Genomic DNA, 115,343 nt, shown 5'->3' with positions numbered 1-115,343 from the left:
AAGATTGTTGTAGCTAAAAGCCTTAATGTTCTCATTTTAATCTATTTAATATTATGATTTTTGGGGCGACAAAGGTACAGTTAATTGCTCAAAAAAATAACTTTTTATTGAGTATTTTTTCTTGGCTGAAGAATGCCTTGATTTTAAACTAAATGCAGTTGGATTTTAACCTGGTTATTCGTGGTGATAAGGCTCGTTTCGAAGAATGGTAAATCCACGATAAATCTGCTCTACAATAAACAAACGAATCATTTGATGAGAAAATGTCATTTTTGAAAGAGATAACTTTCCTTGAGATTTTTGATACACAGTTTCCGAAAAACCATAAGGACCCCCAATGACCAATACCAATTGTTTAATTCCTGAATTCATCTTTTTTTGAAGATATTGAGAAAACTCAATAGAAGTATGTTGCTTTCCTTTATCATCTAATAAAATCAATTGATCGGTAGGTTGCAGCTTAGATAAAATTAATTCTCCCTCTTTTTCTTTTTGCTGAGATTCACTCAAGTTTTTAACATTTTTAATATCAGGAATAACTTCTAGTTCAAACTTGACGTAATGTTTTAACCTGTTTTCATAGTTGTTTATCAACTGAATTAAATTCTTATCATCCGTTTTACCTATGGCTAGTAATTTTATCTTCATAAGACAAAATTATGAATTATGAATTAGTATTTTTACATCAGAATAAATTATAATATGATTTCAAAAGAACAATTTAATAAAGAGTTAGATTTAATTATAACAAACGCAATTAGAGAAGATATTGGTGATGGAGATCATACCTCATTATCATGTATTCCTGCAGATGCAACTGGTAAAGCAAAACTGTTGGTTAAAGATGAAGGAGTTATTGCTGGGGTAGAGTTCGCTAAAATGGTGTTTAAATATGTTGATGCAGATTTAGAAGTTGAAACATTAATTAATGATGGAGAAACGGTTAAATATGGTGATGTTGTTTTTTATGTTTCAGGAAAATCGCAATCTATTTTAATGGCAGAACGATTAGTGTTGAATGCAATGCAGCGTATGAGTGCAATTGCAACCAAAACTAAGTTTTTTGCCGATTTGTTAGAAGGAACAAAAACCAAAGTGTTAGATACTCGTAAAACAACTCCAGGAATTCGTGCTTTAGAAAAATGGGCAGTTAAAATTGGAGGAGGAGAGAACCATCGATTTGCCTTGTACGATATGGTGATGATTAAAGACAATCATATCGATTTTGCTGGTGGAATTACCCAAGCAATAACTAAAACCAAAAAATATTTAGCAGAAAAAGGGTTGGATATTAAAATTATTGTTGAAGCACGTAATTTAGAGGAAATAAAAGAAATTCTTTCTAACGAAGGAGTGTATAGGATTTTAATAGATAATTTTAACTACGAGGATACTCGTAAAGCAGTTGAATTGATTGGAAATACATGTTTAACAGAATCTTCAGGAGGAATCAATGAGAAAACTATTAGAAAATACGCTGAATGTGGAGTTGATTTTATTTCATCAGGAGCGTTAACACATTCTGTATATAACTTAGATTTAAGCTTAAAAGCTATAGATTAATATAACCCAGCCGTCATTGCGAAGTGAAATGAAGCATTTTTTATAGCAATGACAAGTATAAAAACTAAAATACTCATGAAAAAAAGCTTAATCCTTGTAGCAACCATTGTATTAGCTATGTCTTGTAAAACAGAAGGAACGAAAAACGAACCTACTTCTAATATGGAAGAAAATCCGTTGTTAGTAAAAAGCGCATTGCCTTACGGTGCGCCAGATTTTACTAAAATAAAAAACGAACATTTTATGCCTGCAATTTTAAAAGGGATGGAGGTTCAAAATGAAGAAATAGCGAAAATAATTGCAAATACAGAACCTGCAACTTTTGAAAATACTATTGTAGCGTTAGAAGAAAGTAGCAAGGTGTTTGATAATGTAACTGCAGTTTTTTACGGGTTAGCAGGTGCTCACACTAATGATTCAATAAAAGATATTCAAAAAGAATTAGCTCCGAAATTTTCAAAGCATCGTGATGAAATCTTATTAAATACTAAGTTGTTTGAAAGAATTAAAATTGTTTACGGTAATTTAGAAAGCTTAGATTTAGATGCAGAATCAAAACACTTAGTAAAAGAAAGCTATAAGAATTTTGTAAAAGCAGGAGCGAACTTATCTGAAGAAAAGAAAGCAGAATTAAAAGAAATTAATGCCGAATTAGCAAGTTTATCAAACGACTTCGGAAAGAAGTTATTAGATGCAAGTAAAAAAGGAGGTTTAACGGTTTCTGATAAAAATCAGCTTACTGGACTTTCAGAAGAAAAGATTAAAGGATTAGAGAAAGACGGGAAATACGAAATCCAATTAATCAATACAACGCAACAACCCTTATTACAAACTTTAGAAAATAGAGAAGTTCGTAAAGAATTATTTGAAAAATCTATCCACAGAACCGATTCAGAAGAGTATGATACAAGCGATTTGGTTAAAAAAATGGTATTTTTACGAGCTAAAAAGGCACAAATTTTAGGGTTTGATAATTATGCGAGTTGGAGCTTGCAAGGAACCATGGCATCTACACCAGATAAGGTTTTTGAAATGTTTAACGGGTTAATTCCTGGATCGTTAGAAAAAGTAGCAGCCGAAACTAAAGAAATTCAAGCTGAAATTAACAAAGAAGGATATGACTTCAAATTAAGAGCTTGTGATTGGAATCATTTTGCTGAAAAAGTGCGTAAATCAAAGTATAATTTAAACGAAGAAGAGGTAAAACCTTATTTTGAAGTTACCAATGTTTTAGAAAAAGGAGTGTTTTTCGCAGCAACTAAGTTATACGGAATCACATTTAAAAAGCGTACTGATATTCCTACTTACCATCCAGATGTGGTGGTTTATGAAATTTTTGAAGAAGATGGAAGTAAGCTAGGTCTATATTACGGAGATTTCTTTGCGAGAGACAGTAAACGTGGTGGAGCGTGGATGAGTGCTTTTGTAAAGCAATCGAAGTTACGCAATCAAAAACCGGTAATTTATAACGTTTGCAATTCACCTAAACCAGCTGAAGGTGAGCCAGCTTTAATTAGTTTTGATAATGTAGAAACGATGTTTCACGAGTTTGGACATGCGTTACATGGGTTGTTTGGAAATCAAACATACGCTTCAATTTCAGGGACAAGTACTTCGAGAGATTTTGTAGAATTCCCATCACAGTTTAACGAAAATTGGGCTACACATCCTGAGGTGTTAAACAATTATGCTGTTCACTACCAAACAGGAGAGGTAATTCCGAATGAATTATTACAAAAAATAAAAAATGCAGGAACCTTTAATCAAGGATATTCAATTATTGAAAATTTATGTTCTTCAAATTTAGACATGCAATGGCATACAATTTCTTCGGATACAAACATTGATGATGTAGCAAAATTTGAAGAAGAAGCTTTAGCAAAAATGAAATTAAAGATTGATGAAGTTCCACCGAGATACCGCTCTACCTATTTTGCACACATTTTTAGTGGCGGATATGCAGCTGGGTATTATTCGTATTTATGGACAGAAATGTTAAGTCACGATGCCTACGATTGGTTTAAAAACAACGGATTGTTAACTCGTGAAAACGGACAAAAATTCCGTGAGCAAATTTTATCAAAAGGAAATACGATGGATTATGCAGAAATGTATCGAGTTTTTGCAGGTCGTGACCCACAAGCGGAACCAATGTTAAAAGCAAGAGGGTTGAAGTAAAAAAGTTTCAAAGGGACAGAGTTTTCAAAGGGGCAAAGATTCAAAATCATTGAGTAGTAAAGCGAAAAAGAGTGAAAACATATAGAGAATTATTGGTTTGGCAAAAATCTATGAATTTCGTTACCGAAATTTATAAGGTTTCAAAACAATTTCCTATCGAAGAAAATTTTGGATTAACTTCTCAAATAAGAAGAAGCTCAATTTCAATTCCAAGTAATATTGCTGAAGGATTTGGTAGACAAAGTTTAGGTGATTACATACGGTTTTTAAATATTGCAATAGCATCTCTTTTTGAACTGCAAACTCAATTAGAGATTTCATTAAACCTCACATATATTTCAAAAGAAAGATTTGATGAGTTGTTTGAGTTATCACGAGAAATTGAACGAATGCTTTCTAGTTTAATTAGAAAATTAAAAGAAAAACGTTAAATCAACTTTGCATCTTTGAGACTTTGTAGTCTCTGCAACTTAAATTATGACAAAACGCATAGAAGAAAATCTTGAAAAAATCCCAGTAATAAACTGGTTGATAGCTCTTGGAAAAAAAATCAAGATTCCGGGGTTAGAAGGAATGTCTTTATACGATGTGTTAGAAATGTATGTAATTGGTATTGTTAAAGGAGCTTTAACTACAAGAGCAGGAGGTATTGCGTTTAGTTTTTTTATGGCAATATTTCCTTTTTTGCTATTTATCTTAACGCTAATTCCTTACATACCCATCGAAGGTTTTCAAGAAGGATTACTTTCTTTAATGCAAGAAGCTTTACCACCAAAAACATTCGAGGCGGTCGATTTTGTTATTAAAGACATTATCAACAATCAATATGGCGGATTGTTATCGTTTGGTTTTTTAGCATCCATTTTTTTAATGACTAACGGAGTAAATGCTATTTTCGGTGGATTTGAATATTCTTACCACGTGAAAGAAATGAGAAACGTTTTTAGGGCTTATGTCATTTCTTTAGCTGTTTCTTTATTGATGTCTTTTTTCTTAATTGTTACCGTAGCATTGATTATTTTTTATCAAATAGCGTTGACAAAGATCCATAAGTTTGGGTGGTTAAATACAGGTGATTTAGATTTGTTTTACTACGGAAGAGGTTTTCTGTTTTTAGTAATGATTTTTACGATTGTATCCCTTCTTTTTAGATACGGAACCAAACAAGGAAGAGAAGTTCGCTTCTTTTCACCAGGGGCAATTTTAACAACTGTAGTTTCAATGTTTTCGTTTTATTTATTCGGAATTTATGTGGTGAAGTTTGCTAAGTATAACCAGTTGTACGGATCCATAGGAACCTTGTTAGTTTTAATGTTGTTTGTGTGGTTGAACGCAATTATCCTACTGTTAGGATTCGAATTAAATGCTTCAATTTACCGTTTAAAGCGAAAAAATAAAGCGAGAGTTGAATAATATTTTTCTTCATAATTTTTCGGATATTTGCAGGCTCAAACACGAATTACGAATCAACTCATAATTTATTAAAAATGAAACCAGGAATCCCAAAAGGAACAAGAGATTTTTCATCAACAGAAGTAGCAAAACGTAACTATATTTTTAATACGATAAAACATTCGTTTGAAAATTTCGGATTTCAACCGATTGAAACCCCAAGTTTTGAAAACTCTTCTACATTAATGGGAAAATATGGAGAAGAAGGAGATCGATTGATTTTTAAAATTTTGAATTCAGGGGATTATTTAAAGAAGGTTGATGAGAGTTTACTTTCAAATAAAGACAGTCAAAAAGTAACTTCTCAAATTTCTGAAAAAGCATTGCGTTACGATTTAACAGTTCCGTTTGCGCGTTATGTAGTGCAGCATCAAAACGAAATTACCTTTCCGTTTAAACGTTACCAAATTCAACCAGTTTGGAGAGCTGATCGTCCGCAGAAAGGACGTTTTAGAGAGTTCTATCAATGTGATGCCGATGTGGTAGGAAGTACTTCATTATGGCAAGAGGTTGAGTTTGTTCAATTATACGATACCGTTTTTAGTAAGTTAGGATTGAATGGTACGACTATCAAAATCAATAACCGAAAAATACTATCAGGAATTGCTGAGGTAATTGGTGCTTCTGATAAGTTAATCGATTTTACAGTAGCTTTAGACAAGTTAGATAAAATTGGAAAAGAAGGTGTGGTTAAAGAAATGTTAGAAAAAGGCATTTCATCAGAAGCTATTGAGAAAGTAGAACCGTTATTTAATTTTTCAGGAAGCAATCAAGATAAATTAACTTCTTTAGAAGGAATGTTACAAGGTTCTGATGAAGGATTACAAGGAGTAGCAGATTTAAGAACTGTTGTAGACAGCGTAGAAAGTATTGGGCTTGATTCTGCAAACCTAGAATTAGATGTAACCTTAGCACGCGGATTAAATTATTACACAGGTGCTATTTACGAAGTAGCAGCTCCTGAGGGTGTAAAAATGGGGTCTATCGGAGGTGGAGGTCGTTACGACGATTTAACAGGAATTTTCGGATTAAAAGATGTTTCAGGAGTGGGTATCTCTTTCGGATTGGATCGTATTTATTTGGTAATGGAGGAGTTAGGATTGTTTGAAGCAGTAGAATTGCCAAAACCTAAAGTCTTGTTTCTAAATTTTGAAGAAAGTGAGAGTTTAGAAAAGGTTAAGATGATAAAAACCTTACGAGATAAGAATATTAAAACAGAAATGTATCCAGATGTTGCAACAAGCAATAATCAACAAAAAAAGCAGTGGAAATATGCTATAAACAGAGAAATTGAGTTTGTAGTTACAACTGTAGAAAACGGTACACTTGTTGTTAAAGATATGGCGGCTGGAGAGCAAACTACTTGTTCTTTAGACGAATTGATAAATAAAGTACAGTAAATTAGCAACAATGTTGTAAATTTGCGCCCTACTAATTTTAGATAGAAATGTTTGAAGTGAACAGCAACAAAATGAATGACGATAGAATAGAAGAAATAGGAGAAAACCACATTGGTACATCGGCAAAAACGCCTTTACGTGCTGATGCTTTCGATATTTCGGACAAAGAAAAAATTGAAAAAATTCAAGAAAATGTTAAAGAAATTCTTGAAACCTTAGGAATGGATTTAACAGACGATAGCATGCAAGGTACTCCTAAAAGAGTGGCAAAAGCTTTCGTTAATGAATTGTTTATGGGTTTAGACCCTAAAAACAAACCAGAAGCCTCAACATTTGATAATACATATAAGTATGGTGAAATGTTAGTTGAGAAAAATATCATCGTGTATTCAACTTGTGAGCATCACTTGTTACCAATTATTGGTAGAGCGCACGTGGCGTACATTTCTAAAGGTAAAGTTATTGGTTTGTCTAAAATGAACCGTATTGTAGAGTATTATGCTAAGCGTCCGCAAGTGCAGGAACGTTTAACTATGCAAGTGGTGCAAGCGATGCAAGAAGCTTTAGGTACCGAGGATGTTGCTTGTGTTATTGATGCAAAACATTTATGTGTTAATTCACGTGGAATAAAAGATATTGAAAGTAGTACTGTTACTGCTGAGTTTGGTGGTGCATTTAAAAATAAAGAAACCAAACGTGAGTTTTTAGACTATATTAAATTGAATACAGATTTTCAATAAATAACATAAAATCAACAAAAAAAGCTCATTCAATTTGAATGAGCTTTTTTGTTTTATTCTTCTAATTGATTCTGTTTTAATTTTTTAACTCCATCGATTAAAAACCATGAAGCAAATAATAATCTTACAACTAAAAAGATATACTTATTTTCTGTAGTAAAGTTAAATAGCAATCTATAACTTTCTTTATCTTGAAAAAATTGGATGAATGTAAAATATAAAATTACAGCACCAAAAAATAGATAAATGAAGGGTAGTACTTTTTTCATGTTTAGTTAGTAGGTATTTTAATTTCGTATAGTTTTCTACTACGGTTGTTTAAGTGATTTTGACGTAACCAAGAGTTGTGTAGCTTTAAATCTTTATAAGTTGTTCCAAAATGTTTTGCAAACGAAGCAATATTGGTAATAGCAGTGTCTACTTTAACTGTATATGTTTTTGGTAAGGTGTACAAATCTTCTTGATCAAATACAAAACCATATTTTTCAGGATTTGAAATAATTTCTTTCAAGGCTAAAATTCTAAACACATAACGTTCTGTCTCGTCTGGTAACAAAGCATCGTAATAACTAGTTACTCCTTGAGCTTCTAATCGTTTAGAAATTCCGTAGTTTCCTGCGTTATAAGCTGCTGCTGCAAGTGTCCAAGAACCAAAGCGCTCTTTTGATTTTTTTAAATACTCAGCGGCAACTTCAGTAGACTTTTCGATATTATAACGCTCATCAACATTATCGTTAATTTCTAAACCAAACTCTTTACCAGTTTGCTTCATAAAATGCCACATACCAGCTGCTCCTACATTAGAAGTTTCATCGATAAAAGCACTTTCGGCTAAAGCTAAAAATTTAAAATCATTGGGTAACCCGTGTTTTGCCAATAAAGGTTCTAATACAGGAAAATACTTATTAGCACGTTTTATTAGTAACAAACCGTTAGATTGCCAATAAGTGTTTACCAATAATTCACGATCCATACGTTCTCTAATGTCATGTTTTTCTATAGGAACTCGTTCTCCTGCTAAATTTAAGTTTTCAGGTAGTTTAACAGCTTTTATTTCGTAGGTTTCAGCTACATTTTTTATAGTAGGTTCGTTAGATTTACTAATGGTGTTTGTAAATAAAATACCCGTAAATACAATACTTGTTATTGATAAAAATCTGATCATTCTATTCATTTTTTCTTTGCTTTAATTGTTGAAGTTGCGTTGTGGTTTATTCTATCAATAAGCATTCCTTTTCTATAATTTTAGAAATAGTTTTTGCTTTGTTTAAAATCATTACATGTGTACCATTTTCAACTTCAATACAGTTTTTAATATGTTTAAAAGGAAAAACTTCATCGTTTTTTCCATGTATGTGAACTATGTTTTCTAGTGCTTCACTTTGCTTCCAATGTAAAACATTGTAAATAGCCCATTGTAAATATTCTTTATTGCGTACCGATAAATACAACTTATAAAGTTCTGCGCGCTTTTTTAAATAATCATTAAAAAAGTAACGCTCGTAACTTTCTATATTTTCAACAATTTTAGAGGGGAAAAGCTTATAGGCTTTTGTTATTTGGGCTATTTTTAAGCGTTTAGGTAACTCTTTATTACTTTTAATACTTGAGATGATAATCACCTTTTTACAATTGATGATTTTACTCATTTCTTGTACCATAACGCCACCAAAAGAAACTCCTACTAATATAGGGTTTTTATGTTGAATTCGCACACGCATTCTTTGTGCATATTCTTCAATAGTTTCGTTTATTGATGTTGGTAATAACCAGTCTAAAAAATGTATTTCGAAATGTTCTTCTGATAAAGAAATGTATTCAAAAATTTTAGTGTTTGCCGCTAATCCTGGAACAAAATAAATATGTTTTTTAGGCATTCTATTCTATGAATTCTTTTTCAAATAAAATATCAAGAACATATTCGTGAATGTTAATAAGCTCATCAGGAATATCTTTCCATAAACGGATTTTAACTTGTTTTCCATCATGAACAATATAAGTATTTCCTAAGTCTAAAACTTTTGGATTATCATACACTTTTTTAAAACTATCAAAACCTTTTGTAGCTAATCTATTATTGAGTTCTTTAAGTTGCTTGTCACTCAAAGTGAATTCTTGAATTCCTTTCACAAGAACGTAATCTACTCCGTTGTAAACTCCGTTTCCTTCTTTGTCAATTTTAACAGAATACACAGGGCATTCACCAAAACAAGGAGTTTTACGAATGCTTAATAAGTTGTTTTTCTCTTCGGAAATTGCCTTAGCTAGGGTTTCATCAGTATTAATATCTACCAATCTAAATTCATCAGTCTGTTGCAGTTTGTCAATCCAGAATTTTCGTTTACCAACAGGAACTTTTACAATTCCAATTTTTGAAGCATCTGTTTCATACGCCATCTTACTCCAAGTCAACCCGCTATTTTTAACTAGCGATTTTATATCGTTGATACTTTCAGCATTTTTCAATACCACTATAAGTTCATTTTCTGGAACTTTAGGTTTTTCAACTGTTTCTTCTTTTACAGTTATTTCCTTTTCTTCTGACTCCACTAATTTTGGTTCGTTGTTTTTTTTAGGAGAACTACACATGGCAGCAAATAATAGAATACTTAAACTTATATATTTCATAATTGAGTGGTTGTTACATTGAGGTAATATAGCTTTTTACGACTTTAAAGTTACAGTTATTTAAAACAAAAGCAAAAAGAAAAGCTCCTTAAAAAGGAGCTTTTATAAAATATTATGTGTGTTATTATTTTATGCAATAACAGCATCTTTTACAAAATCGAAACGTACTAAACCGTCTTCATCAATAGTTGTTAATGTGATTTTATGAATGGTGTTTACCAATTCAGGATTCCAAGGAGCTTTTACTTTTACATAGTTTTCGGTAAAACCATGTATATAACCTTCTTTATTTTCTCCTTCAAATAAAACGGATAAGGTGTTACCTAATTGACTTTCATAAAATGCTCTACGTTTTTTAACTGATAAACCACGTAACATTTTACTGCGTTTTGCTCGTACTTTTTGAGGAACAACTCCGTCCATTTCGATAGCTTCAGTATTTGGTCTTTCAGAATATGTAAAAACGTGTAAGTAAGAAATGTCTAAATCGGCTAAATAGTTATAGGTTTCTAAGAAAAGCTCGTCAGTTTCTCCAGGGAAACCAACTATTACATCAACTCCAATACAAGCATTAGGCATTACTTCTTTTATTTTAGAAACTCTATCAGTATATACCTTTCGTAAATAGCGACGCTTCATTTTCTTTAACAATTCATCGCTTCCTGATTGTAGCGGAATATGAAAATGCGGAACAAAAGTGTCTGATTTTGAAACAAAATCAATGGTTTCGTCTTTTAATAAGTTAGGTTCTATCGAAGAAATTCGTAAACGGTGAATTCCTTCAACTTTATCTAATTCTTGTACTAGTTCTAAGAACGTGTGTTCGTGTTTTTTGTTTCCAAATTCACCTTTTCCATAATCACCAATGTTAACACCAGTTAATACGATTTCTTTAATGCCTTTTTCAGAAATTTCTTTGGCATTTCTCAAAACATTTTCAACCGTATCACTTCTAGAAATTCCTCTTGCTAAAGGAATAGTACAATAGGTACATTTGTAATCGCAACCATCTTGCACTTTTAAGAAAGCACGCGTACGATCACCAATAGAATATGATCCTACATAAAAATCGGCTTCTTCAATTTCACAAGAATGAACTTCACCAATATCGTTTTTAGTTAAATCGTTAATGTAACTGGTAACGTTAAACTTTTCAGTAGCGCCTAAAACTAAATCTACACCATCAACAGCAGCTAATTCTTCTGGTTTTAATTGCGCATAACACCCTACACCAATTACAAAGGCATTTTCGTTTTGTTTTAAAGCAGACTTTACGATGCTCTTAAAACGTTTGTCAGCATTATCGGTTACTGAGCATGTATTAATTACATATACATCTGCTTTTTCTTCAAACTCAACACGCTCAAAACCTTCATCTACAAAGTTTCTAGCAATGGTAGAGGTTTCAGAAAAATTTAATTTACAACCTAAAGTGTAAAAAGCTACTTTTTTATCTGCATTCATCTTTTCGCTATCCTAAATAAAAAACAAAAGCCTTGTAGAAGTCTTTAATTTTTTAGAAGTTCGTATAGTTTATTTAATCAATCACTCTTTTTAAGAGTTTTGGGTTTGCAAAAGTACGATATTATTCATGATTTTTGAAACTAAAAGATTACTAGTTAGGAAATTAAAACATTCTGATATTGAGGGGTTTTTCGAGTTGGAAAGCAACCCTAAGGTGTTGCAATACGCTACTGGAGATCCTAAAAATTATGAAGAAAGTAAAGAAGATCTTGAACAGTTGATAAAGCGTTACGATACTCCTAAAAATGATTTTTGGATTTATGCTGTAGAAAATAAAGAGAACGGATTGTTTATTGGTACGGTTGCTTTAGTTAAAGATGATGAAGGAAATGATGAGATTGGATATCGATTTATTGAACGGTTTTGGGGAAATGGATATGCTACTGAAATTTGTGAAGGGTTAATTCCGTATTGTAAGTCTATTGGAATGAAAAAATTGATTGGCTGTGTGGTGGATGTAAATGTTGCTTCTGCTAAAATATTAGAACGTTTCGGTTTTAAAGAAATTGAAAAGTTTGTAAGTGATGATATTGGTTTACCTGAAACTAAATATGAATTAATCTTATGATTGTAGATAATTTAAAACCTCCATATTACGCTGTAATTTTTACCACTACTTTAACTGATGATATTGAAGGGTATTTAGAGACAGCTGAAAGAATGGAAGAGTTAGCAAAAAATCAAAAAGGTTATTTAGGAATTGAGTCTGCTCGTGCTGAAATAGGTATAACAGTATCGTATTGGGAAAGTTTAGAAGCAATAACCCAATGGAAAAATAATATCGAACATACTGAAGCTAGAAATTTAGGAAGAGAAAAATGGTATAAAAAGTACCAATTACGAATTTGTAAAGTTGAAAGAGAATACGGTTTTGAACAATAGAACTTATGTATGCAGCACTATCAAAAATTTTAAGAAAATATTTTAAAGAGAGCACCATTTTTAAGTATGGTTTTAATATTTCTCCGATGTACAGAAGATCAACAGGAAAGATACATGCTGTTTCAGACGATTTATTACAAGCTCAGGTAAAAATTCCGATATCGTATAAAAACAAAAACTATGTAGGCTCTATTTTTGGCGGAAGTTTATTCTCTGCTACTGATCCGGTTTTTATGATTCAACTTATGCATATTCTTGGTAACGATTACGTGGTTTGGGATAAAGAAGCGAACATAAAATTTAAACGACCAGCTATCCAAGATGGTTATGTCGATTTTATTTTTACTGAAGAAGAAATTGCAGAAATAAAAAGTAGAGTTGTTGCCGAAAAAGAAATAGATTTAATTAAAGAAATAAAAATAACTAACAAAGACGCATCCGTGGTTTTTGCTGAAGTTTCTAAAGTAATTTACATTGCAGATAAAGCCTATTATAAAAATAAACGTAAAAAGAAGTAGTCTAGTTTTACTAGCTTTAGTCTTACTTTCTTCTTGTTCAAAGAAAAAATCTAGTTATTTAGATACAGATGTTTTCAGATATAATGAACATTCAAATATTACATCGTTAGATCCTGCTTTTGCGAAAGATCAGCGAAATATTTGGGGAGTTAATCAGTTGTACAACGGTTTAGTTCAATTAGATGATAGTTTGCATGTAAAACCCGCTATTGCAAAAAGTTGGACAATTTCTGAAGATGGAAAAGAGTATCAGTTTACCTTAAGAAATGATGTGTTTTTTCATAAACATTTGTTGTTCGGAAAAGATTCTACAAGAAAAGTAAATGCTCGTGATTTTGAATATTCTTTTAATCGATTATTAGATAAAAACGTAGCATCACCAGGAGGTTGGGTATTACAAAATGTAGATTCTTTTAAAGCGGAAAATGATTCTGTTTTTACCATGCAGTTAAAACAACCGTTTCCGCCTTTTTTAGGATTGTTGGCTATGAAATACTGTTCAGTTGTTCCTAAAGAAGCTGTTGACTATTTTGGAAACACGTTTAGAGCAAACCCTATTGGTACAGGACCTTTTCAATTTAAATTATGGGTTGAAAACACCAAATTGGTGTTGCGTAAAAATCCGTTGTATTTTGAAAAAGATGGAGAAGGAAAACAATTACCTTATTTAGAAGCGGTAGCTGTTACTTTTTTACCCGATAAACAAAGTGAATTTTTACAATTTATTCAGGGGAATATCGATTTTATGAAAAGTTTAGACGCTTCTTATAAAGACGATATTTTAAATACAGATGGAACTTTAAAAGAAAAATATGCTGATAAGATTGAAATGCAAACCGGAGCATATTTGAACACTGAATACTTAGGGATTTACTTAGACGGAGAAGAAGAAACACCAACAAAGTCTAAATTAATTCGTCAAGCTATTAACTACGGATTTGACCGTGAGAAAATGGTTAAGTTTCTTAGAAATGGTATTGGAACCCCTGCTACTAGTGGATTTATCCCTAACGGATTACCTTCTTTTAATAATCAAAAAGGATATTCATATCAACCTGAAAAAGCTAAAAGTTTAGTTGCTCAATATATACAAGATACAGGAAATACCAATCCTCAAATAACAATTACCACGAACAGTAACTATTTAGATTTATGTGAGTTTATTCAAAAAGAATTACAAAAAATCGGACTAGAAACTAAGGTTGATGTAATTCCGCCTTCAACATTACGTCAAGGAAAGGCGAGTGGTAAATTGCCAATTTTTAGAGCAAGTTGGATTGCAGATTACCCAGATGCAGAAAATTATGTATCGTTATTTTATAGCAAGAATTTTACACCCAACGGACCTAATTATACCCATTTTAAGAATGCAGATTTTGATGCATTATATGAACAATCTATCAAAGAAGTTGATGTTGTAAAACGTTATAAGTTGTACCAAAAAATGGATAGTATTATTATTGAAGAAGCTCCGATTGTTCCGTTGTATTACGATGAGGTAATTCGTTTTAGACAAAGAAATGTGCAAGGACTGGGAATTAATCCGATTGATTTATTGGATTTAAGAAAAGTTAAAAAGAACTAAATTTTCAATTCATGTTCAGGGCAATCTACCCTCAATTCTTTTTGGGTGAGTTTAGTTCGCATGAGCTTACAATAGTGCTCGTTATTCTCATTTTGATAATAAGAACAAGTAAAACACATTCTTTGAATAGTAATGATTCCTGATTGATTTAATTGATATATAACTTTTAATAAACCCGTAAGAATCTCCTTTTTTTGTTGTTCAGGAAGAGAATTAAGCGGTTTTTCTATATTAAAAGTGAAGTTAGAAGATTTTTCAGCAAGTAGTTTTCCTTGTTCAGTTAAACCAATTAAATAACTTCTTGTATCGTTTGGATTGTCAAATTTTTGAATTAATTCCTTTTTCAATAAAACTCGAACACTATCGCTTATTGTAGCTTTTGTCATGTTAAATTCATCTGCCAAATAGCTTACCTTACATTTTTCTTCTGAATGAAAACGTAAAAAAATTAAAACCTGAATTTGAATTGGGCTTAATGAGTTTTCTTTACTTTCATTCCAAAGAAGTACTCTAAAAGCTTCAGAAATTCTTTCTAAGGCTACTACTATTTTACTTTCAATTGAATTGTTTTGTTGCTCTAAGTTAAAAGGAGATTTCATTAATTACAGTTTTCCATTTCGTAAATAAAATACCCGTGTTCTTTTATAGAATTTTCCCATTCTGGTTTTAGGGTTTCTATATGGCAAAATACACATTCTTTTGAAGTTAATTCAAGGTTTTGTAAACCTTTTAGTTTCAGATACCGCTTTCCATAGTTATAAATAGTACTAGTGTCTTTTATTGTTGATGGTACGATAATGTCAAAATGCATTATATTTCCGTCTTTTTTAGTTACATAAGTGTCCCAAACAGCTACATTCATTATAATTAATTTAATTAAGTTAGAAAACACAGTAAAATTAGGAATCCTAACTTTACTGTGCAAAAAAATTACCCTTTTACATCTTCCATTGATGCTCCAAAGTTAATGTGAAGAACATTTCCAGAAGGAGTTACTAGAGCTGGTACAGACTTAACACCCGCATTTTCAGCTTCAGAAATTCTATTTCTGTCTTCACCAAAGTGAACAACTTCAACATTGTCTTGACCAATTAAATTAATAATGTCTTGTTCTGCACTAACGCAAACAGGACAACCCGCATGATAAAAAATAGACTTACTCATAATTGTAATAGATTTTAAATTCTTTACAAATATAGTTAGTGATCCTAACTATATAAATTTTTAATTCTTAAATTCTTGTTAAAGCATATAGTTTCTGAAATAAAAAATGCAGTCAAAAAATTGACTGCATCCTATTAAAAAACTAATTCTTTAATTTTTTCTTTGATACGTTGTTTTACATTGGTTGGATAACTTCTTTTTCCATGAAAAACATCAGCCATAGCTTCACTAAATCGTTGCCCATATTTTTTAAGTAAAATATTACGAACGGTTTTTTGTTCATAAAACCATTTTGAAAGCCATAAACCAGTTTCTATTTCTGGTAATAATTTTTCAGAAAGTTTTTCTTCGTATATTTTTTTAGCAATTTCAGAGTTTTGTTCACTTTCTATAATTGCTTCAGCAGCAAGTTTACCGCTATAAATAGCATTTGAAATTCCTTCAGCGGTAATAGGGTCAGCAAAACCAGCAGCATCACCAATTAAAAAAACATTATTTTTAACAAATCCGTCTGTACGAGGTGAAACAGGAATTTGAAATCCGTGTTGAGATTCGTTAATAATATTGGTTACACCAATAGTTTTTAAATACTCTTGATAATATTCTTTTAGATTGATTTTAGTTCTTCTTGCAGAAGCTACTCCGATAGATAAATGATTTTTCTTAGGGAAATTCCAAGCATATCCGTAAGGAATAGCATCAATATCAAAACGAACTTCTTTTGATAAACGCTCAAAGTCTTCTTGAGGAACTTCTACTTCATATTCTAAAGCAGGAATTAACTTTCGAGTATCTTCTTTCCAACCAGCCATTTTAGCTGTAGGGCTTAAAGCTCCGTCGGCAGCAATTACAAAATTAGCTGTATATGCACCTTGAGATGTTTCTAAAGTAATTACATCATCAGAAAAAGATAAACCAGTTAGTTTATGATTTTCTAATAAAGTTGCTCCGAATTCTTTTGCTTTTTGGGTGATAAGGTTATCAAAAGAATCGCGCATAATCATTGAAATAGTAGGCTCTTCTCTTTCGGTTCTAAAATGAAGTTTGTTCCCTAAATAAATATCTACCGTATGAAACTCTTTTTCAACAACTTCATCAATACTAAAAGGTAAATCTTTACGACCTCTAAAAACAAACCCGCCACCACAAGTTTTATAACGTGGTAAGGTTTCTTTTTCAATTATCACTGTTGAAATTCCTTTTTGAGCTAAGTGAAAAGCTGTTGAAGCGCCAGATGGTCCACTACCAATAACGGCAACATCGAAATGTTTCATATACTTTAATTTGGTTTGGGTAAAAGTACATTTTTTGAACTAACTACCAATGTAAACGCGTCATTATTGAATAATGATCGGAAAGATTTAGTTTGTTAAATGTTTTAAAGTGGTTTATAGTAGCATTTTCATCAGTTAAAATAAAATCGATTCGCATAGGGTAGGTGTACCTAAACGATTTTCCCAGTCCTATACCAGCTTCAATAAAAGCATCTTTTTTATTTTTAGCTAATTGCTTATACACCCAAGAATAGGCGGTGTTGTTAAAATCACCGCATACTATTTTTTTACCTATCCAAACATCTTCATGCTGTGAAATGCGATTGGTTTGATCTACTTGTTTTTTAAAACCGTTGGTTAAGCGTTTAAATAAACGTTCAGAATCTTTTTCTCCGAAATTTTCTTTATTCGGATTTATTTTTAGTGATTCTAAATGCACGTTGTACACTCGAATTGTGTCTTTGTTTTTTAAAACATCAACAAAAATGGTGTTGTTGGCACTATGCTCAAAATCTAAAGAACCTGAATTTATAATAGGATATTTAGAATAAATTGCAAGTCCGAATTTATTGGTTTTAGACTTTGTTTTAATGTATTTATATGGAAGTTTAATGTCTAACGATTTAGAGTGATAAAACTCTTGTAGTGCAATAATATCAGGACTTTGGTTATTGATAAAGGTATAAATTTGTTGTTCAGTTGTAGCGTCCTCGTTCCATTTATAATGATTAAACATACGCACGTTAAAACTCATAACTTTAATGTCATCATTCAGAATAACTTCTTTACCTGAAAACTTTATCAGAGGAGTGGAGATAAAAACTCCGATTACCAAAACAAATAAAGAAAGCAATACGTTTTTATGTAGTTTAAACAACCAGTATCCTAAAAAAAGTAAGTTTATGATTACCAACAACGGAACAAAAAGACTAAAAACAGCAAAAGCAGGAATTGTTTTTGGCGATATAAAAGGAAGTATATACGACAGCAATAATGCTGTAGCAACTAATGAATTGATAAAAAACAACAACTTATTTACCAAAGAGTTCCTTTTCATGTATTAGTTTTTTCCTTGTTTGAATAAAAATTCTTTTTCTTCTTTACTTAACGTGTCATAACCAGATTTACTGATTTTATCTAAAATAGCATCAATTTCTTGCTGGTTTTTTGTTTTATTAACGCTTTTAGAAGAAGTTTTATTACCAGATTTATAAACTGTTTTTAGTTTACGTTCTTTTTTAATAAAAAGTTGTTTTATCGATTTAAAAATACCTAGTTCTTTATTACTAGCACTTCTTACATAAAAGAAACCTAAAATAGCGCCGCCAATATGAGCTAAATGCCCACCTGCATTTCCTGCAGGAATTTGTATTACATCAATAGCAATCCAAATACAAGCTAAAACCCAAAGTTTCACAAACCCGACTAAAGGGAATTTTAATTCATAATTAGGCATATAAGTAGCTATTCCAATAAAAATAGCGGAAATTCCTGCGGATGCACCTAATAAAACACTGATGTTTATTTCGTTAGAAAAAACCGGGAAGAAATTATAACTAGCTATAAAAATGATTCCTCCAAACAGTGTTCCTAGCAGGTAAAAATTCAGTAATTGTTTTGAAGTGAAATACTGTTTGAATAAATGCCCAATATAGAATAACGCGATAAGGTTAAGTAAAATGTGTAAAAAACTAGTGTGCAAAAAACCATAAGTGATAATCGTCCAAGGTTTTGTTATAAACTCGTCAAAATTGGCAGGTAAAGCAAACCATTCAACTAAGAAGTTGTTTTTTGATTTAAAGAAAAAGTTGAAAACATTGGCAATATGAACCAACAAAAAAACTGCTAAGTTTGCATAAATAAGTTTTTCAACAATACCAGCATGTTTAAAACGATATTTTAAGTTTTCAAGTACATTCATATTCAATAGCTTTTTTATCAATATCCTAAATTAACGGAATTTAAACTGGTTCTTTTTCCAGTACCAAGCGATTATAAATCCGATAATAGCCCCACCAACGTGTGCAAAATGTGCAACATTTCCTATAGAGTATTTTGTCATTCCAAAGAATAAATCACTAGCGATAATTAGAGGAATAAAATATTTTGCAGCTATAGGAACAGGGAAGAAAATCAACGCTAATTTAGCATCAGGATAAGTTAACCCGAAAGCAACTAATACACCGTAAATAGCACCTGAAGCACCAACAGCAGGTGTGTGATACAAGCTATAAAACTCACTCATAGTTTTATTCGATAAGGTAATTAAATTGTTGTTGTATTGTCCAGAATCTAAAATGTTTTGAATTTCATTAGGTGAGATCCCCATTGTTATTAACTGTTCGTAGATTCCGTTGAATTGATAATAATTAGCAAGTGTATAAATTAATCCAGCGCCAATTCCTGCGGAAAAATAAAAGAATAAAAATTTATTTCGCCCCCACATTTGTTCTAATGGAGTACCAAAAGCCCACAAACCATACATGTTAAAAAGTAAGTGAGCAGTACCTCCGTGCATAAACATATGCGTAACATATTGCCAAAAACCAAAATGCTCGTTTTTAGGATAATGCAATGCAAATAGATTGGTCAAATCCATGTTTAATAACTGTGGAGCAAAAAATAAAATCACGTTTATGATTATTAAATGCTTTATGGCTTGCGTTAATCTAGGCATATTGTTTACTTATTAAAAATGGCATCAATTTCATTTAAAGCTAAGGTTTTAAATGTAGGTTTACCAAAAGGTGAAATGTTTGGGTCTTTACAAGAAAACAAGTTGTTAACTAGGTTTTCTTGTTCTTTGCTATTTAGTGTGGTCCCTGTTTTTATAGCCAACGATTTTGCAAAAGATTTTGCCATCACATCAAAATGGCTAAAGCTAGTATCGGGAACTTCTAATTTTATATCGTCTAATAACTGCTCTAAAATAAGCGTGATTTGACTCTCGGTTATTGAAGTTGGAATTCCTGCAATAACTACACTTTCTTTAGTGAATTCATCAAACATAAAACCAGCACTTTCTAAATCAGATTTTATACTGTAAATCATTTCAATATCTGATGAAGAAAATGAAATGTTCACAGGAAATAATAATTGCTGGCTACTGGCTTCTTTTACAGTGATGTTTTCTAAAAACTCTTCATACAAAACACGTTGATGTGCTAACGATTGATGAATTAATACAACACCTGATTTTATAGAGCTTAATAAATATTTTTTTTGAATTTGAAAGGTCTTTCCTGTTTCAGTTTCTTGCTCGGTTTCAAAAAGTTGTTCTTGCTGAATCGGTTCAAAAGTATCTACATTGGTGTACAACGCTTCCCAATTTCCAGTATCTTTTTTAAAATTGGATTGATAGCTGTGTGTGTTGTTACTACTAGAAGCACTAACAGAGTTTGACGATTCTTTGTAATTTGTTTCTGTTTTAAACGGATTAAAGTTTGGGTCAACCGTGATTGGTGGGACAGAAGAAGAACTTTTTTTACTATAATCGTACGGAGTGTCTAAAGTAGCATCTCTGTCAAAGTCTAACACAGGAGCAACATTGTACTGACCTAAACTGTGTTTTACAGTAGCACGTAAAATAGCATACAACGCTTTTTCGTTGTCAAATTTTATTTCCGTTTTTGTCGGATGAATATTGATGTCAATTGTGTTAGGCGGTACTTCTAAATACAAGAAATACGACGGATGTGAACCATTTTCTAACAAACCTTCAAACGCATTAACTACTGCGTGATTTAAATACGAACTTTTAATAAATCGGTCATTTACAAAAAAGAACTGCTCACCACGTTTTTTCTTAGCAAACTCAGGTTTAGCAACAAATCCGTTTACGGTAATAATGTCGGTTTGTTCGTTAATAGGAACCAATTTTTCATTCATTTTAGCTCCGAAAATTGATACAATACGTTGGCGTAAGTTGCTTTTTTTTAAATGATATACTTCGTTGTTATTATGGTGTAATAAAAAAGAAATATTAGGATGAGCTAAGGCAATACGCTGAAATTCATCAACAATATGACGCGTTTCAATGGTGTCAGACTTTAAAAAATTACGACGTGCAGGAATGTTAAAAAATAAGTTTTTAACAGCAATACTTGTTCCTTTAGCTGTGGAAACAACTTCTTGAGAAACTATTTCGCTTCCTTCAATTTTTATTTGCGTACCTAACTCGGCATCTTCTTGTTTTGTTTTTAACTCAACATGAGCAATCGCTGCGATTGATGCTAATGCCTCTCCACGAAATCCTTTGGTGTTTAGGTTGAATAAATCTTGCGCTTCTCTAATTTTTGAAGTTGCATGACGCTCAAAACTTAAACGAGCATCGGTAGTGCTCATTCCTTTTCCATCATCAATTACTTGAATTAATGTTTTTCCTGCATCTTTTAACAATAAAGTGATGGATGTAGCACCTGCATCAATAGCGTTTTCAATCAATTCTTTTACTACCGAAGCAGGACGTTGAACCACTTCTCCCGCAGCAATTTGATTCGCAACATGATCAGGAAGTAACTGTATGATATCTGACATTTAATTTTTTTTTGAAAAAAAGATAGAAAGATCAAAATCGATAATAAACAAAAAAGCGAGTGTTAATAGCAACGCAATAATTACAATAGTTTTGTTGAATTTGTAACCAGATTCTTTTAAATCATCGAGTGCAGCATTAAACTTTCCTTTTAAGTTTTTTCTCTTTCCAACTGTAGTTCTATATTCGTCAAATTTATGTTTAACCTCATAAGGATTTCCTTCTCCTTGATAATAACGAGGTTTGTAATCGAATTTTTTATTTTCTCTTCTGATAAATCCCATAAAAATGTTGCTTTATAATAGCTTAAGTGGAACAAAAATCACACCAAATAAGACGAAACTCAAAGTTACTGAATTATAAAGAGGTGGTCAAAAAATGTGAATAAATTAAAGTTAAAAAAGCGCCAAAATTCTAAAAATCTTGACGCTTTTTATGTTGTTTTATATCTAGAAATAATTAAAAACCTACCGAGTTTGAGTTTCGGTCTTGATTTTTAATCGCTGCCATTTTAACTGCTGCTACAGCACATTCTATTCCTTTGTTTCCTAGTTTTCCTCCAGAACGATCTAAAGACTGTTGTTTCGTATTGTCTGTCAACACACAAAAAATTACAGGAACATCGTATTTAATATTCAAATCAACAATTCCTTGTGTTACACCATCACAAACAAAATCGAAATGCTTAGTTTCACCTTGAATCACATTTCCAATAGCGATGATAGCATCTAGTTTTTGTGTTTCAATCATTTTTTTACATCCGTACACTAATTCGAAACTACCAGGAACATCCCAAGAAATTATGTTTTCTTGCGTTGCCCCACAATCGATTAATGTTTCAATAGCGCCTTTGTGAAGGTTTTGAGTGATTTCAGGATTCCATTCTGAAACAACAATCCCAAATCGAAAAGGTTTCGCATTTGGGATTGAAGCTTTATCGTAATAAGATAAATTTGTTGTTGCCATAATTTATAGTTGTCATTGCGAATGTGTGAAGCAATCTGTTTAAAAGATTACTTCGTCATTCTGACTCGTAATGACGAAGTTTTTATTATTGAGCGTATTTTGCGCTGTTGATATATTTTTCAATATCTCTACCTTGATCAGAATCAGCGTATTTTTCTTTAATGGTTGTGTATAAGCTTTCAGCTTTACTATACTTCTTTAAGTCCATAGCAATTTGAGCTGCTTTGAATAAAAATAAAGGAGTTGTAAATTGATTGTCTTTTTTGTTCGCTGCTTTTTCGTAGTACTCTAAAGCATCTTCTGGTTGGTTAATATCTGCAAAAGCATCACCAATAGCACCTAAAGCTGTTGGGCCTAAAATAGCATCATCAGAAGAAAAACTACCTAAGTACTCGATAGCTTCTTCGTACTTTTTCATTTTTAAGTAAGAAACACCTGCATAGTAGTTTGCTAAGTTTCCTGCTTTTGTTCCGCTAAATTTATCAGCAATATCAGTAAATCCGTATTTACCGTTTACACCACCTATTAAAGCCAAGTTGAATAATGAATCAGCTTTTGCTCCAGCAGAGTTCATAGCTTCATCGAATAAAACTCTTGGGTGCGCTAACTCGTTAGAAGCTTCTTTTTGCGTAGGTTCAGCAATAAATTTATTGTATCCTAAATAAAGTAAAATTAAAGCTGCAACAGTTATCAATCCGTAAAATAATGGCTTGCTGTTTTTCTCAATCCATTGCTCTGATTTGTTCGCAGTTTCGTCTAAAGTATTAAATACTTCAGCGGTAGTACTTTGCGTTTCATCAAACGTTTCTTCTACTTCTTGTGTAACCTTTTCTTTCTTAGGTTTATAACCTCTTTTCTTATATGTAGCCATAATTGCTTAAAAATTAGTGGCGACAAAAATAGTTTTTTTAATTGGATTTTAAAAACCGATTTTTCGTAAAATTTTCGATAATTTGCGCTTTCTTTTTTGAAACAACATTTATTCATGTATTTGCAGAAAATATCATTGGTCAATTTTAAGAATATTGAATCGCAAACTTTTGATTTTCAAAAGAAAATAAATTGTTTTGTGGGTAATAATGGTATTGGAAAAACAAATGTATTGGATGCCATTTATTACTTGTCGTTTGCAAAAAGTTATTTTAATTCGATTGCAGGACAGAATATTCGCCATGGTCAAGATTTTTTTATGATTGAAGGAGATTACCTGTTACACGATAGACAAGAAAAAATAATTTGCTCGTTAAAGAGAGGTCAAAAAAAAATATTGAAGCGAAACGGAAAAGCGTACGAAAAGTTTTCAGAGCATATAGGTCAGCTTCCTTTGGTAATAATTTCGCCTGCCGATAGAGATTTAATTGTAGAGGGAAGTGAAACACGTCGTAAGTTTATAGACGGCGTTATTTCTCAACAGGATAAACAATATTTGCAAGCATTAATTTCGTATGCCAGAGTTGTAAGTCAGCGTAATGCACTATTAAAATATTTTGCAGCAAACAGAACTTTTGATGCGTTGAATTTGAAGGTGTATGATGAGCAGTTAATTGAATATGGAACGGTTATTTATAATAAACGAAAAGTTTTTTTAGAAAAGTTTGTGCCTATTTTTAATGCAAAACATCAAATTATTTCTGGGGCAAATGAAAAAGTAAATCTGCGTTATAAGAGTCAGTTGCACGAAATGGATTTGGAAAGGTTATTGCAGCAAAATTTAGAGAAAGATAAAATATTACAATACACATCAGCAGGTGTACATAAAGACGATTTGAGTTTTGATATTGAAGAACATCCGATTAAAAAATTCGGATCACAAGGTCAGCAAAAATCGTATTTAATAGCTTTAAAATTGGCACAGTTTGAGTTTATAAAACAACAATCGAACGTTACACCAATTTTATTACTAGATGATATTTTTGACAAGCTGGATGAAAATAGAGTAGCTCAAATAGTTGATTTGGTAAATAGCGATGAATTTGGGCAGATTTTTATTACGGATACACATGCCGACCGTACCGAAGATGTAATTAAGCAAAGTAACCAAGAGTATCAGATTTTTAAATTATAAGCATACGTCATTACGAGTCAGAATGACGAAGTAATCTCTAATTTGAATAAAAAGATTACTTCATTTTATTCGCAATGACAAAAAAGATTATAAAATGGCAAAGAGAGAAAACGACAGTTTTTCGATAAAAGATTTAATGGGAAATTTTATTCAAGAGAATAACTTGAAAAAAGGCTTTCAAAAAAAGCATATTGAAGAAGCTTGGGAAAAGTTACTAGGTGCTGGTGTGACATCATATACCAGTGAAGTTAAATTGCAAAACGGCACTTTAATTGTACGTTTGTCTTCTTCTGTATTAAGAGAAGAGTTGAGCTATGGTAAAGAGAAAATTATTCGAATGATAAATGAAGAAATGGGTGAGGAGTTGGTGAAAAAACTGATGTTGGTGTAATTTTTGATGTTTCACTATCGGTTTGGATATGATTTCGTTGTGAAGAAATTCGGCAGAATTTCGGAGTAGGAATCGTAGCTTGTATAAAAGTAATGTTTTTTCATTTAGTTAACCAACAAGCAATGGATTATAGCCGTTGTTACCTGCTGGCTTTTTCTTTCAGTTCATCAAATTCCTTTTCAGTTAGGATTTCTGTTAATTCTAATTCAATAGTTGTTCCGTTTGGATGATATCTTTGGTATTTTACCATTCCAATTCCCTTTGCATAATAGGTAAATTGATAAAATTCATAGTTCTGGTCATTTTCGAGTGACTTAATCTCGTATTCATCCTTAAACTTTAAAGTTGAGTATTCAGTTCCGCTAACAGTTATATTTTCAAAACCACTTTTAGTTCGTTCTTTTATGAATTGCTCATTTCCATACTTTGGACTCGTATATTTTACTGAATAAATATATTTATTATTGTCATTCCATTTATAAACATCTTTATCGACTATTGTTCCGGAAATACGTGTATTTTGCCCATTGTCATTAACCTCAAAATCTGCGTAGCGAATTATTTGCGCTCCATCAGTTTTTAGTTCTTCTTCGAATATATTATAAAGTCTAAAATCAGTAGTGAAAGATTCGGTCATAATTTTATTCGTTTTTGGGTTTGTAGTTACCTTCCAATATTCTATATTCTTCGGACTGTTTTTGTCAACGTATTTGTAAACTTTGATTTCCTTTTTTGTTCCTATTTGATAATAATAATCTTTGAAATTTTCTTGTGCAGAGCAACTTGAAATAATTAATATTAAAATCAGAAGTGTAATGTTTTTTGTCATTCTTAATATTTGTTTTTAGCTTGCAGGTAATGGTCAAGATATCCTTCGTTTTAATGATGAGATATCGTCCGATAGCGAAGTTAGTTTTTTAAATGTTAATTATCAAGAGGAGAAAAACTTTAGTTTATAAAAAAACTCGCTACATTTCTGTAACGAGTTTTATATAATTTCTTTTTAGCAAAGAATTAAAACATTTCTCTACCAGAAAAGTGAAAAGCACCTTCGATAGCAGCGTTCTCATCAGAGTCAGAACCGTGTACAGCGTTCTCACCGATAGAAGTAGCGTATAGCTGACGGATAGTTCCTTCAGCAGCTTCAGCTGGGTTTGTAGCACCGATTAAAGTTCTAAAATCTTCAACAGCGTTATCTTTTTCTAAAATTGCAGCGATGATTGGTCCACGAGTCATAAACTCTACTAATTCACCAAAGAAAGGACGCTCGCTGTGTACTCCGTAAAAAGTCTCAGCATCACGCTTAGTCATTTGAGTTTTTTTCATGGCTACGATTCTAAATCCCGCAGCATTAATTTTTTCTAAAATTGCCCCAGTATGTCCGTTTTCAACAGCATCTGGCTTAATCATTGTAAAAGTTCTATTTGTTGCCATTATTATAATTTTCTGTAGTTTATGTATGTATATTTTTTGCCTTTGCGGCTTCGCACAAATCGGCGCGAAATTACATATTTTTTTTAATTTAATTGTATATTCGCCGTTTATGATTTTAAAACACTTTACAGAACTACAGCAATTTTTATCACAACCTAGAAATATAGTGATTATTGGTCATCGTAATCCGGATGGAGATGCGGTAGGATCTACCTTAGGATTAAAACATTATTTTGATAAGAAAGGACACACGACACAAGTGTTAATGCCGAATGAATATCCAGAGTTTTTACATTGGATTCCGGGTTCTGAAACGGTAAAACGTTTTGATCGTCAAAATACCCAATCGGTTAAAGCGTTAGGGAAATCAGATATTATTTTCCTACTAGATTTTAACGCATTGCATAGAGTAGGAAGCGATATGCAAAATACCTTAGAGCAATACGAAAATGATTTTGCTTTGATAGATCATCACCAGCAGCCTGATGATTTTATGTATATGTATTCAGATACATCTATGTCTTCTACCTGTCAAATGGTGTATAATTTTATAGAAATGATGGGAGATGTTGTGTTGATTGATAAAGATATTGCTACTTGTTTGTATACAGGAATTATGACCGATACAGGTTCGTTCCGTTTTCGTTCTACAACCAGTACAACACATCGAATTATTGCCGATTTAATTGATAAAGGTGCTGAAAACGATAGAATCCATAGCAATGTACACGATGCAAATTCGTATAACAGATTGTTGCTGTTAGGACAAGCTTTGAGTAATATGAAAGTATTACCTGAATTTAAAACAGCTTTTATAACCTTATCAGAAGAAGAGAAAAAACGTTTTAATTACGAAAAAGGCGATACAGAAGGAGTTGTAAATTATGCATTATCTTTGAAAGGAATTGTATTTGCAGCTATTTTTATAGAGGATGAAGAACAAGGAATTGTAAAAATATCATTCCGTTCAAAAGGAAAGTTTTCTGTAAATCAATTTGCACGTAATTATTTTAATGGTGGTGGTCATGATAACGCTGCAGGAGGTAAAAGTGAACAAAGTATGGAAGATACGATTGCACAGTTTAAATCGTTATTATCTTCGTATAAACAAGAACTAGAAAACTCGTATGAAGGATAAGGTAGTCTTTTTTCTGTTAATTATTTTTGTTGCAATTTCTTGCAAAGAACCAGAAGCAAGAAGACCAAAAAAGCATGCAACAACAAATTTTTATCAAGAAGTTCTTAAAGAAAATAAAAAGTTAAACGAACTAGAGAAGAGTCGTTTAGAAAAGTGGATTGCTCAAGACACGATTAAGCAATATAAAATTTCACCTAACGGTTATTGGTATTATTACGAAACTAAAGATACTTTAGATTTGGCTACTCCAAAACCAGAAGATGTTGTATTATTGTCGTACGATATTACAGCTTTAACAGGCGAAATTCTGTATGAAAAGAAAGAAAGAAGCTATAAAGTAGATAAAGAAGATTTTATTCCTGCGTTACAAGACGGAATAAAGTTGATGAAAAAAGGAGAAACTATTACATTTGTAATTCCGTCATATAGAGCCTTTGGGGTAACAGGAGATGGAAACAAAGTAGCTGTAAATCAGCCAATACAAAGTACAGTAACATTAATCGATATAAAATCAAAATAAATAAACAATGAAATTAACTAATATCTTAGCAGCTACAGTGGTAGGTTTATCAATTGTATCTTGTAGTAATGGTCAGTTTAAAGAAAAAAGTTCATTAGCAACAGAGGTAGATACTGTAAGCTATGCTTTAGGTTTAGACATGGCTAATAAAATTAAAATGAATTTTGATGAAATGGATCAAGATTTATTCGTTCAAGGATTTAAAAACGGAATGGATTCTACGAACTTATTAGTTGAATCTAAAGATATCAATAATATTTTAAGAGCATTTTTTCAAAAGAAGCAACAGGAGAAAATGAAAAAAATGCAAGAAGAACAAGCTAAAAAAGCAGAGGTTGAATTTGGAGATAACAAAAAGGCAGGAGAAGAATTTTTAGCAGCTAACAAAACAAAAGACGGAGTTAAAACTACCGATAGTGGTTTACAATATATCGTATTAAAAGAGGGTGAAGGTGAGATGCCTAGTGCAACTTCTAGAGTTAAAGTTCACTACCATGGAACTTTAACAGACGGAACTGTATTTGATAGTTCTGTTGATAGAGGAGAGCCTTCTGAGTTTGGAGTTAACCAAGTTATTAAAGGATGGACAGAAGGTTTACAGTTAATGAAACCAGGAGCAAAATACAAGTTCTTCATTCCTCAAGAATTAGCTTACGGAGCACAACAAAGAGGTAAAGATATCAAGCCTTTTTCAGCTTTAGTTTTTGAAGTTGAATTATTAGAAGTGTTATTAGAGCAAGGTCACTCAAAAGGAGACGGACACGGACACTAAAAAAGATTAAATTCGTATATTAAAAAACATCAACATAAAACGTTGGTGTTTTTTGTTTAAAACCCCAAAACATGAAAGTTTTTAAGTATTTATTAGTCGTACTTTTAGCAGTAGTATCGTGTAAATCTGCCAAATATGCCGATTTAGAAAACGGATTGTATGCAGATATTCAAACAAATCAAGGAGACATTTTAGTAAAGTTGTTTGAAAAAGAGGTACCAATGACGGTAGCTAATTTTGTAGCTTTAAGTGAAGGTACACATCCTAAAATGACAGATTCACTAAAAGGAAAACCTTTTTATGACGGAACTAAATTTCATCGAGTAATCAAAGATTTTATGATTCAAGGAGGTGATAAAACTGGTACAGGTAGTGGAGATGCTGGTTATGTTTTTGCAGATGAATTTCCAATGGATGAAAACGGAGAGTTTTTATACAAACACGATGGTCCAGGAGTAATATCAATGGCAAACTACTCGAGACCTGTAACCAATTCAAGTCAGTTTTTTATCACTCATAAAGCAACTCCTTGGTTAGATGGTGGTCATTCAGTATTTGGTCGTGTTTTAAAAGGACAACCAGTGGTTGATACGATTGAGAAAGGTGACTACATCAAAAAAGTTGAGATTTTAAGAATTGGAGATAAAGCAAAAAAGTTTAATGCGGCATCGGTTTTTGAACATGAACTAGAAAATGTAGAGAAGAAAGAAGCTGAACGCAAACAAAAGCTTGAAGAATTAAAACAAAAGTATCAAAAAGAGCAAGGAATCAACGAGGCTACTACAACTAATTCAGGATTAAAAATCTTATCCTTACAACAAGGAAAAGGTAAAAAAGTTAATCCTGCACTTCCAACTACAGCACATTACACATTGTATTTAGCAGATGGAAGAAGAATAGATTCAAGTATTGATAAAGGTGAGCCTTTTGTTTTTACAATTGACAATGAAAAGTATCCGTTGATTGCAGGATTTAAAGAAGGTTTAAAAACGATGAGTGAAGGAGATAAGGTTCGTTTATTTATTCCATCGTATTTAGGATACGGAGATGTTAAGTTTGGACCTATTCCTGGGAAATCAGATTTAATTTTTGAAGTAGAAGTGTTAAAAGTAGGTAAGTAGTTTTGATAGAAAATATTATACAAAAAGATAAAGAGCTTCTTATTTATCTTAATAACTTAGGGAGTGAACAATGGGACGGTTTTTGGTTTGCAATAACAAATCAATTTTCTTGGACACCATTGTTTGCTTTTGTACTCTTTTTAGTATTCAAAAAGTTTGGATGGAAAAAAGGAGTTTTTACATTGTTGTTTATAGCTGTTGTCGTTGCTTTTTCCGATCAGTTTACCAATCTAGTTAAAAATACTACAGAAAGATTAAGACCGTGTAATACTGAAGGTGTAAAAGAATATTTGCGCCAACTTTCGTATAGACCAAGAAGTTTTAGCTTTTGGTCGGGTCATGCAGCATTATCTACAACGATAACAACTTTTATGATTTTGCTTTTGAGAAAGCATTATAGGTTGATTTATCTAATGGTTTTATTCCCATTATTGTTTGGGTATAGTAGAATTTATTTAGGAGTACATTTTCCTGTGGATATTACTACAGGGTATTTAGTAGGAATCATCTTAGGGAATTTGTTCTATTGTTTGTATTTGTTCTTAGAGAAGAAAATAGGATTCTTAAATAAATAGAGATTAATAAACATAATATGAAATCAAAAAAAGCTTACAAAATCGTAAGCTTTTTTTCTTTAATCCCCTAAAAAAAAATCCGAAGCTTATCGCTTCGGACTTGCGGAGAAAGAGGGATTCGAACCCCCGGTCCTGTTACAGACAACGGTTTTCAAGACCGCCGCATTCGACCACTCTGCCATTTCTCCTGACTGCCTTATCAGGTATTTCCTGATTGCGGATGCAAATATATGACCTTTTTTCAATTCAAAAAAAGATTTCAACTACTTTTTTTTAGTTTTTTTATAATTGAAATTTTTGCTATTTATAACGCTTTTACTATCAATAAGTTCGAGTGAGATGTGAAAAAAAAGTTTTTTACTTAGTAACCAAAAGCCTTTATGTAAAACAGTAGTTTTTTAGATAAAATACCATTTTAAATAGTGGCTTTTTATTTAAAATAACTCTACCTTCGTCTTAAAATAGCATAATATGTTTAATTCGTTTGGTAATATATTAAAACTAACTACTTATGGGGAATCTCATGGAGTAGCAATAGGAGGTGTTATTGACGGTTTTCCTGCAGGAATGAAAGTAGATTTTGAAGCAATTCAATATGAATTAGATCGTCGTAAACCAGGTCAGTCAAAAATAGTAACTCAACGTAAAGAACCAGATACTGTTGAATTTTTATCGGGTATTTTTGAAGGTGTTACTACTGGGGCTTCTATTGGTTTTGTAATAAAAAATACGAATCAAAAAAGTAAAGACTATAATCATAATACAGATGTGTATCGTCCTTCACATGCTGATTTTACCTACGATAAAAAATACGGAATCAGAGATCATAGAGGAGGCGGAAGAACTTCAGCTCGTGAAACAGCCAATTGGGTAGTTGCAGGTGCCTTAGCTAAACAATTAATTAATCATATTAACATTAATGCATTTACATCTTCGGTTGGTGATGTTTTTATTAATAAACCTTATCAAGAATTAGATTTTTCTAAGACTGAAAGTAATATTGTTCGTTGTCCAGATGAAAAATCTGCAGAAATAATGATTGATAAAATTAACGAAATTCGTAAAGCAGGTGATACTATTGGAGGCACAATTACTTGTGTTGCTCAAAATGTACCTGTTGGTTTAGGAGAGCCTATTTTTAATAAGCTGCATGCAGAATTAGGAAAAGCAATGTTGTCGATTAATGCCGTAAAAGGTTTTGAGTTTGGTAGTGGTTTTTGTGGAGCAAAGATGCAAGGTTCTGAACATAATGACATTTTTAATCCTGACGAAACAACACAGTCTAATTTGTCAGGAGGAATTCAAGGAGGAATTTCAAACGGAATGGATATTTACTTTCGTGTAGCGTTTAAACCTGTGGCTACAATCATGCAAAATCAAGCGACTATAAATTCAAAAGGAGAAGCGACCGATATTCATGGAAAAGGACGTCATGACCCTTGTGTAGTTCCTAGAGCTGTTCCTGTTGTAGAAGCGTTAACAGCTCTGGTATTGGCAGATTTTTGGTTGCTAGATAAAATGAGGAAAATATAATAAGAAGCTGAACTTAGTTCAGCTTTTTTGTTTACAAAAATTTAAAAAAAAATGAACTTTTATCAAAAGCTTTTAGAAATTCTAGAACCTAACTGGGAAAAAGAAATTGTTCTTATAAGAAATGAGTATTTAGTAAATAAATTAGAAATAAATACTGATTTATATTTAGTAGAAGAAGGTAGTTTACGAGTGTTTATTGACGACGAAGAGGAAGAGCATACGATTCGGTTTGGATATAAAAACTCGATTATAACTGCACTAGATTGTTTTCTTACTGATAAACCAACCGAGTTTTATATTCAAACATTGAAAAGATGTAAGTTAAAAATGATTTCTAAAAAAAGTTTTAATCAACTGATGCAATTTTCTAAAGAAAATAAAAAAGTTTGGGAACAACTTTTGCAAAGTTTTGTATACCAACAAATAGAACGAGAAATAGATTTGATAACGTATTCACCACAAAAAAGGTTTGAAAGAGTTTTAGAAAGAAGTCCGCAAGTGTTTCAAGAAATTCCATTGAAATATATAGCTTCCTATTTACGAATGACACCAGAAACATTGTCTAGAATTTTAAAAAACTCTTGATTTACCTCAAGAATTATGAGTTTTAAAATGTTCAATTTTGAATAAAATATTTAAGAATGGTTTTTAAAGCAGAAGAATTATTAAAAGAGTTACAGCAATTAGTAAATTCTCATATCGAGTTTACAGAATCGTTAAATAAACTTTCAGAAATTGATTTACAGAAAAAAGAGAACGAGAAATCTTGGTCGGTAGTAGAGTGTTTAGAACATTTAAATTTATATGCTGCTTTTTATAATAAGGAAATAGAAAAGCAATTACAGAACTCTAAAATACCAAAGTCAGATGAGTTTAAATCAGGGTTTTTTGGGAATAAATTTGCGTTAGATATGCTTCCGAGGGAAGGAATGAAAACGATGAATACTTTTAAAAGTAAAAATCCAATTTATTCAAAATTGAATACCAAAGAGGTTGTTAATAATTTTGTAAATAACCAGAAAAAGTTGGTTGAATTATTAGAGTTAGCTGAAGAAAAAAACGTAACAAAAATTAAAACAGCGATAACACTTCCGTTATTAAAATTCAGGTTAGGGGATACGTTTCGGTTTGTGATTTATCATAATGAACGTCATATAGTACAAGCAAAAAAGTTATTGAAATAAAAAAGCTCACCGAAGGTGAGCTTTTTTATTTGTAAATTATTTTATTGAAATGAAAACTAAGCTAACATAGTAACAGGGTTTTCAATATACGTTTTTAATGTTTGTAAAAACTGAGCACCAACAGCACCGTCAACAGTTCTGTGGTCACAAGCTAAGGTTAATTTCATAGTGTTACCCACAACAATTTCTCCGTTTTTAACCACTGGTTTTTGAACAATTGCACCTACCGATAAGATAGCAGAGTTAGGTTGGTTGATGATTGAAGTAAAACTTTCAATACCAAACATTCCTAAGTTAGAAACCGTAAAAGTACTTCCTTGCATTTCTGCAGGAGTAATTTTCTTAGTTCTAGCTTTACCTGCTAAATCACGTACAGCAGCACCAATTTGTGTTAAACTTAAAGTATCAGTATGTTTTACTACAGGAACTACTAAACCTTCATCAACAGCTACGGCAACCCCTACGTTAATATGACTGTGGAATAATGTGTTATTATCCGTCCAACTAGTATTTACTTGTGGATGCTTTTTTAATGCCATTGCACATGCCTTTACTACCATATCGTTGAAAGATATTTTAGTGTCAGGAATAGCGTTGATGGTTTTGCGTGAAGCCATCGCATTGTCCATATCTACTTCAATATTTAAGTAGAAGTGAGGAGCAGAGAATTTAGAATTGCTTAATGCTTTAGCAATTGCTTTACGCATTTGAGAATTCTTAACTTCTGATGTGCTTTCCTCACCAGCAATTGCAAAATTAGTTACAGCTGATGGAGTAGATGTACTTGCTGCTACAGGTGATTCAACTTTAGCAGCTGGAGTGTAGTTTTCTACATCTTTTTTAATGATACGTCCGTTTTCTCCAGAACCTTTAACGTCTGCTAAATTAATCCCTTTGTCTTTTGCTATTTTCTTAGCTAAAGGAGACGCGAATATTCTTCCTCCGTTATTATTTGATACAGTTGCTACAGGAGTAGCTACTGTTTCTGTTTTCTTTTCTTCAGTTGCTTTAGGAGCTTCTTCTTGTTTTTCATTAGAAGTAGAGCTTGTTAAAGTACCCGATTTGTGCGCTTCTACTAATGAAGAAACATCAGTTCCAGCTTCACCTATAATAGCTAATAAACTATCTATAGGAGCACTTTCTCCTTCTTGAACTCCTATATGTAATAAAGTTCCTTCGTTAAAAGATTCGAACTCCATTGTAGCTTTATCAGTTTCAATCTCAGCTAAAATATCGCCTTCTTCAATTGTATCACCTACGTTTTTTAACCAAGAAGCAACAGTACCTTCTGTCATTGTATCACTCAAACGAGGCATAGTAACAACTTTTACTCCTTCAGGAATAGTAGTGCTTGTATTTGCAGGTTTAGCTTCTTCAGTTTTTGGAGCTTCCTCAGTTTTTGTTTCAACTGGAGCAGAAGTGTTTCCATTTAATAAACCAGAAATATCTTCACCTTCTTCACCAATAATAGCTAATAAGCTGTCAACAGGAGCAGTTTCACCTTCTTGAACACCAATGTGTAATAATGTTCCTTCGTGAAAAGACTCGAATTCCATCGTAGCTTTATCAGTTTCGATTTCAGCTAAAATATCGCCTTCTTCAACTTTGTCTCCTACATTTTTTAACCAAGAAGCTACCACTCCTTCTTCCATCGTATCGCTTAAGCGAGGCATATTTATAATTGTTGCCATAGTTTACTTAGATTTTATGAATGGGTAATCTTCTTGTTCGTATACCATATCGTATAATTGATTTAATTCTGGATATGGAGATTCTTCAGCGAATTTTTCACACTCCTTAACTAAATCTTTTACTTCTTTATCAATTGCTTTGATTTCATCTTCGGTAGCATAATTCTTCTCTTTGATGATATCTAAAACTTGAGTAATAGGGTCTATTTTCTTGTACTCTTCAACTTCTTCTTTCGTACGGTAATGTTGCGCATCAGACATTGAGTGACCTCTATAACGATACGTTTTCATTTCTAAGAAAGTTGGTCCGTCACCTCGACGAGCTCTTTGAATTGCTTCATCCACAGCTTCGGCAACTTTAATAGGATTCATTCCATCTACAGGCCCACAAGGCATTTCATATCCTAAACCTAATTTCCAAATGTCAGTGTGATTTGCAGTTCTTTCAACTGAAGTTCCCATTGCGTATCCGTTGTTTTCAACAATAAATATTACAGGTAACTTCCAGTTCATTGCCATATTAAAGGTTTCGTGTAAAGAACCTTGACGTGCAGCTCCATCACCAAAATAACATAAAGTAACCGCATCGCTACCTTTGTATTTGTCTCCAAAAGCGATACCAGCACCTAAAGGAATTTGTCCACCTACAATTCCGTGACCACCATAAAAACGGTATTCTTTAGAGAAAATATGCATAGAGCCACCCATACCGTGTGAAGTACCAGTTGCTTTACCATATAATTCTGCCATAACACGTTTTGGGTCCTCTCCCATACCAATTGGTTGCACGTGGTTACGGTATGCAGTAATCATTTTATCTTTAGTCAAATCCATAGCATGTAATGAACCTGCTAAAACAGCCTCTTGACCGTTATATAAGTGTAAAAAACCTCTTACTTTTTGTTGAATATAAACAGCTGCTAGCTTATCTTCAAACTTTCTCCAAAATAGCATATCTCTATACCAGTTGATATAGGTTTCTTTGGTGATTTTCTTCATTATATATTAGTTGTTTATTTTAAAGTTTGCTTGTTACAAAACGTAGCTACAAAAGTAAGTAGTTTTTAGTAATTTAAAAAAAGTTAAGGTTAAAAGTTCTGGAAAGAATTTTTAAAATAAAAAAAGTAGAAAATTATTTCTCTTTAGCAACAATTATAGTTGCTTTTGCGCCCGTAGCTAAATTCCATTCGTTTGATGAAATTAACATGCCTGTATCGTTATAAATTTTAAATGCAGCGGTGTTGGGACCTGAAGTTCCTTGGTTTAGCGCAACAATTTCAATAGTATTGATTCCTTCATCTAAAGGAATATTAAAAGATTGAAATCGTTGTTGAAGTGTGAGGTTGGTAACAACAGGTATATTGTTAATGTAGATAGTAACTCTATCTCCGTCAGGGTATTGGTAATCTCTACAAATAATATTTACACTACCACCTTTTGTACTGAAACTTCCTAGATCTTGATCGATTACAGGGTATTGATAAGCCCCGTTGATTTTTTTGAAGGCTTTTAAATATTGTTCTTCAGCTAATTTAGCTTTTGTTAAAATGCCTTTGTTTTCTAAATCACGTTGAGCTTGTTGTTTTTGTTGCTCTTCTTGTTGTTTCTGATGTGCAGATTTAAAACCATCATCATTACTAAAACCAATAACTTCTGGTTTTTTTACTTCTTTAGCAGGAGCAGCAATAGCTCCAAAAGAAGAATTTCCTTTGTTTTTACCGCTAGAAGAACCATCTAATTGAGCGAAGCTGTTAGATGTAATGCCAAGAGCTAAAAGAAAAAAAAGTAATTGTATGTTTTTTGTCATTGCAAATAAATCTAAGCAAATATAATGCCGATTTTATTTTTCAATCTAAATAAAGCGTTAAAAATTAGTTTATCGAAAAATCAAAATAAGTTTTAGGAAAAGGTTCATTTTTTAAAGTAAAATGCCACCACTCATTTGTGTAAGGTTTAAAACCGTGTTTGCGCATTATTTGTTGCAATAATTGTCTGTTTTCTTTCTGTTGTTCAGTAAGGTTTTGATAAGTAATATGAGATGAAATCCCAAAGAAATCGTAAGGGCTACCCATGTCTAATTCTTTTCCAGTTTTTAAATTGATAATAGTTAAATCTACTGTACTTCCTCTTGAATGTCCAGATTTTGAAGCTATATATCCTTGGTTAAATAATTGACGTTTATCTACATCAGGGTAGTATTCTTGTTTCATAATTGTGTCGTTCAAAACACGAGCCCATTTAACGAAATGATCTACGGCTCTTTGCGGACGATACGCATCGAATATTTTTAATCCTAAGTTTTTTGTAGCTAATTCGTTTTGAACTTTATTTAAAGCTTCAGCGGTAACTGTAGTTACGATTAATACGTTTTCGTTGTATCCGGTGATAGAACTACCGATAAAATTGTTTTCGTAGCAATATCGTAAGTCACTTTTTATAGTAGGAACAAGTTCTTTTACGTAAGAAAACCCCTTGGGTAAGTTTTGAGACTGAATTACTGATGAAGTAACTAGTAAAAAAGTTAAAATCCATTTCATACGGTAAATGTAACAAAATGGATTTTAAGCTAGAAATGGATTATTCTGTAACTTTTAAACGTGCTTGTGCAGTAACTGAAATGTCAGAATAATCGTTGTTTAAATATTTTAAATAACCAGCAATGGCAATCATGGCAGCGTTATCGGTTGTGTATTCAAATTTAGGAATGTAGGTTGTCCAACCCCAATGATTTTCGGCTAAAGTTAAGCGTTTTCTAATTTCAGAATTAGCAGAAACACCACCAGCAATAGCTATATGTTTAATGTTAGTTTGTTTAACGGTGTTTTTTAGCTTATCCATCAATATTTCAATAATAGTGTGTTGAATTGATGCACAAATATCATTTAGGTTTTCTTTGATGAAGTCCGGATTTTCTTTTGTGTTTTTTTGAATGAAATACAAAATTCCTGTTTTTAAACCGCTAAAACTAAACTCTAAATTACCCACTTTTGGTTTGGTAAATTTAAAAGCTTTAGGATTTCCAAGTTGAGCGTATTTATCAATTAAAGGACCCCCTGGGTAAGGTAGTCCTAATATTTTGGCAGATTTATCAAAAGCTTCACCTACAGCATCATCAATAGTTTCACCTAAAATTTCCATTTCAAAATGATTGGTGATTTTTACAATTTGCGTATGTCCGCCACTAATGGTTAAACAAACAAAAGGGAAAGGAGGGATTTTACTACCTTCTTCATCTATAAAATGCGCTAAAATATGCGCTTGCATATGGTTTACATCAATCAAAGGAATGTTTAATCCTAAAGCTAAAGATTTCGCAAAAGAAGTTCCTACAAGTAGTGAGCCCATTAACCCTGGACCGCGAGTAAATGCAATTGCATTTAAATCGTTTTTAGTAATACCTGCTTGCTCTATAGCTTGTTGCACAACAGGAACAATGTTTTGTTGATGCGCTCTTGAGGCTAACTCAGGAACTACCCCTCCGTATTTCGCATGTACTTCTTGGTTGGCAACAACATTGCTTAATACTTTTCCGTTGCAAATTACCGAAGCACTTGTGTCATCACAAGAACTTTCAATACCTAATATGTAAATGTTATTTTTACTCAAATCATTTCGATCTTTAGATTGCAAAAATATTCATAATGCGTTAGATTTTCGTTAAAATTGATATTTCTTTAAAATAAGGCAACATTTTTGCAGTTTGCTCATTACTTTTGTTAGTTAAAGCATAAAAAGAAGAAATCATAAAAAAGGCAGGTAAAATAGCGGTAAGAATAGTAAAGTACGCGGTGCTTTTTTTATTGTTGCTTTTTATTTTGCTGTCGCTTCCTTTTGTGCAAAGTAGAATAGCGAAGCAAGCTACGAATTGGGTTAATAAAGAATTTAATACCAATATTGTTGTTAAGAAAATTGATTTATCGTGGTTTGGTCAAGTTCAGTTAAAAGAAATTGAAATTAGAGATCATCATAAAGACACACTAATTTTTGTTAAAAATCTTACTACTTCAATATCAAATGTAAAACGAGTACTTGACAATAAAGTTGATTTAGGTGAAGCTTCTTTAAGCGGAATTCATTTTCATATGAAAACTTATAAAGGTGAAAAAGACGATAACATGGCGGTTTTTGTTGATAGTTTTGAAGATGGTAAGCCTAGAGATAGTTTGTCAAATCCGTTTATTTTAAAAAGTGATAAAATTGTATTAGACGATTTAACGTTTAAGTTGATGGATGAAAACAAAGAAGAATTACTTCAGTTTTCAGCTGTTGAAGGTGGCGGGGAGTTACAAGGTTTTTCAATTGTTGGACCAGATGTTTCTATGAAAATTAGAAATATGCATTTTATTGAAAATAGAAATGTAAAGGTGTCAAATTTATCCACCGATTTCACCTACACAAAATCTGCTATGGATTTTAAAGAAATGCTGCTTCAAACCGACAATAGTTCTAAAATTCAAGGAGATGTTAAGTTTACTTATAATCGAAAAGATTTTGCAAATTTTAATGATAAAGTAAAAATTAAAGCAGCGTTTAAAGAAAGCGTAGTTTCTGTTAAAGATTTAAACAAGCTTTATAATGAAATAGGAGGGCATGATCTTTTGTATTTGAGCGGAAATATAAACGGTGTTCTTAACAATTTTAGTGCTAATAATGTTCGAATTCATTCAAAAGGAGGAATGCGAATAATCGGCGATATGGGCTTTTTAAACGCACTAAATACCGATAGAGGTTTTGTGTTTGATGCCGATTTAGATAATCTAACTGCAAATTACTTTCAATTAAGAAATGTACTGCCAAATTTATTAGGTAAAACGTTACCAACTGAATTTCAAAGATTAGGAACTTTTACAATGACTGGATTGGTAAAAGTTACTCCAGATCAGATGGATGCTACCTTATCGGTAAAATCTGAAATTGGAACTACTATTTCTGACTTACAATTAACGAATATTGATAATATTGATGAAGCAGAGTATACAGGTGAAGTTGAATTTAAAAATTTTGATTTAGGAGTTTTTGCTAACGATCCAGTTTTAGGAACAGTCTCTTTAAAAGCTGATGTAAATGGTAGTGGATTCAATGTAGATAATGTCAATACAACCATAATAGGTAAGGTAAGTAGCTTATATTTTAAAGGATATGAGTACAAGAACTTACAAGTTAATGGGCAGTTTCAAAACAAAAAATTTGATGGATTATTAAATGCTGAGGATGATAACTTTAGATTGAAATTTGAAGGGTTAGCAGATTTTTCATCAGAAATAAATAAGTTTGATTTTATAGCAAATGTTGATAGAATAGATTTAAAAAAGACAAATCTTTTTACACGTGATAGTATTGCTGAACTTAAAGGAAATATCAATTTAAATATTTCAGGAAACACTCTTGATGATATTGTAGGTAAAGCAACGTTTAAAAACTTAGTTTATACTAATCAAATAGATAGTTATTCTTTCAAGAATTTTGAAGTTAATTCATCGGTTAAAGACAGTATAAAAACAATTGAAGTTAACTCAGAAGATATTGTTAAAGGACACTTAAAAGGTAAGTTTACTTTTGAAGAGTTGTTGCCAATTACACAAAATGCACTTGGTAGCGTGTACACAAATTATCGTCCGCATAAAGTAGCTCCAAATCAATTTTTAGATTTCGATTTTACGATTTACAATCAAATTATCGGTGTTTTTTTACCAAATATTTCAATAGGAAGTAATACAAGATTAAAAGGGCGAATAAATTCTGATAAAAACTCATTAAAGTTAACGTTTGAATCGCCAGAAATAAACGCGTATAAAAATATTATTGAAGGCGTGGTTTTAAGGATGGATAATAAGAACCCGTTATATAACACCCATTTAACAGCTAATAAAATAAATACTGAATATTATAACATTGAAAAGTTAAACCTCTTAAACAGAACACAAAATGATACGTTGTTCTTTAAATCTGTTTTTAAAGGAGGAAAAAATTATGCAGAGAATTTTAACTTAGATTTCTTTTATACGATTAACGAGTTTCAAAAATCGGTGGTAGGTGTGCAAAAATCGACGTTGCATTATCGCGGTTTTGACTGGATGATAAACCCTAAAGAAGATAAAAACAACAAGGTAACTTTTAATTTAAACAAGAACGATTTTACCATTAGTCCGTTTGTTTTTAAATCAGGAGAGCAACAAATTAACTTTAAAGGTATTGTTAAAGACAGTACTTATAAAGATTTACAGGCTAATTTTGATAAGGTAAAACTTGCAAGTTTTTTACCACCTATAGATAGTTTAAAACTAGATGGAAAGCTAAACGGAAAGTTAGATTATAAACAAGAACAAGGAACGATAATTCCGAAAGGAAATTTATATGTTGAAAATCTTCATATCAATGATTATTCTCAAGGAAACTTAATCTTAGATGTTGAGGGAGATAATTCTTATGAAAAGTACAATGTAAATCTTTCATTAGAGAGTGAAAAAGCAAAAAACATTTCGGCAAAAGGAATGGTTGATTTGTCAGCAAAAAGACCAACAATAAATTTAGACGTATCCCTAAAAGAATATGATATATCGGCGTTTAGCCCTTTAGGAGAAGATGTTTTGTCAAGGTTAAGAGGGCAAGTTTCTGGAGATTTTACAGCCAAAGGATTTTTAAGAAATCCCGATTTTGATGGAAGTTTAAAATTTGAAAATGCAGGATTAGCGTTTCCTTACTTAAATGTCGATTTTGATTTAGAAGGTGATACCAAAGTTGTTTTAGATAAACAAGAATTTATTTTTAAAGATCTTATTTTAAAAGATACTAAATACTTTACTGAAGGAGATTTTTCGGGTAGTATCGCACATCAAAACTTTAAAGACTGGTATTTGAATTTTGATATTAATACGCAAAATTTATTAGTACTAGACACTCAAGAAACAGAAGAATCTGCCTATTATGGAACAGGATTTTTAAATGGAGAAGCTAAAATTAGGGGACTTACTAGTAATTTAGATATTGACGTAAATGGTAAAACAAATAAAGGAACTGTATTTGTAATTCCGTTAAGTGATGTTAAAACAATTGATAATTACAAGCTTATCCGTTTTAAAACAGGAAAAGAAGAAGAGCAAGCTGGAGGCAGAATTATTAAAGATATTAAAGGTTTAGATTTAAAACTGAATTTGGCAGTGACGAAAGATGCTGTTGCGCAAGTTGTGATTGATAAAGTCTCTGGAAGTGAGTTAAAAGGAAGTGGAGAAGGTAATTTATTTATTGATATTGATACTCGTGGAAAGTTTAAAATGTTTGGAGATTTTACAGTAGATAACGGTTTTTATAACTTTAAATACGCAGGTATAACAAAACCATTTATTGTTCAAAAAGGAGGAACTATTTCTTGGAACGGAGATCCGTATGATGCTGAATTAGATATTACTGCTGTTTACAGAACGAAAGCAAATCCAGCACAGTTGTTAGATAACATCAATTCCAACCGTAAAATCCCAATTGATTTATATACCAAAATTACTGGTGGATTGTTTAGTTCAACACAAGAATTCGATATTAAAATTCCGAACGCCAACTCTACGGTGGCATCTGAGTTAGAATTTATTTTGAACGAAAATGATTTGAATACCAAAATGCAGCATTTCTCATTCCTATTAGCATTTGGTACATTTTATAACCCTGAAGCCATCGGTACAAGTGCAAGTTCTGGAATTACGGGTACAGCATCAGAAATAGCATCAAGTATTTTAACAAACATGTTAAATAGCGATGGGAATAAATTCCAATTAGGAGTTGGATATACACAAGGTGATAGAAGTAATGTAAATAATCTAAATTCAGATGATCAGGTAGATGTTTCTGTTTCTACTCAATTAAGTGATCGAGTTTTAGTAAACGGTAAGGTAGGAGTGCCAGTTGGGGCAAATACACAAACCAGTGTTGTAGGTGAGGTAAAAGTTGAAGTGTTGTTAAATGAAGAAGGTAGCTTAAGAGGAACGGTGTTTAATCGTCAAAACGAAGTGCAATATTCTACAGAAGAAGAAGGATATACTCAAGGTGTTGGTATTTCATATCAAGTTAATTTTAATAACTTGCGCGACCTTGGTAAAAAATTAGGATTAGCTAAAGATAAAAAAGAAGTAAAAAAAGATACGCTTCCAAAAAAGAAGAAAAGCTTAATAAACTTTAAATCAAAAGAAGAAAAATAACCAAACTTTTTATGAGTAGAACAAGTAAAGATTACTTGGTAATCATGTTAAAAGGAATTGCTATGGGAGCTGCCGATGTTGTTCCTGGCGTTTCAGGAGGTACCATTGCATTTATTTCAGGTATCTATGAAGAACTCTTAGGTTCAATTAGCAATATAAATTTAAAGTTGTTAAAAACCTTACGAGATGAAGGGTTAAAGCAAGCATGGAAACAAGCAAACGGTAACTTTTTAGCAGCGTTATTGACTGGTGTTTTTGTAAGTATCGTCTCTTTAGCGAAAGTGATTTCTTGGTTGTTAGCAAATCACCCTATTTTGGTATGGTCTTTTTTCTTCGGATTAGTTTTAGCAAGTGTTATTTATATAGCAAAGCAAGTAACAAAATGGAATGTAATTTCTGTGTTCTTGCTCTTTTTAGGAGCTGCGGTAGCTTATTATATAACTACATTAAACCCGTTAGTTTCTGAAAATTCATCGATGTTGTTTATGTTTTTAGCAGGAGCTATTGCTATATGCGCTATGATTTTACCAGGTATTTCAGGGTCTTTTATTTTAGTGCTTTTAGGAGCTTATAAACCTGTTTTAGCAGCGGTTAATAACCGTGATTTTACAACAATAGCTGTGGTTGCTGTTGGTGCGGTAATTGGTTTGTTGTCGTTTTCAAGAGTTTTAAAATACTTGTTTGAAAATTATAAAAACTACACTTTAGTATTGTTAACAGGATTTATTATTGGTTCGTTAAATAAAATTTGGCCCTGGAAAAAAGTGTTAACATATCGCACAAACTCTCATGGAGAGCAAGTTCCTTTTAATGAGCTATCAATTTCACCCTTTTCATTTGAAGGAGATTCTCAATTATTGTATGCTTCAATGTTAGCTATTGTAGGTTTCGGGTTGATTTTATTACTTGAAAAAATAGCAGTAAAAAAGCAATAGAAAATAAGTAACTTAGCGTTCTAATCAAACAAAATGTATAAAGAGCGTACGCTACTACAAAAAATAAATCTTTTTTTGAAAGGACTTGTAATGGGAGGAGCCAACAAAGTACCTGGGGTTTCTGGGGGAATGGTGGCTTTTGTTATGGGGTTTTACGAAGAACTCATCTATACTTTTCAAAGAATTAATTTAAAGGCGTTTAAACTCTTATTTAACGGTCGCTTTAAAAGTTTTGCTAACTACACGAACTTACAATTTTTGGTTTGGGTAATGGCGGGTAGTATGTTTAGCTATTTCAGTGTTTCTTTAGTGTTAGATTTTTTTCTGAAAAATTACGAATTGTATGTTTGGTCGTGGTTCTTCGGAATGATAATCGGCTCGATTTATTATATCTCAAAAGATTTTGGCGACTGGAATTATAAAACAATCATAGCTTTAATTGTTGGAGCGTCAATAGGAGTTTCTATTAGTTTTATGACACCAGCTACCGAAAACGACAATCTTTGGTTTGTTTTTCTATGCGGAATTATAGGGGTATCTGGGATGACGTTACCAGGGCTTTCAGGGTCATTTATTTTGATTTTGTTAGGAAATTACGTGTTGCTATTAGTTGATAGCGTTAACGTTTTAGGAAATGTAATTACAAATTTAGTGTCAGGTAATTTGGAAGTTTTACAAGATGAGGTTAAAGTTCGATATTTAAAAATAATAGGAGTTTTTACAGCAGGTTCAGCATTCGGGTTGGTTTCTATTTCGCATGTATTAGGGTATGTTTTAAAAAAATGGCATCAAATAGTTACGGCTGTTATTATCGGTTTTATTGCAGGATCTTTAGGTGTTGTTTGGCCTTGGAAAGAAACAGTTTATAAAACAAAAAACGAAACCTTTTTGTTAGATCAAAACGGAAATAAAATTATCGAAAATTATCAACGATATATTCCAGATTTTAACAATCAAGAAACGTGGATTTCAATAGGATTTATTATTATTGGAATCTCATTAATCTTAATTATTGGTTTTTATGACAGAAAAAGAAAGTAAGCATTTGTATGCTTTAGTAGGAAAGAATATTTCTTACTCATTTTCTCGAGGATACTTTACTGAAAAGTTTGAGAAACTAGATTTAAAAGATCATAAATACATCAATTTTGATATTGATTCAATACATGAATTACCTCAAAAAATAAAAGACAACAAGAAAAGATTGAAAGGAATGAATGTTACCATTCCTTATAAGTTAGAAGTTTTTAATTTTTTAGATAGAATCGATAAAAAAGCAAGAAAAGTAGGCGCAGTAAATACCATAAGAATTTCTAAAAAAGGAAGGTTAAAGGGATTCAATACTGATGTGTACGGATTTAAAAAATCATTAAAACCTTTATTGAAAAAATATCACAAAAGAGCTTTAATTTTAGGAACAGGAGGAGCATCAAAAGCAGTGGCTTTTGTATTAGAAGAATTAGAGATTAAGTATAAGCAAGTGTCGAGAAATCCAGAAGGGAAAAAGCAAATTTCTTATCAAGATCTTACTGAAGAGATGATAAATACACATCAGCTTATTATTAATTGCACTCCGTTGGGAACGCATCCAAATATTAATAACTGTCCTGATATACCATACGAACTTATTTCAGAAAAACATTTGTTGTACGATTTAATATACAATCCTTCAGAAACCACTTTTTTAAAGAGAGGAAAAGAAAAAGGAGCTAGTGTAAAAAACGGATTAGAAATGTTAGAGTTACAAGCAGAAAAAGCTTGGAAAATATGGAACGAAAAGTAATTCGTCAAAACACAAAATAAAGTTTGGTATTCTCTAAGAATCCGTATCTTTATAATCTAAATTTAAGGAACTTAAACATTGTAGATATGTTAGAAAATAACGAAGAGAAAGTAGAAAAGCCTAAAACCGAAGAACAATTAAAATCAAGTAAAGAAACTGAGAGCGCAGTTAACGAAGTAGAAAACGAAGTTGCGAATGAATCTGAAAAAGCAGATGAAAAGCACGAAATTCCTATGCTTGATTACGACTCTATGGAGTTGGATAAATTAGTTAGCGAGTTAAAATCACTTTTAAAAAATTATCCAATTCAGCAACTAAAATCAAATGTTGATGCTATAAAAACAGCGTTTAACTCAAAGTTCGGAGCTTTATTGGCAGAAAAAAAAGCGGCTTTTTTAGCTGAAGGTGGTAATTCTATCGATTTTCAATTTTCTAGTCCTGTAAAAACTGAGTATAATAAATTACTTAGTGAATATAAATCTAAAAGAGATGCTTACTATTCTCAGTTAGAAAAACAATTAAAAGAAAACTTAGAAAGAAGAAATAATTTAATTGAAGAGTTAAAAACTTTAATTAAGAATGCTGATCCTAAAACAATGTATAACGATTTTCAAGAAATTCAAAATCGTTGGAAAAATATAGGTCCAGTACCAAAAACTAAGTATAACGATACATGGAGAACTTACCATCATCATGTAGAGCGTTTTTACGATTTACTTCACTTAAATAAAGATTTTAGAGAGCTTGATTTTAAGCATAACCTTGAAGAAAAACTTCGCTTAATAGAAAGAGCAGAAGCTTTAAATGATATTGAAGATGTAAATATTGCTTTTAAAGAATTGCAAGAATTACATCGTTTATGGAAGGAAGAAGTAGGTCCGGTTTCTAAAGAGCATAGAGAGGATGTTTGGGGTAAGTTTAGTGAAGCAACTAAGAAAATACACGATAAACGTCATCAACACTTTAGAGAATTAAAATCTAAGTATCAAGAAATGATTGATGCTAAGTTAGCTGTAGCTGCTGAGATTAGTGCTTTTGATACGTCTAAAAATAACACACATAACGACTGGCAAAAGAGTATTGTAGCGATAGAAAAACTACGTAAAAAATACTTCGATATAGGAAAATTGCCTTATAGTAAGAGTGAAGCAGTTTGGCAAGAGTTTAAAGCTGCGACAAAAAAGTTTAATACTGCAAAAAATGCTTTTTATAAAAATGAAAAAAGCTCACAAAACGATAATTTAAAAAGAAAGATTGAGTTAGTAGAACTTGCAGAAAGTTTAAAAGATAGTGAAGACTGGAATGAAACTACTAACACAATGAAACGCATCCAATCAGATTGGAAAAAGATAGGTCATGTTCCTCGTAAATTTTCTGATGATATTTGGAAACGCTTTAAGAATGCTTGTAATCATTATTTTGATAGATTACATGCAGTAAAAAACGAACAGAATAAAGAGCAAATAGCTGTTGTAGAAGCTAAAAAAGAGTTTATTGAGCAAGTTAAATCTGCAGAAATAAAAACTATTGAGGATGTTCAAAATACATTAACAGATTGGAGAGGTTTAGGAGCTTTACCAAGAAACGCTCGTCATTTGGATGAGAAATTCAATAAAGCGATGGATGCTCACCTAGAAGAATTAAATCTGAATAGGGTTGATGTAGAAATGATGAAGTTTAAAAACGTTGTTGACACTTATTTATCTCAAGAAGATTATAGAAAGTTAGATAGCGAACAATTCTTTATCAGAAAAAAGATTGATGAAACAGTTCGTGAAATGCAACAATTAGAGAATAATTTGAGCTTTATTTCTAATGCGACTGAAGATAATCCTTTAGTAAAGAATGTTCGTAAAGGAATAAATGAATTTAAAGATCAATTAGACCTTTGGCAAGAAAAACTAGATTATTTAAAAAGGTTAGATTACTAAACGTGATTTAATTTTAATGATATAAAAAAACTCGAATCTAATTAGATTCGAGTTTTTTTATATTATTTTTTTCGATGTTTTAAATTCTATGATTGAAAGAGTGCAAACAACAATGCTTTCAATCAAAATGTATATCCATCCAAATTTAGTAACATTATTATAATGGTAAAAAGTCATACTAATTGATAAACAACAATATAAAATGTTTGCAAAAGCAATCCACTTTAGTAAATGTTTTTGTTTGGGTTTTTCTTTGTGATAACTATAAAAATCTAACAAAGAAAATATTATAGGAAAACTAGCTAAAAAATAAAGAGTCTTGACAGGAATTCCAAAAATATATTTTAGCTTAACTAAGACAAAACCTAATAGAAAACTAGAAAATAAAGCGCCTATTCCGTCTATTAAAAATAACTTCTTTGGATGTGAACTAAAATATTCAACTAATTTTATAATCATTAAAGAATGTTAATGTGTTTTAAATTATAGAGCTTTCGAATTGATATAAAAATTATCATCGACTTCCATATTATTACCTTTTATCTCTTTTGTCTGCCAGTTTTCAGATGGATGTAAAACTTCTGTTTCTCCATCAATAATAACTTTTAAAGGCATGTTAAACCCTTCTACTACATTGTTCCAACGGTATTTTAAGGTATTGTTTTTAATTTGATATTCAAATTCAGGGATATTAATTGTACGTAAATATTGGTCAAAAACTTTAGTTAAATCAACTCCAGAATTTTCGGTAATATAGTTTTCAATTTCTTGAGTAGTAACTGTTTTATGATAAAACTCTGTGTTTAATCCACGTAAAATTTGTCGCCATTTTTCATCATCATTTACTAGTTGACGAATGGTATGCAACATGTTTGCTCCTTTGTAATACATATCGCCAGAACCTTCATTATTTACGTTATAGTTTCCAATAATTGGAATGTCATTCTGAATAGATGCTCGTGTACCAATAACATAAGCAGCAGAAGCTTCTTTACCGTAATAATAATCTAAAAATAAGTTTTCAGAGTATGCAGTAAAACTTTCATGAATCCACATATCAGCAATGTCTACGTTTGTAATATTGTTGGCAAACCATTCATGACCAGCTTCATGAATAATAATAAAATCGAATTTTAATCCCCAACCTGTACCTGATAAATCGCTGCCTAAATACCCATTTTTATATTGATTTCCATAAGTAACAGAACTTTGATGCTCCATACCTAAATAGGGAACTTCCACAAGTTTAAATCCGTCTTTGTAAAAAGGGTATTTACCAAACCAATGCTCAAAAGCTTTCATCATTTTAGGAGCATCTTTAAATTGCTCTTTTGCCTTTTCAAGATTATCTCGCAATACGTAATAGTCCATGTCTAATTCGCCAGCTTCCCCTTGATGTTTTTCAGAAAAATGAACATAATCTCCAATGTTAACGTTTACTCCGTAGTTGTTAATCGGATTATCTACAAACCAATGATAAGTGGTTGTATTATCGTTGTGTTGTTCAATATTTCGTAGGCGACCGTTTGAAACATCCATTAAATTTTTAGGCACACGAACGCTAATAGCCATACTATCAACTTCGTCGTACATATGATCTTTATTAGGCCACCAAACACTTGCTCCTAAGCCTTGGCAAGAAGTAGCTACAAAATGCTTTCCGTTGTTGTCTTTTTTCCAAGAAAAACCACCATCCCAAGGAGCTCTAACGGCTTCTTTAGGGTTTCCTTCATAATAGACATCTAGTGAATGTATTTCTCCTATTTTTTGAGTTGATTTTAATTGAATGAAATGTGCATTTCCTTCAGAAACAACTTCTAAACTTTCATTGTTTTGAGTAATCTTCGTGATTTTTAAAGGAGGTTGTAAATCAATTTGTAATACTTGATGAGGTTTTAAAACCTTGTATTGTACAGTGTTTTTTCCTTTGATAAATTTTCTGTCTGGGTCAACAGATACATTTAGGTGGTAATAAGTTAAATCCCACCAAGATCTTTCTTGAGTGATTGATCCGCGAAGCGTATCTTGACGTGTAAATTGTTCGTTTTTTGAAAATAAAGCTGTTTTTTGAGCTGTAGTTTTTGCGCATCCAGCAAAAAATAAAGCGAATGTTGTGATATAAAATGAGGCGAAAAAAGTTTTTCTAAGCATAGTGTTTGTTCTTGATAGATAAAAAGCTAAGATAAGTTTTTAAAGTTTTTTTATTGAGGGTAACTTTAAGATATTTGCTTAAAATTATAAGAATGTCTAAAACAGTTTTTATTACAGGAGCTTCTTCAGGAATAGGAAAATCAATAGCAATGTATTTGTATAATAAGGGTTATGCGGTAGTAGGTACAAGTAGAAACCCTAACAAGGTTGAGGTTCCGTTTCAAATGGTAGCTTTGGATGTTACAAACCAAGAAACCATAAGAACTGCTATAGCAGAAGCAATAGAAAAGGTTGGTAAGATTGATGTGCTTATAAACAATGCTGGAAAAGGAATTACAGGTCCGATTGAAGATACACCAACTGATGAAATGAAAGAAAACTTCAATACTAATTTTTTTGGAGTGATAGATGTAATTAAAGAAGTGTTACCGTATATGCGTGAGCAAAAAGGCGGGTTAATAATCAATACAACATCTATTGCTGCTTATATGGGGTTGCCATTTAGAGGGATTTATTCTGCGAGTAAAGGAGCTTTAGAGTTGGTTACAGAAGCATTGAGTATGGAGGTAAAACAGTTTGGAATTAATGTTGTAAATGTTGCTCCGGGTGATTTTGCTACGAATATTGCTGCTGGAAGATATCATACACCAGTTTTTGAAAATTCAGCATATAAAGAGAAATATGCTGAAAACTTAGCATTGATGGATACTCATGTTGATTCAGGTGCAGATCCAATAATCATGGCAAAGGCAATCCATCAAATAATAGGAAATAAAACCCCTAAAATTCACTACAAAGTTGGCGGATTTATGGAGAAGTTTTCAATAGTATTAAAAAGAATTTTACCTGATAAAGTTTACGAAAAACTCTTAATGAATCATTATAAGTTGTAAATTCGCAACGTTACAGATAATACAAGCTATTTGTTTATTTTGAACACAATTTTACACTATATATTATGAAATTTTTTATTGATACAGCTAACTTAGATCAAATTAGAGAAGCCCAAGCTTTAGGTATTTTAGATGGAGTAACAACAAATCCATCATTAATGGCAAAAGAAGGAATTACGGGAGAAAATAATATCATTAACCACTATAAGGCAATTTGTGAAATTGTTGATGGAGATGTTTCTGCCGAAGTAATTGCTACTGATTTTGATGGAATGATTAAAGAAGGTGAAGCATTAGCTGCATTACATCCGCAAATTGTGGTAAAATTACCTATGATTGCTGACGGAATTAAAGCGTGTAAATATTTTTCTGATAAAGGAATTAAAACAAACGTAACATTAGTGTTCTCTGCTGGTCAAGCATTATTAGCGGCAAAAGCAGGAGCAACGTACGTGTCGCCATTTATTGGCCGTTTAGATGACGTTTCTACAGATGGGTTACATTTAATCGAAGAAATTCGTACGATTTATGATAATTATATGTTCGATACTGAAATTTTAGCAGCTTCTGTGCGTCATACTATGCATATTATAGATTGTGCTAAAATTGGAGCTGATGTGATGACAGGACCTTTAAGTGCAATTTCAGGATTGTTAAAGCACCCATTAACAGATATCGGTTTAGAGAAATTCTTAGCAGATTATAAAAAAGGAAACTAATCAACGTAGTTGATTTTAAATATAAAATGTCATTTCGCTTTTCGAGATGACATTTTTTAGCTTACAGATATGTATCCAAAAAAAGAATTAGCACAATTAGTCATTTCAGGTTGTCATCAATACGCTATTGATACAGTTGTTATTTCTCCAGGATCAAGAAATGCACCGCTTACCATTGGTTTTTCAAATCATCCAGAGATAGAAACATTAAGTGTTGTAGATGAGCGTTGTGCAGCTTTTTTTGCGTTAGGTATCGCGCAGCAAAAAAGAAAACCAGTAGTAATTGTGTGTTCTTCTGGTTCAGCATTGTTGAATTATTATCCAGCAATTGCTGAAGCTTTTTACAGTAAAATCCCATTAGTGGTAATTTCTGCAGATAGACCAAAACACTTGATAGATATTGGTGACGGACAAACCATTCGTCAAGAAAATGTGTTTGAAAATCACATCCTTTTTTCAGCTAATTTAATTGAAGAAGAAAATCAGTTACAAAACAATTCGGAGTTGTTAGCAGAAGCATTACAAACTTCAATCAATAAAAAAGGTCCAGTTCATGTCAATGTTCCTTTTGATGAACCTTTATATGAAACGGTAGATAAACTAAAGCCTTTTGATTTAACAGACGTCATTGCGAGCGAAGCAAAGCAATCTGTATATATAGAAAAACTAACTTCTATTTGGAATTCTTCAACTAGAAAAATGATTTTAGTAGGAAGTAATTTCCCTGATGTTGAATTACAAGAAGTCTTATCACAATTTACTGAAGATGAATCGGTAATTGTGTTAACAGAAACGACTTCAAATCTATACCATCCAAAATTTATCAATAGTATTGATAAGGTGATTTTTCCATTGTCACTAGAGCAATTTGAAGTGTTTAAACCTGAGGTGTTATTGACTTTAGGAGGGATGGTGATTTCAAAAAAAATAAAACAATTACTTAGAAAATCACCGCCTAAACATCATTGGCACTTAGATGAGTTAAGCGCTATGGATACGTATCATTGCTTATTAGAATTTGTGCAAATGAATCCGGTTAAATTTTTATCAAGTTTACAGGATTCAAACGAGAAAACAGTTAGCGATTATCAACAAAAATGGCTAGAAGAAAAGAATAAAAGAGGGGATAAACACAAGATGTTTTTACAAAATTGTGAATATTCTGATTTAAAAGTATTTGAAATGGTTTTAGAGAGTATTCCAAGTGACTCTCAATTGCAGATTAGCAATAGTTCAACCATTCGTTATTCTCAATTATTTGATGTAAATGCTACTTTTCGGGTATTTTGTAACAGAGGAACAAGTGGGATAGATGGTAGTACAAGTACAGCAGTTGGTGCTGCTTTTGCTGATGAAAAACCAACGGTGTTTATTACAGGAGATTTAAGTTTCTTCTACGATAGTAATGCATTGTGGAATACTAATATTCCGAATAATTTTAGAATTATTATATTGAATAATGCAGGTGGAGGAATTTTTAGGTTTATTCCTGGTCCGTCAACCACAAATGCGACAGATTATTTTGAAACTCCGCATAACCTAACTGCAGAACATTTAGCGAAAATGTATGGTTTTAACTATGTTTCTGTTACTAATTTAGCAGAGCTAAACAAAGAGTTGAAAGGATTTTATACAGAATCAAATCAACCAAAAATAATGGAGGTTTTTACTCCGAAAGAAATAAATGACGTAGTTTTAAAGAACTATTTTAAAAATTTATAGAATGGAATTACAAGAAGGTGATAAGGTAGAGTTGGTAATTGGTGTACAAACAGCTTTAGGATATACAGTTTTAATTAATGAAGCGTATGAAGGTTTATTGTATAACAACGAAGTTTTTAGTGATGTTGAAGAAGGAATGCGAACTGTAGGATATGTAAAAAAGATTCGTGAAGATGAAAAGATTGATGTATCGTTACGTCCACAAGGTTTTAAAAATGTTATTGATACTGATGTAGATAAAGTTTTACAAAAACTTGAAGAAAAAGGTTTTTTACTATTGACAGATAAAAGCTCTCCAGAATCTATAAAATTTCACTTGCAAATGAGTAAAAAAGCATTCAAGAGAGCTATTGGCAGTTTGTATAAAAGTAAAAAGATAGAATTGCAAGAAGATAGAATAGTGTTAAAATAACCTATTCTTTATCTTCTTCTTGTTCCTCAATAATTTCTTCGTTACTATCTTTCTTTTTACTTCCCATTAAATCGTTTACACGTTTTATGTTTTCGTAAAAAGCATCGGCATTAGGATTGGACGGATCCATTTTTCCATAAGCTGCTTTGTAGTAAAAATCTGCTTTTTCATAATCTTTTCCCAATTCGTAATACATACCTACGTAATAATCTCCCATGTGAGAGTCTGGGTATTTTATCATAACAAAATCACCGAATACTCTAAGGTAATCTCCATCTTGTCTATCAATGACGATATCTTCAATAGCAAAAATATCATCTAAACGAACATTTAGGTTTGAACCGTATAAATATTGAATATCTAAGTATTTTTTCTCTACATATTTAATAGCGTCTAAAGGAGCTAAATCTTTTACGTTAGCTTCAAATTCTTCTTTGGTGATTTTTGAATACAAAGCAAACATTTTTGTAAATGCTCTTGGAATAGTTTCTCCAATAATTGATAAGTAACTAGGAGCGTTTTGAAATTTATCTTGGGTGAAATGAAGATTTTTCCCATCAAAAGAAGATAAATATGTTCCAATTTGATTGAATCTATCAGCTTGCTTAGAGTCGATAAATTTGTCATTGTTACTTAAATAAATAAAATAAGAATTATCAATTGACGCTAATCTTCCTAATGAATACGATTCAATAATATTAGGAGCAAATTGGGGAAATTCAGGTGTAATACAAATAAATGAGTTAAAAATAGGTTCTTGGTCTTTTAAATAATGTGTTATAAAATTTGCAGCTTTACCTTCACCAGCAATAGTCATAAAAGGAGAAGTTCTAAAATTACCTTCCATAAAAGGAATCAATTCATGTTTTATAAAGTTGTAAAAATGAACAGCAGAACTTGTTAACGCGTTGTTTGCAGGAATTATAGAAATATCGTTACCATAAGTTTCCTTCATGTCTATTCCTACCGCTATTTGTCTTGGAGCTTTGTCAACATTAGCAAATAGTTTTGCATTCCCAACATATAAATCGAAAAGATACTCATCACCTAAAACAATTGCTAAAGGATAGTTTGTGGTTTCGTCTGTGTCATAACCTTCAGGAATGTAGATTTTTACATTTCTTCCGTCTTTAAACTCTTTTGAGTTTACTTTTTGTGTGATTACTTTTTGCGAAAAAAGACTTGTGCTAATAAATATGGTGAATAATAAAAATGCGTGTTTCATATTAGGGATAAATTATATCATTCAAATATAGAAAAGAAAAATAAAGTTATTGTGTTATTTTTGTACAACTAAATAACGACAATATTTTAAAATTATGATACAACCAGACTGGAAAGTTGCTAAAGAATATGAAGATATTACTTATAAAAAATCACATAATGTTGCAAGAATAGCATTTAATAGGCCAAATGTGCGTAATGCGTTTCGACCAAAAACTACGTCTGAGTTGTTAGATGCTTTTCACGATGCGCATGAAGACACCAATATTGGAGTTGTTTTATTATCCGCAGAAGGACCATCAACGAAAGATGGTGTTTGGAGTTTTTGTTCAGGAGGTGATCAAAATGCACGTGGTCATCAAGGATATGTTGGAGATGATGGATATCACCGTTTAAATATTTTAGAAGTACAGCGTTTAATACGTTTTATGCCAAAAGCAGTAATTTGTGTAGTTCCAGGTTGGGCAGTTGGTGGCGGACACAGTTTACACGTAACTTGCGATTTAACCTTGGCAAGTAAAGAACATGCTATTTTTAAGCAAACCGATGCTGATGTAACTTCGTTTGATGCAGGATATGGTTCGGCATATTTAGCTAAAATGGTGGGGCAGAAGAAGGCTAGAGAAATTTTCTTTTTAGGAAGAAATTACTCTGCACAAGAAGCCTATGAAATGGGAATGGTAAATGCTGTAATTCCTCATGATGAATTAGAACAAACAGCTTTTGATTGGGCACAAGAAATATTAGCTAAATCCCCTACATCAATTAAAATGTTAAAGTTTGCAATGAACTTAACTGATGATGGAATGGTAGGTCAGCAAGTATTTGCAGGAGAAGTTACTCGTTTAGCGTATATGACTGATGAAGCGAAAGAAGGTCGTGATGCTTTCTTAGAAAAACGTAAGCCTAACTTCCCAAAAACTTGGATACCTTAAAATTAACTTAATCATTGCGAGGAAGAATGACGAAGTAATCTCTTCTTAAAGATTGCTTCACTTTGTTCGCAATGACGTCTTATTTTATAGAATGAAAATAATTTGTATCGGTCGCAATTACGCGAAACATATAGAAGAATTAGCTAATGAAAAGCCAGAAAATCCAGTGGTGTTTTTAAAACCAGATTCAGCTATTCTTCCAAAGAAAATGCCTTTTTTTATTCCACCTTTTTCAAATGATGTACATTATGAAGTTGAGGTATTGGTAAAGATAAATAAAGTAGGAAAACATATTTCTCCAAAATTTGCCCATAAATATTACGATACTATTGGTTTGGGAATTGATTTTACTGCACGTGATGTACAAGCACAATGTAAAGAGAAAGGATTACCTTGGGAAAAAGCCAAAGCTTTTGACGGAAGTGCAATAGTGGGGGAGTTTTATCCGAAGGAAGAATTCGATTTAGAAAATTTATCTTTTCAGTTGCAAAAGAATGATGTGGTGGTGCAAGATGGAAACACCTCAAGTATGTTGTGGAAGATAGATGAATTGGTAAGTTATGTATCACAATATTTTACCTTAAAAAAAGGAGATATCATTTTTACAGGCACACCTGCTGGAGTTGGTAAAGTAGCTGAAGAAGATATATTAACAGGAATTATAGAAGGAAAACAAGCTTTTCAAATTAAAGTAAAATAAAATATCCCGCTTAGGCGGGATTCTTTTTTCAAAAATATGAACGCAGAAATAATCACCATAGGAGATGAAATTCTTATCGGTCAAATTGTAGATACCAATTCGCAATGGATTGCCATTGAATTAAATAAAATAGGAGTATCTGTTTATCAGATAACTTCTATTCAAGATGAAAAGCAGCATATCTTAAATGCGTTAAAAGAAGCAGAAAGTAGAGCGGATATTGTAATTATTACGGGAGGTTTAGGTCCAACCAAAGACGATATCACTAAAAAAACAATCGCTGAATATTTTAAGGATGATGAAATTATAGAATATCCAGAAGTGATTGATAATATTAAATATCTATTTAAAAAAGTAAATCATCCTTTTAATGAAGTACAACGATATCAGGCGCAGTTACCTTCTAAAGCTACTTTATTAATGAACCGTTTAGGAACCGCACCAGGAATGTGGTTTTATGAAAGTGATACGGTTTTTGTTTCCTTACCTGGAGTTCCGTATGAAATGAAAGGATTGATGAAGTATGAAGTATTACCTAAGCTTCAAGAACAATTTCAATTACCTTTTATTATGCACAAAACAGTGTTAACAGTTGGTACAGGTGAAAGTGTTATTGCAGAACGAATAGCTGTTTGGGAAGAAAATTTACCAAAGTTTATAAAGTTAGCTTATTTACCATCATTTGGTAAAGTTCGTTTGCGTTTAACAGCCAAAGGAACTGATAAAAAAGTGTTAGAAGTTGAGTTGTTAAAACAATTATCGATACTTCATGAATTAATACCAGATATTATTGTTGGTTACGAAGAAGAGACTTCTTTAGAAAAGAAAGTAGGGGAGTTGTTACGTCAACAAGGAAAAACATTAGCAGTAGCTGAAAGTTTAACGGGAGGGAAAATAGCTTCAACCTTAGTGTCTGTTCCAGGGGCTTCTAGTTATTTCATTGGTGGATTTATTACCTATACAGCAATGTTAAAAGAACAGTTATTGGGAGTTTCGAAAGAAGCAATTAGTCAATTCACGGTGGTAAGTAAAGAAGTTGCGAAAGAAATGGCTAAAGGATGTTTAGAAAAACTACAGTCTGATTACGCAATTGCAGTAACAGGAAATGCAGGTCCTACTACCGATCATAACGACAAGAGTGTGGGCTTGGTATATATTGCGATTGCCAGTAAAGAAGGAGTAGAGGTGTATGACTTTAATTTTGGACAGCCTAGGGAAAAAGTAATCAATAGAACAGTGACAAAATCTTTAGAAATTTTACAAGCTGTTTTATTAAAATAATTAGTATTTTTGCCGCCGTTACGCTTCCAAATAGGTTAGATGCTGAACCTAAGTTTTGAACGGATTAAAATAATTTAAAATTTAATCGAGAATATTTTTGTGCAATAAATTAAAATGCATAAATTTGCACCTCGTTTAGAAATAACACTAAAAACTGTCAAGAAGATGTCTAGAGTTTGTGAATTAACAGGTAAAAAAGCGATGGTAGGTAACAATGTATCTCACGCTTTAAATAGAACTAAAAGAAGATTTAACGCTAATTTAATGACTAAGCGTTTTTATATTCCAGAAGAAGATAAATGGGTAACTTTAAAAGTATCTGCTTCTGCATTAAAAAATATTAATAAAAAAGGAATCTCTGCTGTTATTAAAGAAGCAAGAGCTAAAGGTTTCTTAACTAAATAATTCCTTACTTAGATAAAATTTTAGAGAGATGGCAAAAAAAGGAAACAGAGTTCAAGTAATTTTAGAATGTACTGAGCATAAAGCTACTGGGCAACCAGGAACTTCTCGTTATATTACAACTAAGAATAAAAAAAATACTCCTGATAGAATGGAATTAAAGAAATTTAATCCAATCTTAAAGAAGATGACAGTTCATAAAGAAATTAAATAATAAGCTACGGCGTAAATTTTATATAAAATGGCAAAGAAATCAGTAGCATCGTTACAAACAGGTTCGAAAAGATTAACCAAAGCTATCAAAATGGTAAAGTCTCCAAAATCAGGAGCTTATACATTTGTTGAAGCTATTATGGATCCTACACAAGTAAATGACTTTTTAGCAAAAAAGTAATTCTTGTATACAGTTTAAAGAAAAGCTACTTTCTAACGGAAGTAGCTTTTTTTATGTGTTAAAAAACTGTATTTTTGGGCGTTACCCTTCGGGTAGGGTTTTTGTGCTACACGGTAGCTAGCTGCAAACCCTAACGCGAGATGTAATCGTTAAAATGACATTATGACCGCATTTAAAAAGTGGTACAATTTTTAACGTATACCAAACGATTATAAAAAGTATACATGAGTTTTTTTAAAAAAATCTTTTCAAAAGAGAAAAAAGAAACCTTAGATAAAGGTTTAGAAAAAACCAAAACCAGTTTTTTCTCAAAATTATCAAAAGCAGTAGCGGGTAAAGCAAAAGTTGATGACGATGTACTTGATAATTTAGAAGAAGTACTAGTATCGTCTGATGTTGGAGTAGATACTACGTTAAAAATTATTGAGAGAATAGAAGAACGCGTTGCTCGAGATAAGTATTTAGGAACTGATGAACTAAATCAAATTCTTAGGGAAGAAATAGCTGGCTTACTATCAGAAACGAATACAGGTGATGAAACAGAGTTTACTGTTCCTGAAAACAAGAAACCTTATGTATTAATGGTTGTGGGAGTAAATGGAGTTGGAAAAACAACCACGATTGGTAAGTTAGCTTCGCAATTTAAAAAACAAGGATTAAAAGTAGTGTTAGGAGCTGCAGATACCTTTAGAGCAGCAGCGATTGATCAACTACAAGTTTGGGCAGATAGAACAGATGTTCCTATTATAAGACAAGAAATGGGGTCAGACCCTGCATCTGTGGCATTTGACACCGTACAGTCGGGAGTTAACCAAGATGCTGATGTTATTATTATTGATACCGCAGGTCGTTTGCATAATAAAGTTAATTTAATGAATGAGTTAACAAAAATTAAACGTGTAATGCAAAAAGTAATTCCTGATGCACCGCATGATGTATTGTTAGTATTAGATGGTTCTACAGGACAAAATGCTTTTGAACAAGCAAAACAATTTACCAAAGCAACCGAAGTAACCTCATTAGCTGTAACCAAATTAGACGGAACAGCAAAAGGTGGAGTAGTTATCGGTATTTCTGACCAGTTTCAAATTCCTGTAAAATATATTGGTGTTGGTGAAGGAATTGACGATTTACAGGTTTTTAATAAACACGAGTTTGTAGATTCGTTTTTTAAATAGAGAATATGTCATTCCTGAGAATTCAGGAACATGACAACAAAAAACTCCTCATTTACTGAGGAGTTTTTTGTTGTGTTTAATAAATGTTTCGCTATCGGTTTTGTGTAAGCGTCAGTAACGGGAAAATGCGCGATTATTTTCCGTTGACGCACAAAAGATAGCAAAAACGTGTTGAATTTCCGATTGAGAAATTCAGCCGTTATTGGGCTTACACGTTGTTGTAGCAAGTTTTTATTCTCCGATGCTTAATTTCCGAAGTAGTGAATTTGACCTCAAATCTAAATTCGTATTACCAAAATTATAATTTCGCATTAGAATTACTCCATATTCGCTATCTTTTTCATACTCGAAATGAGCTGTATATCCAGCATTGGAACCTGCGTGTCCAACTGTATTTATTCCTTGGTCTGAATATAAATCGAAGCCAAAACTGTAATTAGACCTTAACCTTGTTGTTGGTGTTTGCGTTGTTTGTAATAATGTAATATTGTTTTCGTTCAATAAATCGTAATATCCCATACAAGCTTTCATAAATTTAATCATATCGCTTGGTGTTGAGTAAATACCACCATTAGGTATTCTGTATCCAACTTCTTTATGTTCATTTTTCGGTCTTTCGAAATTAAGTTCTGCAGTTGGTCCGCCTGCCATTCCATTTGCTAAATTTTCTTTTTGGTCTTCTGGAACTTGAAAATAAGTATTGTTCATTTTTAAAGGTCTGAAAATCTTTTCTTGAACCAACTCGATATAAGGTTTGTCAGCGGCTTTCGAAAGTGTTAAACCTAAAATAGCAAACCCAACGTTTGAATATCCAAATCTTTCTCCAGGTTTTGAGCGAAATGAGGTTTCAGAAATGGCTTTAATTAGGTTATTTTCCCATTCATCGATTTTTCCAAAACGTACATTTTCATCTCGACTTCTCGATTCCCTATCTAATCCTGAAGTATGAGTTGCTAATTGTTTTAATGTAATAGGCGAATACTTATCGTAGTCAACTAATGATTTAATTTCTGGTAAATATTTTTCAACAGGGTCATTTATATCGAGTATTCCCTCTTGTTGAAGTTGCAACATTAAAAATCCAGCAAATGATTTAGATATTGAACCAATTCTAAAAATTGTGTTATTATCAGCATTTCCGTATGATTTCAATGCTAGAATCGAATCTTTATGAATTATTGCGAAAGAAAAACTACCGTCAATGTTATCATCTTTAACATCACTTTCCACTAATTCGATAAAGTTTTCTATTATATCATTTTTAGTTTGTATTTGGTTTTCTTCTTTTTGAGTATTACAGCTAGATATTATCAAAGCAACTGCTAATGGTAGAATTCTTTTCATAATTTGATTGATGTTAAATTTTTTCTTGGTTATAGAAATAAAAAAACACCAATAAGGTGTTTAACTTTATTTACTCTACAAATGTAGAATAAAATTTGATTTCTACAAATGTAGAGTGTGGTTTTTTTCAAATGTGCTACAACGGTTAAGATATCCGTCGTTTTAATGAACTGATATCGTCCGATAGCGAAGTTAACTTTTTAAAACTTAAGAATCAAACCAAATTTTTTAAGTTACAATTTTTCTTTTAAAACTTCAATCTCATCACGTAATTGCGCAGCAGCCATAAAATCTAACGCTTTGGCAGCTTCTTCCATTTGTTTGCGTTTGTCGCGTATGCGTTTTTCTATTTCTGTTTTTGGTAAGTACTCTAAATCTTGTTCAGCAGCTTTTTGTGTTGCATTATCGTAATGATATGAGGTAATTGCCGATTTAGATAAGGTATTGTCTATCTTTTTATTGATTTGTGTTGGAGTAATTCCGTTTGCGGTATTGTAATTAATTTGTTTTTCGCGTCTGCGAGTGGTTTCATCTATGGTAAGTTGCATACTGTTGGTAATTTTGTCAGCATACATAATAGCTTTACCATTTACGTTACGAGCTGCTCTACCAACGGTTTGTGTTAACGATCGGTGCGAACGTAAAAAACCTTCTTTATCGGCATCTAAAATAGCAACTAACGATACTTCAGGTAAATCAAGACCTTCACGAAGTAAATTTACTCCAATCAATACATCAAATAAACCTTTACGCAAGTCTTGCATAATTTCTACACGTTCTAGAGTGTCAACATCCGAATGAATATAGCGACAACGCACTTGAATTCGAGTTAAATATTTAGCCAATTCTTCTGCCATTCGTTTAGTTAAAGTGGTAACCAAGGTACGCTCGTCTTTTTCCACACGGATTTGAATTTCTTCAATTAAATCATCAATTTGATTTAAACTTGGGCGGACTTCAATTTCTGGATCTAACAATCCAGTAGGTCGAATTACCTGTTCAACAAATAAACCTTCGGTTTTTTGTAACTCATAATCAGCAGGAGTTGCAGATACGTAAATCACCTGGTTTTGCAACGCTTCGAATTCTTCAAATTTTAACGGACGGTTGTCCATCGCAGCAGGTAAACGGAATCCGTATTCTACCAAATTCTCTTTTCTACTTCTGTCCCCACCATACATGGCATGTACTTGAGGTACGGTTACATGGCTTTCATCAATAACCATTAAATAATTATCAGGAAAATAGTCTAACAAACAGAAAGGTCTAGTTCCCGCTTCACGACCATCTAAATAACGAGAATAGTTTTCGATTCCAGAGCAATAGCCTAATTCACGAATCATTTCTAAATCGAATTCAGTACGTTCTTGTAAGCGTTTTGCTTCTAAATGTTTTCCGATTTCTTTAAAATAATCGACTTGTTTTACCATATCATCCTGAATTTGATGTATGGCATTTTGTAATACATCAGGAGAGGTAACAAACAAATTTGCAGGATAAATATTTAATCTGTCTAAACGGTCAAGAACCTGATTACTTTCAATATCAAACGTTTCAATTTCTTCAATTTCATCACCAAAAAAATGAATGCGATATCCATTTTCTCCATAAGACGGATAAATAGTAACCGTATCTCCTTTTACTTTAAAGGTTCCGCTTTTTATTTCGGTTTCGGTGCGAGCGTACAAACTCGTAACGAGTTGATGTAAAAATTTAGTACGAGAAATTTGTTGTTCAACTTCAATCGTAATAACATTCTTTTTAAACTCTGTAGGATTTCCAATACCGTACAAACAAGAAACCGAAGCAACCACCAATACATCTCTACGACCAGAAAGTAGGGAAGAAGAGGTGCTAATTCGTAAGCGTTCAATTTCATCGTTGATTGATAAATCTTTTTCAATATACGTTCCTGTAACAGGAATGTAAGCTTCGGGTTGATAGTAATCGTAATAGGAAACAAAATATTCCACCGCATTATTCGGGAAAAACTGTTTAAACTCTGAATATAACTGAGCTGCCAAGGTTTTGTTATGCGCTAAAACCAAGGTAGGTCTATTTACCTGAGCAACTACATTGGCAACCGAAAAGGTTTTACCAGAACCGGTAACTCCTAGTAAAGTTTGAAACTTTTCTCCTTCTATAATAGCGTTAGCTAGTTGGTTGATAGCTTGAGGTTGGTCTCCTGTTGGTTTAAATTCTGATTCTAATTGAAAATCCATAAAAACAAAAATACGGATAGATTTTTTTTATTCAGAAGTAGTTTAGTCTCTTTTTAAAGTAAAATGTCCTTTTTTATCAATAATGTTATTGTTGAGATCTTTTAGTTTAGCATGGAACCAATAATCGTTAGAAGGTAAAAGTTTACCGTTTAAAGAGCCATCCCACCCAATTTCTGCATTGGTGTCGTTTAAAAAATAAATTATTTTACCGAACCTATTAAAAACCTTAATGTCTATTTGCTTAAAAAAAGTTGAACTAACACCGTAAACTTTCCATAAATCGTTAACTCCATCATTATTTGGAGTTAAAAATTTAGGAAAACCAATAATGCTAGCGGATGTTGTAATTGAAGGTTCGCATTTATTAAGGTCTTTGATATAAATAGTAGCGATTCCTGGTTGAACATTTGCGAAGGAATGTGATGTTCCGTTTCCTGTAAAATTTATATTATCTAAAGAATATTCATAATTACTATTACCATCAATGTTGATTGACACAGTGTTTTCTAATTCATTTACAACATTTACATCTACAGATTCAACTTTTGCAGGAGGAGGGTAATTAACAGTAAAACTTTTGGAGTTTGAACATTCTATTCCGTTAAGTGTTTTGTAAACTGTTAAGGAAAAATTCCCTTCTCTTGTTAATGTGTAATTATTATTAGTACTTAAAACCTTGTTGTTTTCGTCTTTCCATTCAAAATGATCGTTTGAAGATTCAGCTGTTAATGTAATTGGAGGGTGACTGGAAGGGTTTATACAAATAGTATAATTATCTTTTAAGTTTATCTTTGGAGAATTGACAATTAAATCAAAAGATTCAATTCCGCTACATTCATCAGAATTGTCAATTCTAACCCAAATCTTTGTGCTACTAGAGATAAAAGAATTATTAAGTTTATTTTTTTTTGTTTGTGCATTTTCAAGTGTTTGGTAAAATGAAATTAAATAAGATTCAGGCAGATTTAGATAGAGTCTAATCTCTTCTTTTTTTTGTTTAAGATTAAATAAAGCTAATCCGTCGTTTAAAATATCGTTAGAATTTTCACACATGGTTAAAGAAGATATTTTAGTAGAATTAAAATAGTTAGACTCTATTTTAAAGTTACTAATAGAATAGCAATTTCGGGAGTTAATAACTCTTATATAAATAGTTTGAGGATTCGATTTGCTTGTGTAAGATTCAGGTTTTTGAATTCTATTACTATCTAATTCAGCGTCCTTTAATGTTTCATAAAATAAATAGTTAAATTCTCGACTATTAGCATTAGAAATTTTATTAGAAATTGTGAATAAGTTAAAATAATCTACACCGTCATTATTAACATCACATTGGGTTAGTTTTTGATTTTCTTTTAATTCTGGAAGAGGAAAAACAATAATCTCTTTATATAGAGTTATGATTTTATCTTTAATTGACGCCTCAACTTTAACTAAATATTTTCCAGGTGAGTTATATTTGTGAGAAGGAGTAATTTCATTACTTTGGTTACCATCCCCAAAATCCCAAAAAAGAGGGGTTATGTCGGAGTAGGAATCGATAGAAAACTCCGCTTTATTATTAAGACAAACATCATTTGTTACAATTCTCGTCCTAAAATAAGATTGAATAAAATTCGGAAGACCAATTGAAACATAGTTGTAGTTCAGAGTTGTTTTTTCTGAAGAAAACTCGCAATCTGAACCTAATTTTTCTGGAGATATTATTTCTGAAAGGGTATTAGTTTGATTATTTTCTGTAAAGTTTGTTACATATATTTTACCATTTTTTGCTAATTGTAAAGATGAAAAATCACCAAGCTTATTATTGATTATTATTGTTTTAGTTGGTTCAAAGGTTTTTTTTATTTTTTTTTGAAATATGTAATTTACACCTTGGTTATTACCTGTGTAATATACAAATTCAGAATCATTTGAAAATTCAACTGAATATGGTTTTATATGACCTTTATCTTTATCATCATCGATGAAGCTATTGTCACCTATAGCAGTCTTTAAATATTCGCCATTAGTAACTTCGCCAGTTTCATTATTAAAATCATATAAATGTACACCTTGAGAATAATTAGCAGAAATAAGTTTTTTACCATTTGGTGAAAATTTTAAAGCTCCTCTTGCATCTGATATATTATCGTGTATTGTGTTAGAAATTATTGGAGTTGAAAGACCTGTTGAGTTTAGTTTGATACAAAAGAATTTATTGTAAAACTTTGAATCATCGCTTTTGTAATTAGTAATTATCCATATATCCTTACCGTTAGCATGATGAACAGCAGAAATTTTTTCAGCGGAGTTACTTGTTAATAGATTATTAGAGGAAATAACACCTCCATTGCCTCCGTTTAATCTTTTACTTATAATGGTATAGTAAAAACCAGGTTCAATTGAAAAAAAAGGATTATTAATTTGTTTTGTAGTTGTAAAAAGGTAGATTATGTCATTATTTTCAGGATGAGGGATAAATATTGAGTTCTGTGAAAATAGAGGATAACCTGCAGTAGGAAAAGCATCGTCCATAAACTCTCCATTTTTATTATATATGGAAAAACCATTAGAATAAAATAATAGATTACCATTATCATCTGAAATTGTACTACAGCCATTTTTAGTAAACATTTTACTATTATTTAGCTCTTGAGGAGTATAATCCTGAAAATTAAGTGCAGATTTATAACCAAAGTACCAATTATTGGTTTCTCCTTGGGAGAAACACATAAGAGAAAAAAATAGAAGAATTATACATGTTAACTTATTCATAGCTAGTTAATTTGATTGAAAGCTAATTTACAAAAAAACGAATAACATTAATGTTATTCGTTTTTCCAAATTAGCTTAAAACTTATTTTCTTATCAAAGAGAAATGACCTTGATGTTGGTGTAGTTTTCCTTTTCTGTCTACTAATTGAATTTTAAACCAGTAATCAGATGAAGGGAGAGGTTTACTGTTATAAATTCCGTTCCATCCTTCTCCATCTATAGGAAATGTTCCTACTACTTTACCATGACGATCAAAAATATAAATACTGCTTGATGGAAAAAAGTTAGAGTTAGCACCTTTTATTCTCCAAGTATCATTATCTCCATCGCCATTAGGAGTTATAAATTTAGGGTATTCGATTACTGAAACATCAATAGTTGCATTTGGTTGGCAACCATTTTTATCTTGAATAACAATTGTATAAATCCCTCCTTTTATATTTTCAAAAACAGCTTCATCTTGGAAAGGTGTTTGATTTTCATATTCATCAATTAGAGAGAATTCGTAATTTCCAATACCAAGATTGTTATTTTCTGTAATTATAGTAATAGAATAATTGTCTAGTCTACTGTTATTTGTGTCATCAACTATAACAATATCATCAGTGTTTATAGTAGGTTTTTCAGAAGGGTCGACATGTATATCTCTTCTTCTTTCACAATTAGTGCCATTGGTAGTTGTAGCAACTACATAATAATCGCCAGCTTCGGCAACATCATAAAAAATATCGGTACTTCTAACATTAGTAGGATCACCGTTTTTATACCATTTATACGTATAGGTTGCTGCTGGATTTAAAGCTTCTAACCTTACTTGTTCACCTAAACAAACAATAACAGGTGTATTAACCGTAAAATCAGGTAATGGGTTTATAACAATATTAAAGCTTAAATCATCATTTATACATGTTGTTTTCTTGTTTTGAACCCTAACATAAATAGTTTGGTTGGTTGTTGTATTTTCATATTGATTTTCATTTAACGGATTATCTCCAGTTTGAGCATCAGTGAGGGTTTCATGAAAAGTTACTGTAAAGTTACTGTGTTCAGATGTTGGATAATTAACTAGTATTTCAGGAATTTTAGCACTTAATGTAATATCTCCGTTAATTCCGTTTGTATCATCGTTAGAAGAATCGTTAGTATTATCACAATTGGTATAATCAGTAATATTTATAGGAAGAATAGGTTCAGGATAGGTAACTATAGTTATAGTAGCTAAACCGTACCTACATTGAGTAGTCGTGTTAAGTACGCTTATCCAAAGAACTTCTGTATGAGGAGCATCTATACCAGATCCTGCTGGAGGAGGTGTTGAGTACGTAGGATTGTTAGCGTAATTGTTTTTTGATAAAGGAAATGTTCCATCAATAGCGTTTTGCCTTGTTCTATGGTAAGTTACACTATACATGTTAGGGTCTCTTCCGTCTAACACATCAACATCTCTTTGTGATAAATCAATATTCTGAGCAAGTCCATTAATTGAACTTCCGTCTGAACCATCATCACATACCTCAATATTTGGTATTGGTTTAGTAATTATTGGTAGCGGATTAATTATGATATCAAAAGAAGTATGATCATTAAAGCAACCAGTAGTATTATTAACTACTCTAACATAAATGGTTTCTTTATCTCTTGTTTGATTTGTATAACTATCATCATTAGCTATGGGATTATTACCTGTGTTTGCATCATTTGAAGAAGTATGGAAAGTCACGGTATAATCCGCAGAATTTTGCGTTCCTAAAATACTAGTTGCTTTACTTCTTAAATCTAAATTAATATTTATTCCGTCATCATAAGCACCGCTATCAAAATCATCACATTGTTCAATTGGAGAAACTGTATTAGCAATAGGAGGTTGTTGCGCCCAAATAGTAAAATCACCTATTCCTTGGCAATCATTATTTGTTTTATCTATAACCTTAATGTATAATGATTGTGGAGTAGTAGCAGGAACGTTCTTGTTCCTATAATTAGTAAGGTTTGTAATTTGATTTTGAACCGCGTCTCTATCAGCTATGGTTTCAAAGATTAAAACATCTAAATTAGGTCTGTTAGCAATAGGAAAAAGGTTTTTTACCTCCGTAGGTACATCACTTATATCAAAATTTGTAATACCATCGGTATCATTATTGTTTGTAGTTTTATTTCCGTCACTATCTAAGAAATCATCACATTCTTCAAACTGACGATTATAAGTAATATCTGCGGCGAAACCAACAATAATATTTATTTCAGATACACGGTAACATCCTTTGTTAGAAATTGTACGAGCCCAAAATTTATCTCCATGAGTTACAGGGTGTGCTGTTGTATTAGTAATTTCATTAGTGTCGTTATTAGCATCTAATAGAGAAGGGTAATATTTAAAAGTTTCATTAGCAGAGTTATTTGAAATGCTAATTTCTGCTAAAGTAAGGTTTATGGTTGTGTTTAAATCTGCGTCAGTATCACATTGCTTTAATGTAACTATTGGGTTTGCTATAATTGGCAAAGGATTTACAACTAAGTCTAAAAATCTAGTAACGTCATTACATGCAGGATTATTCTTATTTTCAACCCTAACAAACACTCTTTGTGAATTTACAGATGTGTTTGTGTAAGGTGCGTTTTTATCTATAACATCGGTGTTTTTATCAGTTTGAGCTCCTGATAATGAGGTGTGATAGGATACTTCGTATAAGTTTGGATCTAAAGCATCAAGAATTTCAGAGTCTTTGCTATTTAAGATAAAATTATTGAATATTCCATCGGTATCACTTCCAGAAACAGTATCATCACACACATCGTATGGCAACGGTTGTTTTGGAGTTGGTAATCCTGTAACTGCAAGTGTGAATGTTTTAACATCATAACAAGCATTAGGAGCTACTTTATTATGCATTCTAGCATATATCGTTTGATTACTAAACGGAGTAGGGTTGGTATATGGATTAGTAATAGCGTTCGCAGTGTTATTACCATCTGCATCAGCTTGTGTTAAATAATAGACTACTTCAAAAATAGCTGGGTCTTCACCGTTTAAAATTTGTGGTGTAACGGTTGATTGTAAATCAAAAACATTTAAACCATCATTGTCAGTATCACAAAATAAAATATTGTTTGGTTGGTTAATTGTAGGAACCTTTAAAAAGGTTATTACTACTTCGTCTTCACCAGTACTTCCTGTTACGGTATCTGTAATTTCAACTTTATAGGTTCCTGAAATATTATTAGATATAGTTAAAGAAGAGGATGTTTCACCTGGTATAGTATTGAATCCGCTTCCAGAGTCTACAGACCAAGAATATTCAAGAGGGTTTACAGAATTAGTTGTGGTTGTGATAGTTACCGTTTCGCCTTCACATTTAGTTTGATCAGGTCCTAATTCGCCAGCGACAATGGAACAGTCAGTCGTTCCAGAGTTAGATTGATTAAAGTTGGATTGCTGAAGTTTTATTTTACCAGATTCACCAGAATAATTAGTAACTAAAAGAATATAGAATTTACCGGCTTGTGCATTTGGTATAGTGAAGCTTTCTCTGGTATTTCCACTATAACTACAATCTATAATATTAGAGTTATCATTATCATTAATATAAAAATTAGGAGAAGCAACGTTGTCAACACAAGCAATTGGGCTTCCTCCAAGGTCAAAACATTGTCGAGATAATGAGTTACAATTAGAATCAGGTGTATCAAAAGGTCCCCAAGCAATGAAATCAACATCAAGTTCCCTTTCTCCAATAGGAACGTTTCCATTACTGTCAAAATTGGTAGCTTGAATAATTTCAAAGTTTAAATTACCAGTAGATTGGACTTTAATAAAAAACCAAGCAGGGTTAGGACTATCGAATAAACATCCGTAACTACCAATAGAAGGTGTGTTAATAACGTTGTCAAAAATTTTAATTCCATTATTATCAGAACACATAGGCTCTAAGGAGCTACATGTAGAAGACCCGTTTTGTGAAAATAAATTAGTACTAGAGTTAAGAATAAGTATATATAGAAATGTTTGTCTTATTAGGTTTAAAAATAATGAGGTTTTTTTCATAGTTATTTTCTTAATAAAGTAAAGTGTCCGGTTTTTTTACGAATTTTTTTGTTAATATCTAATAGTTCTGCATTATACCAATAATCGTTTGTTGGTAAAATGGTACCATTATAGATTCCATTCCAACCAGGGTGATTTTTATCAGTTATTTCATTTATTAATTTTCCGTGTCTATCAAAAATTTGGACTTTTACGAGTTGGTAATAATCATTATCAACGCCTAAAACTCTCCAAGTGTCATTTTTCCCATCTCCATTTGGTGTAAAATGACGTTGAAAATAAATAGTTGAAATTTGATTAGAGGTTACTATTCCACAACCATTACGATCTCTAATGGAAATAGAATTTAGACCTGGAGGAATATTTGTGAAAGTATAGTTTAAGTTTTCATCTCCTTTTACAAAATCACTCAAATTAGTGCTGTTCAAAGCGTATTCATAGTCTCCGATACCTTCAACAGTAACTTCAATTTTATTGTTGTCTAAATTATCTTGATCGTCAACCGATTTAATGTTAACAATTAATGCTTGGTTAGATTCTTTTACAATAAATGTATTATAGCCAAGACATGGAATATCAATATTTGGATGTTTTCTGTATGCTTCAACTTTATATTCTCCAGCCGAATTAGCATTATAAGCTGCTGAATTTGCTCCAATAATCAAAGAACCATTTAAATACCATTTGTATATATCCGAAGAGTTACCTGTATCTGCATTTAAGGTAATCGTGTGTGGTTGTGGTGTTAACCTTGGATTGTCTACACAGAGTATAAGCCCTTCTAAGTTACCCTGTGGTTCAGGAATTTTTTCAACAAAGATTTTAAAATTACCAACGGCTTCACAAGAGTTAGCTCCTTTATTTGAAATTCGAACAAAAACATCAGAATTATTGATGAATATATCATCTTCATATGGAGGTAGAATTTGATTTACTTGTAAAGAAGCATCTTCTGTTGTTCTATAATATTGAAAATCATGAGAGGTTTCAGATAATGCACCATCCGAATTACTTATTATTTGTTGAGTTTTAATAGAAAAGTCAAAATAGCTATTGTTTGAACCAGTACTAAATTTTGCATTTGGAATCGTAGCATTCTCATCAAGTTCGCAAACATATTCGTCGCTGTAGGATGTTAAGCCTGTAGGATTAACTTGTAAATTGATTACATCTGTTTGGTAGCATTTTGTAGTGTTATTAGTTATTTTGACGGTTACTGAATGGTTGGTTGCAATTGTATTTGTATAATTGTTTTTATTTAGTGGTGTAGAAAAACTACTATCAGAATTTTCAAAAAACTCTATAGTTAAGTCGGTAGAGTTGTTTACTAAATCAGCTTCAAGTAATTCAAGGTTAAAAGAAGTAAATCCGTCTATTGGATTACTATCGAAATCACATTGAACGTATGTTGAAATTGTGTTTATAACAGGTTTAGGTTCGAAAGTAATTTGAACTTTACCTGTGAAAGTTTTTTTACATTCACTAGCTGATTCAATTTTTACTTCATACAGTCCACTTCCATGATTTGTGTTGTCAACTGTTAAGCTTCTAGTAGAAGCTATTTGAGTACCATCTTTAAACCAAGTATATGTGTCTAAAGGATCATTTTTTTCAGGTTCTATAGTATATGAGTCACCAATACAAAATACTTGATTACTGTTGTTTAACACCTCATTAGTAGCTATGTTAATTAGTTTAACGGGAGCAAAAAATGATTGAATAAACGGTGGAAGCCCTTGTGAAGAAATTTTACTTCCTAAACTTACAGCATTGGAAGTGAAACGAATATCAGAAGCATTATCTTCTGGGTTTTCAATTGCTCCTAAATATGATTTCCCTGGGATAGAAGCATATATTCTTCCATCAATACCTAATTGAAGAGCTCCTCTAAAACCAGATTCACTCCATACTTGAGTTTTTGTTTGTGCTATATCTCTATCTAGCAAATCATATTGAAAAATTCTAAAAGAATTACTGTCAGGATGGTATAATGAAGAATATAGTTTTGTTGATTGTTGCGAGAATTCTACTCCATATGGAGCTCCATCTGAAGAACCATTAGTTAAAATTTCTCCGTTAGAAGTGATTTTTCCTGTTGAGTTATCAAAATTAAATAAAACTAAACGACCGCTGCCATCGCTTGTATAATCGGCTAAGGCAACTTTAGTTCCATCTGGAGATACTTTTAAGTAACCTCTTTTGTCTGATAAAAAATAGGAAGAGGCAGAAGTAATAGGATTAGAAAAATCTACACCTGTTTTATCAATCTTATATGCATAAAAAGTATTTTGAACTATGGATAGAACCCATATTTCAGAACAGTCTTTACCTTGTACAGCTGTAACTTTTTCAGACCATGAAAAATCTTTTCCGTCAGCTAAATTTATTGGGCCAGAAATAATTTCTCCTCCTGTGCCTTTAGAAACATCAATTGTATAAAAGTTAAATCCTGGATTATTGGGGTAGCCACTACCTGTTCCAATAAAATTTGTTCCTACAGTAAAAATGTAATAAATATTACTATCCTCAGGATTTGGGACTATTAATCCTGATTGAGTACTTGATGGATTACCTTGTAAATTATTAGCTAACCTACCATCTGAGTATTTCATTAACTCATGGTTTTTTGTCCACACATTTATTCCATCAGAATAGAATAATAAGTTTCCGTTTTCATCAGAAATAGTAGAACATCCTTCATCAGTATTTAATAAACCATCATTTAATGCTACTGGTGTTCCTGAATTAAAATCAATACCTGCATTCCTTCCAAAATACCAAATATTAGCCTCTTTTTGGCTATAAAGTGAAATAGAAGTTATAATACAAAGAGCAAACAATAGTTGTTTTATCATCTATGAAAAGTTTTATCTAAATAATAAAACAACTAAAGTACATAAAACCCTCTATAAATCTCGTTTTTTTAACAAAGCATATGATGAATAAATAAAAATTGTAGTCCAAACTAATACGATTACCACGTTAAGAACTCCTACAGAGTAGTCTTTTGTGAAATTTTCTCCGATTTGACTTGCTACAGATTTAACAGCACCTAATCTAGAAAAAGGTTCCTTAATTAAATTTGCCATCGCTTCTAAAGGAAAAAACTGCATAATAGAACTAACAGCTTCATCAATTCCTGTAGTAATATTTCTGTAATTCCAGTATAAAAGTCCTTTGATAATACTCTCAATAATTAACCAAACAATCATTGCAGCAACAGCAAATGCTGAGCGTTTAATTAAAATTCCTAAAAATAATCCAAAGGAAAAGAAGCCTACTAATTTTATGAAGAATGCGAATAGATATTCCAAATTGGAAAAAATAATAGAAATTTCATTGAAATCAGAATAAATTAAACCTAAAACTAGTGAAACTCCAAAAACAAAAATTGTAGAAACTGCTGAAAAAACAATAACTGTATAGAATTTTGAAAGGATGAATTCTTTTTTACTTAATCCATCAATTAAATTTTGCTTTAAGGTTTTATAACTGTATTCATTTGACATCATTGATACTATTACCAACAATAAGAAAAACTTAAAAATAGCAGCCATATAGGTGTTAAAATGCCATATGTAAGGAAAGTTGAAAATTCCTTGATCTGCTAAGTGAAATTTGATTGGACCTATATCAAACTTAATTGCAGCAATAAGCGCAATAGAAGTTAAAAGCCCGAAGTATATAATTGAAAGAACTTTACTTGCTCTGTTGTGCCTAAGCTTGTGAAATTCGATTTGTATTAATCGTAACATAAATATGAGGTTAGTTGTTGTTGGTTAAATCTAAAAATTGTTGCTCTAAACTTGGTTTACGCTTTACTAAATGAGAAAGAGATACATCGTTATCAAAAAGGAATTTGTTAATTTCAGAAGCGGTTAATTCTGTTGCTAAATTGGCAACAAGAATTCCGTTTTCTTCTTTAATATTTCCAATAGCTGTGTGATTTTCTAATAACTGTATTAATTTTTCTTGATTTTCAGCTTGAAGTTCAAAAAATCCGTTAGAAGCAGTCATTTCATCAACACGACCACTGTAAAGTTTTACTCCGTTTCTAATAACTACAACGTGAGAGCAAACTTTTTCAACTTCATCGAGTAGGTGAGAAGCTAATAAAATTGTGGTTCCGTTTTTAGCTATATCTTTAATTATTTGACGAATTTCATGAATCCCTTGAGGATCTAATCCGTTAGTAGGTTCATCTAGAATTAAAATTTCTGGATCGTTTAATAGGGCAGAAGCTATTGCTAAACGTTGCTTCATTCCTAAAGAGTAAGTTTTAAATTTACTATTTCTACGATCGTAAAGATTTACAACTTTTAGTTTTTCTTCAATTTTATCTTTTGAAACACCTTTTATTTTACAAATAAGTTCTAAGTTTTGAACGGCAGTCATGTAAGGATAAAAGTTAGGACGCTCGATAATAGCCCCTACTTTTTTTAATGCTTCATGTGTTGACAACTTCCCGTCGAACCAGCTAAAGTTTCCTGAGGTTTTATTAACTACATTTAAAATAATACCTAAAGTGGTAGATTTTCCACTTCCGTTCGGTCCTAAAATTCCGTAAACATTTCCTTTTTGAATATCAAAAGAAAGATTGTTTACCGCATGAACTTTTCCGTATTTTTTATCGAGGTTTTGAATAGATAAAATTGTTTCCAAGCTTTTTTGGTTTTGTTGATTATATATATTTGACGACTGATATAAATTATTGTTACAAGGTATAAAAAAAGAAAAGACTTTCTTTTTAAAGAAAGTCTTTTGATATGATTGTGTTTTTTTACTCTTATTTATTGTCTATTAGTCTAAACCCTTCACCATGAATGTTTAAAATTTCAACATCTTCATCACTTTTTAGGTATTTACGAAGTTTAGCAATATAAACGTCCATACTTCGAGAAGTAAAGTAGTTGTCATCTCTCCATATTTTAGTTAATGCCAATTCACGAGGCATTAAATCGTTTTTATGAATAGCTAACATTCGTAATAATTTACTTTCTTTTGGTGATAATTTTTGAGCTTCACCACCTTTGTATGATAAATGACGAAGTTTAGAGTTGAAGTCAAATCCTCCAATTTTAAATTCAAACTCATCGCTATCATTTGTCTTTTCAGTTTCTTTACGTTGTAATATTGCTTTGATTTTGTGTAATAAAACTTCAGAATCGAAAGGTTTATTCAAATAATCATCAGCACCAACTTGATATCCTTTTAAAACATCTTCTTTTAATGTTTTAGCAGTTAAGAAAATAATTGGAATTTCTTTGTTTGTAGCACGAATGTCTTCAGCTAAAGAAAAACCATCTTTTCTTGGCATCATTACATCTAAAATACATAAATCGTATTCTGCATTTTTAAACATAATTAAACCATCTATTCCGTCTTTAGCATGTGTAACATTGTAATCGTTCAATGCTAAATAATCTTTTAGAACTGTTCCGAAGTTTGGATCATCTTCTACTAATAGTATTTTTTTACTTCCCATTTCTTAATCTTTTATATTAATGGTAATTTAACTGTAAACGTGCTTCCTTTGCCTTTCTCACTCTCAACATGAACGGTACCGTGGTGGTTGTCTATAATCTCTTTTACATAAGCTAAACCTAGTCCGTGTCCTTTCACATTGTGAATGTTTCCTTTGTGTTCTCTATAAAATTTATCGAACACATATTTTTGAGCATTTCTACTCATTCCTATACCTTCATCTTTTATCTTAAAGATAAAGTATTTATTTGTGTTTTCAGTAAAAACATCAATTTTAGGGGCTTTTTCTGAATATTTTAATGCGTTTTCTAACATGTTAACCACCACATTTGTAATATGGAATTGATTTCCTAATATTTCTGTTGAAATAGCTTCGAAATGTGTGGTAACACTTCCTTTTTTATCGTCGGTTAATAGTTGAATATGCTCAATTGCTTCTTCTATAATGTCGTGCATATCAACTGCATCCTTACTAATATCAAGCTGATTTTTCTCAAGTCTTGAAATTCGCAATACATTTTCTACCTGACCGTGCATTCGTTTATTTTCATCACGAATCATTTGCACGTACCTTTTTATTTTTTCTTCGTCTGATATGATTTTTGGGTTTTTAATTGCATCTAAAGCAAGATTAATAGTTGCAATAGGTGTTTTAAACTCATGTGTCATATTATTAATGAAATCTGTTTTTATTTCAGAAATCTTTTTTTGACGTATTAACTGATATAATGATGTTGAAAAAGCAGCAATGATAATTCCTATAAAAAATAAAGAAAGTATCAGTACCTTCATCATTCCTGATAATAAATTTTTACGTTCGTTTGGAAACTTAATGTATAGCTTGTACTTGCTGTTTCCTTCATCATCTTCAAGCAACGGATAGTTGATGTCTTCTGGTTGAATATTGAAATATCCTGATTTTAACTGTGTTGCTAATCCGTCTTCATAAACAACGTATTTAAAGTCTTGAGTTATGTTCATTCTAGCAAACTCTTCTTTTAATCTGTTGTTTAGCTCTTTATTACTAATTCGTTGATGAATTGGAATAAAAATATTTTTACTCTGACGGAAAGCACGTGCAATTTCTTTATTATTCCATGAAGAATAATCTCTAAAAATTGAATAACGACTTTCGTTTACTGAAGATTTAAAATCTTGATTACTAGATTTCATTATTTGAGAAAACATAATGTCTTCTTTACCAGAATAACGTTTCATGATAATAGAATCGTTATCTACAAACTCACCTGGAAGTTTTATTCTTTCTTCTAAAATTGAGCTTCCAAAGGTAAATTTAGTCTTGCTAGCTGTATCAATTTGTTGAAATAAAAATGTTTTTAATTCAGCATCAGTTCTAAACTTATTATTTTCAAAGAACTCTTTATAATTCTGCGCAAACTCGTTGTACTCTCTTTCTTTAATATTCTCAGAGGTGCGAGCTAAAGCAATGGTTACATTATTCTTAAATTGTTCTTGTTTATTTTTAATGGCATCTTTAATCCAGTACACCTGAACTGAAATAATTCCTATTAAAGAAATACTCATTAAAATAACAATGAGAATAAAAATTTTCTTACCCATTATTCAAAAATAAATTAATAAAATGTAGGCGTATAATGTTTTAACTTAGATTAACAAAGTTACTATAAAATTAAGAGTCTTTTAACATTTATGGTTAATTAAATGTAAATCAGCTGTAGCTTTTTGTTAAAGAATTATGAATCTTTAATACTTGCTTTTTGGTTTGTGTAAGTATAAGATTTTCAATTATATAGTGAGATTGTAGTGTTTTTTTAGCCTCACTCCATTGATTTTTAATTCTGTTTTTTACTTCTTCGATAGTAGAACTATCTCTTTTTAGAACTCTATTTATTCTTATTGATTCTGGAGCGGTAACTGTTATGATTTTATCACAAAAAGAATCGCTACCGTTTTCAAAAAGAATTGCGTTTTCGTATAAAATGTATGCTTTGCTTGAGTTTTCTTTTATGAAATTTTGTAAGTGTTGATTTACAACAGGATGTACAATAGCGTTTAAAATCGCTAGTTTTTCTTTGTTTTTAAAAACGATTGAAGCTAAATAAGGTCTGTTTAATTCGTTATTAATATAAGTTTCGCTTCCAAATTCTGAGATTAATTGGGTTTTGATTTCGTTAGAAGTATGCATTAGTTTTTTTGCTTCATCATCGGCAATGTAAATTGCAATATTTTCAAATTCTGAAAACATTGTAACGATGGTAGATTTTCCGCTACCTATTCCGCCAGTTAATCCTACTACCATGTTATTCATAAATTAAGAAATCAATTTTTTTAGGAACAATTCTAACTGTCGAAATTTGCTCGGGAAACTCTTTTAGCTTTGGAATTAAATAGTTTAATTCCTTTTTGGTTGACTCTAAATAGTCACATTCAATTTTAAATAAATCGGGAGTTATACTGTTGAAGTTCTTAAGTCCTACCTTATAAATTATTTTTACTTTTTTAGGAAATATATTGATGCCTTTTGGGGCGTTTTTTACAAAAACAGGAACTTCTATTTCTCCTTCAGTAAATTTATCAACTGACAGCTCTATTTGAGCAGATTGATGACTGCTTTTAAGTTTTATTCCTTCAGGAAACACAATAGCTGAAGTAGTATTTGTGTTTTTAGAAATGTTTTCTAAAGAAGTTTTTTGTAACTCTAAAAACTGAATTTTATTAATGTCGTTTTCATCACCTGAAATTAAAACACTATCAGGAATTGTATTGATAGGTTTTGATAAATCATAACCTAATTGAAAAGTGATGTTTGTATTAGGTTTTATAGGCACTTTTTTAGAGTTTAAAGTACCAATAGTTAAAGGTATTGTGTCTTGTTGAATATTGATTAGTTGAATACCTGATTTTAATTGATTTTGTACGTCAGAAAGTATGTTTTTAGATAAGAAGTAATAGTTGTTTCCTCTTTTTTTAATTGCTTTGTTTAGTTGTAAGGTAATCGGTTTGTGGTTAATACTAGACGTCAATAAATTATAACCACTACTTTTTACGTTTATAGTAATTTTTTTAAAAGGAGTTTCAATTAGTGTTTTTTGTTGTGGTAACTGAGTGTATTCTAAATCGTATTGAACTGTAGAATTGTATTCTTTTGATAGGTTTATTAGAAGCCAAAAAAATATTGAGGCAGTTAAAAAACCGAAAAAGGTTTTAGGTATGTTTATTTTATTTTTCAATGATTGTTTTTATAAATGCAATCTACATAAAAAACAAAAAAGTGAGCTATGTAGCTCACTTTTTTATATAAAATGTAACTGTTAGTTTTTACTATCAGTACTGTATTTTTTACTTAATTCCATAGAAATTGCCGAACGCTCAAACTTAATCTTGCCAGCACCAGTTTCAATAGTAACTGTATTGTCGTTGTCGTTAAGTTCAACAATTTTACCATGAATACCACTAGTGGTAATAATTTTAGCTCCTTTTTTAATTTCAGCTTGAAATTGTTTTTCCTTTTTTTGACGTCTCATTTGCGGACGAATAATTAAAAAGTAAAAAACAGCAATCATAGCTACAAAAGGAAGCATACTCATTAAGCTTTCTTGAGAACCAGCTTGTAAAAAGATTGTTGTAAACATTATGCTTCTTTGTTTTTAGGAGTTACCATTCCTGAAATTTTAAGAATTTCTCTACCTTTTTCAGTATTAGTAGTAAGTGTAATAGACTTTGATTGTTTATTAGGCTTACCACTAGTATTAAAAGAAACTTTAATTTCACCTGTTTTACCTGGTGCAATTGGTTCTTTAGGCCAATTAGGAACAGTACACCCACAACTTGCTTGTGCGTTGGTGATTACTAAATCACTTTTACCTGTGTTAGTTACTATGAAAGTAGTTTCAACAACTTCCCCTTCTTTAACAGTACCAAAATCGTATTCCTCTTTGTCAAAAGAAATAACTGGGGCACCTTGGCTAATTGAGTTGTCTCTTTTTTCAGCGTTTTCAACGTTTTCTTTTTTTACTTTAGATGAAGCATTTCCTTGTCCGCAAGAAACTAATAATCCTGCTGAAACCATAAATGCTAATGCTACTGCTATTTTCTTCATTGTAAATGTTTTTAGTTTTGTTGTAAAAATAATAATTTATAATAAACCTCTACCTATTTTAACCATCTTGTTAGATGCTAAATAGTCTTTTGCTAATTTATCTAATACTCCGTTGATAAAGTACCCACTTTTGTTGGTTGAATAATCTTTAGCAACTTCAATATATTCATTTATTGATACTCTACTTGGTATAGATGCAAAATGTAAGAATTCAGTAATTGCCATCTTTATGATAATCATATCAATGTCTGCAATTCTATCAGCTTCCCAGTTAGGAGTTTTTTCTTTGATGTCTTCTTCGTATTTGTGCTGATTCAACATAGTTTTGTTGAATAAATCTGCTACAAATTTTTGATCATCACTGTCCTTATATAAACTTCCTAAAATAAAAGGTTTATTAGCTTTTTGTTTGTTTAAAGTTTTTAAAATCCATGTATTTACGAATGGAATATCGTCAATCCAAGAAATCATTTTATCTTCAAAATAGTCTGCTAACTTTTCGTTAGGGGCAACTATTTCTCTGAAAAAATCAATAACAAAAGCTCTGTCTACATTAAAAGAGTCTTCAACGGTATCCATATATTTTGCATACATGTCACTCTTTTGTAACTCATCTAATAAGATTTTTATATACTCATCGTCAAGATCCCAATAGTTTAATTTATTAAGTTCAACATATCCTTCTAAACTCACACTTTCGTTAAGTAAGTTTAATAATTTGTTGTCGATAAATTTTGTATTTGGGTTTAGTTCTTCTTTTGTAGCAAGAATTTTCTTTTTTGAAAGCTCAATTCTTTTTCGAGCTAATTTTTGAACTTCAACTAATAATTGAAGATTTAAAACGTACAAGTCGTACATTTTTTGAATGCTGTGTTTTAAGAATTTTTCTTCTTTCACTAAATCATCGCTATGCGATTGTTGCATCGCATAAATCGACTGCATTACTTTAACACGAATATGTCTTCTGTTAATCATTCTAAAGAACTTTAAAAAAAAGAGCGATAGAAACTATTTTCTAACGCTCTGCAAAAGTAAAACTTTTTTATTTTTTATCTAGCTATTTTGCTCTTTTTTACGAGCGTCAATTCTTGCTTGTGCAATATTAAAAGCAGCTTGATGTGTAGTGATATTTTCTTTTTCTGATAAATTGAAAATCTCTAAAGTAGTATTGTAAATGTTTTCAGTTCTTTTTAGGCTTTCAGCTTTGTCATATCCAACAACTTCAGCATATACATTGATAATACCACCAGCGTTAATTAAGAAATCAGGAGCATAAGCAATTCCTTTTTCCTTTAACATTGTACCGTGTTTTAACTCGTTTGCTAATTGGTTGTTAGCAGCACCAGCAATTACTTTAGCTTTTAATTGAGCAATACTAGCATCGTTAATTGTAGCACCTAAAGCACAAGGAGCATAAATATCTAAATCTAATCCGTAAATATCATTTCCTAACACTACGTTAGCTCCGTATTTTTTGCTTAATTCTTCTAAACGAGCTTCGTTAATGTCGTTTAAAATTACTTGAGCGCCTTCATCAGTAATGTGTTTTACTAAAGTTTCACCTACATGACCAACACCTTGTACTAATACTTTTTTTCCTTCTAAATTATCAGTTCCAAATTTGTATTTAGCAGCAGCTTTCATTCCCATATACACTCCATAAGCAGTAACAGGAGATGGGTTTCCGGATCCACCAATTGCTTCTGAAACACCAGTAACGTGTGGAGTTACTTCACGAATAACATCCATATCACGAGTTTCCATTCCAACATCTTCAGCAGTAATATATTTTCCGCTTAAAGAGTTTACAAACTCACCAAACTTACGCATTAATGCGTCGTTTTTTTGAGTTTTAGCATCACCAATAATAACTGCTTTACCACCACCAAGGTTTAAACCTGTAATTGCAGATTTATATGTCATACCACGAGATAAACGTAATACATCATTTAAAGCATCCCATTCACTTTTATATTGCCACATTCTAGTACCACCTAAAGCTGGTCCTAAAGTTGTGTTATGAATACCTATAATTGCTTTTAAACCTGTATCTTCGTCGTTGCAAAAAACGATTTGCTCGTGATTGTCAAAAGATAACTGACCAAACACTGGGTCGTTCTTAAGATCTTTAGTATCAATGATTTCTGATGTCATTTTTAGTTGTTTTTTAATTTGAGTTGTTTTTAGCAATCTCAAAAATTCGAGTGCAAAAGTAAGAAATCGTTAAAACATAAGCAAAAAAAGGTGTCTAATTTATGGTATCTTTAACAAGAAGTCTTTTTAAAGTTTAATTTTTTAAAGAAGTATAATTGAAAGCATTACAACATTTAAATAAGTATTTTTTAAAATACAAGTGGAGGTTATTACTAGGGATATTCATAACGGTATTAGCTAAGATATTTATGCTGAGAATCCCCGATCTTGTTGGTGATTCTTTAAATGTGGTTGAAGATTATCAATTGGGTAAAATCACCGAGCTATCTGAAGTAAAAGATATTCTTTTAAATAATATTTTATTGATTATAGGGGTAACTCTACTAGGTGGTTTCTTCACTTTTTTAATGCGTCAAACCATTATTGTAATGTCTCGAATGATAGAGTTTGATCTTAAAAATGAGATTTATCAGCAATATCAACGATTATCACTCAACTTTTATAAACAAAATAGAACGGGTGATTTAATGAATCGTATAAGTGAAGATGTGTCAAAAGTGCGTATGTATGTTGGTCCGTCTATTATGTATTCCTTAAATATGTTGGTGTCGTTTATTATTGGGTTTACCCAGATGTATGCAATCTCTCCAAAACTTACACTGTATACAATGATACCGTTTCCAGTACTGTCTGTATCCGTTTTTATTTTAAGCAAACAGATTAATAAGCGAAGCACAATTGTGCAACAGTATTTATCAAAATTAACAACATTTAATCAAGAGTTTTTCTCTGGAATAAACATTGTAAAATCGTATGCTATCGAAAAAGAAGTGATTAAAAACTTTGATGAATTAGCTGATCTCAATAAAGAAAAGAACATCGATTTATATAAAGTTCAAGCGCTATTTTTCCCGTTAATGATTTTGTTAATCGGTATAAGTAATATTATCGTTTTGTATGTTGGTGGTACATTATATATAAATGGAGAAATTCAAGTTGGGGCTATTGGGGCATTTATAATGTACGTAAATATTTTAACGTGGCCAGTTGCGGTGGTTGGATGGGTAACTTCTATGGTACAGCAAGCTGAAGCATCGCAAGAAAGAATTAATGAGTTTTTACAGCATGTTCCAGAAATACAAAATATCAACTCTAAAGAAACAGAAGTTCAAGGAGAAATAGAGTTTAAAAATGTATCGTTAACTTATGAAGATACTAATATTAAAGCTCTTAAAGACATCAGTTTTAAAGTTGAAAAAGGTGAAACTTTAGCAGTTTTAGGAAAAACAGGAAGCGGAAAATCATCTATTATTAATTTAATTTCACGTTTATATGACACGACTAGTGGAACGGTTTTAATTGATGGAGAAGATATTACAACCTGCAATTTGTATGATGTAAGGAATCAAATAGGCTTTGTGCCGCAAGAACCATTTTTGTTTTCTGATACTATTGAAAATAATATCAAGTTTGGAAAAGGGGATGCTACAGAGGAAGAAATTATTGAAGCGGCTAAAAATGCAGTAATTCACGAAAATATTATAGACTTTAAAGAAGGGTACAAAACGATTTTAGGTGAGCGAGGAGTAACGCTTTCTGGAGGGCAGAAACAGCGTACTTCAATAGCTAGAGCGATTATTAAAAATCCTAAAATTTTAATTTTTGATGATTGTTTATCAGCGGTAGATACAGAAACTGAAGAGAGAATTTTATCAAATTTAGAGCGTGTTTCAAGTGATAAAACAACAATAATTATTAGTCATAGGGTGTCCTCAGCAAAAAATGCTGATAAAATTATTGTGTTAGATGATGGAAAGATTGTTCAGCAAGGTGTTCATAATCAATTAATAAAAGAAAAAGGATATTATAAAGAGTTATACGAACAACAACTTTTAGAAAAAGAAATATAGGGTTTCGTATTGCCAAGTAAAATATTTTGTTAGATTTGTTGAGAAATTTTAAGCAAACAACTATTATTTAGTCGAATTATGAGCGAGAGAGTAGAACAAGAAGAAATCTTTTCACAAGTTTTAAGAGCAGGAAGAAGAACGTATTTTTTTGACGTTAGATCTACAAAAGCAGATGATTATTATTTAACAGTAACTGAAAGTAAAAAATTTACGCACGATGATGGTTCTTTCCATTATCAAAAACATAAAATTTACTTATACAAAGAAGATTTTGAAGACTTTACAGAAATGTTGAACAAAGCAACAGATTATATTGTAAACGAAAAAGGTTCAGAAGTTATAAGTGAGCGTCACCAAAAAGACTACAAAAGAGAAGAAGGTGTAGCTACTGAAGCTACTTCTACTGAAAGTTTTACTGATGTTTCGTTTGAAGATATTTAAACAGAAGAAAACTGTTTAGCACAACCCTAAACACAAAAAAATGTTTGTGTTTAGAGTTTGGTTAGTGCCAAAAAAAATCAATTCAAATTCAATTTACACACAAAAACCGCCATTGTTACACAGCAATTGGTGGTTTTTATTTTTTAAATAAGTGATTTAATCTTGTTAGGTAATTTTGAAGCGAATTCAACCAGTTGCTTATACGTAAACGTTCTACCTACTTTACTGTTAAGCTTATCCCCGTACTGGTTAACTCTGAGTAATTTTTGTTTCATAGAAAATACTTTTTTGAGTTTACCTAAATATACGAAAAAAAATAGCTGATTTACAGAATGTTGTGTAAATTTGAGTTAAAATATTATTAAAACAAAAGTGTTTTTCCTTACAAAACTTTTTTCATCGTAGAGGTTTTGGCTACTGTTTCTTGCCATTCTTTTAAAGAATCGCTGTCTTTAGTGATGCCTCCACCAACATAAATACAAACCGATTCATTCCTCACCTCCATGCAACGTAAATTAACAAACAAGTTACTTTCTTTTAAATTTAGGTTTAACTCGCCTAAAAAGCCAGTATAAAAGCTTCTGTGGTAATTTTCATTGTGCAAAATAAATTTTTTTGAAGCTTCTAAAGGAAGTCCACAAACTGCAGGGGTTGGGTGTAAGGTTTTTATCAGAGAAGTATTATCTGCTTTAAGTTTGCCATTAATAATCGTTCTAAGGTGTAGTAAATTACCAGCTTTGATAGTTTCGGTTTTTGAAGTTGAAATTGTTGTGCAAATTTCAGAAAGTCTATCGGTAATATAATCAGTTACAAATTGTTGTTCCTCAATTTCTTTCGGTTGCCAAGTAACATCAATGCTCTCATCGTAAACTTGAGTTCCTGCCAAAGCCATTGTAGTAAAACTTTTCTGTTGAATACTTACTAAAGTTTCAGGTGTTGCACCTAACCACATGCCAACTTTTGGATGAAACCAAACATACACAAAAGCGGTAGGATAGTTGTTAAGAAGCTTTTGGAAGGTTTCAATAATATCGAAGTTGGTTTGTTTTATTTCTTCTTTTCTAGAAAGTACTACTTTTTTAAACTGATTGTTTTTTATAGCTGCTATTCCTTTTTCAACAAGTTGAATGTGATTTTCTTTAGAAGAAGTTTCAGAAGCCTGAATCTTACTCTCTAAATCAATGTTATATGTACTTACTTGTTCTTCAAAATAGGCAGATTGTTCTTCGGGAATAAGAATAGCATCTTCATTACTATCAAACGGAGCGAAAATGAATCCACTTTCATTAAAATTTTCCGAAGTAATTAACTTGTCATTTTGCTGAAACCATCCCTTTAAGTGTGGACTATCAGGTTTTTTGTAAGCAACAAAAGGAAGTTGCTTTTCTAAAGCTTCTTTTATAGTTGAAAAAATACTCAATCTAACTGTTGTATTAAATGTTGTTTAAGGGTGTCAAATTTACTCCAAATAAATCCATGACCCGCATCTTTAATGCTAATTAATTCGAACTGGTTTTTAGGAAACTGCTGTTGTAAGAATTTTGAGTTTTCATAAGGAACAATCCAGTCGCTGGTTCCGTGGATACTAACTATAGCGTTTGGGGTAGATTTCCAGTTGTTTTCAAACTGTTGTAAATCTTGTTTGTGTGATAATTTCTCTTTGCTAGCTTTTCTCCAAATAGGTGGTATGAGCCATCTGGTAAGTTTCCATTTGTATAAGTTTAGAGCCCAAGGCATTGGTTCTACTTTGCTATAAACAGCTGGCGCTAATAATATTACTTTATCAACTTTTTGTTGAAGTGCTAAAGCAATAGGTCCGCCATAAGAATAGCCAACGACAATTATTTTAGAAGAACGAATGTTTTTTATAATGTCTTGCAACATGTCTCGTTCAAAAGCAATACTTTCTTGTACTGAGTTTTTGTCGTTGTAATTATATCCAATTCTGTCATAAGAAATCATATTTACTTTGCTTAAAAGTAAGCTGTCTTTCATGTACTCGATAAAATCGGTAGAAGAACCTATAGTTCCGTGAACAAAAACTAGCGTAGGTAAGGTGGAATCTTTTTCTATGGAAAGTTTTCTGTATGTGAATCCGTTGAAATTTTGATAAGAAAGAATAGGGATAACGGAACTGTTTTTAAACTTGTTGAGTACTTCTTTATCAGATTTTGGAGCGGTAAAATTCCAAAATAAAAAGTATAAAACAAGAAAGATTACAGTAATTACTGCTGCTAAAATTTTAAAAATTTTCTTTAGCAATTTCATACTATTTCTTATCTAAAATAATGTTGGTTATTTTACAAAGAGAAATTAAATTATTGTCTTCATCTACAATTCTAACTTCCCATAAATGCGTTGTTCTTCCTTTATGAATAGCTTTAGCGGTAGCGAAAACTTCACCTTCTTTTTTGCTTTTTACGTGGTTAATACTGAGTTCTATACCGTTAATTATTTTGTTAGAATCTCTTAAAAAGAACGCAGAAGCACAACTTCCTACCGATTCAGCTAAGGCAGCAGTGGCACCACCGTGTAAAATTCCGTATGGTTGATGCACTTTTGAGGTTACAGGCATTTTAGCAGTTATATAATCATCACCCAAATCGATAAACTCAATTTCTAAAGTTTCCATTAAGGTGTTTTTGTTGTAACTGTTAAGGATGGTAAGAGATTCTTGCTTGTTCATTTTACTGTAATTATCATTCAAAAATACGTATTTTTGCATGGATTAAAAACGATAGAATGTATAAAGTACGTGTAATTTTAGATACAAAAGAAGATGTGATAAGAACCTTAAAGGTAAATGAAAAAGCTTCGTTAGAAAACTTACATTTTGATATTGCAAAAGCGTTTGGTTTTGACGGACAAGAAATGGCATCTTTTTACCGTACCGATGAAGATTGGAATCAAGGAGAAGAAATTCCGTTGTTTAATATGGCTGAAGCAGGTGAAGGTACTTCAATGGCTACTTGTATTTTAAATGAAACATTGCCAGAGGTAAACGATAAATTAATTTACGTTTACGATTTTTTACAAATGTGGACTTTTTACGTAGAAGTTATTGAAGAATCTGATGAAACAATTGCTGAAGCAAAAACTATATTAGAGATAGGTCAAATTCCTGAAGAAGCTCCTGAAAAAGAGTTTAAAGCAGAAGATATTTCATCAGATTTAGACGAAGAATTTGACGATGAGTTTAATGATTTTGAAAGTTTAGACGATTTTGATTTTGACAATTACTAAATCATGGCACAATTTATAAAACTGTATAACGACAATCCGAATCCGCGAGAGATAGAAAAAATTGTAAAAGTTTTACAAGCAGGCGGATTGATAATTTATCCAACTGATACGGTTTACGGATTGGGTTGTGACATCACAAACTCAAAAGCATTAGATAAAGTCGCAAAAATTAAAGGCGTTAAGCCCGAAAAAGCAAACTTTTCGTTTGTTTGTAACGATTTAAGCCACTTGTCAGACTACGTTAAACAGATTGATACAGCTACATACAAAATATTAAAAAGAGCTTTACCAGGACCTTACACGTTTGTGTTACCAGGTAGCAATTCGTTACCAAAAGCGTACAAAAAGCGAAAAACGGTTGGTATTCGTATTCCTGATAACAATATAGCAAGAACTATTGTGCAAGCGTTAGGAAACCCTATTGTGTCAACTTCTATTCATGATGAAGATGAGATTTTAGAATACACAACCGATCCTGAATTGATTTTTGAAAAATGGCAAAATATAGTTGATGTTGTGGTTGATGGAGGTTATGGAGATAACCACGCATCTACAGTTATTGATTTAACGACTGATGAACCTGAAGTAATTCGTGAAGGAAAAGGTAGTTTAGATGTTTTGTAAACTACTTCAACTGATTGAATAATTTTCTTCCCTTTGCATAATATTGCCAAACTACCGACTTATGTAAAAAATAGCTTGACTTCTTTGAGAATCCCTTTCTTTTTTTGATGAACTTAAGGAAATGTGCATAAAAGCTAAAATGAGCTTTTAAAATAGCTAATAAATGTGTTGGCTTTCCTTCCAATAAAAACTTGATTCCTGCTAATCCATCCAATACTAAGCGAGAAAAGATAATAGGTAATAATTTAGAAGCAGGTAAATTTTTAGTTAAGTTTAGTAAACTGTTTCTAAAGTTTAAAAACGTTTTTCTAGGATTTAAAGTATCTAATGTAGCACCACCTACATGATACACAGTGGAATCTCCCACATATTTTATGGTATGTCCACTATTTTTAGCACGCCAGCACAAATCGATTTCTTCTTGATGAGCAAAAAAGTCCTCGTCAAATCCATTAAGTTGATGAAATACTTCTGAACGGATAAAAAAACAAGCTCCTGATGCCCAAAAAATCTCAGTAATATCGTTGTACTGTCCGTTGTCAGTTTCTAAGTCATTAAATAAACGACCACGACAATACGGGTATCCAAAAGCATCAATAAAACCACCTGCAGCACCAGCATATTCAAACTTGGTTTTGTCTTTAAAATCTAAGATTTTAGGTTGAATAATTGCAGTATTAGGCTCTCTTTTAAAAGTATCAATAATAGGAACTAACCAATTCTGAGTAACTTCAATATCAGAATTTACCAAGCAATATATGTCAGCCTCAATATGTTGTAAGGCATCGTTGTAGCCTTTTGCATAGCCACCATTTTCAAGGTTCTGAACAATTTTTACGGTTGGAAAATGTTCTCGTACAAACTCAATAGAATCATCGGTAGAAGCATTGTCAGCTACATACACTTCAGCTTCTTGTGAGCTAAAATTTACTACAGAAGGTAAAAATTGCTCAAGCAATTGTTTTCCGTTCCAGTTTAGTATGACGATGGCTGTTTTCAAGATGGCAAATTTACAGTTTATTAATGAAATTAGGTTAAAAACTTCCCGTAATTGCGAACGGTAGTGAAGCAATCTCTTTACTTAGATAAAGATAGCCACGTCATCATAACTCCTCGCTATGACGTTATAGTTATTGTCATTGCGAACGCTAGTGAAGCAATTTTTTTGATAGAGATAGCCACGTCATTATAACTCCTCACTATGACTTTATAATTGTCGTCATTGCGAACGGTAGTGAAGCAATCTGTCTGTTGATAGTTAGATTACTTTAGCCATAACCTCTTTCGTAATGACGAGTTCTGTCGAAAAAATTTTATATACTTATAAATACTCAGGAATATCTCTTAAAAAAACATAGGTTTCATTTTCTTTATCTAGCTTGCAAAAAAAGTGTTGCAGTCCGTTGGTAACTATAAGAAAATTGGCGTTTAGTTTTAGGTTGTAACGTGCAATTTGATCAAACGTATCTTGTGTGATTTTTATATGCGGAGCTTTACATTCCACAATAATATTCGGATGTCCTTCCGAAGAAAAAACCACAATATCGGTACGTTTTTTAAGGTTGTTAATAACCAACTGTTTTTCAATAGCAATTAACGAAATAGGATAGTTTTTCTCTTGAATCATCCATTGTGCAAAATGCTGACGTACCCATTCTTCTGGAGTTAATACCACATATTTTTTTCTCAAATTATCAAAAATAAGCGTCTTATTTTCGTTACTTTTGAGCTTGAATGTATAGCTAGGAAGGTTGAGCTTTTGCATATACCAAAAGTAAGAAAATTATAGGTCATTGTGAGCAATCTGTTAATTGAAAAAGAGATAGCCACGTCATTATCACTCCTCGCTATGACGTTATAGTTATTGTCATTGCGAACGCAGTAAAGTAATCTGTTTCTCGAAATAAAAGAAACATAATAATGGCATTTTAATTCATCAACACTAAAAAAAGATAGAAAAGCATAAATGAACGAAATTAAATCTATCATATCCGATATAAAAGGAGGTAACATTAAACCCATTTATTTTTTAATGGGAGAAGAACCGTATTACATTGATAAAATTTCAGAGTATATCGAAGACAATGTATTGGATGAAGCTGAAAAAGGATTCAATCAAGTAGTTATGTACGGTCGTGATGTGTCGATAGAAGAAATTGTATCGTCTGCAAAACGCTTTCCGATGATGGCAGAAAAGCAGGTGATTATTGTTAAAGAAGCTCAAGATTTAAGTCGTTCTATCGAAAAGATAGAGAGTTATGCAGAGAATCCGCAACCGAGTACGGTGTTGGTGTTTAACTATAAATACAAAAAGCTTGATAAACGTAAAAAAGCCTACAAAGCAATTGCTAAAAACGGACTTATTTACGAGAGTAAAAAACTATACGACAATCAGGTAGCGGATTGGATTCGTCAAGTATTAGGCGGTAAAAAGTTTACTATTGAACCGAAAGCTTCGCAAATGCTAGTAGAGTTTTTAGGAACGGATTTAAGTAAAATTAGCAATGAGCTGGATAAACTGACTTCGGTATTGCCTGCTGAAACGATTATTGCCGATAAGCATATTGAAGAAAACATTGGGATTTCTAAAGACTTTAACAATTTTGAGTTGCGTAAAGCTGTTGGGCAGCGAGATGTTGTAAAAGCGAACAGAATTATCAATTATTTTGCGCAGAACCCAAAAAATAACCCGTTAGTGATGACAATTTCTTTACTAAATAGCTTTTTTACGCAATTATTAATGTACCACGGATTAAAAGACAAATCGAAAGCTTCAGTGGCCAAAAGCTTAGGGGTAAACCCATATTTTGTGGATGACTATGTTAATGCAGCTCGTAACTACCCGATGCGAAAAGTATCGCAAATTATTGCTTTATTACGCGATGCTGATGTAAAAAGCAAAGGGGTTGGTGCTAACCAAACCCATGCTGATATTTTAAAAGAATTGCTGTTTAAGATTTTGCATTAACGTATATCTGTATGATTTTTTGCGGGAAAAGGACGCGAGTCGTTTTCCGATGTTGCGGAAAGATAATTAATAAGATTGAGTTTCCGGTGAGGGAATTCAGCCGCAATTAATTATACACCTTGTTAGCGATAGTTAGTTGAGAAATATTATTTATTTGTTATTTCTTTTAGTATTTCTTTATCTACCTTTTCGGTCAACATCAGATACTCTCTGATTTCAGGTTCAAGAAAAGTGATGTTTTCGTTTGCAATTTTTGTACCTGATTCTAAAGTCTTTTTGTGATCCTCTAATTTGGCAAATAAATCACAAGTCATCAATTGTCCAATTAGACTTGTTTCGTTTGCAGTTAAATAATTACTTAGTTTAAGAGTCGATTCACAAAGTGGTATTGTTTGATTTTTAACTCTATCAAGTCGATAAATCCAATTCTTTTCTTCAAACCTTATTTTGTTTAAGGGGATATTATCCGTCAATTTTTTGATACTATCTTGATCAGGATAATAATTTTCAAAAGAACTTCCTTCTATAGATTTTGGCCACTCAACTGCTCCATTGTTTTGGGTAACAGCTGTAAAATACATATCGAATAGTAATATATCTCGAATAGCTTTAATTCTTTCAGTATGCTTTCTTAATAGGCTGACTATTTCTAGTCTTTCGTTTTGTTGTTCAATTTGTTCTTGAGTAATTTTTTTATTTTCAATTTCTTTCCCGAAATGATAGGAGCCATATCCGCCTAAGGCGGTAAATAAAATTCCAATTACGATAATTATTTGACAAATAGTTTGTAATGTTGATGGGTTCATATCTATTCTTAATTATTGCTAACGGTCTCGTATAACCGTCAGTTACGGGTTAATATGCGTTAATTTTGGTTTGGCACAGACTTTAGCAATTCCGAGTGGATTCGGACGTAGTCGAATCCGACGTAATTGCGGTTAAACATTGTTACCAACAGTTATTACTTTTTCCTCTACCATCTTTTTTAATTCATTTTTCAAATCCTCATAAACAATTCCGATTTTTGGATTATTTGATTGATATATTATGAAGTCCGATTTCACACTACTTTTTTTATTTTTTAGTGTTACTTCATATTTTTTGTTGTCAACTTCATATTCAAATAAATGAATATAAAACGAAGATGTATCATTAGGTTTTATTCTTTCGCTCATTTCAAGTTTTCCACGAACAATTGTTCCGTTTGAGAGAATATCAATAATCTTTTGTTTTTTATATTCCCATTGTATTAGTGTTCCAATGAAAGTTAATTGAAATACAATTGCAATTCCTTTCCAAAAGAAGCCTTCAGTAATCAAAAACTTTGGTTGAGAATTAAATAAATCATAATCAACTATCAAGAAAATTAATACAACAATTATTAAAATATAATTATTTCTATTCAGAATTTTTGCGATTTTGGTTTTGTCGGTCAATCTTATTTTTCCTGTTTTCAATATTTTGGTTTTAATTGTTGGTAACTTGTTATATATCGAACTTTATTTCTTTTGTCCCAAAAATAGCTTGGGATATCATGAAGTTTTAGCAATTTTTCTTCTTTCAAATATAACAAAATCAAAATACTGTGTAAGTGAAAGTTTTTGTCAACTTATGAACCGTTTTTGTTAATTTCGCCGCATAAAATTATTTGTATGATTACGGTAGATCAATTAACGGTTGAGTTTAGTGGTAACACCTTGTTTAGCGACGTGTCGTTTGTAATTAATGAGAACGATAAAATTGCCTTAATGGGTAAAAACGGTGCGGGAAAATCCACCATGATGAAAATTATTGCAGGAGTTGCCAATGCTACCAAAGGAGGTGTTCGTAGTCCGAAAGATACCGTAATCGCTTATTTACCGCAGCACTTGTTAATGGAAGACAATTGCACGGTAAAAGAAGAGGCATCCAAAGCTTTTGAATCGGTTTTTGCTATGAAAGCTGAAATGGATGATCTTAACAAACAATTAGAAACCCGTACCGATTACGAATCGGATGCGTACATGAAAATCATTGAGCGTGTTTCAGATTTAGGAGAGAAATTCTATGCTTTAGAAGAAGTAAACTACGAAGCGGAGGTAGAAAAAGCCTTAAAAGGATTAGGGTTTAAGCAAGAAGATTTTGAAAGGGCTACCTCAGAGTTTAGTGGAGGTTGGCGTATGCGTATTGAGTTGGCGAAAATTTTACTGCAAAAACCCGATTTAATTCTGCTAGATGAGCCTACCAACCACGTAGATATCGAATCGGTAATTTGGTTAGAGAATTTCTTGTTAAACAAAGCCAAAGCGGTCGTGGTAATTTCGCACGATAAAGCGTTTATCGACAATATTACCAACCGAACTATCGAAGTCACGATGGGAACCATTCATGATTACAAAGCGAATTATTCTCATTATTTAGAGTTGCGTAAAGAGCGTCGCGCACATCAAATAAAAGCTTACCAAGAACAACAAAAATTTATTGCCGATACCAAAGCATTTATCGAGCGTTTTAAAGGAACCTATTCAAAAACGAATCAAGTAGCTTCTCGAGAGCGTATGTTAGAAAAATTGGTTCCTGTAGAGATAGATGAAGTAGATACATCAGCCTTAAAATTACGTTTTCCACCATCACCACGTTCGGGAGATTACCCTGTAAAAGTGGAAGGACTGACCAAAAAATATGATGATTTAACGGTATTTAAAGATGCGAGTTTCTCTATAGCTCGTGGCGAAAAAGTATCGTTCGTAGGAAGAAACGGAGAAGGAAAATCAACCATGATTAAAGCAATTATGGGAGAAATTGATTTTGAAGGGGAGTGTGGTTTAGGACATAATGCCAAAGTAGGCTACTTTGCACAAAACCAAGCATCGTTATTAGATCCTGAGTTGACAATTTTTCAAACTGTTGATGAAGTAGCTGAAGGAGATATCAGAACGCAGATTAAAAACATTTTAGGACGTTTTATGTTTTCGGGGGATGACTTAGAAAAGAAAGTAAAAGTACTTTCTGGAGGAGAGAAAACCCGTTTGGCAATGGTAAAATTGTTATTAGAACCAGTAAATGTGTTGATTTTAGATGAGCCTACAAACCACTTAGATTTAAAATCGAAAGAAGTTATAAAAGAAGCTTTGCTACACTTTGATGGAACGTTGATTTTAGTATCGCACGACCGTGATTTCTTACAAGGTTTGTCTCAAAAAGTATTCGAGTTTAAAGACCAGCGTGTTATCGAACATTTTGAAACGATTGATGCCTTTTTAGAGCGTAACAACATCAAAGCGTTAAAAGAAATAGATTTGTAGTAACTGTCATTGCGAGCTATAAAGAAGTAAGTCTGCTAATTAAAGAAAAGATAGCCACGTGGTTGTTGCTCCTCGCTATGACGGTGTTGTTTGTCATTGCGAACGTAGTGAAGCAATCTATTAAAAGAGATCATGAGAAGCTAGCTACTTAGAGACGGTTTAATTCATTCCACAACATTTTTTATACTTCATGCCACTATCACAAGGACAAGGATCGTTTCTGGAAATGTCAATACGTTTTAAATGCAGGTTCATTTCATCCATATCTTGTTTGAATATTTGCTCTAACAAATGATAAAGTTCAGGATGCTTTCTAGCTAATAATTTAGGGCGTTCAAAAAAATATTCACTAGCAACAGAGAAGAACTCAGCTCTGTTAGTGCCTCCATACGGATTGATATCTGAAGTGTTGTTGTAAATTTCTTCAATTTTTTTGTTGATTAAATCAATCCAAGGAATACTGTATTGTTTTTCTAATAGTAAATGTGGAATACCGTCAATATTTCCATCTAGTTTGTCAATTAGATGTACAAACTCGTGGATTGCAGTGTTTTTCTTGTCTGTTTCGTTTTCAAAACCTAAGTGTAAGGCGGGTTTTGATAAAACCATTTTTCCTTCCATGTATCCGTTTCCTACCATCCCTAAAATTCTTCGATTGTTCCCTTCGGTTTCAAAATGTTCGTTGAACATATCTGGATATAAAATAATTTCTTTGATGTTAGGGTAGCGCCATTCAGGAAAGTTAAAAATCGGAATTACTGCGCTAGATGCTATTAAAAGCTTGTCGGTAATTGTAATTGAAACATCAACTCCTATCACTTCATGGTTTAATAAAAATTCAAAGACTTTGTATTCAAATAGTTCTTTTTCTTTTGGAGTTAAAGCATTGTAAAAGGCGACTTTTTCCGCTAAAATAAGTTTCCAGTTTTTAGGAAAAGATGCAGTAGGTTGTTTCCATTCAGGAGTAGGTTTACTCTTAGTTAGCACGAAGAAAATACCTAGCAGTATGATTGTAGTTAGAAATGTCATCAAAATAAATTCTTGTTGAAAGTAGTAAAATTTGATGCATTTACCGTGTTTTAGTTCATTTTGTTGATAACAATAGACTTTTTAGCGATTAACTTGTTTATTGTATTTTTGTTATATTGTAATGACTCGGTTTAATTTATTAACATATGTTATTAACAATTGTTAATAACTGGTTTATTTTTGTTTTCAAATTATTGAATTATAGAAAATTAAGATTCAAATAATTGAGTTAACCCCTAATTCCCCAACAGATATGTTCTTTAAAAAAACAAAAACAGAAAAAGAAGCTCAAGAGAGGCTCTTGAGGTTCCCACAAATAGACGTGTTAGAGCACGGAATTGATCAGGTAAACGATGCTTTAAATTTGAAAAGAGCATTCTTTCAAGAAAACTTAAATCGTACCCGATTAAAAATTTTCTTTACCGATTTTGGAGTGTTACAAAAGATAGAAACTTCTGTATGGACGATTTCTGAGAAGTCAATTATTTTAAAAAATGATACAGTAGTTCCGTTAAGTGGAATCATTGCTGTTGCATAAACAAAAAAAATCCCTCAATTAGTTGAGGGATTTTCTTTTCTATAATAAATTTTTAAGCTTCCGCTTCCATATAATCTTCAATAGGATTACAAGAACAAATTAGGTTTCTATCACCAAATGCATCGTCTACACGACGTACAGATGGCCAAAACTTATTGTCTGCAATATATTCTAAAGGAAAAGCTGCCTGCTTACGAGTGTAAGGTAAGTTCCACTCATCAGCAGTTAACATTTCTTGTGTATGAGGAGCATTCTTTAAAACGTTGTTATTGTCATCTTTTGAAGCGTTATCAATCTCTTTTCTGATAGAAATTAACGCATCACAAAAACGATCTAATTCTGCTACGCTTTCAGATTCTGTTGGTTCTACCATAATAGTTCCTGCTACTGGGAAAGAAACCGTAGGTGCATGGAATCCGTAGTCCATTAAACGTTTTGCAATATCAACAACTTCAATTCCATTTTTCTTGAAATCGCGACAATCTAGAATCATTTCGTGAGCAGCACGATTCATCTCACCAGTATACAATGTTTGAAAATGTCCGCTTAAACGCTCTTTCATATAGTTGGCGTTTAAAATAGCATTTTTGGTAGAGTTTGTTAACCCGTCGGCACCTAACATCGTAATGTATCCGTAAGAAATTAAACATGCTAAAGCAGAACCCCAAGGAGCTGCAGAAATAGCTGTAATTGCATTATCTCCACCGGTAGCCACTACTGGATTCGTTGGTAAAAACGGAACTAATTGTGGGGCTACACAAATTGGTCCTACACCTGGTCCACCACCACCATGAGGAATAGCAAAAGTTTTATGTAAGTTTAAGTGACAAACATCTGCACCAATCGTTGCAGGATTTGTTAATCCTACTTGAGCGTTCATGTTAGCACCATCCATATACACTTGTCCGCCATTATCGTGGATGATTTGCGTAATCTCTTTGATGGCTTTCTCATATACTCCGTGAGTAGATGGATAGGTAATCATTACAGCAGCTAAATTATCTTTGTTTTTTTCAGCTTTTGCACGTAAATCTTCAACATCAATATTACCTCTTTCATCCGTTTTGGTAACGACTACTTTCATACCTGCCATGACTGCAGATGCTGGGTTAGTACCGTGTGCAGATGCAGGAATTAAACAAATGTTTCTGTGTGTATCTCCGTTAGCTTCATGGTATGCTCTAATTACCATTAAACCTGCAAATTCACCTTGTGCACCAGAGTTTGGTTGTAAAGAAGTACCTGCAAAACCAGTAACTACGTTTAACTGTTTTTCTAAGTTCGTTAAAACTTCTTGGTACCCTTGAGCTTGATCCATTGGTACAAATGGGTGAATATTTCCCCATTGCGGGTTGCTCAATGGTAACATTTCTGAAGCTGCATTTAACTTCATAGTACAAGAACCTAAAGAAATCATTGAGTGATTTAAGGCTAAATCTTTACGTTCTAATTTTTTGATATAACGCATCATCTCAGTTTCTGATTGATACGTGTTAAACACTTCATTATCTAAGAAAGAAGTGTTTCTTTTTATGTTTTGAGGAATTACATCAGCAGATGCAAACTCAGTAATTGTAATATCTTGAATATTGAAAGCTTGTTCAAAACAATCAACAATAGCATTGATTTCTTTTAGACCAACAGTTTCGTTGACAGAAATTGAAACATGATTTTCATCAATATAATTAAAGTTAATTCCGTTAGCTTCCGCTATAGGGCGAAGTTTATCAGCTTCAACTTCAATTAAAACAGTATCGAAGAAAGATGTGTTTTTTTGTTTGAATCCTAAACTGTTTAAAGCGTTTGCTAAAGTGGCTGCACTTGTATGAACTCGGTTAGCTATGTATTGAATTCCGTCTTTTCCGTGGTATACAGCATACATACCCGCCATAACAGCTAATAATACTTGTGCAGTACAAATGTTTGAAGTAGCTTTTTCACGTTTTATGTGTTGCTCACGAGTTTGTAATGCCATACGTAAAGCACGTCCGCCATCTACATCTTTGGTAACTCCGATAATACGACCTGGGATGCTTCGTTTGTATTCTTCTTTCGTTGCAAAATATCCTGCGTGAGGACCTCCGTACCCTAATGGAATACCGAAACGTTGTGTTGTACCTACAACAACATCGGCTCCAAATTCAGCAGGAGCTTTTAAATTTACTAACGATAATATATCAGCAGCAACGGCTACTTTTATACCATTGCTGTTACAGTTTGAAACAAAATCAGTATAATCATAAACTTGTCCGTGTTTACCTGGGTATTGAACAATAGCACCAAAGAATTCATTTGAAAAATCAAATTCTTCATGGTTTCCAATAACTAATTCAATTCCGATAGGGATTGCACGTGTTTGTAATACTGATAATGTTTGTGGCAAAATTTCTTCAGAAATAAAGAATTTGTTTACCTCAGCTTTCTTTTGTGCACGATCACGAACATCGAACAATAAAGCCATAGCTTCAGCAGCAGCAGTACCTTCATCTAACAAAGACGCATTTGCCAACTCCATTCCTGTTAAATCGCAAACCATCGTTTGGTAGTTTAACAGAGCTTCTAAACGTCCTTGAGCGATTTCTGCTTGATAAGGAGTGTACGCAGTATACCATCCTGGGTTTTCTAAAATATTACGTTGAATAACACTAGGTAAAATAGCTTCGTGGTATCCTAAACCAATGTAGCTTTTAAAAACTTTGTTTTTAGCGCCTAATTGGGTAATATGGTTTAAGTATTCGTATTCGCTCATAGCAGGAGCTAAATCTAACCCTTTTTGAAGGCGAATATCATCAGGAATAGTTTCGTAAATTAATTGGTCTAAGCTTTCAACTCCAATAGTTTCAAGCATATGTTTTTGGTCTTTAGCACGTGGACCTATATGACGTAATTGAAACGAATTCGTGTTCATTTGTGTTGTTTGTTTTTAAGTGGCTCAAAAATAATGAAATTGCACGACTTGTTGTTATATATTTTTTGGTTAATAGCAATATTTTATTAACCAAATTGAAGGGTTATAAACATAAAAGTTATTTTTGTTAGATGAAGTTTTTAAAAACACTACTCGATTTTTATATAAACTCTAGTATTCATGTTGCTTTAGCAGTGTTTTCATTTGTTCGAATAACGGAGTTTTATCTTAGAATTGCACCTAATGAATCGTTAAATTGGTTCGTGTTTTTTGCTACTGTTACTGGGTATAATTTTGTGAAGTATGCTGGGGTTGCAAAATTGCATCACCGTAGTTTAACAACTCACTTAAAAATAATTCAGATTTTTTCGTTACTCTGTTTTTTGTTGATGTGCTATTTCGCTTGGTTGCTTCCGTTACGAATCGTATTGTTTTTTGTGCCTTTTGGGTTGTTAACTTTTTTATATGCAGTTCCTTTTTTTAGTGGGTTTCAAAAGAATTTGAGAAGTATTGGTTATTTAAAAGTGGTAGTAGTAGCTGCTGTTTGGATGGGAACTACTGTTTTATTACCAGTTTATGCAGCAGAAATTTCGTTAACAACAAAGGTGCTTTTAATGTCAGTTCAACGGTTTTTGTTAGTGGTGATTTTGATTCTTCCTTTTGATATTAGAGATGTGCAGTATGACGCTATTTCTTTGCAGACTATTCCTAAGAAGATAGGTGTAGAAAGTACTAAGAAATTTGGATATGTTTTATTGCTTTTATGTTTGGTGTTAGAGTTTTTAATGAGCCCGAATGCAGAATTTAAAAGAGTATTTTTAGGAGTGTTTTTTGTAATTCTTTTTTTGTTGATGAGAGCAAAAACGAATCAAACTAAATATTATAGTTCTTTTTTGGTAGAAGCGGTTCCTGTTTTTTGGATGCTTTTGTTGTTAGTAAAATAAAGTTATTTCAGTATTTTCTAGAGGAAAAGTAACAGAATTACAGTTGAAACATCAATACCTCTTAAAACTGAAACTTAAGAGCTTAGTTATGTGTAATTTTATAAAAACCTTTGTACATTCGTTCGCTTAACAACACAACAACAAAATAGATTATATTTCATCATGAATTTAGTAAAGCGAAATTTCGTTTTCGATTTCGACAGCACACTAACACGTGTAGAAGCATTAGATGTTTTAGCTGAAATCACGCTAGCCAATAATCCTAAAAAGGAGGAGATTATTCAACAAATAATAAAAATAACCAATCAAGGAATTGATGGTGATATTTCTTTTACTGAATCGTTAGAAAAACGTATTCAGCTGTTAAATGCCACTGCTTCAGATTTACCATTACTAATTGAAGAATTAAAACAAAAAGTATCACCTTCTATTGAAAGAAATAAAGAATTTTTCGAAAAATTCTCTGATAATATTTATGTGATTTCTGCGGGTTTTAAAGAGTTTATTGATCCAATAGTTACAAAATATAACATTCCTTCGGAAAGAGTTTTTGCAAATACATTTGAGTTTGATAAAGAGGGAGTTATTGTAGGTTTTGATAGTGATAATCCATTATCTAAACACAATGGGAAAATAGATTGTTTAAAATCCTTAAATTTAGAAGGTGAAGTACAAGTAATTGGCGATGGTTATAGTGACGCTGTTACCAAAGAAGCTGGAGTTGCCGATACTTTTTTTGCGTATACAGAAAATGTATCAAGAGAAAAAACAATCGCTAATGCTGACCATATTACACCAAATTTAGATGAATTTTTATACGTTAACAAATTGCCTAGAAACTTATCATATCCAAAAAACAGAATTAAGATTTTACTTTTAGAAAATGTACACACCGATGCGTTTACAAAATTGTCGGGTGATGGATTTTCTGTAGAAACTGTTTCAAGAAGTTTATCAGAAGATGAATTGATTGAAAAATTAAAAGATGTACATGTGTTAGGAATTCGTTCTAAAACTCAAGTAACTCGAAAAGTTATTGAAGCTTCCGAAAAGTTAATGGTAGTTTCTGCTTTTTGCATTGGTACCAAGCAAATCGATTTAGAAGCATGTAAAGAAAACGGAATTGTAGTTTTCAACGCACCGTATAGTAATACGCGTTCTGTGGTTGAATTGGCTATAGGGGAGATAATTATGTTAATGCGTAGTGTTTTTCAACGTAGTACCGAGTTGCACAATGGTTTTTGGAATAAAACAGCGGATGGTTCAAGAGAAGTTCGTGGTAAGAAATTAGGAATTGTTGGGTATGGTAATATTGGTAAACAATTGTCTGTATTGGCGGAAGCTTTGGGTATGGATGTGTATTACTACGATGTTGAAGATAAACTAGCCTTAGGAAATGCTACAAAAGTAAATAGCTTAAAAGAGTTATTAAATATTTCTGATGTGGTTACCTTACATATAGATGATAATGCCACGAATAAAAATTATATAGGCAAAGAAGAAATTGCTGAAATGAAAGATGGTGCGCATTTAATCAATTTGGCTCGTGGTTTTGTGGTTGATATTGAAGCTTTGGTTGAAGCTTTAAAAACTAAAAAATTAGCGGGAGCGGCTGTAGATGTGTATCCAGAAGAACCTAGAAAAAACGGAGATTTCTATACAGAATTAAAAGGATTAGATAATGTGATTTTAACACCACATGTGGGTGGAAGTACAGAAGAAGCTCAAAGAGATATTGCTGATTTTGTTCCGAATAAAATTATGGCATATATAAACTCCGGAAATACAGTTGATGCTGTTAATTTTCCTAATATAAGATTGCCAAAGCATAAAAACGCACATCGTTTTTTACATATTCATGAGAATGTACCTGGAGTGATGGCAAAAATCAATAAGGTGTTAGCTAAATATGAATTGAATATTACAGGACAATATTTATCTACCGATGAAAAAGTTGGTTATGTAATTACGGATGTTGATAAAGAATATGATCAAGAAGTGGTTACTAAGCTAAAAAGTGTAGATGGAACCATAAAATTTAGAGTATTGTACTAACAAAAATAAACCCTGCTTTTGCAGGGTTATATTTTTATAAACTCTCAAAACCTGTAAACTCTTTTTCAATTTCAACTACTCCTTTTTTTAATGTTTTAATGTAGTTTGGTATGTTTTCGGTTCTAAACCTACTTAACGGACCGGAAGCACTGATGCTTGCAATTACTTTTTTCTCTTTATTTCTAATAGGAATAGCAATACTAACCAAGCCTAATTCTAATTCTTCTATGTCTAATGCATATTCTTGTACTGTAATCAGCTCTAAATCTTCTTTTAATTTTTTAATGGAGTCAATGGTGTGTTTGGTAACCTTATGTAAAGGAATTCTGTTTAAAATTTTTTCTTGAGTATTCTTTTCAGAAAAAGCAAGTAATAATTTACCAGAAGCAGTTGCATGTATAGGTTGATAAGAACCTATTGAAGTATTTATTTTTAAACCATGTAAACTATCCGCTTTATTAATATGAAACACTTGATCTTCTTTTAAAATACTCAATAAAACGGTTTCCTGAATTTCTAAAGCAACATTTTTTATAGGAATGTTGGTCGATTTTGAGATGGCTTTATAAATAGCAACTCTGTTTCCTAATTCAAATAACTTACTTCCTAAGCTGTATTTTTCATCTGTGTTTTGATGAACAATGTTTAGTGATGCAAGCGTGTTTAGTAAACGATAGGTAGTACTTTTATTGTAACCTGTTTTTAAAGCTAATTCGCGTACACCCCATGAGGTTTTATCATTGGTAAAAGCATCAAGTAATTTAAATGCTTTTACGACAGATTGGTTTACTTTTTTATCAGAATCATTCATAAATGTCAAAAAAATATTGACTAAGATAATAAAATTGTGTAGATTTATAAAACACCGTTTCATAAAGTGAAACACTTTGCTGTTTTATTTTGTTTAGAAATAAAGTATCTTTAGTGTTCTTTTTAGAAAGGTTTTTTTGAAACAAAACAGCATGTATAAAGCAACATTAGCATACGCACAACAATTAGATAAAGAAGATAAATTATCGTATTTACGAGAACAGTTTCATATTCCGAAAGATAAACAAGGGAATGATTGGTTGTATTTTACAGGAAACTCGTTAGGGTTACAACCAAAGCAAACACAACAATACATTCAACAAGAATTAGATGATTGGGCTAAGTTTGGAGTTGAAGGACATTTTGAAGCTAAAAATCCATGGATGCCATATCATGAGTTTTTAACAGAAAAAATGGCAAAAATTGTCGGAGCAAAACCATTAGAAGTCGTGGTGATGAATACACTTACTACGAATCTTCATTTGTTAATGGTGTCTTTTTATCAGCCAACAAAAGCAAAATATAAAATTGTTATTGAAAGTGATGCTTTTCCTTCAGATAGATATGCGGTACAGTCACAATTAAAATTTCACGGATTTGATCCAGAAAAAGGCTTAATAGAATGGAAACCAAGAGCAGGAGAGGAATTATTACGAATAGAAGATTTAGAGCAAATCGTTTCAGAGCAAGGAGATGAAATTGCGTTGTTACTAATAGGTGGTGTAAACTATTATACAGGGCAATATTTAGATTTGAAACGCATTGCAGAAATAGGGCATGCTAAAAACTGTATGGTTGGAATCGATTTAGCTCACGGAGCAGGAAATATTTCTCCAAAATTACACGACAGCGGAGTAGATTTTGCAGCTTGGTGTACTTATAAATATTTAAATTCAGGTCCAGGGAGTTTAGCAGGATTGTTCGTGCACGAAAAACATGCATACAATAAAGAGTTGCCTCGTTTTGCTGGTTGGTGGAATCATAATAAAGAAACCCGATTTAATATGCGTCAACCTTTTGATGTAATGGCAGGAGGAGAAGGGTGGCAATTAAGTAATCCGCCAATTTTATCAATGGCAGCGATTAAAGCATCGTTAGATATGTTTGATAAGGTGGGGATGGATGCTCTGCGTCAAAAATCAGAAAAACTAACTGGATATTTTGAATTTTTAATCAATCAGATTGATACGGATAGGATTAAGATAATTACACCGTCAAACCCAAAAGAAAGAGGGTGTCAATTATCTATTCAAGTAAAGAATGCAGATAAAAGTTTACATCAAAACCTAACTGAAAATAATATTATAACCGACTGGAGAGAACCCGATGTTATACGTTGTGCACCAGTGCCAATGTACAATAGTTTTGAAGACGTGTTCAGAATGGTTGAGATTTTAAAAGGATTATTGTAAAATGAAGGGTACATGGAAAACTTTGTTTTGGATTACTCTGATGGTTTTAGTTTTTTCTAATTTGTTTTGGGTTTATCAAATCATTGATTCTGCTGTTGGAAGAAGTTATTATGAAACTAGTTGTAATGAATATGAACGAGATAGAGCAATCTTAATTAAGATAGCTCAATCTAAAGAAGCAAAGGATGATTTGTTAGAGTTTTTGAATAAAAATGATTTGCCTCATGGTTATTTTCCTAAAGGAAATAATTATGTGGTAAGCTTTAGTTCTTTTTCTCTAATTTTTGACAATAAAGGAAAATTAATCGATGAACAAAAAAGATAATATACTAATCATAGGAGCAGGTTTGTGTGGAAGTTTGTTAGCACTTCGTTTGGCACAAAGAGGATATAAAGTTTCGGTGTATGAAAGTAGACCCGATTTAAGAATAACCGATATTTCTGCGGGTCGTTCTATCAACTTAGCATTGTCCGATCGTGGTTTTAAAGCCTTGCGATTGGCTGGGGTTGAAAAAAAAGCAAGAGAGATTTGTATTCCTATGTACGGTCGTTTAATTCATGATATTGAAGGAAATACCTTTGCTTCTAACTATTCAGGAAGAGCGGATGAGTATATCAATTCGATTTCAAGAGGAGATTTAAACGGGATTTTGTTAACCGAAGCAGAAAAGCACGAAAATGTAACCATCCATTTTAATGCAAAATGTACTTCGGTAGATATTGAGAATACGATTGCGCACTTTAAGAGTTATACCACCAAAGAAGAATTTTCTGTAGATGCAGATATAATTTTTGGAACAGACGGGGCAGGTTCTGTACTTAGAAAAAGTTATTATTTAGAAAAGAAATTCTTATTTAGTTATTCTCAAAACTATTTAACACACGGATATAAAGAACTTGAAATTCCTGCTGATAAGAACGGAAAACATCAAATAAGTAAAGATCACTTACATATTTGGCCTCGAGGAAAGTATATGCTAATCGCATTACCTAATTTAGATGGAAGTTTTACCGTAACCTTGTTTTTAGGGCATGAAGAAGGAGAGTATAACTTTAAAGAGTTAGATTCCGAAGAAAAAATTAAAAACTTCTTCCAAAAACAATTCCCAGATGCTTTGGAGTTTATACCAAATATTGCTGAAGAGTTTGCTAACAATCCAACAGGAGCTTTAGGAACGGTAAAATGCTCACCTTGGTACTATAAAGGAAATACCTTGTTGATGGGAGATGCTGCGCATGCGGTTGTGCCTTTTTACGGACAAGGAATGAATGCTTCTTTTGAAGATGTAACGGTATTAGATGAGGTGTTAAACGAACATGAAGGAGATTGGAGTGTTGTTTTTAAAGCATATCAAGAAAGAAGAAAACAAAATGCAGACGCGATTGGAGATTTAGCTGTAGAGAATTATTACGAAATGCGTGATCATGTAGCAAACCCTATTTTTAAAGAGAAACGAAAATTAGAAATGGCATTAGAGGAAAAATTCCCAAATGATTATTTTTCAAAATATTCAATGGTTACTTTTAATGAAAATATTGGGTATCATGAAGCCATGACAAAAGGTAGAGCACAAGATAAAGCTTTGTTAAACATGGTAGCGCATCATGATTTAGATGCAATTTCTGATTTAAACGAAGTGCTTAAAAAAGTACAAGAAGAAACCAATGAGATTTTAGAGGAAGATAAAGTAGCTGGGTTGAAATAATGAATACATATATCGTTTTACTTCGAGGAATTAATGTGTCAGGAAAAAATAAAATTCCGATGGCAGAACTAAGAGCGTTGCTAAACGATTTAAAGTTTCAAGAAGTACAAACATACATTCAAAGTGGAAACATCATTTTAAAATCTGAATTATCTAAAGAAGAAGTTTGTAAGAAAATTAATTTAGGAATTAAAGATAAGTTTGGATTTGATATTCCGGTTTTAGCAAGAACTCCTGAAGAATGGGGAAAAACGATTGAGAAGTATCCTTTTTCAATAGAAAATGAAAAAATAGTAGCGTTTTCATTTTTAAATAAAGTTCCAGAACAAAAAGAACTAGAAGTAAAAGGACTGAACGAAGATCAATATCAAATAGTAGATGATGTAGTGTATTTGTATTGTCCGTCAAGTTTTGCCAATACGAAACTGACAAACAATACTATTGAAAAGAAACTAGCTGTAATAGCTACCACAAGAAATTATAAAACAACAATAAAGTTGCTAGAAATGGCAACAATAAATTAAATCGTCATTACGAGGAGAGAAGCGACGAAGTAATCCTATAAAAGATTGCTTCAACTTTTAAAAGTTTTACAATGACGTTAAAATAATAGTATGGATAGTAAAGTAATCAAAGGAAAAGCAATACCAAGAGGAAAGTTTCCACATGTAAAACAAGTAGGAGATTTCATTTATGTATCAGGAACAAGTTCTCGAAGACCTGATAATTCTTTTGAAGGTGTTGAGGTAGATGAATTTGGAACCACAAATTTAGATATCAAAAAACAAACAAAAGCAGTCATAGAAAATATTCGTGATATTTTACAAGAAGTAGGGGCAGATTTATCTGATATTGTAGATGTAACCTCATTCTTGGTAAATATGAATGATTTTGGAGGATATAACCAAGTATACGCTGAGTATTTCGATTACAATGGACCAACAAGAACAACAGTTGCAGTGCATCAATTACCACACCCACATTTGTTGATTGAGATTAAAGTTGTGGCGTATAAGAAAAGAGAATAGATGAAGAGGTTATTGTTTTTTACATTGTTTTTTCTATCTGTTAAAACTTTTGCTGATGCAGGATATGCTTATCGTTTTTATATAAAAGCAGAAGTTGAACGAAATAAAATTGAAGGGTATTTGTATCATTATAGTTATGAAAAATATGATGAAACAAAAGGTTTTTACAACTATTTAAAAGAAACTTCATATAGAAACGATTTTAAAATTCACAAAAAAATAACAACTATTAATTTAGGCCTTAACTATGATTTTGTAATTAAAGATTCTGATATTAAATTAAGTTTTTCTCAAGTTGAAAATTTAGAGCTAGTTGACTATTTATGTTTTCCATCAGGAGATAGATTGATTGAATTAACTAAAAAAGAGTTTGAATTGATTAGCTGTTTTAAGGTGAGTTATAAAGTAGTTATGACAGAAGGAGAAATTAGTTTTGCAGAGAATTGCTCTTATGTAATAATTAGTTTAAGAGATGTTGATTCTTTAAGTAAAAGAAAAAAAACAGTAAAAAAGTTAATAAACGATAAAATCAAAAAATTGAGGGGTGTAGAAGGAGAAATTGATGGAGGGTATTATAATTACTATAATCAATTAAGAGGGAAACTTTTAGAAGAAAAAATTCTTTTAATTTCAATTTGCTCAGCTTTGTAAATAATGAACATTAAAAACTACATAAACGGACAATTTGTAAACCCAATTCAAAATAATTGGATAGACAATTACAACCCATCTATTGGTGAGGTATACGGACAAATCCCGAACTCTTCCAAAGAAGATGTTGAGTTAGCGTTCGAAGCTGCCAAAGAAGCATTTCCAGCGTGGTCAAATACTACATTAGAAGAAAGAAGCAAGATTTTGTCTAAAATAGCACAGTTAATCCAAGAACGATTACCAGAGTTAGCCAAAGCTGAGGCAATAGATAACGGAAAACCATTGAGTTTAGCAACTGCAATTGATATCCCAAGAGCATCTTCTAATTTTCAGTTTTTTGCCAATGCAATCACGCAGTTTTCTTCAGAAGCACACGAAAGTGTAGGGTTAAACGCGATGAATTTTACCTTACGTCAGTCAATTGGAGTGGTTGGTTGTATTTCTCCATGGAACTTACCGTTGTATTTATTTACATGGAAGATTGCTCCAGCCATTGCAGCGGGAAACTGTGTAGTAGCAAAACCTAGTGAAGTAACTCCGATGACAGCTTATTTGTTGGGTGAAATTTGTAATGAAGCAGGTTTGCCAGAGGGCGTTTTAAACATTGTTCACGGATTAGGAACTACCACAGGTCAAGCCATTGTTGAACATCCGAATATTAAAGCAATATCATTTACAGGAGGAACTACCACAGGAGCACATATAGCTCGTACAGCTGCACCGATGTTTAAGAAATTGTCGTTGGAGTTAGGGGGGAAGAATCCGAACATCATATTTGCAGATTGTGACTATGATAAAATGTTGGCTACTACAGTACGTTCTTCATTTGCTAACCAAGGACAAATTTGTTTATGTGGAAGTAGAATTTTTGTAGAAGAAAGCATCTATGAGCAATTCAAAAAAGATTTTGTTCAGAAAGTATCAGAACTTAAAGTAGGAAACCCATTTGAAGAAGACACTAATGTTGGAGCATTAGTGTCTAAAGAGCATCTACAGAAAGTGAAATCATATATAGATATTACGGAACAAGAAGGAGGTAAGATTCTATATGGAGGTGACAGAGTCAGTATCAAGAATTGTGAGAACGGATACTATTTACAACCGACAATTATTGAAGTGCAAAATAACGATTGTAAACTCAATCAAGAAGAAATATTTGGTCCCGTAGTTACCATTATGTCATTTAAAACAGAAGGAGAGGCGTTGCAAATGGCAAACGATGTAAAATACGGATTGTCAGCTACCTTATGGACAAACAATTTAAATAGAACCATGAGATTAAGTAAACAATTGCACGCAGGAATTGTTTGGGTAAATACATGGTTACTGCGTGATTTACGAACACCCTTTGGCGGACAAAAAGATAGTGGCGTAGGAAGAGAAGGCGGTTTTGAAGCATTACGCTTTTTTACCGAACCAAAGAATGTTTGTATACAATATGAATAAGAACCAAGATGAGAGAACAAAGAAAAAAGACAATTGTCTTGATTCTTGTTTCTTGATTCTTTTATCTAAAAAATAAATGAATTTAGGATTACAACATAAAAACGCATTAGTTTGCGGTAGTACACAAGGTATAGGAAAAGCATCTGCTATACAATTAGCCGAAGAAGGAGCAAATGTAACGTTGATAGCTCGTAATGAAGAAAAGTTAAAAGCAGTTTTAGCAGAGCTACCAAATAATGGACAACAACACAATTATATTGTTGCTGATTTTTCCAATCCGTTAGAATTAAAAGAAAAAGTAGAAGCTTCAAGCTTAAATTTTCATATTTTGATTAATAATACAGGCGGTCCTGCTGGAGGTCCTGTGTTCAACGCACAATTAGACGAGTTTGAAAGAGCGTTTACACAACATTTAAAGTGTAATCATGTGCTGGTACAAGCTATAGTTCCGTTTATGAAAGAAGCAGGATATGGTAGAGTAATCAATATTATATCAACTTCAGTGAAACAACCGTTGGACGGATTAGGGGTTTCGAATACCATTCGTGGTGCAGTAGCTAACTGGAGTAAAACCTTAGCTAACGAATTAGGGCAATTTGGAATTACGGTAAATAATGTGTTACCTGGAGCTACAGCTACCGAGCGTTTATCTGAAATAATCAACAACAAAGCATCAAAAACAGGAAAGTCAATCGAAGAAGTGGCTGAGACCATGAAAAATGCATCTCCTGCAAAACGATTTGCGCAACCTGAAGAAGTTGCGAATGCAGTGGTGTTTTTAGCAAGTGAAAAAGCAAGTTTTATCAATGGAATTAATGTTCCTGTTGATGGAGGTAGAACAAAATCTTTGTAGATTTATAAAGTTTTCGTCATTACGTGGAAGCATGACGAAGTAATCTTTAATTATAATAACAGATTGCCACAGCAAATTTTAAATTGGCTTCGCAATGACAAAACCTAATAAATATGAGCAAACTAGTACAACCTTTAAATTTTAAAAAGTGGATTGATGAGCATCGTCATTTACTAAAACCACCAGTAGGAAATAAACAAGTTTGGGATAATGGTGAGTATATTGTGATGGTTGTTGGAGGTCCTAACAATCGTAAAGATTATCATTACAATGAAACACCAGAATTTTTCTATCAGTTAGAAGGAGATATGGTGCTAAAAATTATTGATGATAAAGGTGAAATGATTGATGTTGAAATTAACGAAGGCGATATTTATTTATTACCAGGAAAAGTACCACACTCACCACAACGTAAAGCAAATACGGTAGGTTTGGTTATTGAATATCCGCGTGATGAAGGTATGATGGATGCTTTAGAGTGGTATTGCGAAAATTGCGGACATCAATTATATCGAGAAGAGTTTGCTTTAGATAATATTGAAACGGATATGCCAATAATTTTCGATAAGTATTATTCTGATAAAGAAAAATGTACCTGTGATAAATGTGGTACAGTGATGGAAGCACCAAACAAAGCATAAATTTTGCAATAGAAACCAAAATGAAAAAACGTAAATTAAGAATAAACGGACATTCACATTTACTGCCTTACCCAGAGCAAATTCCGCAGTTTATGAAAGACAAGGGGATTTTTTGGGTTGATAAGGATAGGAAATTCATGCTACAAAAAGATTGGAGTCGACCAGTAACAGATTCAAGTTTCTTTTTAGATGAAAAGTTAGCATGGATGGAGCATTTTAAAATCGATCACGCGGTGGTGTTGAACTTGTCTCAATTATATGGGAATGGTTTACGCTTGGAAGAAATGAAGCAAGCGTTACGTTTTCAAAACGATTTTAATGCACGTGTGCAGCATGAAAATCCGTCGAAATTCACAACAGGTTTTGTAGTACATCCTGGGTTTGTTCGAGGTGCTTTATGGGAAATAGAGCGTTGTGTTGAGGTATTAGGAATGCGCTTGCTATGTTTGCCTACACATTACATGGATACCATAGGTACTTGGCGTTGTATTTTTGATGAAGAGAACGAACCTATTTTTGAATTAGCTGATAAATACAATTTAGCGGTTGAAATTCATCCGTATGATGGAGAAAAATTCATCAAACTACAAAATACAAGTTGGCGTTTTCACTTAATTTGGATGTTGGCACAATGTGCAGATGCATATCATTTTTTAACATTGAATGGTTATTACGAAAAGTATCCAAATATGCGAGTTTGTTTTGCTCACGGAGGTCAGTTAGCACAAATGAATTTGGGACGTCGTATTCAAGGATTTGATGGTAGACCCGATTTGTTTGAAGGAAAATCACATCCAAGAAAAGCGGTGGGGCATAAAAATATTTTCTTTGATACTTTGGTGCACGATACTGGTTCGTTGGATTTATTGATTAAAAACCAAGGATCAAAACAAGTATTAATTGGTTTAGATGATCCGTATCCGTTAGGAGAAATGGAAAGCGATAAACAATCATCATATCCAGGTAAAATTTTGGATTTAGCGATTGATAGAAAAATTATCACTGAAACCGAAAGAGATGAAATGTGGGAAGATAATGTGTTGCAATGGTTGTTTGGTGAAGATGAAAAAGCTAAAAACGATTTGATTTCAAAAATTTTAAAATAAGTATAAAAAAAACCGAAGCATTAGCCTCGGTTTTTTATTGTTTAAAGAGTTATAGGTTGTTTAAATTACCTAATAATCGTAGTAAATTACCTTTTGTTTTAGCGTATTCAAACTGATTTTTAATCTCTTTTAGTTTACTTTCTATAAGTTTTACTTCTCTATAATTAATCAAAAAAACGGAGCTTTCACCTAAAAAAAACTTACGTTCTTCACTTTTTACAAGGGTAGTGTAATCGTTTACTAAGTTTTTTAAAATGTCGTTTTGTTTTTGATAAGAGTCTATTTCTTGTTCTGTAGCTTTTATTTTGTTTTGTAAAGAAACTTTGGTTGATTCAATTTCAAAATCAATGTCTTGTAATTTAATGTTGGCTAATTTTAAATCTCCTCTCGATTTTCTTAAAAATAAGGGAATGCTAACTTGTAACGAACTTTTATAGTTTGCTGCATCAAAAGCATCAATATTATCTATTTTAGAACTTAAAAAGTTATACTGAAAATCTACTTGTGGAAGCAAGTTGTTTACTTTTAATTGTTTGTTTATTTTTAAGTTTTTCCTTTTAAGATCAAGGAGTTTCATTTTTGGATGATTGCTGAAATCATCAGAAAATAATGTACCTACTGAAGAATTTAAAATCGTATCAATTTTAGAAATCGTATTTGTATCAGGAATCATGTTGTCTTTTAATTCCATAGGAATGTTATTTCCAATCCATAAATAATTAGCCAATTCTAAAGTAGATTTAACATACTTAATTCTTGATTTTTCTAAATCAAGTTCTCTGTTTTTTAAATTAATATTAGCCTCTAAGGTATCAACAGCAGGTTTGTCTCCGGCTTTAAAACTTTTAATTACGTTTTTTAATCGCGTATCTGCATTCGTATAATAATCGTTGTAGACTTCGTAACTTTGATAGTATTGCAACCATTGTAAATAGGTTGTAATAGCATCGAACAGAATATCATTTACAGCTAATTGTTGTTCAAGCTTCCCTTGTTTTACATAGAGTTTAGCTTGCTTTAAAGTAGCCATTCTTTTATTCATGAATAAATTTTTGGCTAACGAAACAGAAACTCCAGCACTGTATAAACCGTTTTCAGGAGTATTGAACTCAGGATTTAAATATTGACCAGAATTGTTTTCATAACTTCCTTTTAATTCAATTCCATACCAAGTAGGTATTTTAAAAGTTGAATTTAGTTTATTGTAATATTCGGTTTCTTTAAACTGTTTTTTGTTGTGGTCAACTTCAATTTTTGGGTCAAAAGCACCTCTAGCTTTTAATAGTTTAGCTTCGTTAGTACTTGTGATAAGTTCTGCTTGTTTTATAACAGGATGAAACTTTTTTACATAGCCTATATATTCCTCTAAACTTAATGTGGTTGTTAAGTTGTTTTGAGAAAATGAAGTTATAGTCAGAAATAAAAATAAAAGGTATAATTTTTTCATTACTTCTCTTTCTTAGATTTATCATTATCACTTTTACTTTCTGGTTGATAAAAGTTAGGAGGGAAGCTGTTTAGCTGTCTCCACAGCTCAAACCAAATAGGTACATTTTCTAACATGGCAATAGTTTTTGCGCCAGAGCCAACTCTAATAGCTTTTGGCCAAGGCTCATCGTTAGAATTTGGTACAATTAATACGCGATATTTACCATTACTACTAATAAAGTTTTCGATAGCAACAATTTTAGCTCCGTAAGTTCCGTAAGACACATTGGGCCAACCACTGAAAACCATTGCAGGCCAACCATCAAACTGAACTCTAACATCTTCATCTATATGAATTAAAGGTAAATCGATAGGTTCAACGTACATTTCTACTGCTAAATCGTAATTAGCAGGCATAATATTTACTAATTGTTCTCCTTCTTTAAATGTTTCTCCAATTCCAGATTTTATTGCCTTGTTAATATAACCATCTTGCGGAGCAGTGATAAATAATAAAGAAGTTCTTTTGTTGTAATTTGCTAAACTAGTTTCTAATTTTGAAACCTGAACGTCGGTATCATAAGCATCAGATTGAGCTGTAAATAGGCTACTTTCAGCTTTAGAAAGTTTGTCAGTGTACGAAGCTTGAATACCGCTAATAGCAAGTTTAGCATTGATTAAATCGTTTTTAGAACTTAAAAACTTGTTTTCTTGAGAAACCAATTTAGCTGACAATTCTTGAAGCTTCGCTTTTTTCTCCTCTACATCTTTAACCGCTTTTAGCCCTTCTTCTTGAAGAGTTTGCGTACGATTAAATTGTGTTTGAGCAATACTCTGTTTTATTTTTACAGCTTCTAAATCAATACTATCACTTTTAACTTTTAAATGAGATTGCTTTAATTTATTTCTAGCTTGCTCTAATTTTAAAACACGCTCGTTTTTAATCGCTGCAATTTGATTTTGCAAAGCATTTATTTTGTTTGTGTAGGCTTTCGCTGATAGGTTTTTAGAATTTAACTGTTTGTCAGTTCTTTCAGCTAATTTTGTGTCAAAATATTCGCTTTTAATTTCTGAAATCCTTAAAATAGTGTCCCCTTTTTTAACGAAATCACCTTCTTGTACAAACCATTCTTCAATTCTACCTGGTATTTGCGATTGCAAAGTTTGCGGACGTTGATTTGGTTTTAAGGTGGTTACTTTACCTGTTGTTGAAATGTTTTGAGTCCATGGTAAAAACAGAATTATTACTAGAATAATTGAAAAGGCTAGCAAAAATTTTTTAAATTTTTTATGATATTCTTTTGTAAATATTTCTTTACCAGAATCAAATTTGCTAAGATCTATATGGTCTGAAACTTTGTTCTTAGATATATTTAGCATGTTGTTTACGATTTAAAGTTTGTAATGCTACCTTTTGATAAGGTTAGTTGTTTGTTACATTTTTCTTTCCAGCTTTCATTACTACTAATGATAATTAAACTCCAAGGGTTTGATGAATCAGTAATATAACTGATGATTTTTTTTGCTTCATCTTTTTCAAATTGATCTAAAGGATCTTCTAAAATCAAAAGTTTCGGATCTTTAATTATCGCTCTTGCTAAAATTAGTTTTTTTGCGATAGTGTAACCTATAAGCTTTCCTTCTGGTTTTATTTCTGTATCAAGACCTTTAGGTTGATGCTTTAAAAATTCCTTTAAACCAACAACTTCAAAAATTTGATATATTTTTTCATCACTTATAGAGCTGCCTCCAAAAGTTATATTTTCTCTGATACTACCTTTAAAAGGAGTTTCTTCGTTTAAAGACATTCCTAAGTGAGTTCTATAACTATTAATTAAAAGACTTTTAAGTGATAGGTCGTTTACAAAAATGTGTCCCGTTGTTGGTTCAAATAAACCAGCTAAAAGTTTGATTAAACTAGATTTTCCTGAGTTACTACTACCTTGAACTAAAATTCTATCGTTTGGATTAATCGTAAACGATATATCTTTTAAAATTGGTGTTTCTTGATTTGGAGTTGAATACGATACATCTTGAAGTTCTATGGTAAAAGGTTTGTCTGTATGAACTTTTGTTCCTTCTTGCGACTCGATAGGTTTATCAACTACTTGACCTAATTTTTCTATAGAAGTTAAAACATCATAGAATGATTCTAAACCTAAAATTAATTTCTCAACTGAGTTTATAATTAATAAAATGATGATTTCAGCAGCGACAAACTGACCGATGTTCATTTGTTGCGTAAGTACTAAAAATCCACCCATAAAGAGTAAGCCAGCAGTAACTATTACTTTAAAACTAATCATTTGTATATATTGCATTACTAATACTTTAAAATGACTTTCTCTCGATTTTAAGTAATCGTTTACTAAAATATCACTCTTTTTTAAAGCTAAATTAGTTTTACCTGAAAGTTTAAAACTAATAATAGTTCTTGCTATTTCTTGTAGCCAGTGTGCAACTTTATATTTGTTTTTAGATTCTTTTAAACTGGTTTCTAACCCTCTTTTTGCTGTATACCTAAATACTACTAAAATTAGCGTAAGAACCAACAAT

At 31.9% G+C, this 115,343-nt stretch carries 112 protein-coding genes and 1 tRNA gene (2 of these 113 cut by a window edge); 56 read left to right on the top strand and 57 right to left on the bottom strand.

What is annotated here, in order from left to right:
• On the bottom strand, positions 1-35 hold the beginning of the coding sequence (locus tag ACKTST_RS09120; protein WP_408047451.1) for a coiled-coil domain-containing protein. Its footprint begins 814 nt before the window's first position; 35 of the gene's 849 nt are visible here — the first part of the coding sequence; the start codon lies at positions 33-35; the stop codon falls past the left edge of the window.
• A gap of 139 nt (positions 36-174) precedes the next feature.
• Complete coding sequence (rlmH, locus tag ACKTST_RS09115; RefSeq protein ID WP_408047450.1) at positions 175-648, bottom strand: 23S rRNA (pseudouridine(1915)-N(3))-methyltransferase RlmH; 474 nt, start codon at positions 646-648, stop codon at positions 175-177.
• Positions 649-702: 54 nt separating this feature from the next.
• Here rlmH and nadC point away from each other — a divergent pair, with 54 nt between their 5' ends.
• The 6 genes from nadC to folE all read left to right on the top strand — a co-directional run bounded on the left by nadC (position 703) and on the right by folE (position 7,333).
• Entirely contained in the window at positions 703-1,563 is an 861-nt protein-coding gene (gene nadC / locus ACKTST_RS09110; protein WP_408047449.1) for a carboxylating nicotinate-nucleotide diphosphorylase, read from the top strand.
• Positions 1,564-1,638: 75 nt separating this feature from the next.
• A complete protein-coding gene (locus tag ACKTST_RS09105; RefSeq protein WP_408047448.1) occupies positions 1,639-3,741 on the top strand; it encodes a M3 family metallopeptidase in 2,103 nt (700 codons plus the stop codon).
• A 71-nt stretch (positions 3,742-3,812) separates the two neighbouring features.
• Positions 3,813-4,172, top strand: coding sequence for a four helix bundle protein (locus ACKTST_RS09100; protein WP_408047447.1), 360 nt, complete (start codon positions 3,813-3,815; stop codon positions 4,170-4,172).
• A 46-nt stretch (positions 4,173-4,218) separates the two neighbouring features.
• The gene (locus ACKTST_RS09095) at positions 4,219-5,154 is read left to right on the top strand and encodes a YihY/virulence factor BrkB family protein (RefSeq protein WP_408047446.1); all 936 of its coding nucleotides are present in this window, start codon (positions 4,219-4,221) and stop codon (positions 5,152-5,154) included.
• Between the two features lie 74 nt (positions 5,155-5,228).
• Positions 5,229-6,593: a histidine--tRNA ligase gene (hisS, locus tag ACKTST_RS09090; RefSeq protein ID WP_408047445.1), complete on the top strand. Its 1,365-nt coding sequence runs from the start codon at positions 5,229-5,231 to the stop codon at positions 6,591-6,593.
• A 71-nt stretch (positions 6,594-6,664) separates the two neighbouring features.
• Positions 6,665-7,333, top strand: coding sequence for a GTP cyclohydrolase I FolE (gene folE, locus ACKTST_RS09085; RefSeq protein ID WP_408047444.1), 669 nt, complete (start codon positions 6,665-6,667; stop codon positions 7,331-7,333).
• 53 nt (positions 7,334-7,386) lie between these two features.
• Here the strand turns inward: folE and ACKTST_RS09080 are convergent, their stop codons facing one another.
• The 5 genes from ACKTST_RS09080 to mtaB all read right to left on the bottom strand — a co-directional run bounded on the left by ACKTST_RS09080 (position 7,387) and on the right by mtaB (position 11,425).
• A complete protein-coding gene (locus ACKTST_RS09080; RefSeq protein WP_408047443.1) occupies positions 7,387-7,602 on the bottom strand; it encodes a hypothetical protein in 216 nt (71 codons plus the stop codon).
• Between the two features lie 2 nt (positions 7,603-7,604).
• Positions 7,605-8,507 (bottom strand): lytic transglycosylase domain-containing protein, encoded by a 903-nt coding sequence (locus tag ACKTST_RS09075; protein ID WP_408047442.1) that lies wholly within the window; start codon positions 8,505-8,507, stop codon positions 7,605-7,607.
• Positions 8,508-8,544: 37 nt separating this feature from the next.
• Entirely contained in the window at positions 8,545-9,210 is a 666-nt protein-coding gene (locus ACKTST_RS09070) for an alpha/beta hydrolase (protein WP_408047441.1), read from the bottom strand.
• 1 nt (position 9,211) lies between these two features.
• Positions 9,212-9,961 carry a DUF6438 domain-containing protein gene (locus tag ACKTST_RS09065; RefSeq protein ID WP_408047440.1) on the bottom strand — a complete coding sequence of 250 codons (750 nt, stop codon included), beginning with the start codon at positions 9,959-9,961 and terminating at the stop codon, positions 9,212-9,214.
• 129 nt (positions 9,962-10,090) lie between these two features.
• Positions 10,091-11,425, bottom strand: coding sequence for a tRNA (N(6)-L-threonylcarbamoyladenosine(37)-C(2))-methylthiotransferase MtaB (mtaB, locus tag ACKTST_RS09060; protein ID WP_408047439.1), 1,335 nt, complete (start codon positions 11,423-11,425; stop codon positions 10,091-10,093).
• A 127-nt stretch (positions 11,426-11,552) separates the two neighbouring features.
• Between mtaB and ACKTST_RS09055 the strand changes: the two genes are divergently transcribed.
• Genes ACKTST_RS09055 through ACKTST_RS09040 form a run of 4 tightly spaced genes read left to right on the top strand, consistent with a single transcriptional unit; the run spans position 11,553 to position 14,470 of the window.
• Positions 11,553-12,053 (top strand): GNAT family N-acetyltransferase, encoded by a 501-nt coding sequence (locus ACKTST_RS09055; RefSeq protein WP_408047438.1) that lies wholly within the window; start codon positions 11,553-11,555, stop codon positions 12,051-12,053.
• The gene (locus ACKTST_RS09050; RefSeq protein WP_408047437.1) at positions 12,050-12,367 is read left to right on the top strand and encodes an antibiotic biosynthesis monooxygenase family protein; all 318 of its coding nucleotides are present in this window, start codon (positions 12,050-12,052) and stop codon (positions 12,365-12,367) included. Before ACKTST_RS09055 ends, ACKTST_RS09050 begins: the two co-directional genes overlap by 4 nt.
• 5 nt (positions 12,368-12,372) lie before the next feature.
• Positions 12,373-12,885 (top strand): PaaI family thioesterase, encoded by a 513-nt coding sequence (locus ACKTST_RS09045; RefSeq protein ID WP_408047436.1) that lies wholly within the window; start codon positions 12,373-12,375, stop codon positions 12,883-12,885.
• Entirely contained in the window at positions 12,848-14,470 is a 1,623-nt protein-coding gene (locus ACKTST_RS09040; RefSeq protein ID WP_408047649.1) for an ABC transporter substrate-binding protein, read from the top strand. The genes ACKTST_RS09045 and ACKTST_RS09040 overlap by 38 nt, the downstream gene beginning before the upstream one ends.
• Here ACKTST_RS09040 and ACKTST_RS09035 read toward each other — a convergent pair.
• From ACKTST_RS09035 to ACKTST_RS09015, 5 genes are all read right to left on the bottom strand, one after another.
• Positions 14,467-15,069 carry a MarR family winged helix-turn-helix transcriptional regulator gene (locus tag ACKTST_RS09035; RefSeq protein ID WP_408047435.1) on the bottom strand — a complete coding sequence of 201 codons (603 nt, stop codon included), beginning with the start codon at positions 15,067-15,069 and terminating at the stop codon, positions 14,467-14,469. The genes ACKTST_RS09040 and ACKTST_RS09035 overlap by 4 nt on opposite strands.
• Entirely contained in the window at positions 15,069-15,332 is a 264-nt protein-coding gene (locus tag ACKTST_RS09030) for a DUF2024 family protein (protein WP_408047434.1), read from the bottom strand. Before ACKTST_RS09030 ends, ACKTST_RS09035 begins: the two co-directional genes overlap by 1 nt.
• 68 nt (positions 15,333-15,400) lie before the next feature.
• Positions 15,401-15,634: a thioredoxin domain-containing protein gene (locus tag ACKTST_RS09025; RefSeq protein WP_408047433.1), complete on the bottom strand. Its 234-nt coding sequence runs from the start codon at positions 15,632-15,634 to the stop codon at positions 15,401-15,403.
• A gap of 134 nt (positions 15,635-15,768) precedes the next feature.
• Positions 15,769-16,908 carry a geranylgeranyl reductase family protein gene (locus tag ACKTST_RS09020; protein WP_408047432.1) on the bottom strand — a complete coding sequence of 380 codons (1,140 nt, stop codon included), beginning with the start codon at positions 16,906-16,908 and terminating at the stop codon, positions 15,769-15,771.
• Positions 16,909-16,951: 43 nt separating this feature from the next.
• Positions 16,952-17,662, bottom strand: a complete 711-nt coding sequence (locus ACKTST_RS09015) for an endonuclease/exonuclease/phosphatase family protein (RefSeq protein ID WP_408047431.1) — start codon at positions 17,660-17,662, stop codon at positions 16,952-16,954.
• 7 nt (positions 17,663-17,669) lie between these two features.
• Here ACKTST_RS09015 and ACKTST_RS09010 point away from each other — a divergent pair, with 7 nt between their 5' ends.
• The gene (locus ACKTST_RS09010) at positions 17,670-17,972 is read left to right on the top strand and encodes a hypothetical protein (protein WP_408047430.1); all 303 of its coding nucleotides are present in this window, start codon (positions 17,670-17,672) and stop codon (positions 17,970-17,972) included.
• Here the strand turns inward: ACKTST_RS09010 and ACKTST_RS09005 are convergent.
• From ACKTST_RS09005 to ACKTST_RS08980, 6 genes are all read right to left on the bottom strand, one after another.
• Complete coding sequence (locus ACKTST_RS09005; protein WP_408047429.1) at positions 17,969-18,829, bottom strand: rhomboid family intramembrane serine protease; 861 nt, start codon at positions 18,827-18,829, stop codon at positions 17,969-17,971. The two genes, ACKTST_RS09010 and ACKTST_RS09005, sit on opposite strands and share 4 nt — an antisense overlap.
• Positions 18,830-18,859: 30 nt before the next feature.
• Positions 18,860-19,585 (bottom strand): rhomboid family intramembrane serine protease, encoded by a 726-nt coding sequence (locus ACKTST_RS09000; RefSeq protein ID WP_408047428.1) that lies wholly within the window; start codon positions 19,583-19,585, stop codon positions 18,860-18,862.
• A gap of 5 nt (positions 19,586-19,590) precedes the next feature.
• Complete coding sequence (mutL, locus tag ACKTST_RS08995; RefSeq protein ID WP_408047427.1) at positions 19,591-21,444, bottom strand: DNA mismatch repair endonuclease MutL; 1,854 nt, start codon at positions 21,442-21,444, stop codon at positions 19,591-19,593.
• Positions 21,445-21,726: a riboflavin synthase subunit beta gene (locus ACKTST_RS08990; RefSeq protein WP_408047426.1), complete on the bottom strand. Its 282-nt coding sequence runs from the start codon at positions 21,724-21,726 to the stop codon at positions 21,445-21,447.
• A gap of 175 nt (positions 21,727-21,901) precedes the next feature.
• Positions 21,902-22,408 carry a 6,7-dimethyl-8-ribityllumazine synthase gene (ribH, locus tag ACKTST_RS08985; protein ID WP_408047425.1) on the bottom strand — a complete coding sequence of 169 codons (507 nt, stop codon included), beginning with the start codon at positions 22,406-22,408 and terminating at the stop codon, positions 21,902-21,904.
• A gap of 85 nt (positions 22,409-22,493) precedes the next feature.
• Positions 22,494-23,279, bottom strand: coding sequence for a tetratricopeptide repeat protein (locus ACKTST_RS08980; RefSeq protein WP_408047424.1), 786 nt, complete (start codon positions 23,277-23,279; stop codon positions 22,494-22,496).
• Positions 23,280-23,393: 114 nt separating this feature from the next.
• On the opposite strand from ACKTST_RS08980, the gene recF reads away from it, so the two are divergent.
• Both recF and ACKTST_RS08970 read left to right on the top strand, forming a co-directional pair.
• On the top strand, positions 23,394-24,473 hold the full coding sequence (gene recF, locus ACKTST_RS08975; protein ID WP_408047423.1) for a DNA replication/repair protein RecF: 1,080 nt from the start codon (positions 23,394-23,396) through the stop codon (positions 24,471-24,473).
• Positions 24,474-24,567: 94 nt separating this feature from the next.
• The gene (locus ACKTST_RS08970; RefSeq protein ID WP_408047422.1) at positions 24,568-24,864 is read left to right on the top strand and encodes a DUF721 domain-containing protein; all 297 of its coding nucleotides are present in this window, start codon (positions 24,568-24,570) and stop codon (positions 24,862-24,864) included.
• A gap of 139 nt (positions 24,865-25,003) precedes the next feature.
• Here ACKTST_RS08970 and ACKTST_RS08965 read toward each other — a convergent pair whose 3' ends face one another.
• Positions 25,004-25,693, bottom strand: coding sequence for a hypothetical protein (locus ACKTST_RS08965; protein ID WP_408047421.1), 690 nt, complete (start codon positions 25,691-25,693; stop codon positions 25,004-25,006).
• Between the two features lie 185 nt (positions 25,694-25,878).
• Positions 25,879-26,298, bottom strand: a complete 420-nt coding sequence (locus ACKTST_RS08960) for a nucleoside-diphosphate kinase (protein ID WP_028892988.1) — start codon at positions 26,296-26,298, stop codon at positions 25,879-25,881.
• 109 nt (positions 26,299-26,407) lie between these two features.
• Between ACKTST_RS08960 and ACKTST_RS08955 the strand changes: the two genes are divergently transcribed.
• The 5 genes from ACKTST_RS08955 to ACKTST_RS08935 all read left to right on the top strand — a co-directional run bounded on the left by ACKTST_RS08955 (position 26,408) and on the right by ACKTST_RS08935 (position 30,424).
• Positions 26,408-27,436: a DHH family phosphoesterase gene (locus ACKTST_RS08955; RefSeq protein WP_408047420.1), complete on the top strand. Its 1,029-nt coding sequence runs from the start codon at positions 26,408-26,410 to the stop codon at positions 27,434-27,436.
• Positions 27,426-27,956, top strand: a complete 531-nt coding sequence (gldI, locus tag ACKTST_RS08950; RefSeq protein ID WP_408047419.1) for a gliding motility-associated peptidyl-prolyl isomerase GldI — start codon at positions 27,426-27,428, stop codon at positions 27,954-27,956. Before ACKTST_RS08955 ends, gldI begins: the two co-directional genes overlap by 11 nt.
• A 7-nt stretch (positions 27,957-27,963) precedes the next feature.
• The gene (locus tag ACKTST_RS08945; protein ID WP_408047418.1) at positions 27,964-28,728 is read left to right on the top strand and encodes an FKBP-type peptidyl-prolyl cis-trans isomerase; all 765 of its coding nucleotides are present in this window, start codon (positions 27,964-27,966) and stop codon (positions 28,726-28,728) included.
• Between the two features lie 71 nt (positions 28,729-28,799).
• Positions 28,800-29,849 carry a peptidylprolyl isomerase gene (locus tag ACKTST_RS08940; protein ID WP_408047417.1) on the top strand — a complete coding sequence of 350 codons (1,050 nt, stop codon included), beginning with the start codon at positions 28,800-28,802 and terminating at the stop codon, positions 29,847-29,849.
• A 2-nt stretch (positions 29,850-29,851) separates the two neighbouring features.
• On the top strand, positions 29,852-30,424 hold the full coding sequence (locus ACKTST_RS08935; RefSeq protein WP_408047416.1) for a phosphatase PAP2 family protein: 573 nt from the start codon (positions 29,852-29,854) through the stop codon (positions 30,422-30,424).
• Between the two features lie 103 nt (positions 30,425-30,527).
• Here the strand turns inward: ACKTST_RS08935 and ACKTST_RS08930 are convergent.
• Positions 30,528-30,612: transfer RNA gene (locus ACKTST_RS08930), tRNA-Ser, on the bottom strand.
• Positions 30,613-30,895: 283 nt separating this feature from the next.
• Between ACKTST_RS08930 and aroC the strand changes: the two genes are divergently transcribed.
• Genes aroC through ACKTST_RS08915 form a run of 3 tightly spaced genes read left to right on the top strand, consistent with a single transcriptional unit; the run spans position 30,896 to position 33,141 of the window.
• A complete protein-coding gene (gene aroC / locus ACKTST_RS08925; protein WP_408047415.1) occupies positions 30,896-31,957 on the top strand; it encodes a chorismate synthase in 1,062 nt (353 codons plus the stop codon).
• Positions 31,958-32,008: 51 nt separating this feature from the next.
• Positions 32,009-32,542 (top strand): Crp/Fnr family transcriptional regulator, encoded by a 534-nt coding sequence (locus ACKTST_RS08920; RefSeq protein ID WP_408047414.1) that lies wholly within the window; start codon positions 32,009-32,011, stop codon positions 32,540-32,542.
• 56 nt (positions 32,543-32,598) lie between these two features.
• Entirely contained in the window at positions 32,599-33,141 is a 543-nt protein-coding gene (locus ACKTST_RS08915; RefSeq protein WP_408047413.1) for a DinB family protein, read from the top strand.
• Positions 33,142-33,197: 56 nt separating this feature from the next.
• Here the strand turns inward: ACKTST_RS08915 and ACKTST_RS08910 are convergent, their stop codons facing one another.
• From ACKTST_RS08910 to tsaD, 5 genes are all read right to left on the bottom strand, one after another.
• A complete protein-coding gene (locus ACKTST_RS08910) occupies positions 33,198-34,832 on the bottom strand; it encodes a pyruvate dehydrogenase complex dihydrolipoamide acetyltransferase (protein WP_408047412.1) in 1,635 nt (544 codons plus the stop codon).
• A 3-nt stretch (positions 34,833-34,835) separates the two neighbouring features.
• Positions 34,836-35,831, bottom strand: a complete 996-nt coding sequence (gene pdhA / locus ACKTST_RS08905) for a pyruvate dehydrogenase (acetyl-transferring) E1 component subunit alpha (RefSeq protein ID WP_408047411.1) — start codon at positions 35,829-35,831, stop codon at positions 34,836-34,838.
• 133 nt (positions 35,832-35,964) lie between these two features.
• Positions 35,965-36,639, bottom strand: a complete 675-nt coding sequence (locus tag ACKTST_RS08900) for a hypothetical protein (RefSeq protein WP_408047410.1) — start codon at positions 36,637-36,639, stop codon at positions 35,965-35,967.
• Positions 36,640-36,703: 64 nt separating this feature from the next.
• Positions 36,704-37,369, bottom strand: coding sequence for a M15 family metallopeptidase (locus ACKTST_RS08895; RefSeq protein ID WP_408047409.1), 666 nt, complete (start codon positions 37,367-37,369; stop codon positions 36,704-36,706).
• A gap of 40 nt (positions 37,370-37,409) precedes the next feature.
• Positions 37,410-38,438, bottom strand: a complete 1,029-nt coding sequence (tsaD, locus tag ACKTST_RS08890; protein ID WP_408047408.1) for a tRNA (adenosine(37)-N6)-threonylcarbamoyltransferase complex transferase subunit TsaD — start codon at positions 38,436-38,438, stop codon at positions 37,410-37,412.
• A 227-nt stretch (positions 38,439-38,665) separates the two neighbouring features.
• Between tsaD and ACKTST_RS08885 the strand changes: the two genes are divergently transcribed.
• The 5 genes from ACKTST_RS08885 to ACKTST_RS08865 all read left to right on the top strand — a co-directional run bounded on the left by ACKTST_RS08885 (position 38,666) and on the right by ACKTST_RS08865 (position 47,667).
• Positions 38,666-43,018 carry a translocation/assembly module TamB domain-containing protein gene (locus tag ACKTST_RS08885; RefSeq protein WP_408047407.1) on the top strand — a complete coding sequence of 1,451 codons (4,353 nt, stop codon included), beginning with the start codon at positions 38,666-38,668 and terminating at the stop codon, positions 43,016-43,018.
• An 11-nt stretch (positions 43,019-43,029) separates the two neighbouring features.
• Positions 43,030-43,953 carry a DUF368 domain-containing protein gene (locus tag ACKTST_RS08880; RefSeq protein ID WP_408047406.1) on the top strand — a complete coding sequence of 308 codons (924 nt, stop codon included), beginning with the start codon at positions 43,030-43,032 and terminating at the stop codon, positions 43,951-43,953.
• 33 nt (positions 43,954-43,986) lie between these two features.
• A complete protein-coding gene (locus tag ACKTST_RS08875) occupies positions 43,987-44,994 on the top strand; it encodes a DUF368 domain-containing protein (RefSeq protein ID WP_408047405.1) in 1,008 nt (335 codons plus the stop codon).
• Positions 44,975-45,736 (top strand): shikimate dehydrogenase family protein, encoded by a 762-nt coding sequence (locus ACKTST_RS08870; protein WP_408047404.1) that lies wholly within the window; start codon positions 44,975-44,977, stop codon positions 45,734-45,736. The genes ACKTST_RS08875 and ACKTST_RS08870 overlap by 20 nt, the downstream gene beginning before the upstream one ends.
• An 86-nt stretch (positions 45,737-45,822) precedes the next feature.
• Positions 45,823-47,667, top strand: coding sequence for a DUF349 domain-containing protein (locus tag ACKTST_RS08865; protein WP_408047403.1), 1,845 nt, complete (start codon positions 45,823-45,825; stop codon positions 47,665-47,667).
• Positions 47,668-47,724: 57 nt separating this feature from the next.
• On the opposite strand, the gene ACKTST_RS08860 is transcribed toward ACKTST_RS08865, so the two are convergent.
• Both ACKTST_RS08860 and ACKTST_RS08855 read right to left on the bottom strand, forming a co-directional pair.
• Positions 47,725-48,126 carry a hypothetical protein gene (locus ACKTST_RS08860; RefSeq protein ID WP_408047402.1) on the bottom strand — a complete coding sequence of 134 codons (402 nt, stop codon included), beginning with the start codon at positions 48,124-48,126 and terminating at the stop codon, positions 47,725-47,727.
• Between the two features lie 24 nt (positions 48,127-48,150).
• Positions 48,151-49,818: a M1 family metallopeptidase gene (locus ACKTST_RS08855; protein WP_408047401.1), complete on the bottom strand. Its 1,668-nt coding sequence runs from the start codon at positions 49,816-49,818 to the stop codon at positions 48,151-48,153.
• 92 nt (positions 49,819-49,910) lie between these two features.
• On the opposite strand from ACKTST_RS08855, the gene ACKTST_RS08850 reads away from it, so the two are divergent.
• The 4 genes from ACKTST_RS08850 to ACKTST_RS08835 all read left to right on the top strand — a co-directional run bounded on the left by ACKTST_RS08850 (position 49,911) and on the right by ACKTST_RS08835 (position 53,564).
• Positions 49,911-50,711 carry an SDR family oxidoreductase gene (locus ACKTST_RS08850; RefSeq protein WP_408047400.1) on the top strand — a complete coding sequence of 267 codons (801 nt, stop codon included), beginning with the start codon at positions 49,911-49,913 and terminating at the stop codon, positions 50,709-50,711.
• Positions 50,712-50,776: 65 nt separating this feature from the next.
• Positions 50,777-51,430, top strand: a complete 654-nt coding sequence (fsa, locus tag ACKTST_RS08845) for a fructose-6-phosphate aldolase (protein ID WP_408047399.1) — start codon at positions 50,777-50,779, stop codon at positions 51,428-51,430.
• A gap of 69 nt (positions 51,431-51,499) precedes the next feature.
• On the top strand, positions 51,500-53,152 hold the full coding sequence (menD, locus tag ACKTST_RS08840; protein WP_408047398.1) for a 2-succinyl-5-enolpyruvyl-6-hydroxy-3-cyclohexene-1-carboxylic-acid synthase: 1,653 nt from the start codon (positions 51,500-51,502) through the stop codon (positions 53,150-53,152).
• Between the two features lies 1 nt (position 53,153).
• Positions 53,154-53,564, top strand: coding sequence for a S1 RNA-binding domain-containing protein (locus tag ACKTST_RS08835; protein ID WP_408047397.1), 411 nt, complete (start codon positions 53,154-53,156; stop codon positions 53,562-53,564).
• A 1-nt stretch (position 53,565) separates the two neighbouring features.
• Here the strand turns inward: ACKTST_RS08835 and ACKTST_RS08830 are convergent, their stop codons facing one another.
• Positions 53,566-54,789 (bottom strand): alpha/beta hydrolase-fold protein, encoded by a 1,224-nt coding sequence (locus ACKTST_RS08830; protein WP_408047396.1) that lies wholly within the window; start codon positions 54,787-54,789, stop codon positions 53,566-53,568.
• Between the two features lie 94 nt (positions 54,790-54,883).
• Here ACKTST_RS08830 and ACKTST_RS08825 point away from each other — a divergent pair, with 94 nt between their 5' ends.
• From ACKTST_RS08825 to ftsY, 7 genes are all read left to right on the top strand, one after another.
• Positions 54,884-55,723, top strand: coding sequence for a 1,4-dihydroxy-2-naphthoyl-CoA synthase (locus ACKTST_RS08825; protein WP_047790629.1), 840 nt, complete (start codon positions 54,884-54,886; stop codon positions 55,721-55,723).
• A gap of 91 nt (positions 55,724-55,814) precedes the next feature.
• A complete protein-coding gene (locus tag ACKTST_RS08820; RefSeq protein WP_408047395.1) occupies positions 55,815-56,423 on the top strand; it encodes a fumarylacetoacetate hydrolase family protein in 609 nt (202 codons plus the stop codon).
• A 36-nt stretch (positions 56,424-56,459) separates the two neighbouring features.
• Positions 56,460-57,704, top strand: a complete 1,245-nt coding sequence (locus tag ACKTST_RS08815) for a competence/damage-inducible protein A (RefSeq protein WP_408047394.1) — start codon at positions 56,460-56,462, stop codon at positions 57,702-57,704.
• 165 nt (positions 57,705-57,869) lie between these two features.
• Positions 57,870-58,109 carry a 50S ribosomal protein L28 gene (rpmB, locus tag ACKTST_RS08810; protein ID WP_408047648.1) on the top strand — a complete coding sequence of 80 codons (240 nt, stop codon included), beginning with the start codon at positions 57,870-57,872 and terminating at the stop codon, positions 58,107-58,109.
• A 28-nt stretch (positions 58,110-58,137) separates the two neighbouring features.
• Positions 58,138-58,320, top strand: coding sequence for a 50S ribosomal protein L33 (gene rpmG, locus ACKTST_RS08805; protein ID WP_057480125.1), 183 nt, complete (start codon positions 58,138-58,140; stop codon positions 58,318-58,320).
• 27 nt (positions 58,321-58,347) lie between these two features.
• Positions 58,348-58,500, top strand: coding sequence for a DUF4295 domain-containing protein (locus ACKTST_RS08800; RefSeq protein WP_125068173.1), 153 nt, complete (start codon positions 58,348-58,350; stop codon positions 58,498-58,500).
• A 224-nt stretch (positions 58,501-58,724) separates the two neighbouring features.
• Positions 58,725-59,678 (top strand): signal recognition particle-docking protein FtsY, encoded by a 954-nt coding sequence (gene ftsY / locus ACKTST_RS08795; RefSeq protein WP_408047393.1) that lies wholly within the window; start codon positions 58,725-58,727, stop codon positions 59,676-59,678.
• Positions 59,679-59,909: 231 nt separating this feature from the next.
• Here the strand turns inward: ftsY and ACKTST_RS08790 are convergent, their stop codons facing one another.
• From ACKTST_RS08790 to ACKTST_RS08720, 15 genes are all read right to left on the bottom strand, one after another.
• Positions 59,910-61,022, bottom strand: coding sequence for a serine hydrolase domain-containing protein (locus ACKTST_RS08790; protein WP_408047392.1), 1,113 nt, complete (start codon positions 61,020-61,022; stop codon positions 59,910-59,912).
• 233 nt (positions 61,023-61,255) lie between these two features.
• On the bottom strand, positions 61,256-63,244 hold the full coding sequence (gene uvrB / locus ACKTST_RS08785; RefSeq protein WP_408047391.1) for an excinuclease ABC subunit UvrB: 1,989 nt from the start codon (positions 63,242-63,244) through the stop codon (positions 61,256-61,258).
• Between the two features lie 42 nt (positions 63,245-63,286).
• Complete coding sequence (locus tag ACKTST_RS08780; RefSeq protein ID WP_408047390.1) at positions 63,287-66,001, bottom strand: T9SS type B sorting domain-containing protein; 2,715 nt, start codon at positions 65,999-66,001, stop codon at positions 63,287-63,289.
• An 82-nt stretch (positions 66,002-66,083) separates the two neighbouring features.
• The gene (locus ACKTST_RS08775) at positions 66,084-70,043 is read right to left on the bottom strand and encodes a T9SS type B sorting domain-containing protein (protein WP_408047389.1); all 3,960 of its coding nucleotides are present in this window, start codon (positions 70,041-70,043) and stop codon (positions 66,084-66,086) included.
• Between the two features lie 2 nt (positions 70,044-70,045).
• Positions 70,046-72,898 carry a T9SS type B sorting domain-containing protein gene (locus ACKTST_RS08770; RefSeq protein ID WP_408047388.1) on the bottom strand — a complete coding sequence of 951 codons (2,853 nt, stop codon included), beginning with the start codon at positions 72,896-72,898 and terminating at the stop codon, positions 70,046-70,048.
• 51 nt (positions 72,899-72,949) lie between these two features.
• Positions 72,950-73,798 (bottom strand): ABC transporter permease, encoded by an 849-nt coding sequence (locus tag ACKTST_RS08765; RefSeq protein ID WP_408047387.1) that lies wholly within the window; start codon positions 73,796-73,798, stop codon positions 72,950-72,952.
• 10 nt (positions 73,799-73,808) lie between these two features.
• Positions 73,809-74,705 carry an ABC transporter ATP-binding protein gene (locus ACKTST_RS08760; RefSeq protein WP_408047386.1) on the bottom strand — a complete coding sequence of 299 codons (897 nt, stop codon included), beginning with the start codon at positions 74,703-74,705 and terminating at the stop codon, positions 73,809-73,811.
• Between the two features lie 124 nt (positions 74,706-74,829).
• Complete coding sequence (locus ACKTST_RS08755; RefSeq protein WP_408047385.1) at positions 74,830-75,528, bottom strand: response regulator transcription factor; 699 nt, start codon at positions 75,526-75,528, stop codon at positions 74,830-74,832.
• Between the two features lie 11 nt (positions 75,529-75,539).
• Positions 75,540-77,108, bottom strand: coding sequence for a sensor histidine kinase (locus tag ACKTST_RS08750; protein WP_408047384.1), 1,569 nt, complete (start codon positions 77,106-77,108; stop codon positions 75,540-75,542).
• A 109-nt stretch (positions 77,109-77,217) separates the two neighbouring features.
• A complete protein-coding gene (gene coaE / locus ACKTST_RS08745; protein ID WP_408047383.1) occupies positions 77,218-77,817 on the bottom strand; it encodes a dephospho-CoA kinase in 600 nt (199 codons plus the stop codon).
• Positions 77,810-78,739, bottom strand: coding sequence for a YbbR-like domain-containing protein (locus tag ACKTST_RS08740; RefSeq protein ID WP_408047382.1), 930 nt, complete (start codon positions 78,737-78,739; stop codon positions 77,810-77,812). The genes coaE and ACKTST_RS08740 overlap by 8 nt, the downstream gene beginning before the upstream one ends.
• An 81-nt stretch (positions 78,740-78,820) precedes the next feature.
• Positions 78,821-79,141, bottom strand: a complete 321-nt coding sequence (gene yajC, locus ACKTST_RS08735) for a preprotein translocase subunit YajC (RefSeq protein WP_408047381.1) — start codon at positions 79,139-79,141, stop codon at positions 78,821-78,823.
• Positions 79,141-79,608, bottom strand: a complete 468-nt coding sequence (locus ACKTST_RS08730; protein WP_408047380.1) for a DUF1573 domain-containing protein — start codon at positions 79,606-79,608, stop codon at positions 79,141-79,143. The genes yajC and ACKTST_RS08730 overlap by 1 nt, the downstream gene beginning before the upstream one ends.
• Positions 79,609-79,644: 36 nt before the next feature.
• Positions 79,645-80,583 (bottom strand): transcription antitermination factor NusB, encoded by a 939-nt coding sequence (gene nusB, locus ACKTST_RS08725; protein WP_408047379.1) that lies wholly within the window; start codon positions 80,581-80,583, stop codon positions 79,645-79,647.
• 78 nt (positions 80,584-80,661) lie between these two features.
• Positions 80,662-81,762 (bottom strand): Glu/Leu/Phe/Val family dehydrogenase, encoded by a 1,101-nt coding sequence (locus ACKTST_RS08720; RefSeq protein ID WP_408047378.1) that lies wholly within the window; start codon positions 81,760-81,762, stop codon positions 80,662-80,664.
• A gap of 155 nt (positions 81,763-81,917) precedes the next feature.
• Here ACKTST_RS08720 and ACKTST_RS08715 point away from each other — a divergent pair, with 155 nt between their 5' ends.
• Both ACKTST_RS08715 and ACKTST_RS08710 read left to right on the top strand, forming a co-directional pair.
• Positions 81,918-83,672 carry an ABC transporter ATP-binding protein gene (locus tag ACKTST_RS08715; protein ID WP_408047377.1) on the top strand — a complete coding sequence of 585 codons (1,755 nt, stop codon included), beginning with the start codon at positions 81,918-81,920 and terminating at the stop codon, positions 83,670-83,672.
• Between the two features lie 78 nt (positions 83,673-83,750).
• A complete protein-coding gene (locus ACKTST_RS08710) occupies positions 83,751-84,113 on the top strand; it encodes a PUR family DNA/RNA-binding protein (RefSeq protein ID WP_408047376.1) in 363 nt (120 codons plus the stop codon).
• A 382-nt stretch (positions 84,114-84,495) separates the two neighbouring features.
• Here ACKTST_RS08710 and ACKTST_RS08705 read toward each other — a convergent pair whose 3' ends face one another.
• The 3 genes from ACKTST_RS08705 to ACKTST_RS08695 are packed head-to-tail and all read right to left on the bottom strand — an operon-like array spanning position 84,496 to position 86,799.
• Positions 84,496-85,533, bottom strand: coding sequence for an isochorismate synthase (locus ACKTST_RS08705; protein ID WP_408047375.1), 1,038 nt, complete (start codon positions 85,531-85,533; stop codon positions 84,496-84,498).
• Positions 85,530-86,381: an alpha/beta fold hydrolase gene (locus ACKTST_RS08700; protein ID WP_408047374.1), complete on the bottom strand. Its 852-nt coding sequence runs from the start codon at positions 86,379-86,381 to the stop codon at positions 85,530-85,532. The genes ACKTST_RS08705 and ACKTST_RS08700 overlap by 4 nt, the downstream gene beginning before the upstream one ends.
• Before the next feature lies 1 nt (position 86,382).
• A complete protein-coding gene (locus tag ACKTST_RS08695) occupies positions 86,383-86,799 on the bottom strand; it encodes a PaaI family thioesterase (protein WP_408047373.1) in 417 nt (138 codons plus the stop codon).
• 56 nt (positions 86,800-86,855) lie between these two features.
• On the opposite strand from ACKTST_RS08695, the gene ACKTST_RS08690 reads away from it, so the two are divergent.
• Positions 86,856-87,356: an IS1096 element passenger TnpR family protein gene (locus ACKTST_RS08690; protein WP_408047372.1), complete on the top strand. Its 501-nt coding sequence runs from the start codon at positions 86,856-86,858 to the stop codon at positions 87,354-87,356.
• 3 nt (positions 87,357-87,359) lie between these two features.
• Positions 87,360-87,980 (top strand): L-threonylcarbamoyladenylate synthase, encoded by a 621-nt coding sequence (locus ACKTST_RS08685; RefSeq protein ID WP_408047371.1) that lies wholly within the window; start codon positions 87,360-87,362, stop codon positions 87,978-87,980.
• Between the two features lies 1 nt (position 87,981).
• Here the strand turns inward: ACKTST_RS08685 and ACKTST_RS08680 are convergent, their stop codons facing one another.
• Both ACKTST_RS08680 and ACKTST_RS08675 read right to left on the bottom strand, forming a co-directional pair.
• Complete coding sequence (locus tag ACKTST_RS08680; protein WP_408047370.1) at positions 87,982-88,980, bottom strand: glycosyltransferase family 2 protein; 999 nt, start codon at positions 88,978-88,980, stop codon at positions 87,982-87,984.
• A 321-nt stretch (positions 88,981-89,301) separates the two neighbouring features.
• Entirely contained in the window at positions 89,302-89,745 is a 444-nt protein-coding gene (locus tag ACKTST_RS08675; protein WP_408047369.1) for a type I restriction enzyme HsdR N-terminal domain-containing protein, read from the bottom strand.
• 201 nt (positions 89,746-89,946) lie between these two features.
• On the opposite strand from ACKTST_RS08675, the gene holA reads away from it, so the two are divergent.
• Positions 89,947-90,948: a DNA polymerase III subunit delta gene (gene holA, locus ACKTST_RS08670; RefSeq protein ID WP_408047368.1), complete on the top strand. Its 1,002-nt coding sequence runs from the start codon at positions 89,947-89,949 to the stop codon at positions 90,946-90,948.
• A 146-nt stretch (positions 90,949-91,094) separates the two neighbouring features.
• On the opposite strand, the gene ACKTST_RS08665 is transcribed toward holA, so the two are convergent.
• Positions 91,095-91,754: a hypothetical protein gene (locus ACKTST_RS08665; protein WP_408047367.1), complete on the bottom strand. Its 660-nt coding sequence runs from the start codon at positions 91,752-91,754 to the stop codon at positions 91,095-91,097.
• A 132-nt stretch (positions 91,755-91,886) separates the two neighbouring features.
• The gene (locus ACKTST_RS08660; RefSeq protein WP_408047366.1) at positions 91,887-92,405 is read right to left on the bottom strand and encodes a hypothetical protein; all 519 of its coding nucleotides are present in this window, start codon (positions 92,403-92,405) and stop codon (positions 91,887-91,889) included.
• Positions 92,406-92,600: 195 nt separating this feature from the next.
• Between ACKTST_RS08660 and ACKTST_RS08655 the strand changes: the two genes are divergently transcribed.
• The gene (locus ACKTST_RS08655) at positions 92,601-94,232 is read left to right on the top strand and encodes an ABC-F family ATP-binding cassette domain-containing protein (RefSeq protein WP_408047365.1); all 1,632 of its coding nucleotides are present in this window, start codon (positions 92,601-92,603) and stop codon (positions 94,230-94,232) included.
• Between the two features lie 159 nt (positions 94,233-94,391).
• Here ACKTST_RS08655 and ACKTST_RS08650 read toward each other — a convergent pair whose 3' ends face one another.
• The gene (locus tag ACKTST_RS08650) at positions 94,392-95,261 is read right to left on the bottom strand and encodes a zinc-dependent peptidase (protein ID WP_408047364.1); all 870 of its coding nucleotides are present in this window, start codon (positions 95,259-95,261) and stop codon (positions 94,392-94,394) included.
• A gap of 253 nt (positions 95,262-95,514) precedes the next feature.
• Between ACKTST_RS08650 and ACKTST_RS08645 the strand changes: the two genes are divergently transcribed.
• Positions 95,515-95,799, top strand: a complete 285-nt coding sequence (locus tag ACKTST_RS08645) for a hypothetical protein (protein WP_408047363.1) — start codon at positions 95,515-95,517, stop codon at positions 95,797-95,799.
• Positions 95,800-95,851: 52 nt separating this feature from the next.
• On the opposite strand, the gene gcvP is transcribed toward ACKTST_RS08645, so the two are convergent.
• Positions 95,852-98,707, bottom strand: a complete 2,856-nt coding sequence (gene gcvP, locus ACKTST_RS08640; RefSeq protein ID WP_408047362.1) for an aminomethyl-transferring glycine dehydrogenase — start codon at positions 98,705-98,707, stop codon at positions 95,852-95,854.
• A gap of 131 nt (positions 98,708-98,838) precedes the next feature.
• Here gcvP and ACKTST_RS08635 point away from each other — a divergent pair, with 131 nt between their 5' ends.
• Together ACKTST_RS08635 and serA are read left to right on the top strand one after the other, a co-directional pair.
• Complete coding sequence (locus ACKTST_RS08635; RefSeq protein WP_408047361.1) at positions 98,839-99,651, top strand: UbiA prenyltransferase family protein; 813 nt, start codon at positions 98,839-98,841, stop codon at positions 99,649-99,651.
• Positions 99,652-99,813: 162 nt separating this feature from the next.
• Positions 99,814-101,706 carry a phosphoglycerate dehydrogenase gene (gene serA / locus ACKTST_RS08630; RefSeq protein WP_408047360.1) on the top strand — a complete coding sequence of 631 codons (1,893 nt, stop codon included), beginning with the start codon at positions 99,814-99,816 and terminating at the stop codon, positions 101,704-101,706.
• Between the two features lie 34 nt (positions 101,707-101,740).
• On the opposite strand, the gene ACKTST_RS08625 is transcribed toward serA, so the two are convergent.
• Positions 101,741-102,517, bottom strand: coding sequence for an IclR family transcriptional regulator (locus tag ACKTST_RS08625; RefSeq protein WP_408047359.1), 777 nt, complete (start codon positions 102,515-102,517; stop codon positions 101,741-101,743).
• Between the two features lie 151 nt (positions 102,518-102,668).
• Between ACKTST_RS08625 and kynU the strand changes: the two genes are divergently transcribed.
• The 10 genes from kynU to ACKTST_RS08575 all read left to right on the top strand — a co-directional run bounded on the left by kynU (position 102,669) and on the right by ACKTST_RS08575 (position 111,359).
• Entirely contained in the window at positions 102,669-103,928 is a 1,260-nt protein-coding gene (gene kynU / locus ACKTST_RS08620; protein ID WP_408047358.1) for a kynureninase, read from the top strand.
• 1 nt (position 103,929) lies between these two features.
• Entirely contained in the window at positions 103,930-104,253 is a 324-nt protein-coding gene (locus ACKTST_RS08615; protein WP_408047357.1) for a hypothetical protein, read from the top strand.
• Positions 104,237-105,634: an FAD-dependent oxidoreductase gene (locus tag ACKTST_RS08610; protein ID WP_408047356.1), complete on the top strand. Its 1,398-nt coding sequence runs from the start codon at positions 104,237-104,239 to the stop codon at positions 105,632-105,634. Before ACKTST_RS08615 ends, ACKTST_RS08610 begins: the two co-directional genes overlap by 17 nt.
• Entirely contained in the window at positions 105,634-106,158 is a 525-nt protein-coding gene (locus ACKTST_RS08605) for a DUF1697 domain-containing protein (protein ID WP_408047355.1), read from the top strand. Before ACKTST_RS08610 ends, ACKTST_RS08605 begins: the two co-directional genes overlap by 1 nt.
• A 90-nt stretch (positions 106,159-106,248) precedes the next feature.
• On the top strand, positions 106,249-106,662 hold the full coding sequence (locus ACKTST_RS08600; protein WP_408047354.1) for a RidA family protein: 414 nt from the start codon (positions 106,249-106,251) through the stop codon (positions 106,660-106,662).
• Positions 106,663-107,313 (top strand): hypothetical protein, encoded by a 651-nt coding sequence (locus tag ACKTST_RS08595; protein ID WP_408047353.1) that lies wholly within the window; start codon positions 106,663-106,665, stop codon positions 107,311-107,313.
• A gap of 3 nt (positions 107,314-107,316) precedes the next feature.
• On the top strand, positions 107,317-108,759 hold the full coding sequence (locus tag ACKTST_RS08590; protein WP_408047352.1) for an aldehyde dehydrogenase: 1,443 nt from the start codon (positions 107,317-107,319) through the stop codon (positions 108,757-108,759).
• 76 nt (positions 108,760-108,835) lie between these two features.
• On the top strand, positions 108,836-109,612 hold the full coding sequence (locus ACKTST_RS08585; RefSeq protein ID WP_408047351.1) for an SDR family oxidoreductase: 777 nt from the start codon (positions 108,836-108,838) through the stop codon (positions 109,610-109,612).
• Positions 109,613-109,725: 113 nt separating this feature from the next.
• Positions 109,726-110,253 (top strand): 3-hydroxyanthranilate 3,4-dioxygenase, encoded by a 528-nt coding sequence (locus ACKTST_RS08580; protein ID WP_408047350.1) that lies wholly within the window; start codon positions 109,726-109,728, stop codon positions 110,251-110,253.
• Positions 110,254-110,273: 20 nt separating this feature from the next.
• The gene (locus ACKTST_RS08575) at positions 110,274-111,359 is read left to right on the top strand and encodes an amidohydrolase family protein (RefSeq protein ID WP_408047349.1); all 1,086 of its coding nucleotides are present in this window, start codon (positions 110,274-110,276) and stop codon (positions 111,357-111,359) included.
• A 49-nt stretch (positions 111,360-111,408) separates the two neighbouring features.
• Here the strand turns inward: ACKTST_RS08575 and ACKTST_RS08570 are convergent, their stop codons facing one another.
• The 3 genes in view from ACKTST_RS08570 to ACKTST_RS08560 are tightly spaced (at most 5 nt apart) and all read right to left on the bottom strand, a layout consistent with a single transcriptional unit that may run on beyond the window.
• Positions 111,409-112,806 carry a TolC family protein gene (locus ACKTST_RS08570; RefSeq protein WP_408047348.1) on the bottom strand — a complete coding sequence of 466 codons (1,398 nt, stop codon included), beginning with the start codon at positions 112,804-112,806 and terminating at the stop codon, positions 111,409-111,411.
• The gene (locus tag ACKTST_RS08565) at positions 112,806-114,167 is read right to left on the bottom strand and encodes an HlyD family secretion protein (RefSeq protein WP_408047347.1); all 1,362 of its coding nucleotides are present in this window, start codon (positions 114,165-114,167) and stop codon (positions 112,806-112,808) included. Before ACKTST_RS08565 ends, ACKTST_RS08570 begins: the two co-directional genes overlap by 1 nt.
• Positions 114,168-114,172: 5 nt before the next feature.
• Positions 114,173-115,343, bottom strand: partial view of a peptidase domain-containing ABC transporter gene (locus tag ACKTST_RS08560; protein WP_408047346.1) — the 3' portion only. The gene runs 500 nt beyond the window's last position; the window shows 1,171 of its 1,671 coding nt (coding positions 501-1,671); the start codon falls outside the window, past its right edge; its stop codon occupies positions 114,173-114,175.

The sequence above is a fragment of the Tenacibaculum crassostreae genome (assembly GCF_964512405.1).
GTDB lineage: Bacteria > Bacteroidota > Bacteroidia > Flavobacteriales > Flavobacteriaceae > Polaribacter > Polaribacter crassostreae.
The sequence above is the reverse complement of the archived record's forward strand: the minus strand, read 5'-3'. Positions and strand labels throughout refer to the sequence as shown.

Bases quoted from the DNA above. Each gene is read 5' to 3' on its own strand.
- ribH (WP_408047425.1), bottom strand. From the start codon at position 22,408: ATGGCAACAACAAATTTATCTTATTACGATAAAGCTTCAATCCCAAAT.
- gldI (WP_408047419.1), top strand. From the start codon at position 27,426: ATGAAGGATAAGGTAGTCTTTTTTCTGTTAATTATTTTTGTTGCAATT.
- ACKTST_RS09010 (WP_408047430.1), top strand. From the start codon at position 17,670: ATGTCATCATTCAGAATAACTTCTTTACCTGAAAACTTTATCAGAGGA.
- ACKTST_RS09080 (WP_408047443.1), bottom strand. From the start codon at position 7,602: ATGAAAAAAGTACTACCCTTCATTTATCTATTTTTTGGTGCTGTAATT.
- serA (WP_408047360.1), top strand. From the start codon at position 99,814: ATGAATTTAGTAAAGCGAAATTTCGTTTTCGATTTCGACAGCACACTA.
- ACKTST_RS08645 (WP_408047363.1), top strand. From the start codon at position 95,515: ATGTTCTTTAAAAAAACAAAAACAGAAAAAGAAGCTCAAGAGAGGCTC.
- ACKTST_RS08790 (WP_408047392.1), bottom strand. From the start codon at position 61,022: ATGAAAAGAATTCTACCATTAGCAGTTGCTTTGATAATATCTAGCTGT.
- ftsY (WP_408047393.1), top strand. From the start codon at position 58,725: ATGAGTTTTTTTAAAAAAATCTTTTCAAAAGAGAAAAAAGAAACCTTA.
- ACKTST_RS08575 (WP_408047349.1), top strand. From the start codon at position 110,274: ATGAAAAAACGTAAATTAAGAATAAACGGACATTCACATTTACTGCCT.
- holA (WP_408047368.1), top strand. From the start codon at position 89,947: ATGAACGAAATTAAATCTATCATATCCGATATAAAAGGAGGTAACATT.
- ACKTST_RS08730 (WP_408047380.1), bottom strand. From the start codon at position 79,608: ATGAAGAAAATAGCAGTAGCATTAGCATTTATGGTTTCAGCAGGATTA.
- ACKTST_RS08625 (WP_408047359.1), bottom strand. From the start codon at position 102,517: ATGAATGATTCTGATAAAAAAGTAAACCAATCTGTCGTAAAAGCATTT.
- ACKTST_RS08580 (WP_408047350.1), top strand. From the start codon at position 109,726: ATGAGCAAACTAGTACAACCTTTAAATTTTAAAAAGTGGATTGATGAG.
- ACKTST_RS08870 (WP_408047404.1), top strand. From the start codon at position 44,975: ATGACAGAAAAAGAAAGTAAGCATTTGTATGCTTTAGTAGGAAAGAAT.
- fsa (WP_408047399.1), top strand. From the start codon at position 50,777: ATGAAATTTTTTATTGATACAGCTAACTTAGATCAAATTAGAGAAGCC.
- ACKTST_RS09015 (WP_408047431.1), bottom strand. From the start codon at position 17,662: ATGAGTTTTAACGTGCGTATGTTTAATCATTATAAATGGAACGAGGAC.
- ACKTST_RS08830 (WP_408047396.1), bottom strand. From the start codon at position 54,789: ATGAAACACGCATTTTTATTATTCACCATATTTATTAGCACAAGTCTT.
- nusB (WP_408047379.1), bottom strand. From the start codon at position 80,583: ATGATTAACAGAAGACATATTCGTGTTAAAGTAATGCAGTCGATTTAT.
- ACKTST_RS08765 (WP_408047387.1), bottom strand. From the start codon at position 73,798: ATGTTACGATTAATACAAATCGAATTTCACAAGCTTAGGCACAACAGA.
- ACKTST_RS09050 (WP_408047437.1), top strand. From the start codon at position 12,050: ATGATTGTAGATAATTTAAAACCTCCATATTACGCTGTAATTTTTACC.
- ACKTST_RS08700 (WP_408047374.1), bottom strand. From the start codon at position 86,381: ATGAAATTGCTAAAGAAAATTTTTAAAATTTTAGCAGCAGTAATTACT.
- ACKTST_RS08685 (WP_408047371.1), top strand. From the start codon at position 87,360: ATGGCACAATTTATAAAACTGTATAACGACAATCCGAATCCGCGAGAG.
- ACKTST_RS08990 (WP_408047426.1), bottom strand. From the start codon at position 21,726: ATGGGATTTATCAGAAGAGAAAATAAAAAATTCGATTACAAACCTCGT.
- ACKTST_RS09070 (WP_408047441.1), bottom strand. From the start codon at position 9,210: ATGCCTAAAAAACATATTTATTTTGTTCCAGGATTAGCGGCAAACACT.
- ACKTST_RS08920 (WP_408047414.1), top strand. From the start codon at position 32,009: ATGAACTTTTATCAAAAGCTTTTAGAAATTCTAGAACCTAACTGGGAA.
- ACKTST_RS09030 (WP_408047434.1), bottom strand. From the start codon at position 15,332: ATGAATGTAGCTGTTTGGGACACTTATGTAACTAAAAAAGACGGAAAT.
- ACKTST_RS09000 (WP_408047428.1), bottom strand. From the start codon at position 19,585: ATGCCTAGATTAACGCAAGCCATAAAGCATTTAATAATCATAAACGTG.
- rpmB (WP_408047648.1), top strand. From the start codon at position 57,870: ATGTCTAGAGTTTGTGAATTAACAGGTAAAAAAGCGATGGTAGGTAAC.
- ACKTST_RS08855 (WP_408047401.1), bottom strand. From the start codon at position 49,818: ATGCTTAGAAAAACTTTTTTCGCCTCATTTTATATCACAACATTCGCT.
- menD (WP_408047398.1), top strand. From the start codon at position 51,500: ATGTATCCAAAAAAAGAATTAGCACAATTAGTCATTTCAGGTTGTCAT.
- ACKTST_RS08880 (WP_408047406.1), top strand. From the start codon at position 43,030: ATGAGTAGAACAAGTAAAGATTACTTGGTAATCATGTTAAAAGGAATT.
- ACKTST_RS09075 (WP_408047442.1), bottom strand. From the start codon at position 8,507: ATGAATAGAATGATCAGATTTTTATCAATAACAAGTATTGTATTTACG.
- hisS (WP_408047445.1), top strand. From the start codon at position 5,229: ATGAAACCAGGAATCCCAAAAGGAACAAGAGATTTTTCATCAACAGAA.
- ACKTST_RS08665 (WP_408047367.1), bottom strand. From the start codon at position 91,754: ATGAACCCATCAACATTACAAACTATTTGTCAAATAATTATCGTAATT.
- ACKTST_RS08720 (WP_408047378.1), bottom strand. From the start codon at position 81,762: ATGACATCAGAAATCATTGATACTAAAGATCTTAAGAACGACCCAGTG.
- ACKTST_RS08945 (WP_408047418.1), top strand. From the start codon at position 27,964: ATGAAATTAACTAATATCTTAGCAGCTACAGTGGTAGGTTTATCAATT.
- ACKTST_RS08770 (WP_408047388.1), bottom strand. From the start codon at position 72,898: ATGATAAAACAACTATTGTTTGCTCTTTGTATTATAACTTCTATTTCA.
- ACKTST_RS08825 (WP_047790629.1), top strand. From the start codon at position 54,884: ATGATACAACCAGACTGGAAAGTTGCTAAAGAATATGAAGATATTACT.
- aroC (WP_408047415.1), top strand. From the start codon at position 30,896: ATGTTTAATTCGTTTGGTAATATATTAAAACTAACTACTTATGGGGAA.
- ACKTST_RS09055 (WP_408047438.1), top strand. From the start codon at position 11,553: ATGATTTTTGAAACTAAAAGATTACTAGTTAGGAAATTAAAACATTCT.
- ACKTST_RS08980 (WP_408047424.1), bottom strand. From the start codon at position 23,279: ATGGCTACATATAAGAAAAGAGGTTATAAACCTAAGAAAGAAAAGGTT.
- mtaB (WP_408047439.1), bottom strand. From the start codon at position 11,425: ATGAATGCAGATAAAAAAGTAGCTTTTTACACTTTAGGTTGTAAATTA.
- recF (WP_408047423.1), top strand. From the start codon at position 23,394: ATGTATTTGCAGAAAATATCATTGGTCAATTTTAAGAATATTGAATCG.
- ACKTST_RS09005 (WP_408047429.1), bottom strand. From the start codon at position 18,829: ATGAATGTACTTGAAAACTTAAAATATCGTTTTAAACATGCTGGTATT.
- ACKTST_RS08695 (WP_408047373.1), bottom strand. From the start codon at position 86,799: ATGAACAAGCAAGAATCTCTTACCATCCTTAACAGTTACAACAAAAAC.
- ACKTST_RS08585 (WP_408047351.1), top strand. From the start codon at position 108,836: ATGAATTTAGGATTACAACATAAAAACGCATTAGTTTGCGGTAGTACA.
- ACKTST_RS08800 (WP_125068173.1), top strand. From the start codon at position 58,348: ATGGCAAAGAAATCAGTAGCATCGTTACAAACAGGTTCGAAAAGATTA.
- kynU (WP_408047358.1), top strand. From the start codon at position 102,669: ATGTATAAAGCAACATTAGCATACGCACAACAATTAGATAAAGAAGAT.
- ACKTST_RS08850 (WP_408047400.1), top strand. From the start codon at position 49,911: ATGTCTAAAACAGTTTTTATTACAGGAGCTTCTTCAGGAATAGGAAAA.
- ACKTST_RS08910 (WP_408047412.1), bottom strand. From the start codon at position 34,832: ATGGCAACAATTATAAATATGCCTCGCTTAAGCGATACGATGGAAGAA.
- nadC (WP_408047449.1), top strand. From the start codon at position 703: ATGATTTCAAAAGAACAATTTAATAAAGAGTTAGATTTAATTATAACA.
- ACKTST_RS08675 (WP_408047369.1), bottom strand. From the start codon at position 89,745: ATGCAAAAGCTCAACCTTCCTAGCTATACATTCAAGCTCAAAAGTAAC.
- ACKTST_RS08835 (WP_408047397.1), top strand. From the start codon at position 53,154: ATGGAATTACAAGAAGGTGATAAGGTAGAGTTGGTAATTGGTGTACAA.
- ACKTST_RS08970 (WP_408047422.1), top strand. From the start codon at position 24,568: ATGGCAAAGAGAGAAAACGACAGTTTTTCGATAAAAGATTTAATGGGA.
- ACKTST_RS08750 (WP_408047384.1), bottom strand. From the start codon at position 77,108: ATGGGTAAGAAAATTTTTATTCTCATTGTTATTTTAATGAGTATTTCT.
- gcvP (WP_408047362.1), bottom strand. From the start codon at position 98,707: ATGAACACGAATTCGTTTCAATTACGTCATATAGGTCCACGTGCTAAA.
- ACKTST_RS08600 (WP_408047354.1), top strand. From the start codon at position 106,249: ATGGATAGTAAAGTAATCAAAGGAAAAGCAATACCAAGAGGAAAGTTT.
- folE (WP_408047444.1), top strand. From the start codon at position 6,665: ATGAATGACGATAGAATAGAAGAAATAGGAGAAAACCACATTGGTACA.
- mutL (WP_408047427.1), bottom strand. From the start codon at position 21,444: ATGTCAGATATCATACAGTTACTTCCTGATCATGTTGCGAATCAAATT.
- uvrB (WP_408047391.1), bottom strand. From the start codon at position 63,244: ATGGATTTTCAATTAGAATCAGAATTTAAACCAACAGGAGACCAACCT.
- rlmH (WP_408047450.1), bottom strand. From the start codon at position 648: ATGAAGATAAAATTACTAGCCATAGGTAAAACGGATGATAAGAATTTA.
- ACKTST_RS09025 (WP_408047433.1), bottom strand. From the start codon at position 15,634: ATGAGTAAGTCTATTTTTTATCATGCGGGTTGTCCTGTTTGCGTTAGT.
- ACKTST_RS09035 (WP_408047435.1), bottom strand. From the start codon at position 15,069: ATGAAATCTCCTTTTAACTTAGAGCAACAAAACAATTCAATTGAAAGT.
- ACKTST_RS08955 (WP_408047420.1), top strand. From the start codon at position 26,408: ATGATTTTAAAACACTTTACAGAACTACAGCAATTTTTATCACAACCT.
- ACKTST_RS08900 (WP_408047410.1), bottom strand. From the start codon at position 36,639: ATGACAAAAAACATACAATTACTTTTTTTTCTTTTAGCTCTTGGCATT.
- ACKTST_RS09045 (WP_408047436.1), top strand. From the start codon at position 12,373: ATGTATGCAGCACTATCAAAAATTTTAAGAAAATATTTTAAAGAGAGC.
- ACKTST_RS08650 (WP_408047364.1), bottom strand. From the start codon at position 95,261: ATGACATTTCTAACTACAATCATACTGCTAGGTATTTTCTTCGTGCTA.
- ACKTST_RS08865 (WP_408047403.1), top strand. From the start codon at position 45,823: ATGTTAGAAAATAACGAAGAGAAAGTAGAAAAGCCTAAAACCGAAGAA.
- ACKTST_RS08755 (WP_408047385.1), bottom strand. From the start codon at position 75,528: ATGGGAAGTAAAAAAATACTATTAGTAGAAGATGATCCAAACTTCGGA.
- ACKTST_RS08820 (WP_408047395.1), top strand. From the start codon at position 55,815: ATGAAAATAATTTGTATCGGTCGCAATTACGCGAAACATATAGAAGAA.
- pdhA (WP_408047411.1), bottom strand. From the start codon at position 35,831: ATGAAGAAAATCACCAAAGAAACCTATATCAACTGGTATAGAGATATG.
- ACKTST_RS08590 (WP_408047352.1), top strand. From the start codon at position 107,317: ATGAACATTAAAAACTACATAAACGGACAATTTGTAAACCCAATTCAA.
- ACKTST_RS08860 (WP_408047402.1), bottom strand. From the start codon at position 48,126: ATGATTATAAAATTAGTTGAATATTTTAGTTCACATCCAAAGAAGTTA.
- ACKTST_RS08710 (WP_408047376.1), top strand. From the start codon at position 83,751: ATGAGCGAGAGAGTAGAACAAGAAGAAATCTTTTCACAAGTTTTAAGA.
- ACKTST_RS08610 (WP_408047356.1), top strand. From the start codon at position 104,237: ATGAACAAAAAAGATAATATACTAATCATAGGAGCAGGTTTGTGTGGA.
- ACKTST_RS08815 (WP_408047394.1), top strand. From the start codon at position 56,460: ATGAACGCAGAAATAATCACCATAGGAGATGAAATTCTTATCGGTCAA.
- ACKTST_RS08595 (WP_408047353.1), top strand. From the start codon at position 106,663: ATGAAGAGGTTATTGTTTTTTACATTGTTTTTTCTATCTGTTAAAACT.
- ACKTST_RS08780 (WP_408047390.1), bottom strand. From the start codon at position 66,001: ATGAATAAGTTAACATGTATAATTCTTCTATTTTTTTCTCTTATGTGT.
- ACKTST_RS08615 (WP_408047357.1), top strand. From the start codon at position 103,930: ATGAAGGGTACATGGAAAACTTTGTTTTGGATTACTCTGATGGTTTTA.
- rpmG (WP_057480125.1), top strand. From the start codon at position 58,138: ATGGCAAAAAAAGGAAACAGAGTTCAAGTAATTTTAGAATGTACTGAG.
- ACKTST_RS08690 (WP_408047372.1), top strand. From the start codon at position 86,856: ATGTATAAAGTACGTGTAATTTTAGATACAAAAGAAGATGTGATAAGA.
- ACKTST_RS08965 (WP_408047421.1), bottom strand. From the start codon at position 25,693: ATGACAAAAAACATTACACTTCTGATTTTAATATTAATTATTTCAAGT.
- ACKTST_RS08940 (WP_408047417.1), top strand. From the start codon at position 28,800: ATGAAAGTTTTTAAGTATTTATTAGTCGTACTTTTAGCAGTAGTATCG.
- ACKTST_RS08655 (WP_408047365.1), top strand. From the start codon at position 92,601: ATGATTACGGTAGATCAATTAACGGTTGAGTTTAGTGGTAACACCTTG.
- ACKTST_RS08635 (WP_408047361.1), top strand. From the start codon at position 98,839: ATGAAGTTTTTAAAAACACTACTCGATTTTTATATAAACTCTAGTATT.
- ACKTST_RS09065 (WP_408047440.1), bottom strand. From the start codon at position 9,961: ATGAAATATATAAGTTTAAGTATTCTATTATTTGCTGCCATGTGTAGT.
- ACKTST_RS09020 (WP_408047432.1), bottom strand. From the start codon at position 16,908: ATGAAACATTTCGATGTTGCCGTTATTGGTAGTGGACCATCTGGCGCT.
- ACKTST_RS09105 (WP_408047448.1), top strand. From the start codon at position 1,639: ATGAAAAAAAGCTTAATCCTTGTAGCAACCATTGTATTAGCTATGTCT.
- ACKTST_RS09095 (WP_408047446.1), top strand. From the start codon at position 4,219: ATGACAAAACGCATAGAAGAAAATCTTGAAAAAATCCCAGTAATAAAC.
- yajC (WP_408047381.1), bottom strand. From the start codon at position 79,141: ATGTTTACAACAATCTTTTTACAAGCTGGTTCTCAAGAAAGCTTAATG.
- ACKTST_RS08960 (WP_028892988.1), bottom strand. From the start codon at position 26,298: ATGGCAACAAATAGAACTTTTACAATGATTAAGCCAGATGCTGTTGAA.
- ACKTST_RS08895 (WP_408047409.1), bottom strand. From the start codon at position 37,369: ATGAAATGGATTTTAACTTTTTTACTAGTTACTTCATCAGTAATTCAG.
- ACKTST_RS08605 (WP_408047355.1), top strand. From the start codon at position 105,634: ATGAATACATATATCGTTTTACTTCGAGGAATTAATGTGTCAGGAAAA.
- ACKTST_RS08915 (WP_408047413.1), top strand. From the start codon at position 32,599: ATGGTTTTTAAAGCAGAAGAATTATTAAAAGAGTTACAGCAATTAGTA.
- ACKTST_RS08565 (WP_408047347.1), bottom strand. From the start codon at position 114,167: ATGCTAAATATATCTAAGAACAAAGTTTCAGACCATATAGATCTTAGC.
- coaE (WP_408047383.1), bottom strand. From the start codon at position 77,817: ATGAATAACATGGTAGTAGGATTAACTGGCGGAATAGGTAGCGGAAAA.
- ACKTST_RS08775 (WP_408047389.1), bottom strand. From the start codon at position 70,043: ATGAAAAAAACCTCATTATTTTTAAACCTAATAAGACAAACATTTCTA.
- ACKTST_RS08570 (WP_408047348.1), bottom strand. From the start codon at position 112,806: ATGAAAAAATTATACCTTTTATTTTTATTTCTGACTATAACTTCATTT.
- ACKTST_RS08875 (WP_408047405.1), top strand. From the start codon at position 43,987: ATGTATAAAGAGCGTACGCTACTACAAAAAATAAATCTTTTTTTGAAA.